This window comes from Dyella psychrodurans (assembly GCF_003363265.1).
Classification (GTDB): domain Bacteria; phylum Pseudomonadota; class Gammaproteobacteria; order Xanthomonadales; family Rhodanobacteraceae; genus Dyella_B; species Dyella_B psychrodurans.
Genome location: NZ_QRBF01000006.1, coordinates 1 through 112,564, shown reverse-complemented (window position 1 = coordinate 112,564; position 112,564 = coordinate 1). Strand labels below are relative to the sequence as shown.

113 protein-coding genes and 1 tRNA gene (1 of these 114 cut by a window edge) are annotated in these 112,564 nt (G+C 61.6%); 76 read left to right on the top strand and 38 right to left on the bottom strand.

Annotated elements, in window-relative coordinates:
• The 3 genes in view from DWU99_RS15690 to DWU99_RS15680 are tightly spaced (at most 48 nt apart) and all read right to left on the bottom strand, a layout consistent with a single transcriptional unit that may run on beyond the window.
• Positions 1-3,394, bottom strand: the 5' portion of a protein-coding gene (locus DWU99_RS15690; protein WP_115479018.1) for a glycosyltransferase. Its footprint begins 122 nt before the window's first position; only the first 3,394 of its 3,516 coding nucleotides appear in the window; it begins with the start codon at positions 3,392-3,394; its stop codon lies beyond the left edge, outside the window.
• A 48-nt stretch (positions 3,395-3,442) separates the two neighbouring features.
• Entirely contained in the window at positions 3,443-4,015 is a 573-nt protein-coding gene (locus DWU99_RS15685) for an acyltransferase (protein WP_115479017.1), read from the bottom strand.
• Positions 4,012-5,136 carry a DegT/DnrJ/EryC1/StrS family aminotransferase gene (locus DWU99_RS15680; RefSeq protein ID WP_115479016.1) on the bottom strand — a complete coding sequence of 375 codons (1,125 nt, stop codon included), beginning with the start codon at positions 5,134-5,136 and terminating at the stop codon, positions 4,012-4,014. The genes DWU99_RS15685 and DWU99_RS15680 overlap by 4 nt, the downstream gene beginning before the upstream one ends.
• 669 nt (positions 5,137-5,805) lie before the next feature.
• Here DWU99_RS15680 and DWU99_RS15675 point away from each other — a divergent pair.
• The 33 genes from DWU99_RS15675 (at position 5,806) to DWU99_RS15520 (ending at position 37,514) form a co-directional block, all read left to right on the top strand.
• Positions 5,806-7,020: a flagellin N-terminal helical domain-containing protein gene (locus tag DWU99_RS15675; RefSeq protein WP_115479015.1), complete on the top strand. Its 1,215-nt coding sequence runs from the start codon at positions 5,806-5,808 to the stop codon at positions 7,018-7,020.
• A gap of 190 nt (positions 7,021-7,210) precedes the next feature.
• Positions 7,211-8,701, top strand: a complete 1,491-nt coding sequence (fliD, locus tag DWU99_RS15670) for a flagellar filament capping protein FliD (RefSeq protein ID WP_115479014.1) — start codon at positions 7,211-7,213, stop codon at positions 8,699-8,701.
• Positions 8,702-8,715: 14 nt separating this feature from the next.
• A complete protein-coding gene (gene fliS, locus DWU99_RS15665; RefSeq protein WP_115479013.1) occupies positions 8,716-9,147 on the top strand; it encodes a flagellar export chaperone FliS in 432 nt (143 codons plus the stop codon).
• The gene (gene fliT, locus DWU99_RS15660) at positions 9,147-9,458 is read left to right on the top strand and encodes a flagellar protein FliT (RefSeq protein ID WP_115479012.1); all 312 of its coding nucleotides are present in this window, start codon (positions 9,147-9,149) and stop codon (positions 9,456-9,458) included. The genes fliS and fliT overlap by 1 nt, the downstream gene beginning before the upstream one ends.
• A gap of 80 nt (positions 9,459-9,538) precedes the next feature.
• Positions 9,539-10,150 (top strand): PilZ domain-containing protein, encoded by a 612-nt coding sequence (locus DWU99_RS15655; RefSeq protein WP_147292943.1) that lies wholly within the window; start codon positions 9,539-9,541, stop codon positions 10,148-10,150.
• Positions 10,151-10,515: 365 nt separating this feature from the next.
• The gene (locus tag DWU99_RS15650; RefSeq protein WP_115479010.1) at positions 10,516-11,970 is read left to right on the top strand and encodes a sigma-54 dependent transcriptional regulator; all 1,455 of its coding nucleotides are present in this window, start codon (positions 10,516-10,518) and stop codon (positions 11,968-11,970) included.
• 36 nt (positions 11,971-12,006) lie between these two features.
• Positions 12,007-12,342, top strand: a complete 336-nt coding sequence (gene fliE / locus DWU99_RS15645) for a flagellar hook-basal body complex protein FliE (RefSeq protein WP_115479009.1) — start codon at positions 12,007-12,009, stop codon at positions 12,340-12,342.
• 53 nt (positions 12,343-12,395) lie between these two features.
• Positions 12,396-14,090, top strand: a complete 1,695-nt coding sequence (gene fliF, locus DWU99_RS15640; RefSeq protein WP_115479008.1) for a flagellar basal-body MS-ring/collar protein FliF — start codon at positions 12,396-12,398, stop codon at positions 14,088-14,090.
• Entirely contained in the window at positions 14,080-15,090 is a 1,011-nt protein-coding gene (gene fliG, locus DWU99_RS15635) for a flagellar motor switch protein FliG (protein WP_115479007.1), read from the top strand. Before fliF ends, fliG begins: the two co-directional genes overlap by 11 nt.
• A gap of 214 nt (positions 15,091-15,304) precedes the next feature.
• Positions 15,305-15,943, top strand: a complete 639-nt coding sequence (locus DWU99_RS15630) for a FliH/SctL family protein (RefSeq protein ID WP_115479006.1) — start codon at positions 15,305-15,307, stop codon at positions 15,941-15,943.
• Entirely contained in the window at positions 15,940-17,307 is a 1,368-nt protein-coding gene (fliI, locus tag DWU99_RS15625; protein ID WP_115479005.1) for a flagellar protein export ATPase FliI, read from the top strand. Before DWU99_RS15630 ends, fliI begins: the two co-directional genes overlap by 4 nt.
• On the top strand, positions 17,304-17,738 hold the full coding sequence (fliJ, locus tag DWU99_RS15620; RefSeq protein ID WP_115479004.1) for a flagellar export protein FliJ: 435 nt from the start codon (positions 17,304-17,306) through the stop codon (positions 17,736-17,738). The genes fliI and fliJ overlap by 4 nt, the downstream gene beginning before the upstream one ends.
• A 70-nt stretch (positions 17,739-17,808) precedes the next feature.
• Entirely contained in the window at positions 17,809-19,164 is a 1,356-nt protein-coding gene (locus DWU99_RS15615) for a flagellar hook-length control protein FliK (RefSeq protein WP_158543313.1), read from the top strand.
• Between the two features lie 1,303 nt (positions 19,165-20,467).
• The gene (locus DWU99_RS15610) at positions 20,468-20,959 is read left to right on the top strand and encodes a flagellar basal body-associated FliL family protein (RefSeq protein ID WP_115479002.1); all 492 of its coding nucleotides are present in this window, start codon (positions 20,468-20,470) and stop codon (positions 20,957-20,959) included.
• Between the two features lie 13 nt (positions 20,960-20,972).
• Complete coding sequence (fliM, locus tag DWU99_RS15605) at positions 20,973-21,989, top strand: flagellar motor switch protein FliM (protein WP_115479001.1); 1,017 nt, start codon at positions 20,973-20,975, stop codon at positions 21,987-21,989.
• A complete protein-coding gene (gene fliN, locus DWU99_RS15600) occupies positions 21,986-22,351 on the top strand; it encodes a flagellar motor switch protein FliN (protein WP_115479000.1) in 366 nt (121 codons plus the stop codon). Before fliM ends, fliN begins: the two co-directional genes overlap by 4 nt.
• Positions 22,348-22,731 (top strand): flagellar biosynthetic protein FliO, encoded by a 384-nt coding sequence (fliO, locus tag DWU99_RS15595; protein ID WP_115478999.1) that lies wholly within the window; start codon positions 22,348-22,350, stop codon positions 22,729-22,731. The genes fliN and fliO overlap by 4 nt, the downstream gene beginning before the upstream one ends.
• Positions 22,728-23,546, top strand: a complete 819-nt coding sequence (gene fliP / locus DWU99_RS15590) for a flagellar type III secretion system pore protein FliP (protein WP_267897532.1) — start codon at positions 22,728-22,730, stop codon at positions 23,544-23,546. Before fliO ends, fliP begins: the two co-directional genes overlap by 4 nt.
• Positions 23,543-23,719, top strand: a complete 177-nt coding sequence (locus DWU99_RS21020; RefSeq protein WP_158543312.1) for a hypothetical protein — start codon at positions 23,543-23,545, stop codon at positions 23,717-23,719. The genes fliP and DWU99_RS21020 overlap by 4 nt, the downstream gene beginning before the upstream one ends.
• Before the next feature lie 22 nt (positions 23,720-23,741).
• Positions 23,742-24,011 (top strand): flagellar biosynthesis protein FliQ, encoded by a 270-nt coding sequence (gene fliQ, locus DWU99_RS15585; protein WP_115478998.1) that lies wholly within the window; start codon positions 23,742-23,744, stop codon positions 24,009-24,011.
• Positions 24,008-24,775 (top strand): flagellar biosynthetic protein FliR, encoded by a 768-nt coding sequence (fliR, locus tag DWU99_RS15580; RefSeq protein ID WP_233511170.1) that lies wholly within the window; start codon positions 24,008-24,010, stop codon positions 24,773-24,775. Before fliQ ends, fliR begins: the two co-directional genes overlap by 4 nt.
• Positions 24,776-24,941: 166 nt before the next feature.
• A complete protein-coding gene (gene flhB / locus DWU99_RS15575; protein ID WP_115478997.1) occupies positions 24,942-26,081 on the top strand; it encodes a flagellar biosynthesis protein FlhB in 1,140 nt (379 codons plus the stop codon).
• Positions 26,082-26,100: 19 nt separating this feature from the next.
• A complete protein-coding gene (gene flhA / locus DWU99_RS15570; RefSeq protein WP_115478996.1) occupies positions 26,101-28,191 on the top strand; it encodes a flagellar biosynthesis protein FlhA in 2,091 nt (696 codons plus the stop codon).
• 231 nt (positions 28,192-28,422) lie between these two features.
• Positions 28,423-29,742 (top strand): flagellar biosynthesis GTPase FlhF, encoded by a 1,320-nt coding sequence (gene flhF / locus DWU99_RS15565; RefSeq protein WP_115478995.1) that lies wholly within the window; start codon positions 28,423-28,425, stop codon positions 29,740-29,742.
• Between the two features lie 131 nt (positions 29,743-29,873).
• Positions 29,874-30,683 (top strand): MinD/ParA family ATP-binding protein, encoded by an 810-nt coding sequence (locus DWU99_RS15560; protein WP_233511169.1) that lies wholly within the window; start codon positions 29,874-29,876, stop codon positions 30,681-30,683.
• A 1-nt stretch (position 30,684) separates the two neighbouring features.
• The gene (locus DWU99_RS15555) at positions 30,685-31,422 is read left to right on the top strand and encodes an RNA polymerase sigma factor FliA (protein WP_115478993.1); all 738 of its coding nucleotides are present in this window, start codon (positions 30,685-30,687) and stop codon (positions 31,420-31,422) included.
• A gap of 151 nt (positions 31,423-31,573) precedes the next feature.
• Positions 31,574-31,981: a chemotaxis response regulator CheY gene (gene cheY, locus DWU99_RS15550; RefSeq protein ID WP_115478992.1), complete on the top strand. Its 408-nt coding sequence runs from the start codon at positions 31,574-31,576 to the stop codon at positions 31,979-31,981.
• Positions 31,978-32,622, top strand: coding sequence for a protein phosphatase CheZ (locus tag DWU99_RS15545; protein ID WP_115478991.1), 645 nt, complete (start codon positions 31,978-31,980; stop codon positions 32,620-32,622). Before cheY ends, DWU99_RS15545 begins: the two co-directional genes overlap by 4 nt.
• A gap of 209 nt (positions 32,623-32,831) precedes the next feature.
• Complete coding sequence (locus tag DWU99_RS15540; protein ID WP_115478990.1) at positions 32,832-34,778, top strand: chemotaxis protein CheA; 1,947 nt, start codon at positions 32,832-32,834, stop codon at positions 34,776-34,778.
• A gap of 1 nt (position 34,779) precedes the next feature.
• Positions 34,780-35,520, top strand: coding sequence for a flagellar motor protein (locus DWU99_RS15535; RefSeq protein ID WP_115478989.1), 741 nt, complete (start codon positions 34,780-34,782; stop codon positions 35,518-35,520).
• Complete coding sequence (motD, locus tag DWU99_RS15530; RefSeq protein ID WP_115478988.1) at positions 35,517-36,635, top strand: flagellar motor protein MotD; 1,119 nt, start codon at positions 35,517-35,519, stop codon at positions 36,633-36,635. Before DWU99_RS15535 ends, motD begins: the two co-directional genes overlap by 4 nt.
• 8 nt (positions 36,636-36,643) lie before the next feature.
• A complete protein-coding gene (locus DWU99_RS15525; RefSeq protein ID WP_115478987.1) occupies positions 36,644-37,120 on the top strand; it encodes a chemotaxis protein CheW in 477 nt (158 codons plus the stop codon).
• A complete protein-coding gene (locus DWU99_RS15520; RefSeq protein WP_158543310.1) occupies positions 37,110-37,514 on the top strand; it encodes a DUF2802 domain-containing protein in 405 nt (134 codons plus the stop codon). The genes DWU99_RS15525 and DWU99_RS15520 overlap by 11 nt, the downstream gene beginning before the upstream one ends.
• Before the next feature lie 9 nt (positions 37,515-37,523).
• Here the strand turns inward: DWU99_RS15520 and DWU99_RS15515 are convergent, their stop codons facing one another.
• Both DWU99_RS15515 and fliK read right to left on the bottom strand, forming a co-directional pair.
• Positions 37,524-37,793 (bottom strand): flagellar biosynthesis protein, encoded by a 270-nt coding sequence (locus DWU99_RS15515; RefSeq protein WP_115478985.1) that lies wholly within the window; start codon positions 37,791-37,793, stop codon positions 37,524-37,526.
• Positions 37,790-38,917, bottom strand: coding sequence for a flagellar hook-length control protein FliK (fliK, locus tag DWU99_RS15510; protein WP_115478984.1), 1,128 nt, complete (start codon positions 38,915-38,917; stop codon positions 37,790-37,792). The genes DWU99_RS15515 and fliK overlap by 4 nt, the downstream gene beginning before the upstream one ends.
• 1,073 nt (positions 38,918-39,990) lie before the next feature.
• Between fliK and DWU99_RS15505 the strand changes: the two genes are divergently transcribed.
• From DWU99_RS15505 to DWU99_RS15455, 11 genes are all read left to right on the top strand, one after another.
• Entirely contained in the window at positions 39,991-40,314 is a 324-nt protein-coding gene (locus DWU99_RS15505; RefSeq protein ID WP_115478983.1) for an STAS domain-containing protein, read from the top strand.
• A gap of 14 nt (positions 40,315-40,328) precedes the next feature.
• Complete coding sequence (locus DWU99_RS15500; RefSeq protein WP_115478982.1) at positions 40,329-40,691, top strand: response regulator; 363 nt, start codon at positions 40,329-40,331, stop codon at positions 40,689-40,691.
• A 29-nt stretch (positions 40,692-40,720) separates the two neighbouring features.
• A complete protein-coding gene (locus tag DWU99_RS15495; protein WP_115478981.1) occupies positions 40,721-42,703 on the top strand; it encodes a chemotaxis protein CheA in 1,983 nt (660 codons plus the stop codon).
• 145 nt (positions 42,704-42,848) lie between these two features.
• Positions 42,849-44,546, top strand: a complete 1,698-nt coding sequence (locus tag DWU99_RS15490; RefSeq protein WP_233511168.1) for a methyl-accepting chemotaxis protein — start codon at positions 42,849-42,851, stop codon at positions 44,544-44,546.
• A gap of 91 nt (positions 44,547-44,637) precedes the next feature.
• Entirely contained in the window at positions 44,638-45,144 is a 507-nt protein-coding gene (locus tag DWU99_RS15485; protein WP_115478980.1) for a chemotaxis protein CheW, read from the top strand.
• Between the two features lie 12 nt (positions 45,145-45,156).
• Positions 45,157-46,878: a methyl-accepting chemotaxis protein gene (locus DWU99_RS15480; protein WP_115478979.1), complete on the top strand. Its 1,722-nt coding sequence runs from the start codon at positions 45,157-45,159 to the stop codon at positions 46,876-46,878.
• Between the two features lie 4 nt (positions 46,879-46,882).
• Positions 46,883-47,764, top strand: a complete 882-nt coding sequence (locus tag DWU99_RS15475; protein ID WP_115478978.1) for a CheR family methyltransferase — start codon at positions 46,883-46,885, stop codon at positions 47,762-47,764.
• Positions 47,761-48,417 (top strand): chemoreceptor glutamine deamidase CheD, encoded by a 657-nt coding sequence (cheD, locus tag DWU99_RS15470; RefSeq protein ID WP_233511167.1) that lies wholly within the window; start codon positions 47,761-47,763, stop codon positions 48,415-48,417. Before DWU99_RS15475 ends, cheD begins: the two co-directional genes overlap by 4 nt.
• Before the next feature lie 147 nt (positions 48,418-48,564).
• Complete coding sequence (locus tag DWU99_RS15465; protein ID WP_115478977.1) at positions 48,565-49,662, top strand: protein-glutamate methylesterase/protein-glutamine glutaminase; 1,098 nt, start codon at positions 48,565-48,567, stop codon at positions 49,660-49,662.
• 17 nt (positions 49,663-49,679) lie between these two features.
• Positions 49,680-50,864, top strand: a complete 1,185-nt coding sequence (locus DWU99_RS15460) for a methyl-accepting chemotaxis protein (RefSeq protein ID WP_115478976.1) — start codon at positions 49,680-49,682, stop codon at positions 50,862-50,864.
• 12 nt (positions 50,865-50,876) lie between these two features.
• Entirely contained in the window at positions 50,877-51,182 is a 306-nt protein-coding gene (locus DWU99_RS15455) for an STAS domain-containing protein (RefSeq protein WP_115478975.1), read from the top strand.
• Positions 51,183-51,211: 29 nt separating this feature from the next.
• On the opposite strand, the gene DWU99_RS15450 is transcribed toward DWU99_RS15455, so the two are convergent.
• The 3 genes from DWU99_RS15450 to DWU99_RS15440 form a co-directional block, all read right to left on the bottom strand.
• Positions 51,212-52,858 (bottom strand): hypothetical protein, encoded by a 1,647-nt coding sequence (locus tag DWU99_RS15450; RefSeq protein ID WP_115478974.1) that lies wholly within the window; start codon positions 52,856-52,858, stop codon positions 51,212-51,214.
• Positions 52,859-53,116: 258 nt separating this feature from the next.
• Positions 53,117-53,476, bottom strand: a complete 360-nt coding sequence (locus DWU99_RS15445) for a hypothetical protein (RefSeq protein ID WP_115478973.1) — start codon at positions 53,474-53,476, stop codon at positions 53,117-53,119.
• Positions 53,477-53,660: 184 nt separating this feature from the next.
• On the bottom strand, positions 53,661-54,311 hold the full coding sequence (locus DWU99_RS15440) for an outer membrane protein (protein WP_158543308.1): 651 nt from the start codon (positions 54,309-54,311) through the stop codon (positions 53,661-53,663).
• Positions 54,312-54,626: 315 nt separating this feature from the next.
• Between DWU99_RS15440 and DWU99_RS15435 the strand changes: the two genes are divergently transcribed.
• Together DWU99_RS15435 and DWU99_RS15430 are read left to right on the top strand one after the other, a co-directional pair.
• Positions 54,627-56,534, top strand: a complete 1,908-nt coding sequence (locus DWU99_RS15435) for a M61 family metallopeptidase (RefSeq protein WP_115478971.1) — start codon at positions 54,627-54,629, stop codon at positions 56,532-56,534.
• A gap of 161 nt (positions 56,535-56,695) precedes the next feature.
• A tRNA-Arg gene (locus DWU99_RS15430) sits at positions 56,696-56,772 on the top strand.
• A 112-nt stretch (positions 56,773-56,884) separates the two neighbouring features.
• On the opposite strand, the gene DWU99_RS15425 is transcribed toward DWU99_RS15430, so the two are convergent.
• The 14 genes from DWU99_RS15425 to DWU99_RS15360 form a co-directional block, all read right to left on the bottom strand.
• Positions 56,885-57,199: a DUF1634 domain-containing protein gene (locus DWU99_RS15425; protein WP_115478970.1), complete on the bottom strand. Its 315-nt coding sequence runs from the start codon at positions 57,197-57,199 to the stop codon at positions 56,885-56,887.
• A complete protein-coding gene (locus tag DWU99_RS15420) occupies positions 57,196-58,050 on the bottom strand; it encodes a sulfite exporter TauE/SafE family protein (protein WP_115478969.1) in 855 nt (284 codons plus the stop codon). Before DWU99_RS15420 ends, DWU99_RS15425 begins: the two co-directional genes overlap by 4 nt.
• A gap of 7 nt (positions 58,051-58,057) precedes the next feature.
• Entirely contained in the window at positions 58,058-58,810 is a 753-nt protein-coding gene (locus DWU99_RS15415) for a GntR family transcriptional regulator (protein WP_115478968.1), read from the bottom strand.
• Between the two features lie 90 nt (positions 58,811-58,900).
• A complete protein-coding gene (locus tag DWU99_RS15410) occupies positions 58,901-59,389 on the bottom strand; it encodes a DUF417 family protein (RefSeq protein ID WP_115478967.1) in 489 nt (162 codons plus the stop codon).
• Positions 59,390-59,875: 486 nt separating this feature from the next.
• Positions 59,876-60,268 carry a hypothetical protein gene (locus DWU99_RS15405; protein ID WP_115478966.1) on the bottom strand — a complete coding sequence of 131 codons (393 nt, stop codon included), beginning with the start codon at positions 60,266-60,268 and terminating at the stop codon, positions 59,876-59,878.
• Between the two features lie 229 nt (positions 60,269-60,497).
• Positions 60,498-61,247 carry an SDR family NAD(P)-dependent oxidoreductase gene (locus DWU99_RS15400; protein WP_115478965.1) on the bottom strand — a complete coding sequence of 250 codons (750 nt, stop codon included), beginning with the start codon at positions 61,245-61,247 and terminating at the stop codon, positions 60,498-60,500.
• A 104-nt stretch (positions 61,248-61,351) separates the two neighbouring features.
• Complete coding sequence (locus tag DWU99_RS15395) at positions 61,352-62,272, bottom strand: LysR family transcriptional regulator (RefSeq protein WP_115478964.1); 921 nt, start codon at positions 62,270-62,272, stop codon at positions 61,352-61,354.
• 177 nt (positions 62,273-62,449) lie between these two features.
• A complete protein-coding gene (locus DWU99_RS15390; protein WP_267897535.1) occupies positions 62,450-63,190 on the bottom strand; it encodes a RibD family protein in 741 nt (246 codons plus the stop codon).
• Between the two features lie 42 nt (positions 63,191-63,232).
• Entirely contained in the window at positions 63,233-63,889 is a 657-nt protein-coding gene (locus DWU99_RS15385; protein ID WP_115478962.1) for a GTP cyclohydrolase II, read from the bottom strand.
• A 493-nt stretch (positions 63,890-64,382) separates the two neighbouring features.
• Positions 64,383-65,096 carry an RNA polymerase sigma factor gene (locus DWU99_RS15380; RefSeq protein ID WP_115478961.1) on the bottom strand — a complete coding sequence of 238 codons (714 nt, stop codon included), beginning with the start codon at positions 65,094-65,096 and terminating at the stop codon, positions 64,383-64,385.
• An 81-nt stretch (positions 65,097-65,177) separates the two neighbouring features.
• A complete protein-coding gene (locus DWU99_RS15375; RefSeq protein WP_199535818.1) occupies positions 65,178-65,870 on the bottom strand; it encodes a ferredoxin--NADP reductase in 693 nt (230 codons plus the stop codon).
• 71 nt (positions 65,871-65,941) lie between these two features.
• Positions 65,942-66,736, bottom strand: coding sequence for a GTP cyclohydrolase I (gene folE, locus DWU99_RS15370; RefSeq protein WP_233511165.1), 795 nt, complete (start codon positions 66,734-66,736; stop codon positions 65,942-65,944).
• Entirely contained in the window at positions 66,733-67,143 is a 411-nt protein-coding gene (locus DWU99_RS15365; protein ID WP_115478958.1) for a DUF2231 domain-containing protein, read from the bottom strand. The genes folE and DWU99_RS15365 overlap by 4 nt, the downstream gene beginning before the upstream one ends.
• Positions 67,144-67,148: 5 nt before the next feature.
• Complete coding sequence (locus DWU99_RS15360; protein WP_115478957.1) at positions 67,149-67,487, bottom strand: hypothetical protein; 339 nt, start codon at positions 67,485-67,487, stop codon at positions 67,149-67,151.
• Between the two features lie 403 nt (positions 67,488-67,890).
• On the opposite strand from DWU99_RS15360, the gene DWU99_RS15355 reads away from it, so the two are divergent.
• The gene (locus tag DWU99_RS15355) at positions 67,891-68,550 is read left to right on the top strand and encodes a hypothetical protein (RefSeq protein WP_147292941.1); all 660 of its coding nucleotides are present in this window, start codon (positions 67,891-67,893) and stop codon (positions 68,548-68,550) included.
• A 4-nt stretch (positions 68,551-68,554) separates the two neighbouring features.
• Entirely contained in the window at positions 68,555-69,226 is a 672-nt protein-coding gene (locus DWU99_RS15350; protein WP_115478955.1) for a helix-turn-helix transcriptional regulator, read from the top strand.
• A 181-nt stretch (positions 69,227-69,407) separates the two neighbouring features.
• On the opposite strand, the gene DWU99_RS15345 is transcribed toward DWU99_RS15350, so the two are convergent.
• On the bottom strand, positions 69,408-70,112 hold the full coding sequence (locus DWU99_RS15345; protein WP_115478954.1) for a DUF4386 domain-containing protein: 705 nt from the start codon (positions 70,110-70,112) through the stop codon (positions 69,408-69,410).
• Positions 70,113-70,358: 246 nt separating this feature from the next.
• The gene (locus tag DWU99_RS15340) at positions 70,359-70,643 is read right to left on the bottom strand and encodes a hypothetical protein (RefSeq protein ID WP_115478953.1); all 285 of its coding nucleotides are present in this window, start codon (positions 70,641-70,643) and stop codon (positions 70,359-70,361) included.
• 444 nt (positions 70,644-71,087) lie between these two features.
• On the opposite strand from DWU99_RS15340, the gene DWU99_RS15335 reads away from it, so the two are divergent.
• Positions 71,088-71,741 (top strand): glutathione S-transferase family protein, encoded by a 654-nt coding sequence (locus DWU99_RS15335; protein WP_115478952.1) that lies wholly within the window; start codon positions 71,088-71,090, stop codon positions 71,739-71,741.
• A 100-nt stretch (positions 71,742-71,841) separates the two neighbouring features.
• Here the strand turns inward: DWU99_RS15335 and DWU99_RS15330 are convergent, their stop codons facing one another.
• Entirely contained in the window at positions 71,842-73,020 is a 1,179-nt protein-coding gene (locus DWU99_RS15330; RefSeq protein ID WP_115478951.1) for a class I SAM-dependent rRNA methyltransferase, read from the bottom strand.
• A 375-nt stretch (positions 73,021-73,395) separates the two neighbouring features.
• On the opposite strand from DWU99_RS15330, the gene DWU99_RS15325 reads away from it, so the two are divergent.
• From DWU99_RS15325 to DWU99_RS15290, 8 genes are all read left to right on the top strand, one after another.
• A complete protein-coding gene (locus DWU99_RS15325) occupies positions 73,396-73,758 on the top strand; it encodes a GFA family protein (RefSeq protein ID WP_199535817.1) in 363 nt (120 codons plus the stop codon).
• 123 nt (positions 73,759-73,881) lie between these two features.
• Complete coding sequence (locus DWU99_RS15320) at positions 73,882-74,052, top strand: glycosyl transferase family 39 (RefSeq protein WP_115478950.1); 171 nt, start codon at positions 73,882-73,884, stop codon at positions 74,050-74,052.
• Positions 74,053-74,122: 70 nt separating this feature from the next.
• Complete coding sequence (locus DWU99_RS15315) at positions 74,123-74,503, top strand: VOC family protein (RefSeq protein WP_115478949.1); 381 nt, start codon at positions 74,123-74,125, stop codon at positions 74,501-74,503.
• Positions 74,504-74,649: 146 nt separating this feature from the next.
• Positions 74,650-75,420, top strand: a complete 771-nt coding sequence (locus tag DWU99_RS15310) for an NAD(P)-binding domain-containing protein (RefSeq protein ID WP_115478948.1) — start codon at positions 74,650-74,652, stop codon at positions 75,418-75,420.
• A gap of 211 nt (positions 75,421-75,631) precedes the next feature.
• Positions 75,632-76,591: an alpha/beta fold hydrolase gene (locus DWU99_RS15305; RefSeq protein ID WP_115478947.1), complete on the top strand. Its 960-nt coding sequence runs from the start codon at positions 75,632-75,634 to the stop codon at positions 76,589-76,591.
• Positions 76,592-77,005: 414 nt separating this feature from the next.
• Positions 77,006-78,235 carry an outer membrane beta-barrel protein gene (locus DWU99_RS15300; protein ID WP_233511164.1) on the top strand — a complete coding sequence of 410 codons (1,230 nt, stop codon included), beginning with the start codon at positions 77,006-77,008 and terminating at the stop codon, positions 78,233-78,235.
• Positions 78,236-78,543: 308 nt separating this feature from the next.
• Positions 78,544-78,912, top strand: coding sequence for a VOC family protein (locus DWU99_RS15295; protein ID WP_115478946.1), 369 nt, complete (start codon positions 78,544-78,546; stop codon positions 78,910-78,912).
• Positions 78,913-79,188: 276 nt separating this feature from the next.
• Positions 79,189-79,587 (top strand): hypothetical protein, encoded by a 399-nt coding sequence (locus DWU99_RS15290; protein WP_115478945.1) that lies wholly within the window; start codon positions 79,189-79,191, stop codon positions 79,585-79,587.
• 164 nt (positions 79,588-79,751) lie between these two features.
• On the opposite strand, the gene DWU99_RS15285 is transcribed toward DWU99_RS15290, so the two are convergent.
• On the bottom strand, positions 79,752-81,692 hold the full coding sequence (locus DWU99_RS15285; protein ID WP_115478944.1) for an alpha/beta hydrolase family protein: 1,941 nt from the start codon (positions 81,690-81,692) through the stop codon (positions 79,752-79,754).
• Between the two features lie 339 nt (positions 81,693-82,031).
• Here DWU99_RS15285 and DWU99_RS15280 point away from each other — a divergent pair, with 339 nt between their 5' ends.
• From DWU99_RS15280 to DWU99_RS15210, 14 genes are all read left to right on the top strand, one after another.
• On the top strand, positions 82,032-83,972 hold the full coding sequence (locus DWU99_RS15280) for an alpha/beta hydrolase family protein (protein WP_233511163.1): 1,941 nt from the start codon (positions 82,032-82,034) through the stop codon (positions 83,970-83,972).
• A 106-nt stretch (positions 83,973-84,078) separates the two neighbouring features.
• Positions 84,079-84,540, top strand: a complete 462-nt coding sequence (locus DWU99_RS15275; RefSeq protein ID WP_147292940.1) for a hypothetical protein — start codon at positions 84,079-84,081, stop codon at positions 84,538-84,540.
• A gap of 124 nt (positions 84,541-84,664) precedes the next feature.
• On the top strand, positions 84,665-85,108 hold the full coding sequence (locus tag DWU99_RS15270; RefSeq protein WP_115478942.1) for a hypothetical protein: 444 nt from the start codon (positions 84,665-84,667) through the stop codon (positions 85,106-85,108).
• A gap of 102 nt (positions 85,109-85,210) precedes the next feature.
• Positions 85,211-85,612: a hypothetical protein gene (locus DWU99_RS15265; protein ID WP_115478941.1), complete on the top strand. Its 402-nt coding sequence runs from the start codon at positions 85,211-85,213 to the stop codon at positions 85,610-85,612.
• A gap of 133 nt (positions 85,613-85,745) precedes the next feature.
• Positions 85,746-87,059, top strand: coding sequence for an ABC transporter permease (locus DWU99_RS15260; protein ID WP_115479187.1), 1,314 nt, complete (start codon positions 85,746-85,748; stop codon positions 87,057-87,059).
• 10 nt (positions 87,060-87,069) lie between these two features.
• Positions 87,070-88,299, top strand: a complete 1,230-nt coding sequence (locus tag DWU99_RS15255) for an ABC transporter permease (RefSeq protein WP_115478940.1) — start codon at positions 87,070-87,072, stop codon at positions 88,297-88,299.
• Between the two features lie 545 nt (positions 88,300-88,844).
• The gene (locus DWU99_RS15250; protein WP_158543304.1) at positions 88,845-90,428 is read left to right on the top strand and encodes a tetratricopeptide repeat protein; all 1,584 of its coding nucleotides are present in this window, start codon (positions 88,845-88,847) and stop codon (positions 90,426-90,428) included.
• A gap of 376 nt (positions 90,429-90,804) precedes the next feature.
• Positions 90,805-91,374 (top strand): tetratricopeptide repeat protein, encoded by a 570-nt coding sequence (locus tag DWU99_RS15245; protein ID WP_158543302.1) that lies wholly within the window; start codon positions 90,805-90,807, stop codon positions 91,372-91,374.
• Positions 91,375-91,497: 123 nt separating this feature from the next.
• Positions 91,498-91,977, top strand: a complete 480-nt coding sequence (locus DWU99_RS20825; protein WP_147292939.1) for a hypothetical protein — start codon at positions 91,498-91,500, stop codon at positions 91,975-91,977.
• A 147-nt stretch (positions 91,978-92,124) separates the two neighbouring features.
• Positions 92,125-92,385, top strand: a complete 261-nt coding sequence (locus DWU99_RS15235) for a hypothetical protein (protein WP_115478936.1) — start codon at positions 92,125-92,127, stop codon at positions 92,383-92,385.
• Positions 92,386-92,782: 397 nt separating this feature from the next.
• Positions 92,783-93,367: a hypothetical protein gene (locus DWU99_RS15225; RefSeq protein ID WP_115478934.1), complete on the top strand. Its 585-nt coding sequence runs from the start codon at positions 92,783-92,785 to the stop codon at positions 93,365-93,367.
• Positions 93,368-93,673: 306 nt separating this feature from the next.
• A complete protein-coding gene (locus DWU99_RS20820; RefSeq protein ID WP_147292938.1) occupies positions 93,674-94,177 on the top strand; it encodes a hypothetical protein in 504 nt (167 codons plus the stop codon).
• A gap of 661 nt (positions 94,178-94,838) precedes the next feature.
• Complete coding sequence (locus tag DWU99_RS15215) at positions 94,839-95,336, top strand: DUF4019 domain-containing protein (RefSeq protein WP_233511162.1); 498 nt, start codon at positions 94,839-94,841, stop codon at positions 95,334-95,336.
• A 471-nt stretch (positions 95,337-95,807) separates the two neighbouring features.
• On the top strand, positions 95,808-96,077 hold the full coding sequence (locus tag DWU99_RS15210) for an XAC0095 family protein (RefSeq protein WP_115478931.1): 270 nt from the start codon (positions 95,808-95,810) through the stop codon (positions 96,075-96,077).
• Between the two features lie 62 nt (positions 96,078-96,139).
• Here DWU99_RS15210 and DWU99_RS15205 read toward each other — a convergent pair whose 3' ends face one another.
• Positions 96,140-97,216: an MBL fold metallo-hydrolase gene (locus tag DWU99_RS15205; protein ID WP_115478930.1), complete on the bottom strand. Its 1,077-nt coding sequence runs from the start codon at positions 97,214-97,216 to the stop codon at positions 96,140-96,142.
• A 99-nt stretch (positions 97,217-97,315) separates the two neighbouring features.
• Here DWU99_RS15205 and DWU99_RS15200 point away from each other — a divergent pair, with 99 nt between their 5' ends.
• Entirely contained in the window at positions 97,316-97,936 is a 621-nt protein-coding gene (locus DWU99_RS15200; RefSeq protein ID WP_115478929.1) for a TetR/AcrR family transcriptional regulator, read from the top strand.
• Positions 97,937-98,006: 70 nt separating this feature from the next.
• On the opposite strand, the gene DWU99_RS15195 is transcribed toward DWU99_RS15200, so the two are convergent.
• The 4 genes from DWU99_RS15195 to DWU99_RS15180 all read right to left on the bottom strand — a co-directional run bounded on the left by DWU99_RS15195 (position 98,007) and on the right by DWU99_RS15180 (position 101,098).
• Positions 98,007-98,429 (bottom strand): DUF1801 domain-containing protein, encoded by a 423-nt coding sequence (locus DWU99_RS15195; protein WP_115478928.1) that lies wholly within the window; start codon positions 98,427-98,429, stop codon positions 98,007-98,009.
• A 14-nt stretch (positions 98,430-98,443) separates the two neighbouring features.
• Complete coding sequence (locus tag DWU99_RS15190) at positions 98,444-99,943, bottom strand: FUSC family protein (RefSeq protein ID WP_158543300.1); 1,500 nt, start codon at positions 99,941-99,943, stop codon at positions 98,444-98,446.
• Between the two features lie 89 nt (positions 99,944-100,032).
• The gene (locus tag DWU99_RS15185) at positions 100,033-100,506 is read right to left on the bottom strand and encodes a MarR family winged helix-turn-helix transcriptional regulator (protein ID WP_115478926.1); all 474 of its coding nucleotides are present in this window, start codon (positions 100,504-100,506) and stop codon (positions 100,033-100,035) included.
• A 175-nt stretch (positions 100,507-100,681) separates the two neighbouring features.
• Entirely contained in the window at positions 100,682-101,098 is a 417-nt protein-coding gene (locus tag DWU99_RS15180) for an RcnB family protein (protein WP_199535816.1), read from the bottom strand.
• Between the two features lie 359 nt (positions 101,099-101,457).
• Between DWU99_RS15180 and DWU99_RS21360 the strand changes: the two genes are divergently transcribed.
• The 3 genes from DWU99_RS21360 (at position 101,458) to DWU99_RS15170 (ending at position 104,778) form a co-directional block, all read left to right on the top strand.
• On the top strand, positions 101,458-101,589 hold the full coding sequence (locus DWU99_RS21360) for a hypothetical protein (protein WP_267897531.1): 132 nt from the start codon (positions 101,458-101,460) through the stop codon (positions 101,587-101,589).
• A 95-nt stretch (positions 101,590-101,684) separates the two neighbouring features.
• Positions 101,685-103,778 carry a phosphocholine-specific phospholipase C gene (locus DWU99_RS15175; protein WP_115478925.1) on the top strand — a complete coding sequence of 698 codons (2,094 nt, stop codon included), beginning with the start codon at positions 101,685-101,687 and terminating at the stop codon, positions 103,776-103,778.
• A 118-nt stretch (positions 103,779-103,896) separates the two neighbouring features.
• Positions 103,897-104,778, top strand: a complete 882-nt coding sequence (locus DWU99_RS15170; protein WP_115478924.1) for an alpha/beta hydrolase — start codon at positions 103,897-103,899, stop codon at positions 104,776-104,778.
• Between the two features lie 14 nt (positions 104,779-104,792).
• Here the strand turns inward: DWU99_RS15170 and DWU99_RS15165 are convergent, their stop codons facing one another.
• Positions 104,793-105,254, bottom strand: coding sequence for a GNAT family N-acetyltransferase (locus tag DWU99_RS15165; RefSeq protein WP_115478923.1), 462 nt, complete (start codon positions 105,252-105,254; stop codon positions 104,793-104,795).
• A 76-nt stretch (positions 105,255-105,330) separates the two neighbouring features.
• Here DWU99_RS15165 and DWU99_RS15160 point away from each other — a divergent pair, with 76 nt between their 5' ends.
• Positions 105,331-106,188 (top strand): class I SAM-dependent methyltransferase, encoded by an 858-nt coding sequence (locus DWU99_RS15160; protein WP_115478922.1) that lies wholly within the window; start codon positions 105,331-105,333, stop codon positions 106,186-106,188.
• Between the two features lie 110 nt (positions 106,189-106,298).
• On the opposite strand, the gene DWU99_RS15155 is transcribed toward DWU99_RS15160, so the two are convergent.
• The 6 genes from DWU99_RS15155 to queF form a co-directional block, all read right to left on the bottom strand.
• The gene (locus DWU99_RS15155; protein ID WP_115478921.1) at positions 106,299-106,475 is read right to left on the bottom strand and encodes a DUF1328 domain-containing protein; all 177 of its coding nucleotides are present in this window, start codon (positions 106,473-106,475) and stop codon (positions 106,299-106,301) included.
• Between the two features lie 370 nt (positions 106,476-106,845).
• Complete coding sequence (locus DWU99_RS15150; protein WP_115478920.1) at positions 106,846-107,073, bottom strand: CsbD family protein; 228 nt, start codon at positions 107,071-107,073, stop codon at positions 106,846-106,848.
• Positions 107,074-107,322: 249 nt separating this feature from the next.
• Complete coding sequence (locus tag DWU99_RS15145) at positions 107,323-108,120, bottom strand: virulence factor family protein (protein WP_115478919.1); 798 nt, start codon at positions 108,118-108,120, stop codon at positions 107,323-107,325.
• Positions 108,117-110,720 carry a bifunctional lysylphosphatidylglycerol flippase/synthetase MprF gene (gene mprF / locus DWU99_RS15140; protein ID WP_233511161.1) on the bottom strand — a complete coding sequence of 868 codons (2,604 nt, stop codon included), beginning with the start codon at positions 110,718-110,720 and terminating at the stop codon, positions 108,117-108,119. The genes DWU99_RS15145 and mprF overlap by 4 nt, the downstream gene beginning before the upstream one ends.
• 161 nt (positions 110,721-110,881) lie before the next feature.
• Positions 110,882-111,499, bottom strand: a complete 618-nt coding sequence (locus DWU99_RS21015) for a hypothetical protein (protein WP_158543298.1) — start codon at positions 111,497-111,499, stop codon at positions 110,882-110,884.
• Positions 111,500-111,626: 127 nt separating this feature from the next.
• Entirely contained in the window at positions 111,627-112,451 is an 825-nt protein-coding gene (gene queF / locus DWU99_RS15125) for an NADPH-dependent 7-cyano-7-deazaguanine reductase QueF (protein WP_115478915.1), read from the bottom strand.
• Positions 112,452-112,564 lie beyond the last annotated feature (113 nt).

The window sequence follows — 112,564 nt, the reverse complement described above, 5'->3', positions numbered from 1 at the left end:
GCATGCGAATCGCGCTGATCCAGTCCTTGTAGCGATTCTTGACGCGCGTGACGGGCAGGTCGTCCCGATAACAGACGATGTCGCTGCAGATCACCGGATAGCCGCATGCGCCGTATTCGAGCAGGCGCAGGTTGCTCTTGCATTCGTTGAACAGGTTTTCTTCCAGCGGCGCGAGCGCCAGATCGAGGTTGAGCGAAGCGAGCTTGCGCGGATACTCGGTGATCGGCACGCCTTCGTGGAATTCATGCACGTAGGGACGCAGCTTGTCCGGGCACATGCCGAAGAAAACCCATTCCACTTCATTCGCCAGGTCGCGGACGACATCCGTGATCAATTCCAGGTCGCCGCGATGGCTTGCGCCGCCGCCCCAGCCGACGCGCGGCTTGCGCCCCTTGCGGCGCTCGCTGCTCACCTTGTCCCACCAGTGCACCGGCAATCGATTGCGCACCACGCGGATGTCGCTGTGCAAGCCGGCGAATTGTTCGGCCAGCGGCTCGGTGGAGACGACGAAGCGATCGGTCAGCGCCACCGCCTTGCGCAGCACCTTGAGCACATCCTTGGGCATGACCTTGTGGAAGGCGCTCTTGATCGGGATCTGCGGCAGGTAGTCGTCCAGTTCGTAGACCTTGAATGCGCGGATGAAATCCTTGTAGTTGCGCATGATGGTCAGCTGATCGTCCGACAGCTGGCGCTGCAGGATGATCGAATCGGGCGCGAAGCGCTCCATGTGAATCGGCGTGAGATGCGTATCGGCCACCGTGCCGTCGACCATGCCGGCGAGATACATCGAAACGAACGGCTGCATCACACGGTAGTTGCCGCAGCCGGTGGCATCGGCCGGCACGCAATACAGGCGCGGCTTCATCGGCTTGGCCAGCGGCTGCCAACCCAGGTTGCGGCGCGGATCGAGTTCGAAACCCGGGCCGTCCAGATTCAGGTTGCGGTTGTAGGCCGGATCGCGCGCGAGCAGCGGCAGCCATTTGCGATACATCGCGTTCTGCTCGTTCTGGAAGCGTTTGTGCTTGGCTTCCTGTGCCGTCTTGTCGACGTTGTTCTGGCTGACGCTGCCGACGTGCATGAGCCGCGCGTAAGGCGTCCACACGGTGAGATAGCCCGCCTGATGCACTTTGAGGCACAGGTCGACGTCGTTGTAGGAGACTTTGAAATCCTGCTCGTCCAGGCCGCCTACGCTGTCGTAGATCGACTTGCGGATCATCAGGCACGCGGCCGTCACGGCGGTGTAGTTCTGGTCGACCTGCAGACGATGCATGTAGCCGGTCGCATCCATCGGCATGCCGATGAACGGATGGTCGGCGGGACCGCGCAGGCCCAGCACCACGCCGCCGTGCTGGACGCGGCCATCCGGGAAATAAAGCTTCGCGCCGACAATGCCCACTTCCGGTCGCTGCGCATGATTGAGCAGCGACTCGATCCAGTCGTCCTGCAGCACGGCGGTGTCGTTGTTCAACAGGATCAGATACTCGCCGCGCGCCTGCGCGGCAGCGAAGTTGTTGATTGCCGAATAGTTGAACGGGTGCGGATAGCGGAGCACGCGCAACTGCGAGCTGTTGAGCTTCTCGATGCCGTCCAGGTACGCGCAGGCGGCCGGTTCCTCGCTGTTGTTGTCGACGATCAGCAGCTCGAAGTTGGTGTAGGTGGTCTTGGCAAGCAGGCTGTCGATCAGGCCGTTGAGCAACGGCAACTGGTCGCGGGTGGGAATGATGATCGATACCGGCGGTTGCCGCGTGTGCACATAGCGCACGCGGTTCATGCCGGATACGGGGCCGGGCAGCATCTCGTGAGGAATGCCGAGTCGTTGCAGGTGCGCGTCGACCACACCGGCGGACTGGCTCGCCACTTCTTCCGACACCAGCCATTCCGTGTACGGCTTGCCGGCGTGATAAAGCACTTCGTCGATGTGCCCTACTGCCGCCAGTCCATGCTGTTCGATGGCGCAAAAAGCAAAGTCGTAATGGGCGAGCGCTCCGTGGCGGGCATCGAGGCCATCGCCTGCGAGCAGCGCCTCGCGCTTGATCGCCAGCGTGCGCCCGATGTACGGATAGCTGCGCAACATATCCAGGTTCAGATCGGGTTTGAGCAGCGGCTGGCCGTAGCCGTCTTTTTCCCGTGCATCTTCATCCACGTAGCAGCAGACCCACGCCGGCTGTGCCGCCGCGCGTTCGGCCAGCACCAGCAATGCGTGCTTGGCCAGCTCGTCGCCGGCATGCAGCGGCAGCAGCCATTCGGCGGGCGTTTGTTTCGCGAGTGCGTGGAACTGGTCGATCCACGCCGTTTCGGGCGTGGTCGTATTCGGCGACAGTACGCTGATGTGGATGCGCCGGTGCTGTTGCGCGTCGAGACTTGCGAGAGTGCGCTGCAGTGCCTGTGTGTCGCCGGACGTATCGATCACGACGGCGTGGATCTCGCACAGATCCTCGCGCGCCTGCTGGGCGGCCAGCTGCGACGGCGCCAGTTCCTGCGGCTTGAGCCAGTCGCGATATGTATCGGCGGGATTGGGTATGCCCGGGGCGAAACCCGTTGCCGGTGCATTGTCTGCGTTCAGTACGCCGTCGCGGAAGTAATCCCCGTGATGGATCGCGGTGATCCGCGGTGCGTGGATGTTGCGCACGCCCATGTCGAGCAGGCGCTCCCACAAGTCCCAGTCGCCGGGATAGAAGTATTTCCAGCAGCCGGGGTTGTAACGGAATGTCTTGAGTCCGGCATGATAAAGACTGCCGATGCGCGAAATGCAGCCGTGGCTTGGCGTGGTGCTGCCGACGGTGCCCTGCTCGCGGCCCTGGTCGTCGATGTATTTCACCAGGCTGTGCGCCCACTCGCTGCGTTCGGCCTGCGCCGTTTGCAACAACGTGGACAGATGCTCCGGCAGAAATTCGTCGTCGTCGTCCAGATGCGCGATCCAGGCGCCGCGCGCGCAGCGCAAGCCGAAGTTCACCGGCTTGGTGCCGGCCACGTACCACATCGGTCCCTTGGTGGATGGATAGTTGCCGCGAAACTTCAGGTTGTGAAAGCGCACGCGCGAATCGCCGGCTGCGGCGGCGCGCAGCAGCGCCGCCTGCGATTCCTCCATGCGGTCGCCCACGATCAGCAATTCCCAGTTCGCGTAGCTTTGCTGCTGCACGCTCGGCAGCGTGCGCTCGACAATCACCTGGGCGCGGTTATAGGTAGGCACGATGACCGAGATCAGCGGTTGTCCCGCGAATGCGTCGGCGTAACCGGTGCTTTCGCGAATGCGTTGCAGGCGCTCCCAGTCGTTTCCGCGCAGCTTCTTCTTTTCGCGCAAGCCATGCTCAAGGAAAAACTGGTGCATCAGCGCCATGTGCCGCTGTGCATGCGCAAGCTTTATCTGTTCGATCGAGGGTTCGGGTCTGCTCATGGGAGACTCTTCAAGCGTTGCGCGTCGGCGCGTCTGCGCGGCCGAGCGTCATGCGATGCACTGGAAAGGGTGGGCGGACTGCAGCGCGGCTTCCTGCGCCAGAATCTGTTCGTTCGGTCGCTCGCGGATGCGCCGCACGGGGCTGCCGACATAAACGCCCCAAGGGGCCAGTTCGCGATTGACCAGGCTTCCCGCGCCCACCGCGCAGCCCTCGCCGACGACGCTGCGCGGCAACAGCACGGCATTGGAACCGACGATCGCGTGGCGGCCGATATGCACGCAATCGCGCGATACCTTGCGAAATTCCGCCGGAATGGTCGGGTTGGTAAGGCCGCCGCCGAGAAAATCGTCCGAACCGGTGACGACGCGCACGCCGGAGGACAATCCGGAAAAATCGCCCATGATCAGCTCGCCCCCGCCGGTGATCGAGCAGAACGAGGCGATATGCACGTGACTGCCGATGACGGTCGGCGCGCGTGCATAGATCAGCACGAAGTCGTCGATGATGACATTGTCGCCGATCGTGATGTATTCGGCGCCGATGATGCGCGCGCCCGAATAGATGCGCACGTTGCGGCCGCATTGGCGAAAGCCGGAAAGGGCGGGATCGAGCAGGCTCATGCGTGCACTCCGCGGGTCAGTTCGCCCATGGCGCTTCCGACGCGCTGCATTTGCGCTTCGCTGATGTCGATGAAGAAGGGCAGGCCGATCAGCCGTTCGGCCAACTCGTGCGCCACGGGCAACGGGCCCGCAGCGAAGGCGGCAAAGGCCGGGTGGCGATCGAGCGTCGGGCAATACCATTGGCGCGTTTCGATGCCGCGCGACAACAGTTCCGGTTGCAGGTCGCGTGCGCGCAAACCTCTCGGCAGCCGGCCGACGAGAATCGGATAGATGCCGTTTTCCGCACGCCGCTGCAGGCGCAGATCGGGACAATGCTCGCGCAGCAGATGTTGATAGCGCGCCTGCACGGCGCGCCGGCGTTCCACCACCACGGGCCATTGATCCAAAGCCGCATGCGCGACGGCGGCGTGATATTCGCTGAGCTTGCCGTTCTCGCCGGCGACGAAAACCTGGCTGCCGCGTTCGAGATCGATGCCGAAATTGCTGAGCCTGCGCACGCGCGCGGCCAGCTCCTGATCGTAGGTCACCACCAGGCCGCCTTCGCCGGCGGCCAGGGCCTTCGTCGCATGCAGACTGAAAACCACATGGCTGCGCTGCCCCACGCGCTGGTTGCCGAACGCGCCCGCGGCATCGATGACCACCGGTATGCCCGTATCGGCGGTGAATGCATCCCAGGCTTCGACGTCCTGCGGATTGCCGAAGGTCGCCACCGGCATCACGGCGGCAACGGGATAGTGCGCGGCATATTCGCGCGCGGTTTCCGGCGTCAGCAACCAGGTCGACGTATCGACGTCGGCGATCAACGGACGATAGCCGGCGCGGATGACGGCGGTGGCCGTGGCAACGAACGTGAGTGCGGGTAGCAGTACGTTGGAGCCCTGCGGAAGTTCCAGCGCGCCCAGCACCAGTTCCAGTCCGGCAGTACCGCTGGTTGCGGTGATGGCCTTGGGTGCGCTGAGTGCCGGCGCAAACGTCGCGGCGAAACGCTGCTCCAATTGCGTGACGAGCGGGCCGAAGTTGGTATACCAGCGATTGGTGTCGATCTGGCGCAGATACGGCAGCAGTGCGTCGGTGTCGGGCAGTTGCGCCACCAGCAGCGGGATTCTCTCCGGCGCAGTCATCGTGCGGCTTCCGGATGCTCCATCGCGCGGGCGATGCACGCACCGACACGATGTGCTCGTTGTCGCGTGGCAGTCGATGGCATCGTGACACTCCTTACTAAGTGGGCGGCGGCGTCAAAAAAGCGAAAAACCAGCGTTGGTGACGGTTTTCCGTCGCGCCAGCGCTCTCCTGGGGAGTAGGTGGCAAGCTTCATGCCAAGGTTTTTTGCGCGTACGGCCGCATCGATGCGGCGACGCTGCGCGCGCGGGAGTGGCGCAGGCTCTTAGAGCACCTAGCAAAATGATTGCTTAGCGTTAAAAGCAAGCCGGGCACTTCACACTCCCTCCCCTGCGTGCAGCAGGGGAGGGCTGGGGTGGGGTGAAGCCTTTATGCGAAGCAAAAGCGTTACCCCGTCCCAACCTCCCCCTGCTTCACAGGGGGAGGGGGCAGCGTGCGGCACTTTTTCATCGTTTTCGGTGAGTGTCGAAGGACTCATCTTGCTAGAAGCTCTTCGAGTGAGACGCGCATCACGTTGACGCATGCGCAAGCCGCGACGACTTGCGCATCAGGCCCTCAAGTAATTCCCGATGGCGCCGAAAAACTACCCGAGGCGGTTACACATCGGTTCTCTGGACCCTCCGCCGGAAAGATCAATTTAGTAACCGGCTTCCGGTTTCCAGGAGACATCCATGTCACTCGTCCTTAATACCAACGTTGCTTCGCTGCAGGCCCAGAACAACCTGACCAAGTCGTCCAGCGAGCTGAGCACTGCCACCGAAGATTTGTCCTCGGGTTTGAAGATCAACACTGCCGCGGACAACGCTGCCGGTTATGCGATCGCCACCCGTTTCCAAACCCAGATCGGCGGCCTGAGCCAGGCTAGCCAGAACGCCAGCGACGCCATCAACCTGGCACAGACCGCAGGTTCGGGCCTGAGCCAGATCACCTCCAACCTGCAGTCGATCCGCGACCTGGCCGTGCAGGCGGCGAACGGTACGTATCAGGCATCCGACCGCTCCGCGATCAACACCTCCGTGCAGCAGTACCTGCAGGAAGTGACCCGCATCGCCAACCAGACCACCTTCAACGGCACCAACGTCCTGAATGGTTCGACCAGCAGCCTGTCGTTCCAGATCGGTGCCAACGTCGGCCAGACCATCGACGTGGCCCTGGGCCAGGGTGCGACGGCCAGCCAGGTGGGCCAGATCTCGGAAGTGTCCACGGCCAGCCTCAGCGGCGACTTCGTCGACGCGTCGGGCAACGCCACCACGCTGAACCTGTCCACGATCTCCATCAGCGGTGCCGGCGGCAACAGCATCACGCTGTCGGGTACGGCCACCAGCGCGCAGGGCGTGGTGGATGCGATCAACGCGGCCGGCCTGACCGGCGTCAGCGCGGCCGTGAACGCCAGCGGCGGCATCAACGTCTACTCCACCGGCACGCTGTCCATCTCGGGCGGTGCCGCGGCGGCGACCTCGGTGGCCGGTAGCGGTTCCACGCTTTCCACCAACGCCACGTACAACGGCGTCAGCGGCGGTACGTATTCGTCTGCCGGTACCTACGCCGCAGGCGATGTGGTCTCGGCCGGCGGTTCGCTGCAGGGTGGCGATGTTTTGACGGTGGACGATGCCAACCAGCTGATTGCCCGCGTCGACGCGGCGCTGACCACGGTCAGCAACTTCGCGAGCACCCTGGGTGCCGTGCAGAACCGCTTCCAGTCGACGATCGCAACGCTGGGTGCACAGCAGACCAACCTGACGTCCTCGCAGGCTTCGATTCAGGACACCGACTTCGCCGCCACCACGGCACAGTTGAGTCAGGCGCAGGTGCTGCAGCAGGCGGGTATCTCGGTGCTGGCGACCGCCAACTCCGAACCGCAGAACATCCTCAAGCTGTTGCAGTAACAGGTACGACCGGCCATGGCGCGATCGCCATGGCCGGGATTTTGCTTTGGGCTCTGGCGGTGCGGTCCGACCGCCAGAAAACCCACGCGAGCCGCAGGCAAAGCTTTCACGTGATGTGTCGGTTTTGCCGGTCGCTTGGTGGATGGCGGCATCGCCGTGCATTCCTACAAATGATTTTGCGAGGCCTTAGATGAGCAGCACCATTTCCAGCGTGGGAACCAGCGCAAGCGCGCTGACCAGCAGCACCACGGGCTCGACTACGACCAGCTCGACCTCGGGCAGCAGCAGCTCATCGAGCGTGGGCAATATCAGCGGCACGGGCCTGCTCAGCTCGCTGGGCCTGGGTTCGGGCCTGGACGTGAACTCGATCATCACCGCGCTGGTGAATGCGCAGGAAGCCGGCCCGCAGGCGCAGATCACCAACCAGACCAACCAGGACAACAACCAGATCGCGGGCCTCACCGCCTTGCAGACTGCGTTGAGCGGCATCCAGTCGGCGCTGTCGGAGCTCACCTCCAGCACGACGTACTCCACTTATAACGCGTCGCTTTCCAATACCTCCCTGGGCACGGTATCCACGCTGCCCGACGCCACCGGCGGCTCCTACAACATCGACGTGACGCAGCTGGCGACGGCGCAAAAGCGCATCAGTCCCGCGCAATCCAGCACGGCGACCGTGGGCAGCGGCACGTTGAACATCACGGTGGGCAGCAACACGCTGAATGTGTCGGTGTCGTCCACCGATACGCTTTCTTCCATCGCCTCGTCGATCAACAACGCCAGCAATAATCCCGGCGTATCGGCGACCGTGGTGTCGGGCGTGAACGGCAATCAGCTGGTGCTGACCTCCACGAGCACCGGCACGGCCAACGGTTTCACGATCACCGCGGGCAGCGGCAGCAGCAGCGGCCTCAGCTCCCTGGCGACGGAACTGAATACGCCCGGCAGCAGCGAGGCCGCCAACGCCGAACTCACCATCGACGGCATCGCCGTTACCAGCGCCTCGAACAACGTCACCGGGGCCCTGACCGGCGTCACGCTCAGCCTGACCTCGACGGGAACCTCGCAGCTCAACGTCACGCAGAGCACCACGCCGATCACCACGGCGGTCAACGACTTCGTCACCGCGTACAACCAGTACGCCAGCACGGTCAACCAGTTGGACAGCTACGACGCTTCGACCGGCGAGGCGGGCGTATTGCTTGGCGATCCGACCCTGGCGGCCCTGCAGACACAGTTGTCGAACGTGCTCGGCTCCACCGTGCACGGCAACAGCATCGGCAATCTCGCCAGCCTGGGGATCACGCGCAATGCCGACGGCACGATGGCGCTCAATTCGCAGACGCTGTCCACCGCACTGACCAACAGCCCTTCGACGGTGCAGAACCTGTTCGACAGCACCAACGGCATCGCCAACCAGTTGAACTCGCTGGTCACCAACTTCAACAGCAGCACGGGCGTGCTGCAGACGCGCATCAACAGCCTCAACACCAACCTCACCAACCAGTCGTCGCAGCAGACGGCGTTGAACGCGCGCATGGCGGTTTATCAGCAGCAGTTGGTGAAGCAATACACCGCGCTGGATACGCTGATGACATCGCTCAACAACACCAGCTCTTACCTCACGCAGTCGCTGGCGGCACTCAACGGCACCAGCAGCAGTAGCAGCAGCAAGGGCTGAGCCAGGGAGACGCGATGAGTTACATGATGCGAAACGGAAGCGCGCTGTATGCCCAGACCCGTGCGCAAGGCAGCGTCGAAGGGGCGGACCGGCACCAATTGCTCGCGATGTTGCTGGACGGCCTGGTCGATCGCATGACGCAGGCGCGCGGGCACATCCTGCACAAGGACATGCCCGCCAAGGGACACGCCTTTTCCAAGGCGATCGGCATTCTCGGCGAATTGCGCGCAAGCCTGGATCACAGCGTCGAACCGACGCTCACCGGTCGCCTGGATGCGCTGTACGACTACATCACCCGTCGTCTGCTGCATGCGCAGCTCAACGACGATTTGCGCGCCCTGGACGAATGCGAGCGGCTGATCGCGCCTATTCGCCAGGCATGGCACGCCATCCGCGAACCCTATCTGGCCGAAATGGCGAAGGGCAAAGTGCAGGCGGCCACGTGATGAACGATCCCGCGCACGAGGGCCTGGAGCGGGCGCTTGAAATCACCGCGCAGATGATCGAGGCGGCGCGGGACGAAAACTGGTCGCATGTGCTGGAACTGGATGCGCGGCGCCAGGCGTATCTCCAGCAGGTACAGGCCGGCGCGGTCGGTCCCCGGCACCGGCAGGCCCTGCTTGCGCTGCAAGTGCACAATCAGACGTTACTGGAGCGCGCCGGCCTTGCGCACCATGCGGTAGAGCAGCAGCTCGGCCAGCACCAGTACAACCATCGCGCCCTGCGGACGTACATCGTTTCGTCGTCGTCGCGCTGATCAACCGAAGATCCATGGAACGCATTCCGACGTGTGGCACGCGCTATAAAGATGGCGTGTATCGCCGCCGGCACTGATCCGTGGCCGGTGCCAGGAGGTTGCAAATGCAAGCTGACGAAAGATGGCAAGAGTTTTCGCAACGGATGGCCTATCAGGGGCATCCGCACCTTGCGGTCGAGGCGTTCGATCCGATCCCCGAAGTCATCGCGCGCCATAACGAGCGCAACGTGCATGTCCTGCGCGCGCTGGCCTCGCTCGATGAGCGCCGTGCCGACAACCCTGGCGACGACGACAGTCCGCTCATGCAGGAATTGCAGAGAATGGACAGCAAAATCAATGTTTTGCTGGATATCGTCGATCGCCTTCTGGTACCCGCGAGCGTGCTGCCGCCACGGCATCCGGTTCGCTTCAATGCCGTAGGCGTGGTGCTGCCGGAAAGCCTGTTGACGCCCGCGGACACCCTGTTGATACGCCTCCACTTCGATGCCTGCAGGGCCTTGCCGCTGGAATTGCCGGCCCGTTTCGGCCGCTCGCTAAACGATGGCAGCGCTTTCGTTTACTTTTGTGAAATGAACGAACTGGTCGAGGATGGGTTGGAACGTTTCGTTTTTTGTCACCACCGCCGAAAAGTGGCAGAGGCCCGCCTTGCGGGCGCGACGGAAAGTGTGCTGGGCAGCAAGCACAGAATGTGATCGCTATCACGCGGCAGAACATCCAAACACGCCGAAATCCCGCCATGCCAGTCCTTGGTACGCGCAAATGGCAGCTCGCGGTGACGCTTAAGGGCACACCATGAACGCAACCTAAGTCCTTGATGTAAACGTATTCTTGCGCGACGCAGCACACGCGGCGACTGTGAATTGGCACAAATTCCGGGAGAGAAATCCGTCACAAAAGTCATGCGGGGACACTTTGGGCAGCAATTTTTTTGGCGTTCTTCTTGCTCACCCTGTCCATGTGTCGCGACGGATACCTGACACGCAGGGGACAACACGCTTGGGATGGGAAACGTGATTGTTCGTCAGTAGTCAGTAGTAACGAAGCAGGACTCGTACTCATGCCAAATAGCAACGTGCTGATCATCGAATCAAACGAAACACGTGCCGACATCGTTGCGTCGGCGATGCAATTCATGGGGTACTTTCCCCAGCGCTGGGAAAAATCACTGCCGTCCGATTCGATCGCGCGCGAATGGCGTGCCGTCTACGTCGGAGGCATCGAAGACCATTCGGCCTGCGAAGCGTTGATGGCATCGATCGATGCGCAGACGAATCAGACATTGGTACTGATCGGCGCGGACTCGCCGCAGCTGGCCCGGATGACCAAGGCCGACTCCGCGTACGCCGCGCAAGTCGAAGTGCTCGATTTTCCGCTGCGCTACGAGCGCCTGGCCGAAGCCGTTCGCCGTTCGCCGCCGCCGCGCATCAACACGTCCGTGCTGCGACTGGTGGGCGGTTCCGCCGCGATGGGTCGCGTCAATGCGTTGATCCGCCAGGTTTCCCCGTTCGATTCCAGCGTGCTGGTGCTGGGCGAATCGGGCACCGGCAAGGAAATGGTGGCGCGCGCCATCCACGACTGCTCGCCGCGTCGCGACAAGCCGTTCGTCGCCATCAATTGCGGCGCGATTCCGGCCGAATTGCTCGAGAGCGAATTGTTCGGCCACGAGAAGGGCGCGTTCACCGGTGCGATCAGCACGCGCAAGGGCCGCTTCGAAATGGCCGAGGGCGGCACGCTGTTCCTCGACGAAATCGGAGACATGAGCCTGCCGATGCAAGTGAAGCTGCTGCGCGTGTTGCAGGAGCGCGTGTACGAGCGCGTCGGCAGCAACCGCACCCAGCGTTGCGACGTGCGCATCATCGCCGCCACGCATCGCAATCTGGAGCAGTCCACCGCCGAAGGCCGCTTCCGCGAAGACCTCTATTACCGCCTGAGCGTGTTCCCGCTGGAAATGCCCGCGCTGCGCGAGCACCTGGAGGACATGCCCGAGCTGATCGCCGAATTCAATCAACGTCTGCAGCGCCGCGGCCTCAGCACCGTGCGCTTCAGCGGCAGCGCGCTGCAGGCACTGCGCCAGCACACCTGGCCGGGCAACGTGCGCGAACTGTCCAACCTGGTCGAACGCCTGGCCATCCTGTATCCGAACAGCGAAGTGCGCGCCGGCGACCTGCCGGAGAAGTACCGCGGCATGCAACCGATCGACGAAGCCAACGGCAGCATCCTGCGCGCGATGCTCGACGGTCAGAACAAGCCGGCGCCGTCGCAGGGCCGCGTCGCGCTCGAGACGGAAATCCTGCTCCCGGAAGGCGGCGTGGATCTTAAAGACCATCTGGCCGACATCGAAGTGGGGCTGATCCGTCAAGCACTCGACATCACCGACGGTGTAGTGGCGCATGCGGCGAAACTTTTGCGCATGCAGCGCACGACGCTGGTGGAAAAGCTGCGCAAATACGGTTTGCAGTCCTGCGCCCGCGCCAACGAGGCGTCGCCGCAGAGTGGCACGGCCGTTGCTTGAAGCACTCCATAACCGATCGAGCGTTGGAAATTCGACATGAGTCAGATTGACGTCAACAGTGTGCTCTCGCAGTTGCGTGCGCTCAGCACGCAGGCATCGGGGACGATGCCCGCCGCATCGCTGCCTTCCTCGTCTGGCAACAAGCCTGCCGTGGATTTCGGCTCGTTGTTCAAGCAGTCGCTCAACGCGGTGGCTTCGCAGCAGAACGAAGCGGAGTCGCAGGTCAATGCATTCGAACGCGGCGATCCGGGTTCGGACATCGTCAAAACCGCCATCGCAGGACAGAAAGCCGATCTCGCGTTTCGTGGCCTGGTGGAAGTGCGCAACAAGCTCACCGACGCCTACACCACGATCATGAACATGCCCGTCTGATCGTTACCTTCGAATCCACTCCCCGCACGACGCCCACAGGTTGAGCAGTTTTCATGGCCGAAAACACTATCGCGCCCAGCAACTCCACGCGCCAGGATCAGCTCAAGAGCATCCTGCGCAATCCGACCACGCGCCTGTTGTTCTTGCTGGTGGGTGTGGCGGGGGCCGTCGCCTTGGGCGTTGCCATCGTGCTGTGGTCGCGTGGACCTAACTTCGCGCTGCTGTATGCGGGACTGGATCCGAAGGATGCCGCAGCGGTCACGCAGGCACTGCAAACCAGCAATACGCCTTATCGCCTGGGCGCCGACGGCGCCTCCATTTCGGTGCCCGCCGATGTGCTGGCCGATACGCGCCTGCGTTTGGCCAGCCAGGGCTTGCCGCAGGGCAGTACCGCGGGCGCCACGGTGCCGCAAAACGATTCGCCGTTCGGCATGAGCGACATGGCCGAAAGCAAGCATTACCAGGACATGCTGGAAACGGACCTGGGCAACACCATCGCGGGCCTGCAGTTCGTGCGCGCGGCGCGCGTGCATCTGGCGTTGCCGAAGCAGTCCGCATTCATTCGCGACAATCGTCCGGCCAGCGCGTCGGTGTTGCTCACCTTGTATCCCGGTCGCCAGCTCGACAGCAGCCAGGTTTCCGCCATCGTGCACCTGGTTTCCGCCAGCGTGCCGGATCTCGATCCCTCGCAGGTATCGGTGGTCGATCAGCAAGGCATGCTGCTCACCGTGTCCGATCCTGACAGTCCCGCCGCGATGGACGATACGCGCATGCGCCTGGCCACGCGCATGGAAAACAGTTATGCGCAGCGCATCGAGGATCTGCTCACGCCGATGATGGGTGCAGGTCGCGTTCGCGCGCAGGTCGATGTGGATCTCGATTTCAGCCAGACGGAAAAAGCCAGCGAGAGCTACGACAGCGCCAACCCGGCTCTGCGCAGCGAACAGACCAGCAGCGACCAGAAGCGCGATGCTCCCGGTGGCGAAGTGGCTGGTGCATTGAGCAACCAGCCGCCGAACACCGTGGCGCAACCCACCGCTGCCAAGCCCAACGCAGGCACCGCACCGAATGCCGCCGCACCCGGCGCGACGGCCGCAAACGCGCAGGCGTCGACGCCGACCGATACCTCGTCGAGCTCGACGCGCAATTATGAACTGGGCCGCACCGTCAGCCACGTCAGCGATCCCGCAGGCCGCCTTGCACGACTGACCGTGGCCGTCGTGGTCGACAACAAACCCGCGCCGGACGGCAAAGGCAAGAGCATTCCGCTCACCACGCAGGAATTGCAGCACCTCACCGATCTCACCAAGAACGCGGTCGGCTTCGATGCACAGCGCGGTGACAGCGTGAGCGTGATCAACGAGGCGTTCTCCGAGACACCCGTCGACAACTCGGCGCCGGTGACCGAATCGTTCTGGCAGCGCCCGGGCATGCTCGATCTGATCAAGCAGGGTGCGGGCATTCTGATCGCGGTGTTGATCGCGTTCGGCTTGCTCAAGCCCATGCTCAAGGGCCTGCTGCGCGGTCCGGAGCCGCTGCATGCGCTGGCCGGTCCGATTCCGAGCGTGTCGGTGCGCATCAACGACGATCCGCGCGACGACCGCGAAGATCAGGTGCGCATCACCTCGCCGCAAATCCAGAACATGGCGTACGAGCAGAAGATCGGTCTCGCGCGCAAGCTCGTGCAGGAAAATCCCAAGCAGGTCGCTCAGGTCGTGATGAATTGGGTGGGCGACGATGGCAGCTGATCATCCGGCCCTCAATGGTGCGCAGCGCGCCGCCATCCTGCTGCTGACACTGGGCGAACAGGATGCGGCCGAAGTGCTGAAGCATCTCAGCGCGCGCGACGTGCAGGCGGTGGGTACCGCCATGGCCACGCTCAGCAACGTGTCGCGCGACCAGGTCGAACTGGTGCTCGGCAAGCTCAACGACGACATCGGCCGGCAGACCGCGCTCGGTGTCGGCACCGAGGAATACATCCGCAAGGTGCTGGTCAACGCGCTCGGCGAAACCAAGGCCGGCAGCCTGATCGACCGCATTCTGCTCGGCCGATCCACCAAGGGCCTCGAATCGCTCAAGTGGATGGAAAGCCGCGCCATTGCCGAGATGATCGGCATGGAACACCCGCAGATCATCGCGCTGGTGCTGGCGCATCTCGAACCCGACCAGGCCGCCGAAGTGATCGGCTACCTGCCGGCGCGCACGCGCAGCGACGCGGTGATGCGCATCGCCAATCTCGACGGCGTGCAGCCGCAGGCGTTGAACGAACTGGACGAGATCATGGAGCGCCAGTTTTCCGGCACGTCGTCCAAGTTGAAATCCGCCACCGTGGGCGGCCTCAAGGCCGCCGCGGACATCCTCAACGCGATGGAAACCACGCGCGAGCAGGAACTCATGAGCGCGATCCGCAACCAGGACGCCGGCCTCGGCGGCAAGATCGAAGAACTGATGTTCGTTTTCGAAGACCTGGCCGACATCGACGACCGCAGCATGCAGACGCTGCTGCGCGAAGTGCCGTCGGCGCGCCTGATCGTGGCATTGAAGGGTTCGGAGCCCGCGGTGCGCGAAAAGATTTTCGCCAACATGTCCAAGCGCGCGGCCGACATGCTGCGCGACGACCTGGAAGTGAAAGGCCCCGTCAAGCTCAGCGAAGTGGATGCCGCGCAGAAAGAAGTGCTCGGCATCGCGCGCAAGCTGGCCGATGCCGGCCAGATCAGTCTTACCGCCAACGGCGATGAGTTCGTCTGATGGTCGGCGCTACCTTCCTGCCTCGCGCTGCAACTCCCTCTCCCCTTTGGGGAGAGGGCTGGGGTGAGGGGGCAATCTCGCGAAACGCTTCTTTGTTGCCACACGAGCAACTCAAGAGCCACAGCGCCGCCACGATGGAACTTGATGCAAGCGTGGCCCCTCACCCCAACCCTCTCCCCAAAGGGGAGAGGGAGTCAGAGCGTGGGGTGCGTTGATGGTCGGTGTACTCAGCCGCGACAAGATTTCCGGATTCGATCGGTGGGAACCGCCCACGATGGGCGAGCCGGCGACGCGGGCGGCCGAACCCGAAGCGGCCCCCGGCCCAACCGTCTACGAACTGGAAGAGATCGAACGGCAAGCACGCGAAGAAGGTTACGCGGCAGGTGTCGCGGAAGGTCGCGCGGCCGCCAAGCAACAATTGGATGAGCGACTGGCGCGGCTGGATGCGATCTGCACCGCCGCCGCGCGTCCGCTGACAAGCTTCGACGACGCCACCGAACGCGAACTGGCATTGCTTGCGACCGTGATTGCACAACGTGTCGTCGGCCGTGAACTTCAGCTCGATCCCTCGCTGATCGCCATCGCCGTGCGCGAAGCCGCCGCCGCGTTGCCCGCCGCCACGCGCGATGTGCGTGTGTGGGTGAATCCTCACGACATGGATCTGCTGCGCGAACTGGGCGCCGGCGAACCGCACTGGCGCTTCGGCGCCGATCCCGCGCTCAAGCGCGGCGACTGCGTGCTCGAAAGCGAACGTTCGCGACTGGATGCGCGCGTCAGCACACGACTTGCCGCCGTGGTCGATGCCGTGCTCGGCGACGATCTGGACGATGGCGAAGCCGAGGTCGCCCCATGAATGCCGAAAGCGCGCTGCAGGTGCGTCGCGAACGCTGGCGACAGCAGCTGACGCGCCGCGCGCAGCGTGCGCATGCTGCGCAAGTGCTGACGGCGGAAGGTCGTCTGCGCCGCGTCGTGGGACTGACGCTCGAAGCGGAAGGCTGCGAAGCGCCGCTCGGCTCGCGTTGCCTCGTTGATGCCGCCGACGGCATCGAACTGGATACGGAAGTTGTCGGATTCGCCGACGAACGCCTGCTGCTGATGCCTGTCACCGAGATGCACGGCGTGTTGCCGAATGCGCGCGTGCGTCCTTGCGCACGCGTCGGCGGTTTGCCGGTAGGCGAATCGCTGCTGGGTCGCGTCATCGGCGCGGATGGCGTACCGCTGGATGGCGAAGGTCCGCTGCGTGCGGAAGGCCACGCCACGCTCAAGCGCGAGCCGATCAATCCGATGGCGCGCAAACCCATCGATACGCCGCTCGATACCGGCGTATGCGCCATCAACGCGTTGCTGACGGTAGGACGCGGCCAGCGTCTGGGTTTGTTCGCCGGCTCCGGCGTCGGCAAATCGACCTTGCTCGGCATGATGACGCGCTACACCGATGCCGACGTGGTGGTCGTGGGCCTGATCGGCGAACGCGGCCGCGAAGTGAAGGAATTCGTCGAGCAGACGCTCGGCCACGAAGGGCGCGAACGCGCCGTGATCGTGGCCGCGCCTGCCGATGCGCCGCCGCTGAAGCGCCTGCGTGGCGCGCAGTACGCCACGGCGATTGCCGAGTGGTTTCGCGATCGCGGCCAGCGCGTGCTGTTGTTGATGGATTCGCTCACGCGTTACGCCCAGGCGCAACGCGAAATCGCGCTCGCCATCGGCGAGCCGCCCGCGACCAAGGGTTATCCGCCGTCGGTGTTCGCCTTGCTGCCCGCATTGGTCGAGCGTGCCGGCAACGATGCCGAAGGCCGCGGTTCGATCACCGCGTTCTATACCGTGCTCACCGAAGGCGACGACTATCGCCACGACCCGATCGCCGATGCGGCGCGTGCCATTCTGGACGGCCATATCGTGCTGTCGCGCGACCTCGCCGAAGCCGGCCACTATCCCGCCATCGACATCGAAGCCTCGATCAGCCGCGTGATGCCGGCGGTCGTATCGAAAGAACAGATGCGCGCCGCGCAGCGTTTTCGCCAGGTCTATTCCGCGTATCGCCAGCGCCAGGATCTGATCGCGGTGGGTGCCTACCAGAAAGGTTCCGATGTCCAGGTCGACCAGGCCATTGCCATGTGGCCGCGCCTGGTGCGTTTTCTGCAACAGGAAGTCGACGACCCCGTCGAACTGCGCGCCGCGCAGGAGCGATTGGGTGCTCTAGCTGGGGAGATTGCCGCATGACATCGCGTTCGGATCGCTTGCAGCCCGCCGTGGACCAGGCGCAGCGTCGTCAGAAGGATGCGCTGCAGCGCCTGGCCGATCATCAGCAAAAGTTGGCGCATGCCGAACAGCAGCTGGAAGATCTCAGGCGCTACCGGCAGGACTACAGCGTTGCCGCCGGCGGTCTGACGGTGAGCGCGCTGCTCAACCGTCAACAATTTGTCGAACGCATCGACCAGGCCATCGTCCAGCAGGGCCGCACGGTCGAGCGTCTGCAGCGCCATGTGGACAGCGCGCGCGAGCGCTGGCTCCATGCGCATGCCCGCGAAAACGCGCTCGATACCGTGGTTGAGCGGTTTCGCAAGCAGGAACAGCAGCGCGACCAACGGCAGGAACAGGCCGAAGTGGACGAGCGCATGCAGTACCGCCGCCGGAACGTGGGGACGCCATGAACGGCCCTTTTCGCCCTGGCTTGGATCTTGCTGCACAAGCGGGGATTTCCCTCTGCACGAGTGTCGAAGCATGAGCGCCAGCCCATTACCCGCCGTCAACGTGGCCAGCCAGTCCTCGGCTGCCAGCGCGGCGCAGGCGTCGTCTGCGCGAAACAACCAGCGCGGTGGCGATGCCGCCTTCGATTCCCATCTGCAACACGCGCAGCAGCAGGCGTCGACATCCGACGACAACGCTACGCAGGCGGAGCGGAACGGTCAGCAGCAAAACAGCAATCAGAACGGCAACACGCCCACGGGCAACAATCAGGGTGCGCAAACGCAGTCGGCGACCGACGCGAATGCCGGCGCTGCGGGGCAGGGCGGTGCGACGGATGACAGCTCGAATGCCTCGGGCGCCGACACATTGGCAAGCGCGGTACTGAGCCTTATCGACAAGGCCACCGGCGACGCGAGTGGTGCCGCCACAACCGTGACGGCCGCAAAACCTGCCTCGATAGGTTCGACCAAACCCTCCGCCAGCACGGCGCAGCAGGCATCGCATGCATTGCAGGCCGTGGTCGGTGTTCCGCCACTTCCTTCACCTGCCGCTATCGCGGCTCGTGGTGGCAAGGGTGGTGGCGACGGCGAGGCAACGACTTCGCAGATAAGCGGTGTCGCGACGAGTGGCGCTGGTTCCGCATCGGCACAGTCGAGTTTGGCTGTGCAGAAATCATCCGTTGCGGGCACTAATGACGACGACGGCAATGATGCGGGTGGCAGCAGCGCCAATGCCGCGAGCAGTGCTGACAACAGTGCTTCCTCGCAAAATGCCGGCGACGGCACGCAGGCGTTGGCCGGCGCGCTGATTGCAGGCACGCATGTGGCTGCCGATGCGTCAGCGCCGTCGGTGGCCGCGAATGGCCCGACGCAAGGCGCGACGGATCTGTCCGCGTTGCGCGGTGTGTTCGACACCTCCGCCGTGGTGCCGCCCTCCGGCACGAACATCGCGACAGGGCACAGTCTTTCGGTGAATTCACCAGTAGGTTCGTCCAGCTTCGCCAAGGAGCTTGGACAGCAGGTGACCTGGCTGAGCGGACAGGATGTGAAGCAGGCGCAGATTCGCTTGAATCCGCAGGATCTGGGGCCGCTCGACGTGAAGGTCAGCGTGGAGCATGGTCGCGTCGACGTGGTGTTCATGGCGCAGCATCCCGCTGCGGTGGCCGCCGTGCAGCAGGGTTTGGGGCAGCTCAATCAGATGTTGGGTGGTCAGGGGCTTTCACTGGGGCATACGACGGTGGGGCAGCACGGGGCGCAGCAGCAGTCTGGTGGTCAGCCGCAGCAGCAGGCGAGTGGGCAGTCGGCGGACGACTCGGATAACGTGGGGGATGCTTCCGTTGTGTCCAAGGTGGAGCGTGTGGCGGTGGGTCTTCTGGACGCCTTCGCCTAAAAAACGCAACACGTTTCGTTTCTTCACCGTCATCCCGGCGTAGGCCGGGATCCAGTGGCGTCGGGTTTTGTTTTGGCGATATCGCCAGATTGCTCGCCTACGCGGCGGGCGTTTCGACCGCTTGCCGGCGGCCGAGTCACTTTTCTTTGCTTGCCCAAAGAAAAGTAACCCAAAGAAAGGGCAGCCCCGAGTACCCGCTTTGCGGGCTTCGCCCGCAAAGTGCGCGGAGGGATTGCGGGGTTTTTCGACAGGGCCTCCTGCCCTGACGAAAAACTGGCTGGCATCCCTGCCAGCCACCCTTCGGGCTGATCCTCCATCCCTCCGCCGGGTCCAAGGGGCCCCAAGGTCAAGAGCAGAAGCCAGAGCAGCGCGCGTTGCGCGCACTCGATGCCCGCGCGTAGCGCCGGAAGAGCGCGCACGCCGTAGCGCGCGACGTCTTTGCTTCTTGCTCTTTGCTTTGGCTCCTGGGTGTTGCTCTTTTGAAGAGTGCGCGCTGCGCGCGCCCTGGGTCCCCGTAGGCGGTGAGTGAGGTGGGGACGATCAGGCCCGCAGGGGGATCGGCATGGATGCCGATCCCTTTTCGCCAGGGCAGGAAGCCCTGTCGAAAAGCCCGGCCCCAGCTCACGCCTCGGAGGGCGTAGCCCGCAGAGCACCGGCTCCGGGGTGCCCTTCTCTTTGGTTATCTTTCTCTTGGGCAAGCAAGAGAAAGTGACTCGGCCGCCGGCAGGCGGTCGAAACGCCCGCCGCGCAGGCGAGCAACCTGGCGATCGCGCACCAACACAATCACAAGCCAAAGTCACTGGGTCCCGGCTTTCGCCGGGACGACGAGCGTGAGGCGTGCGCACACATGAGAGGACGAAACGCCCGCCGCGCAGGCGAGCAATCTGGCGATAACGCACCAGCACAGCCAAAACCAAAGTCACTGGGTCCCGGCTTTCGCCGGGACGACGGAAATGAAGCGTGCGCACACATGAGCGCGCGAAACGCCCGCCGCGCAGGCGAGCAACCTGGCGTCATGGCGTGAATGACGACTAAGGTCACTGGATTCCGGCCTGCGCCGGAATGACGGTAAGAGGTGCGTGCCGGTCGCCGGAACGACAACGCCGACGGAATCACCACACGAACCAGGCGTCCGCATCCCGACACGCGTCAATAAAACGCCGTCGCGCATAGCACGACACACGGAAAAGCGCGCCGCTATGCCATTCCTGTGCGTGGCACGCCGCTTGCTAAAACTCCTGTAGACCACGCCCGCTCCGCTGGAGCCGAGGCGTCATCACATACACAGGAGTTGGGGTTATTCATGGCTAGCGCCGAAGACATTCAGGACGAAGTTTCCACCGTCGCCAAGAAGCGTAGCAATCGCATGCCGTTGATCATCGGCGTGGTTGTGCTGCTGTTGCTCGGCGCCGGCGGCTACATGGTGATGGGACAGCACACCCAGAAGGCGACGGCCGATGCGGCGGCGCCCAAGGCGCCGGAATTGTTCGTGCCGCTGGATCCGGCCTTCGTCGTCAATTTCCAGGACCAGGATTCCACGCGCTATCTGCAAGTGGGCGTGACGGTCATGACGCACGATCCCGCCGCGGTGCAGGCCGTGAAAGACAGCGATCCGGTCATCCGCAATGCGCTGGTGATGCTGTTCAGCAGCCAGACCTACGCCGGGCTCAGCGATACCGCCGGGAAGGTCAAGCTGCAGACCCAGGCATTGCAGGCCGTGCGCAAGGTCGTGTCCGACAAGATCGGCAAGCCGGATGTCGACGCCTTGTACTTCACCAGTTTCGTGATGCAGTGACGGGGACTCCGCGATGAGCGATCTGCTTTCACAGGAAGAAATCGACGCCCTGCTCAACGGCGTGGATGGCGGCAAGATCGAAACCGAAAGCGACGTGCCGCCGCCGCCGGGCACGGTGCTCGATTTCGATTTCACGCAGCAGGACCGCATCGTGCGCGGCCGCCTGCCGACGCTGGAAATGATCAACGACCGCTTCGCGCGCTTCTTTCGCACCGCCTTGTTCGGCGTGCTGCGCAAGACCTGCGAAGTGTCGGTGCTCGGCGTGAAAATGGTGAAGTTCAGCGAGTACGTGCATGGGCTGGCGGTGCCGAGCAATCTCAACCTGATTCGCGTCAAGCCGCTGCGCGGCACGGCGCTTGCGGTGATGGAGCCGCGCCTGGTCTTCACCGTCATCGACAATTTCTTCGGCGGGGACGGGCGCTATCACGCGCGCATCGAGGGCCGCGACTTCACGCCCACCGAGAACCGCGTGATCCAGATCCTGCTGCATGAGGTGTTCGGCGCCATGGTCGAAGCCTGGGCGCCGGCGATGCAGGTGCAGTTCGAATTCCTCAATTCCGAAATCAATCCGCAGTTCGCCAACATCGTCAGTCCGACCGAAACGGTGGTGGTGTCGCGCTTCCACGTGGAGCTCGACGGCGGCGGCGGCGAAGTGCACCTCACCCTGCCTTATTCGATGGTCGAGCCGATCCGCACCATGCTCGACGCGGGCGTGCAGAGCGACCGCATGGGCGAACGCGACGAGCGCTGGATCCATTGCCTGCACGACGAAGTGATGGACGCCGAAGTGGAGCTCAGCTCGCTGTTGCTGGAAACGCAGATCAATATCGGCGACTTCCTCGGCCTGCGCGTCGGCGACGTCATTCCCGTCAGCCTGCCCGACGTCACCACGATTTTCGCGGAAGACGTGCCGATCTTCCGCGGTCACTACGGCCAGTCCAACGGCCGCTATGCCGTTCGCTACAAAGTCGCGGCCGGCCGCCGCGCACCGCTTCCCACCCTCGACTTCACACCAGAAAAAATCGTATGAACCAGAGCAACGATTCCGCAAACGTCCTCAACGGCTCCGCAAAAAAAGGCGATAGCCCACTCGAGTTCGACAACCTGGATGCAGCGGGTGGCGAGAACGCCGATGTCAGCCTCGACATGATTCTCGATGTCCCGGTGACGCTGGCGATGGAAGTCGGCCGCACCCGCATCAGCATCCGCAACCTGCTGCAGCTCAACCAGGGCTCGGTGGTGGAGCTCGACCGCGCAGCCGGCGAACCGCTCGACGTCTTCGTCAACGGCACGCTGGTGGCGCATGGCGAAGTGGTCGTCATCAACGAAAAGTTCGGTATTCGCCTGACCGACGTGATCAGTCCGGCCGAGCGCGTGCGGAAGCTGCGATGAGCCTTGTTCTGTCCGCGCTGGCGCGCGCGCCGATGGCGAGCGTGCCCGATGTCAACGTGACCGGCGAATTGATCCGGGTGCTGTTGAGCCTGGGCGGCATCGTGGCGCTGATCTTTGCCGCGGGCTGGCTGACGAAGCGTCTGCAATCGCGCCAGCTCATCGGCGGACGCCGCCTGCGTTGCGTCGAGTCGATGTCGATCAGCGCACGCGAGCGCGTGCTGCTGATCGAAGCCGACGGCAAGCGCCTGCTGGTGGGCGTAGGGGCGGGTGGCGTGCGCGCCCTGCATGTTTACGAAGGTACCGTGTCCGCCGAAGAACCGCAGGCGCCCGTCGTGCCGCCGTTCGCGGAGTTGCTCGGCCGCTGGAGACGCAACGGATGAAGACGTTTCTGCGCCGGTTGTTTCCGTTGTTCCTGATGTTGTTCGTGTCGTTCGGCGCGCATGCGGCGACGACGACGTCGACAACAACGACAAGTTCTTCCAATGCGATTGCACCGATCGCACCTCTGTCCTCATCGTCCGCCGGCATTCCGGTGCTGACGGTGCAGAACGCGGGCGCCGGTCAGAACTGGAGCCTGTCGCTGCAGGTGGTGGCACTGATGACAGTGCTCACCATGTTGCCCGCGGTGCTGCTGATGATGACCTCGTTCACCCGCATCATCATCGTGCTGAGCTTTCTGCGCCAGGCTTTGGCCACGCAGTCCACGCCGCCCAACCAGGTGCTGCTGGGACTGGCCCTGTTCCTGACCATGTTCGTGATGTCGCCCGTGATCAGCCGCTCGTATCAGGACGGCGTCAAGCCGTACATGGATCATCAGATGAGCGCGGAGCAGGCGTTGCCTGCCGCCAGCGCGCCGTTCAAGCACTTCATGCTGGACCAGACGCGCGATTCCGATCTGCAGCTTTTCACGCATCTGGCCAAAGAGCAGCCCTATGCGAGCAAGGACGACGTGCCGTTCCGCGTGGCGATGCCCGCGTTTGTGACGAGCGAACTGAAGACCGCGTTCCAGATGGGCTTCCTGCTGTTCATTCCGTTCCTGGTGATCGACATCGTGGTGGCGAGCGTGCTGATGTCGATGGGCATGGCGATGGTGTCGCCGATGATCATCTCCTTGCCGTTCAAGATCATGCTGTTCGTGATGGTCGACGGTTGGTCGCTGCTGATCGGCACGCTGGCGGGGAGCTTTTACACATGACTCGCCGTGACGTCTCCAATCACTTCACGACTCCCTTTTACCTCACCGTCATCCCGGCGCAGGCCGGGATCCAGTGTCAGCACGGCATGGACTTGCCGCAAAAATTGAATCGCTTCCGACACTGGATTCCGGCCTGCGCCGAGGCGCTTTACAACGGCGGAGCCGGTCAATGACGAGCAAAAGCAGGAGCCGCGCATGACGCCGGAATGGGTCATCAACTTCGGCCAGCACGCGCTGTACGTGGCGATGCTGGTGGCCGCGCCGATGTTGCTGACGGGGCTGTTGGTGGGCCTGCTGGTGGGCATCATCCAGGCCGCCACGCAGATTCACGAAATGACGCTGAGCTTCATTCCCAAGCTGCTGGCGATGGCCGTGGTGGGGTTGCTGCTCGGACCGTGGATGCTGCACACGCTGATGCAGTTCACGCACGACATCATTGTCGGCCTGCCGGGGGCCATCAAGTGACGATCGAGATGTCGACGCTGATCTACTGGCTGTCCGGCATGCTCTGGGCGCTGGGTCGCGTCGGCGGCTTCTGCATGGTGGCGCCGATCTTCAGCGCGATGGTGATGCCTGCGCGCATTCGCGTGGCGATCATGGTGCTGCTCACCATGGTGCTCGCGCCGCTGGCGCCGACGCAGATGGATCTGTTCAGTGCGACCGGCGCCGCCACCATGGTGGCGCAGGTACTGATCGGCGGCAGCATCGGTTTCGTGCTGCAGCTGATTTTCCAGGCGGCCTCTTATGGCGGCATCCTGATCGGCCAAAGCATGGGCCTGGGATTTGCCGAACTGGTCGACCCGACCACCAACACCAGCGTGCCGGTGCTGGGCCAGTTCTATCTGGTGATGGTGAGCCTGCTGTTCCTGGCGATGGACGGTCATCTGCAGGTGATCTCGCTGTTCGCCGACAGTTTTCGCAGCTTGCCGCCCGGCGCGACGGGCCTCGACGAAAAATCGCTGTTCGCCGTCGTGGCGGCGGGCGGCAACTTGTTCTCCGGCGCCTTGCGCGTGGCGCTGCCCGCGATGACGGCCTTGTTGTTGGTGAATATCGGCTTTGCGGCCACCAGCCGCGCGTCGCCGTCGATGAATCTGTTTGCGGTCGGATTTCCGATCAGCATCTGCCTGGGCTTCATTGCGCTATGGATGGCGATGCGCGGATTTGCGAGCGCATACAGCGCGTTGCAGTCCGTGGGTTGGGGTTTGATGCAGCATTTGGCGGGGTTTTGATATGCGCAGCCACGTCTTCCTCATTGCGCGGCCTCTGACTCCTCCCCCTGCTTGCAGGGGGAGGCTGGGAGGGAGTAGCGCTCTTGTCTCTCGTGGCGGGTTTCACCCCACCCCAACCCTCCCCTGCTGCACGCAGGGGAGGGGGCGTGTCTCGGAGGGTTGAGGCATGGCTGATACGGAGAATGAAGACCGCACCGAACAAGCGTCGGAAAAACGCTTGCAGGAAGCGCGCGAAAAAGGCGAAATCCCGCGCTCGCGCGATCTTTCCGGCGCGATGGTGGTGCTGGCCGGCGCAAGCGTGCTGATGTCCGGCAGCGCGACGATGTACGGGCACATGCGCAACATCTACGCGATGGGCATGAATTATTCGCGCGATGCCTTGTTCAGCGATCACCTGATGACGCGCGTGCTGAGCGGGGTGATGCGCGAAATGCTCGCGCTGCTGACGCCGGTCTTCGCCGCGACGATGGTGGCCGCGGTGGGTTCGTCGGTGCTGATCGGCGGACTCAATTTCAGCACGCAATCGCTTGTGCCCAACTTCGGGCGGCTCGATCCGATCGCGGGCTTCGGCCGGGTGTTCTCGCTCAATGGCCTGATCGAGCTTGCCAAGTCGCTGCTCAAGGTCGTCTTCATCGGCGTGGCGCTGGTGCTGTTGTTGCGTCACGACGAATCCGCCGTGATGACGACCGGTACCGGTTCGGTGAACAGCGGCATCGGCGAGGCGCTTTCGATGATCGCGCACGCGGCCTTGCTGTTCGCCGTGGTGCTGGGCGTGATCGGCGGCATCGATGCGATCTGGCAGCGCTTCGACTACGGGCGCCGTCACCGCATGTCCAAGCAGGAAGTGAAGGACGAGCACAAGGACACCGAAGGCAATCCGCAGCTCAAGGGACGCATCCGCCAGATGCAGCACCAGCTGGCGCGCCGCCGCATGATCCAGGAAGTGCCCAAGGCGGACGTGATCGTGGTGAACCCCACGCACTTCGCCGTCGCCTTGCGTTACGACGATGCGCGCATGCGCGCGCCGCGCGTGGTCGCCAAGGGCGTGGACGTGCTCGCGCAGCAGATCCGCCTGGTCGCCGCCGCGCACAACATTCCGCTGGTCGAGGCGCCGCCGCTGGCGCGCGCGTTGTACGCCACCACCGAGCTCGGCCATGAAATTCCGGCCGCGCTGTACGTGGCGGTCGCGCAGATCCTCGCCTACGTCTATCAGCTCAAACAGGCCGTCGAACGCGGCGGTCCTGCTCCCACGGTACCCAGGCCCGATGTCGATCCGGAGCTGCAGGGCCGTTACCGCGAACCGTAAGTGAATCAAGGCGACACGCATGGCTAACGCAAGCGTTCTCGAATCCTTCAAGCAGGCCGGCCGGCGCGGCGCGGCCGCGCCCATCGTGATGCTCGCGATGCTCGGCATGCTGATGCTGCCGCTGCCGCCGTTCGTGCTGGACATTCTCTTCAGCTTCAACATCGCGCTGTCGCTGGTGATCCTGCTGGCGGTGGTGTACGTGATGCGGCCGCTGGAGTTTGCCGCGTTTCCGACAGTGGTGCTGCTGGGCACGCTGTTCCGACTGGCGCTCAACATCGCTTCCACGCGCGTGGTGCTGCTGCACGGTCATGACGGTCCCGGCGCGGCGGGCAAGGTCATCGAGGCGTTCGGCGAGTTCGTGATCGGCGGCAACTTCGCGGTCGGCCTGGTGGTGTTCGCCATCCTTACCATCATCAACTTCGTGGTGGTGACCAAGGGTGCGACGCGCGTATCGGAAGTGACGGCGCGCTTCACTTTGGATTCGATGCCCGGCAAGCAGATGGCGATCGACGCCGATCTCAACGCCGGTCTGCTCACGCAGGAACAGGCGCGCGAGCGCCGCCAGGAAGTGCGCGAGGAAGCGGATTTCTACGGCTCGATGGACGGTGCGTCCAAGTTCGTGCGCGGCGACGCCACGGCCGGCATCCTGATTTTGTTCATCAACGTCATCGGCGGCTTTTTCGTCGGCATGCTGCAGCACGGTCTTTCCGCCGCTGAAGCGGCACGCACGTACACGCTGCTGACCATCGGCGACGGCCTGGTCGCGCAGGTTCCATCGTTGATGCTCTCCATCGCAACGGCGGTGATCGTCACGCGCGTGTCCAAGTCGCAGGACATGGGCAAGCAGGTGGTGGGGCAGGTGTTCGCGCAGCCGCGCGCGCTGGCGGTGGCCGGCGTGGTGCTGGCGGTGATGGGCATGATTCCCGGCATGCCGAACATCTCCTTCCTGATGCTCGCGGCCACCTGCGGCGGCGCGGCCTGGTTGATGATCCGCCGCGAGCAGGAAGCGAAAGAGCGCCAGGAGAAGGTCGCAGCCGAAGCCTTGCCGGCGCCCGCGTCAGCCGAGCGCCTGGAACTGGGCTGGGAGGACGTCGCCAGCGTCGACCCGGTGGGCCTGGAAGTGGGTTATCGCCTGATTCCGCTGGTCGACAAGAACCAGGGCGGCGAATTGATGGCGCGCATCAAATCCGTGCGCCGCAAGCTGTCGCAGGAACTGGGTTTCCTGGTTGCCGCCGTGCACATTCGCGACAACCTGGATCTGGGTCCCAACACGTATCGCATTTCGCTGATGGGCGTGCCCATGGGCGAGGCGGAGGTTTATACCGAGCGCCACCTGGCGATCAATCCGGGCCGCGTGCACGGCACGCTGCAAGGCGTCGCCACGCGCGATCCGGCCTTCGGCCTGGAAGCGGTGTGGATCGAAAACAGCCAGCGCGATCACGCGCAGGCGCTGGGTTACACCGTGGTCGATCCGGCGACGGTGATCGCAACGCATCTCTCGCACATCCTGCAAAACCACGCGCACGAGCTCCTGAGCCACCAGGACGTCCAGCAGCTGCTGGACCGCCTCGCGCAGAGCGCGCCCAAGCTGGTGGAAGACCTGGTTCCCAAGCGCCTGTCGCTGGGCGTGGTGGTGAAAGTGCTGCAAAACCTGCTCGCCGAGCGGGTGCCGATCCGCAACATGCGCAGCATCGTCGAGTCTTTGGCGGAGCACGCAGGCCAGAGTCAGGATCCCGGCGCCCTCACGGCCTATGTCCGCGTCGCGCTGGGCCGCCAGATCGTCCAGGAAATCGCGGGTTTGGGCACGGAAATCCCCGTTTTGACGCTGGCTCCGGAGTTGGAACAGATCTTGCTCGGATCCCTCTCAAGCAGTGGTGCAGCAGGTGCGGCCGTAGAGCCCGGGCTTGCCGACCGCCTGCAGCAGAGCGTGGCGGAAGCGACGCGGCGGCAGGAGGCAAACGGCGAACCGGCGGTGATGTTGGTGCAACCGCAACTGCGCCCGTGGCTCGCGCGATTCACGCGGCACGTGGCTCAGAACCTGCATGTGCTGGCTTACAACGAAGTGCCCGACAACCGGCGCGTGCGACTTGTGCAGGCAATCGGGCGCTGAACGAACTGAATAAATGAGGCGAGCGATGACGTTATGCATGCAAGCGTTGCTCCTTCTCCCCATCGGGGAGAAGGCCGGGATGAGGGGCCAATCTTGCGTTGGACTTCATTCGAAGCGTGCTCTGGATAACCGCTCTCGCAAGAGTGTCCCCTCACCTCAATCCTCTTCCCCTTCCTTGATCAAAGATGGGGGAGAGGAAGCAAAAGCGGATGCGCGTCGCGGGAGTCATCCATGAAGATCAAACGTTTCCTCGCCGCCGACATGCGCCAGGCCATGCGCGACGTTCGCGCGGAGCAGGGCGCCGATGCGGTGATTCTTTCCACGCGCCGGCTCGAGGAAGGCATCGAGATCATCGCCGCCGTCGACTACGACGAATCGCTGATGCGCGAAGCGGCGCGTCACGGTTCGCCGGCGCCGGAAGCGGCCAAGGCGCCGGTGAAGGAAACCGCGAAAGAAGCGCCGAAAGAAACGCCCATGGAACGCATCAGGGAAATCGCCAAAGAGTCGGTGAAGGAAACGCGCGCCGTCACGCCGCCGCCACCGCCTCCGCCGGTTCCCGTGCCGCCGAGCGATGTGGCCGCGCTGCAGCCGATCGTGGAGCAGAGCGTGCTGGAAACCGCGCGCATGCGCAGCGAACTTGGCGGCCTGCGCCAGTTGCTCGAACAACAGCTTTCCAGTCTCGCGTGGAACGACATGGAGCGCCGCAGCCCGATGCGCGCCCGCGTGCTGCGCGACATGAGCCGCCTCGGCATCGACACCGATGTCGCGCGCCAGTTGATCGACGAACTTCCCGAAGAACTCAGCGTCGATCAGGCGCGTTATCTGCCGCTGGGCCTGCTCAGCCGCAGCCTGAAAGTCAGTGGCCGCCGTCTCGCGGACAGTGCCGGCGTCACCGCGCTGGTCGGTCCCACGGGCGTCGGTAAAACCACCACCATCGCCAAGCTCGCCGCCTGCGCGGTGATGAACCACGGCCCCGCCAAGGTGGCGCTGGTCAGCACCGATCACTACCGCATCGGCGCCGCGGCACAGCTCGAACATTACGGCCGCCTGCTCGGCGTGCGCGTGTATCCCGCCTACGATGCGGCCGGTCTTTCACAGACGTTGAATCTGTTGCGCGATCACCACACGGTGCTGGTCGATACCGCCGGCGTGTCGGGCACCGATCCGCGCCTGCAACAGCAGATGGATGTGCTGCGCGATGCCGTCGCGCAAGGCGCCGCCAAGTTGCGTGCGTGCCTGGTGCTGGCCGCCAACGCGCAGACCTCGGCGCTGGACGAATCGGTGCGCGCGTATCTGCCGCTCAAGCCGAGTGCATGCATCGCCACCAAGCTCGACGAGGCGCCCAGCCTCGGCGGTCTGCTCTCGGTGCTGATCCGTCACCGCATACCGCTCGATTGCACGACGGACGGTCAGCGCGTCCCCGAAGACATCAGCGCCGCCGATGCGCGCGCCCTGGTGTGCCGTGCGGCACAAACGCAGCGCCGGCTCGGTCCGGCGGCTGAGGATCTCGATATGGCCGAACGTTTCGGTCTGGCAGTGGCGGGTCTATGAGCGAGGCAGTGCAAGTGAATCAGGCAGCGGGCTTGCAAAATCTGTTTTCTTCCTCTCAGGCGCAGCGCGAGGAGCGGCCGGTCTTTCATCAGGCGGCGAGTCTTTATCAGCCTGGGACCCAGCAACGCCGCGTGACGCGCACGATCGCCGTCGCGGGCGGCAAGGGCGGCGTGGGCAAAACCACTGTCGCGGTGAATCTGGCGATGACGATGGCCATGGCCGGACGCGACGTGATGCTGCTGGACGCCGACATGGGCGTCGCCAACATCGACGTGCAGCTCGGCCTGTCGCCGGCGCGGCACATCGGGCACATGCTGGAAGGCAAGTGCGCGCTGCAGGATCTGATCATGCAGGCGCAGAACGGCCTGAAGGTGATCCCCGGCGGTTCGGGCGTGCGCCGGCTGGCGAAGATGGACAACGCCGAGCATGCCGCGGTCATCCGCAGCTTCGACGAGCTGATCCAGCCGCCGGACTTCCTGATCGTGGACACCGCCGCGGGCGTCGCCGACAACGTGGCGATGTTCGCCGCCGCGGCCGACGACGTGGTGATCGTGGTGTGCGACGAGCTGGCCTCGCTGACCGATGCGTACGCCTTGATCAAGATCCTCGCGCACGACTTCGGCGTGCGTCGCTTCCATATCGTCACCAACATGGTGCGGCAGGCGGGCGACGCGAAAAAACTGTACGAAAAACTGGCGCGCGTCTGCGGGCGCTTCCTCGACGTCGCGCTCGATTACATGGGCATGGTCCCGCACGACGAATGGCTGCGGCAGGCGATCCGCCGCCAGGGCGCGGTGGTCGATTTGTGGCCATCCAGCCGTGCCGCGGTGGGATTCAAGCAATTGGCAGGTGCGGTCGATACATGGGGAGAACCCGCGTACCCGGACCTCGGACGTATTGCCTTTTTCAGCGGCCAGAGCGTGCCGGCTGCGGGGTGGTGACATGAATGTGGCTTCGGAATATCTGCAGCTGCAGCGCGAGGATGCGGACCAACTGGTGCGCAGGCACGCGCCGCTCGTACGGCGCATTGCCTATCACCTGATGGGGCGTCTGCCGCCGAGCGTTGACGTAGGAGATTTGGTACAGGCAGGCATGATCGGCTTGTTGGAAGCGGCGCGAAACTTTACGACCGATCGCGCGGCCAGTTTCGAAACGTATGCGGGCATCCGCATCCGAGGCGCGATGCTGGACGAACTGCGGCGCACCGACTGGACCCCCCGTTCGGTGCATCGCAAGGTGCGCGAAGTCGCCGAAGTCGTGCGGCAGATCGAAAACGAAACCGGTGCCGACGCGGACAGCGCCGAAGTGATGAAGCGCCTGGGCATCACCGCCGAGGAGTATCACCAGGTGCTGGCCGACGCGACCAGCGCGCGGCTGCTCAGCCTCACGGCGCCCGACGACGGCGACGGCGGCGAGGGCAACGCACTGGACGTGGCCGACAACGACAGCCTGGGTCCGCAGGACAGCATCGAGCAGGACGGCCTGCGCGAAGCCCTCGCCGAGGCGATCAGCACGCTGCCCAAACGCGAACAACTGGTGATGTCCCTGTACTACGAGCAGGAACTGAACCTGAAAGAAATCGGCCTGGTGCTCGGCGTGACCGAATCGCGCGTCTGCCAGATCCACGGCCAGGCATTGATAAGACTGCGAGCGCGCATGGGCGACTGGCGCGATGGCTAGGAAACACGAACGAGTGGAAAGGAGCGGCACAACGAGAGTTCACGCGACACCGACATTCTCCAAGTCCGTCGGTCCGGCCTGTACCGGAAAGACGTACTGAACCCACGACCACTCCTCCTCCCCCTCGATTCAAGCCTTGGAGATAAGCGTTTTGGACAAGAACATGAAAATTCTGGTGGTGGACGACTTCTCCACCATGCGGCGTATCGTTCGCAACCTGCTCGTGGAGCTCGGTTTCAGCAATCCGCTGATCCAGGAAGCCGACGACGGCAACAACGCGTTGACGATGCTCAGGAGCACGCCGTTCGACATGGTTGTCACCGACTGGAACATGCCGAACATGACCGGCATCGAACTGCTGCAGGCGATTCGCGCCGAGCCCAAGCTCAAGGGCCTGCCGGTGCTGATGGTCACCGCCGAAAACAACCGCGAACAGATCATCGCCGCCGCCCAGGCCGGCGTGAACGGATACATCGTCAAGCCTTTCACCGCGGTCACGCTCAAGGAAAAGCTGGACAAGATCTTCGAGCGCCTGGCCGCCAGTGGAGCTTCCGCATGAATGCAATGACGTCAACGACGATGAACGAAACCCTGCCGGCGGAAGTGCTGGCGCTGCTCAACAGCTCCGATGGCGCGGCGTTCGAGCAGGCGCTCGATGCGATGGTGCGCCAGCGCGAACAGCATCTGTTCCGCGCGCTGGGCGTGCTCGCCCGCGACCTGCACGGCGCGGTGTCGCGTCTCGGCAGCGACCTCGCCAACGAGGGCGTGCCCGAGAGCATGACCGACGCGCGCAACTACCTGGCCGAAGTGCTGGACATGAGTTCGAAGGCCGCGCACCGCAGCCTGGATTTCGTCGACCGCATGCGCCCGGAAGCCGATGTGCTCTCGGCCAACGCCGCGGCCGTGCTCGATCACAACAACAATCCCAACGATCCCGCTGCCGCACTCGCACGACAGGCGCAAGTGTTCGCCGATGCGTGCGCCGAAGGCCTCAACGACATGGTGCTGGTGCAGTCCTGGCAGGACCTGGCCGGCCAGCGCGTGAAGAAAGTGGTCGCGTTTATCGAAAGCGTGGAGTCCTCGCTGCTCGAACTGGTGCGCCTCACCGGTGCGCTGGCCGGTCGCGAAGCGCCGGTGGAAGTGGCCAAGGTGTCCAGCCAGGACGAAGTGGATCGCCTGCTGAGCGAATTCGGTTTCTAAGCCATGCAGACGATGTCCCGCAGCCGATTCGTGCGAATGACTGCACCTCCCCCTGCTTGCAGGGGGAGGTTGGGAGGGGGTGACGCTCTTGCTTCGAGCACAGGCTTCACCCCACCCCAGCCCTCCCCTGCTGCACGCAGGGGAGGGAGTGCATCGCCGTGCTGTGAGGGTGTGGCACAAACATCGATAGCCGCGATGGATGTACGTTGATGGATGCGAATCTGGACAGCGAGCTGCGTGACGATTTCCTGGTCGAGGCCGGGGAGTTGGTGCAGCGGCTTGGCGAACAGCTGATCGAGCTGGAAGCCTCGCCGCACGATCGCGAGTTGCTCAATGCCGTCTTCCGCGTCTTCCATACCGTCAAGGGCGGCGCCGGATTCCTCGGCGTCGACCCGATGGTGCAGCTTTGCCATTGCGCCGAAGAGTTGCTCAACGACGCTCGCAACGGCCGCCTGGTGATCAGTTCGGCGCATATGGATGCGCTGCTGGAAGGGCTGGACCTGCTCAACGTGATGATGGCGGCGCTCGCCAACGGCGAGCCGATGTCGCCGCCGCCGGCTTCGTTGCTGGAACGCCTGCAGCCGCCGGCAGAAGCGGCGCCCGCCGCCGCCGAGCCGGTCAGGGCGCGCGCTGCCGATCCGATCGAAGCGGAATTCGAAGCCCTGCTCGACACCTTGTACGGACAGGGCGGCGTGCCCGGCAAACCGGCGCACGAAAGCAAGGAAATCAGCGACGACGAGTTTGAAAGTCTGCTCGATACCTTGCATGGCAAGAGCAGTGCGCCCGGCGCAAAGCCGGAGCCCGCTCCGGAAAAGAAAGAAATCAGCGACGACGAATTCGAAGCCCTGCTGGACAACCTGCATGGCAAGGGCGCTGCGCCCGGAAGCGTCGCCGAAACGCCCGCGCCTGCTCCGGCGCCGAAACCCGCGCCCGCAGCGGCTGAACCGGCACGCGCACCTGCGGCAGCCAAGTCGTCGCAAGCGGAGAACACGGTTCGCGTCGACACCACGCGCCTCGACGCATTGGTCAGTCGCGCCGGTGAACTGGTGCTGCTGCGCAATCGCCTGCTGAGCCTCGCCACGCGCAGCGAGAACGAAGCACTGTCGACGATGGCCGGCGATCTCGATCGCGTCTCCGACGATCTGCAGAATGCCGTGCTTGGCATGCGCATGCAGCCGGTCGGTCGATTGTTCCAGCGCTTCCCGCGCATCGTGCGCGATCTCGCGCGCCAGCTCGGCAAAGAGATCGAGCTGATCACGCAAGGCGAAGACACCGATCTCGACCGCAGCCTGGTCGAAGCGCTGGCCGATCCGCTGATTCATTTGCTGCGCAACGCGGTCGATCACGGTCTGGAAGATCCGGCCGGACGCGAACGCGCCGGCAAATCGCGCAAGGGCAAGGTGACACTCTCGGCCAGCCAGCGCGGCGAGCGCATCGTGATCTCGGTCAGCGACGACGGTCGCGGCATGGATCCGGAAGTGCTGCGCCGCAAAGCGGTGGAGAAGGGCGTCATCGATGCGACACAGGCGGCACGCCTGTCCGAAGTCGAATGCTATGAACTGATTTTCCGTCCCGGCTTCAGCACCGCCGCGACGATTTCCGATATCTCCGGCCGCGGCGTCGGCATGGACGTGGTGAAGACGCGCGTCGCCGAACTCGGCGGCACCCTGCAGGTGCATTCGCGCCTTGGACACGGCAGCACGTTGGAACTCACCGTGCCGCTGACGCTCGCGATCCTGCGCGCGCTGATGGTGCGCGTGGGCGATCGCCTGTTCGCGTTGCCGCTCGGCAACGTCAACGAAGTCTTCGAGCTGAATCCGCAGCACGATCACATGCTCGACGGTCGCCGCGTGGCCGCGCATCGCGGTCGTGCCTTGGTGCTGGGCGATCTCGGCGACTGGGCCGGCGTATCCGGCCCGGGTGGGCGTCATGTGGTGGTGTTGCACGTGGGTCACATGCATCTGGGTTGTCTCGTGCATGAGGTCATCGGGCGCGAGGATGTGATGGTCAAGCCGCTTGGCCCGCTGTTCGAAGGCGTGCCGGGCGTGGCCGGTGCCACGGTCACGGGCGACGGCCGCCTCGCATTGGTTCTCGATCTGGCTGCGTTGTCGCAGGACGACGGACGTCTGCTCCCTTCACTGAAGGTGTCTGCCTGATATGGACGTCATAAGCATCGTCGGCACCATCCTCGCCTTCGTGGTGCTGATCGTCGGCGCCATCTTGAAGGGCACGGATGTTTCGGCGCTGTGGAATCCGGCGGCCTTCGTGATCGTGTTCATCGGCACGATCTCCGCGCTGCTGCTGCATACGCAGGGTGGCGTGCTCAAGCGTGCGCTGGGCATGCTGAAGATGGTGTACAAGCCGCCGCAGCTGCATCCTGCCGATCTGATCAGCCGCGTGGTCGGCTGGAGCGAAATCTCGCGTCGTCAGGGACTGCTGGGCCTCGAGCCGCACATCGATGCGGAAGACGACCCGCTGGTGAAAAAAGGTTTGCAGTTGCTGGTCGACGGCAGCGAGCCCGAGGCGATCCGCACCGTGCTCGAACTGGAAGTGGAAACGCGCGAGATGGCGGATTTGCATGCGGCCAAGGTGTACGAACAAGGCGGCGTGTATTCGCCGACGATGGGCATCATCGGCGCGGTGCTCGGCCTGATGGCGGTGATGCGCGATCTGACCGATCCGGCGAAGCTCGGCCACGGCATCGCGGCGGCGTTCGTCGCGACGATCTACGGCATCAGCCTGGCGAACCTGCTTTTGCTGCCGATCGGCGCGCGTTTGAAATCGTTGATCACCAAGCAGACACAGGTACGCGAGATCCTGATCGAAGGCCTGATTTCGATTGCCGAAGGCGACAACCCGAGGCAGATCGAAAACAAGCTGCAGGGTTATCTCGTATGAAGCGCCGCCACAGGCACGAGGATCACGTCAATCACGAGGCATGGGTCATTCCCTATGCCGACCTGCTGACGTTGCTCCTGGCGCTGTTCGTGGTGCTGTATGCGATGTCCAGCGTCAACACCACCAAGTACCGCGCGCTGGCGCAGGCCATCTCGGCGGCGTTCAACGGATCGCGCTCGGTGATCCAGCCGGTGACGCCCAACGCGCCGCAATCGAGCGTACCGGTGCCCACCAACAAGCCGGCACCCATTCCGCGTACGCCGCTTGCGCAGATACTGCTGCCAGTGCAGACGCAGCACATCAACACGCCCAACACCACGCAGGCGTCGCCCTCCGACCAGAACAAGAACAAGCTCAGCGAAGAGCAGCGGAACCTGGAGCGCATTCGCAGCGAAGTCGAGCGTGCGTTGCAGCCGCTGATCGACAAGCAGCTGGTGGTCGTGCGGCGCACGCCGAACTGGCTGGAAATCGAGATCCGCACCGACATCCTGTTTCCCAGCGGCGTGGCGACGCTGTCGTCGTCGGCCAACGATGTGCTGACCAGCCTCGGCAAGATCCTCGCGCCCTTCGCCAATCCGCTGCGCGTGGAAGGCTATACCGACGACGTGCCGATCGATACGGCGGTCTATCCCTCGAACTGGGAACTTTCCGCCGCCCGCGCGGCGAGCGTGGCGCGTCTGTTCGCCCAGAACGGCGTCGACCCGGAACGCCTGGGCATCGTCGGCTGGGGCCAGTACCGCCCGGCTGCGGAGAACACCGACGCGGACGGCCGCAACAGGAATCGGCGCGTGCTGGTGGTGGTGTTGAGCGACAAAGCCGCACCGCGACGCTTCTATACCAACAGCGACCAGATCAACCAGACCGCCGACGCCGACAACGGCACCGACGGCAATGCGACGAACGAACAGGCGGCGGCAACAACGCCTGCACCGGCTTCGTCCATCGCCGCGCAAGCCGCCGCGATTGAAACATCGCCGACATCTGCGCCGCCTACGGTAGCGATACCGCCGCCCGTGATGCTGCCCAAGCCACCGCTCATCGCGCCCATCGCAACGATCATCGCCACGCCCACCGCCGCGCCTTCCGCACACCAGACGTCCGACAGCAAGGAATAACGCAACGCATGAGCCTTGTTCCCAACATCGAAGCGCTGGTGCGCGAACCCTGGCTGTCGTTCCAATTGGACGGCCAGCATTACGCGGTGCTGCTCAACCAGGTGAGCGAAGTCATTCGCGACTGCGCGCCGACGCCGGTTCCCGGTGCGGCGGCGGACCTGCTCGGCATCTGCCATCTGCGCGGCAATATCGTGCCGGTGATGGACGGCCGCCGCCGCCTTGGCCTGAAGGATGCGATGCCGGACGATCCATCGGCGGTACGCATCGTGGTGTTTGCACACGAAGCACATCGCGTCGGCCTGCGCGTCGACGCCGTGGGCGAGTTGCTGCAGCCGAAGGCCGAGGCCATCACCTTGCCGCCGGCGCGTTCGGGGCGCGTGGACGATCCCGTGCAGGTGGTGATGGGCTGGCAGGGCGGTTTCGTGGCCTTGCTCGATGTCGCACGTCTATGCCGTCTCCACCGGGAGTTGCAGCATGTGGCTTGACATGGCGGTTATCGCGCTGGCCGTACTGCAGATCGTTACGCTCGCCTTGTTGTGGCGTCAGGGGCGTCGCATCGAGCGCATGCTTGCCGGCAGGCATGACGAATCGGGAAGCGTGCCCGAATTGCTGCTGATCAACGCGCTCAACAAGATCGACCATCGGCTGGGCGTGCTCGAAGCGCGCACACAGCAGGTCGACGTACCGCGTCGTTCCGTGGAGATTCGCGCAACGCAGATGGCGATGCCGACGACAGGGCAGCACGTCGTCGCGCACAACTACGAGCTTGCACAGCAGCTGGCGCGCGAAGGCAGCGATCTCGAACAGCTGATGACCCGCTGCGGTCTTTCGCGCAACGAAGCGGAACTGGTACTGCGCCTGCACGCCAAGCGTGCGTAAGCACGGCTGTTACGGTTTGCGCGACGCGTCGTAGATGGTGGCGAGCACCGCGGCCGCCGCCGCGTACAGAGTCGGTGGCACATCGGCGCTCATGCGCAGCGATACCAGCAGCGCGGCCACTTGCGGATCGTGATGCAACGGCAGGCCCAGCGCGTGCGCGTGCCGGAACAGATTGTCGACATCGCCGGCATGCAGCTGCGCGGACGTTGCCGCCTCATCGCCGCCCGACAGACGAAGCACGACCTTGCGTTGCGGCTTGGGCAGGAGCGGCTGTGTCATACCGTGGCCTTCAAAAATACGGCACTGACGCTGCTTCCGGCTTGTGGAAGGCCGTGCTGGCAGCTCAGCTGATCGAGAAACAGACCGGTGGCATCCACGCGCGAGCGCAGATTGTCGAACTGCTCCTCCAGCTTATCGACGGTCTCCCGATGCTGCGCCCACAGTCGCACCGAGAGGCGCAAACCGCGCAAGTGAAGCTCGCCGACGATGGGGCCCAGCGACGGCAAGTCGAGCGAAAAGCCCATCGTCCAGCTTTGTTCGGCATCTTCCTGGTGCTTCAGCAGCAGCTGCAGCACGTCGGCGCCGTCTTCGTCCTGCACGGGGATTTCCACCGTCCAGTGCCCGGGTGTCGCTTGCAGCTGCGCGACTTCGAGGCGCGCCAACGCGGCCTGCACGTCGGTGTACAGGCGCGGCAAGAAATCGGTGGCTTCGCTGGAACTGGCCAGATCCGTGGGCAGCGGCCATCGGCCCTGCGGAATGACGCCGCGATAAAGCAGCGGCGGATCGATCTCCACGTCACTGCCTTCCGCGAAAGCGGGCTGACCCTTGAGGATCGCCATCAGGCGCAGCATCGCGCCTTTCATGTCGTCGTGGGCGGTCGTGGCGTCGTTGGCCGGTGCCTGCGCGAGTTGCGCTTCGAGGAAGACGCCGCTGCGATTGATCGCCTGGCGCAGTCCTTCGGGCGTGGCCAACTCCTGCGGCGTGCTCATGCTGTGTTCGAGCAGGGCCAGCGCGGAACGCAGATAAGGCGGCAACTGCCGCGCGACAGACCATTGCGAGAGCGCGCCGACCGTGGCGAGCAACGGCGCGTAACCGTTCTGCTGGGGCAGGCGGCCGCGCAGCGCCTGGTTGACGGTGCCGTCGAGCGAGGTGTCGCCGAGAATTTCGAGTTGCGGCTGCGCACCCACGCTGAGCACGCGCACCTGGAATTGCGGCGGGAGTTTGGTGCCGGGGGCTTCGGCCTCCACGGTGAGGGCCCCGACTTGCAGCACCATCAGGCCCTGTTCGTTGATGCCGAGGGGGCGCGCAGACAACACGGTGCCGATGCGCCAGCCTTCGGAGCTGGCGCCGGCGGCGGCACCGAGCCAGGTCAGTGCGGCAACGCTGGTTGGCTGGATGATCACGCGGACTCCTCGGTCTGTGATCGCGGGTGTTCACAGGGCCTGGTGATGGGTATCGGCGGGGGATTGGGAAACTTTAGGGTTTGTTTTTGCGCCCGATTGCTGCACTACTTGCCTCTTGCTTCACTCCGTCGTCCCGGCGAAAGCCGGGATCCAGTGGCTTCGGTTTTTGGTTGTGTGTTGAGGCCGGATTGCTCGCCTGCGCGGCGGGCGTTTCGACCGTCTGCCGACGGCCGAGTCACTTTCTCTTGCTTGCCCAAGAGAAAGATAACCAAAGAGAAGGGCAGCCCCGAGTACCCGCTTTGCGGGCTTCGCCCACAAAGTGCGCGGAGGGATTGCGGGGTTTTTCGACAGCACCTCCTGTGCTGACGAAAAACGAGCCGGCATCCATGCCGGCTCCCCTACGGGCTGATCCTCCATCCCTCCGCCGGGTCCAAGGGGCCCCAAGGTCAAGAGCAGGAGCTAGAGCCAGAGCAGCGCGCGCTGCGCGCACTCGGTGCCGGCGCGTAGCGCCGGAAGAACGCGCAGGCAGCAGTGCACGGTGTTTTCGCTTCTCGCTTCTCGCTCTTTAGCTTTGGCTCATGGGTTTTTGCTCTTTTGAAAAGTGCGCGCATCGCGCGCCCTGGGCCCCGTAGGCGGTGAGTGAGCTGGGGACGACAAGGCCCGCAGGGGGATCGGCATGGATGCCGATCCCTTTTCGCCAGGGCAGGAAGCCCTGTCGAAAAGCCCGGCCCCAGCTCACGCCTCGGAGGGCGCAGCCCGGAGAGCACCGGCTCCGGGGTGCCCTTCTCTTTGGTTATCTTTCTCTTGGGCAAGCAAGAGAAAGTGACTCGGCCGTCGGCAGACGGTCGAAACGCCCGCCGCGCAGGCGAGCAACCTGGCGATGACGCACCAGCGCAACCACAAGCCAAAGTCACTGGGTCCCGGCTTACGCCGGGACGACGGGCGTGAAGCGTACGCGCACAACAACGTCATCAGGCACCGCAGCAGCCAAAAAATCCCAAGACCAATACCTAAAGCTGCCCCGCCCCCGGCCGATAAAACCCTCAACAGAATCCCGTCGAGGGCCTCCCGCCATGGCCAGCAAGACCAAACCAGACGCCACCACCACAAAAAGCGAAGCCCGAATCGGCATCCCCGCCGACTGCCGCATCGCCGACGTCGGTGACCTGCACCGGCAACTGCGCGAAGCCGTCGACGCTCCGCAAATCGTGCTCGACGGCGCCGCGGTAGAGCGCGTCGACACCGCCGCCCTGCAACTGCTCGTCGTGTTCCAGCGCGAAGTGGCCAAGCGCGGCAAACAAATGAATTGGGCCGGCGTAAGCGCGCCCCTGCACGACGCGGCCAGCCAGCTGGGCCTGGCACAAACATTGGCGTTGCCGGCAAAACAGCCGGCCTGAACTTGAGGTGGAAGATGGCAAAGATTCTTGCAGTAGACGATTCGGCTTCGATGCGCGGCATGGTGGCGTTCACCCTGCGTAGCGCCGGTTACGAAGTCAGCGAAGCGGAAAACGGCCAGCTTGCGCTGGATACCGCGGCCGCATCGCGCTTCGACCTCGTGCTGGCCGACGTGAACATGCCGGTGATGGACGGCATCAGCATGGTGCGCGAGCTGCGCGCGCGCCCGGATTACAAGGGCGTGCCGATTCTGATGCTGACGACCGAATCCAACACCGACAAGAAGATGGAAGGCAAGGCCGCGGGCGCGACGGGCTGGCTGGTGAAGCCGTTCGATCCGGAGCAGCTGCTGGCAACGGTCCGTCGCGTTCTCGGTTAAGCGCAGATCTTCCAACGTAAGAGCCCCCTATGAGCACGATCAGCGTCACGCAGTTCCACAAAGTCTTCTTCGAGGAAAGCCTCGAGGGACTCGATGCCATGGAAACGGCATTGCTGGCGCTGGACGAAGGGGGCGATGCGGAGCTGGTGCACAGCATTTTTCGCGCGGCGCACTCGATCAAGGGCGGCGCGGCCACGTTCGGTTTTCCGGAGATGGCGGCGTTCACGCACGAGGCCGAGTCTTTGCTCGACCAGGTGCGCGAGGGTCGTCGTGCGATCGACAAGCCCATCATCGAATTGATGCTGCGCACGGTGGATTGCCTGCGCGGCATGTTCGAGCGCGCGCAAGGCGGACAACCGCTTGCCGATGCGAGCAGTGAAGAGTTGAAACGGCAGTTGGCCGCCGCGGTCGGTCGCGAGGTTCCGGCGCCGACCGCGAAAGTTGCTGCAAAACCGGCTGCTTCGAACGGCTGGAGCATCAAGTTCCGTCCCCACGCTGGCATGTTGGCCGGCGGCAACGACCCGTTGCGTCTGTTGCGTGAACTGGCTGCGCTCGGGCAGCTGGTCGTCGAGGCACAGTTGGATCGCGTGCCCACGCTGGACGCGCTCGACCCCAGCGAGTGCCATCTAGGCTGGCATCTCACGCTCACCGGCGCGGCGACGCGCGAAGCGATTGCGTCGGTGTTCGAGTGGGTCGAAGACGAGTGCGATCTGAGCATCGAGCCACTCGTTGCCGCCGCACCACCGCCTGCACCGGCTGTCGAGACAGATGCCGCGCCGGCCGGTGCAGGCGCAGCGGCCGGGACCACGCGCAGTGCTGCGGCAAGCAGCAACGATGCAGGTTCGGTGCGTGTGGGCATCGACAAGATCGACAGCCTGATCGATCTGGTCGGCGAACTCGTCATCACGCAGGCGATGCTCGATCAGTTCCGCGAGGATTTCGATCCGTCGCGTTTGAGCATGCTGCAGGAAGGCCTTGCGCAGCTCGCTCGTCACACGCGTTCCCTGCAGGAAAGCGTGATGGGCATACGCATGTTGCCGATCGGTTCGGTGTTCAACCGTTTCCCGCGGCTGGTGCGCGATCTCAGCCAGAAGCTCGGCAAGCAGGTGAAGCTTGAGCTGGTGGGTGAGCACACCGAGCTGGACAAGACTGTTCTGGAGAAGATCGGCGATCCGCTGGTGCATCTCGTGCGCAACGCGATCGATCACGGCCTGGAAATACCGGAGAAGCGCCGCGCCGCCGGCAAGGGCGACGTCGGTACGCTGCGCCTGGAAGCCTCGCATCGTGGCGGTTCCATCGTGGTGGAAATCGTCGACGACGGCGCCGGCCTCAACCGCGAGGCGATCATCAACAAGGCGCTGCAGAAAGGCTTGATCAAGAGCGCGGAAGGCATCAGTGACGAAGAAGTGGGCGAGCTGATTTTCCAGCCGGGTTTCTCGACGGCGGCGGTGACCACCGATCTGTCCGGCCGCGGCGTGGGCATGGACGTGGTTCGCCGCAACGTGGTGGACCTGGGCGGAAATGTCGCCATCAAGAGCCGGCCCGGCAACGGCACGACCTTCACCATCACGCTGCCGTTGACGCTGGCCATCATCGACGGCTTGAGCGCGGGCGTGGGCGACGAATGCTACATCGTGCCGCTGGTGTCGATCGTGGAATCGATTCAATTGCCGGCCGAAGCCGTGCGCAGCGTGACGGGCGGCGGCGAGCTGTTCCGCTTCCGCGACGAATACCTGCCGATCGTTCGCCTGCACCAGCAATTCGGTTGCGCCACCGCGCGCCAGAAGATCGAGGAGGGCCTGGTGATCGTGGTCGAAGCCGACGGCAATCGCGTGGGCTTGTTTGTCGATGAGCTGATCGGCCAGCAGCAGGCGGTGGTGAAGTCGCTCGAAGCGAATTATCGGCGCGTCGACGGCATCTCGGGCGCCACCATCCTGGCGGACGGTTCGGTCGCACTGATTGTCGACGTGGCGGGAATCATTCGCCTGCAGGCGCGACGCAAGGCCGCGTAGCGCGGCATGACGGCGGCGCGGAGGGCGCCGCCGGTTTCCAGAGATCGAAGGCACCGGCGCGCCGAAGGCGTGGCGCGCGATTGTGCCCTGCATGAATCCGGGCGGTTGCGCGCCCATCCTCTCCCGTCATTTGAAGGTCGCAGTCATGATGTCCCCGCTGAAATCCCTCGATCGCCTGAGCCTTGCGGCACGGGTATGGCTTGTCATCGCCATCGTGGTGGTGGGATTGGTCGCCTTGACCGTGATGTCCGCGATGGATAGCCGCAGCCTGCAGATGGAAGCGCGCAAGCGTGCGCTCGGCGACGAAGTGTCCACCGCGATGACGCTGGTACAGAGCTACCACGATCGCGCGGAAAAGGGCGAATTCAGCGATGCGGAAGCGCAAAAACGCGCACTGGCGGCGGTGTCCACGTTGCGCTGGAACGATGGCGCCGGCTACGTCTACATCTTCGACTCCAGCCTCGCCATGCGCATGCATCCGGTGATGCCCAAGCGCGTTGGCAAGAGCATCAAGGATGAGAGCGATTCCACTGGCAAATACATGTATCGCGAGATGCTTGCCGCCGACCGGCGCGATGGCCACGGCATCACCGAATACATGTGGCCGATGCCGGGCAGCAAAGGCGACAAGCTGAAGATGACCTACACGGCCTGGTACAAGCCGTGGGATCTGCATATCGCGGCTGGCGCGTATTTCGTGGATATCGACGCGCAGTTCATGCACATGCTGGTGGGCAGCCTGTTGCGCGCCACCCTGGTCGGACTGCTGGTGATTCTGGTCGTGTGGCAATCGATGCGCAGCATTCGCCTGAGCATTGGCGGCGAACCTGCTTTTGCCGTGGCGATGGCTGCGCGCATTGCCGATGGCGATCTCACCGTCGCCGATGTGGACGCGGCTCCCGCGCCGGGCAGTCTGCTCGATGCCTTGCAACGCATGCGAAGCAAACTGACAGGCATCGTCGGCAAGGTGCAGCAGGGTGCACACGCGGTGACGTCGGCGGCCCAGCAGATTGCCAGCGGCAACGACGACTTGAGCCATCGCACGCAGGAACAGGCCTCCAGTCTCGAGGAAACCGCCGCGTCGATGGAGGAGATGACCTCCACCGTGAAACAGAGCGCCGACAACGCGCAGCAGGCCAGCCGTCTTGCCGCCGACATGCGCGTGCAGGCCGAACACGGCGGCGATGTGGCGTCGCGCGCCAGCGGTGCGATGAAGGCGATCCAACAGGCGAGCGCGCAGATTTCCGACATCGTCAGCCTGATCGACGAAATCGCCTTCCAGACCAACCTGCTGGCCTTGAACGCCGCGGTCGAGGCCGCGCACGCGGGACAGCACGGCCACGGCTTCGCGGTGGTCGCGGGCGAGGTGCGCAGTCTTGCCCAGCGCAGCGCGCGTGCCGCCAAGGACATCAAGGGCCTGATCGGCGACAGCGTGGAGAAGGTGCAGGCCGGCTCGCAGCTGGTGGACGAATCGGGCCGGGCGCTGGCCGGGATCATCGGCAGCGCGAAAAAAGTCGCCGACATCGTCGACGAGATCGCGGCCGCCAGCCAGGAGCAGTCGACCGGCATCGAGCAGGTCAACCGGGCCGTCACGCAGATGGACGAGGTGACGCAACAGAACGCCGCCCTGGTGGAAGAAGCGGCCGCCGCCGCCCGCGCCATGCAGGAGCAGGCCGACCAGCTGCAGGCCCAGATGCGCTATTTCCGGCTGCAGGAAGCCAAGGCCGTCGAGGCAGCCCCGCTGGTCCGCCAGGGGGCAGTCCGGAAGCCGGCTGCGCCGGCCCGGCCGCAGGATCCTGCAGGCCGCGAGCTGGCCGTGGCCGGCGAGTGGGCGGAGTTCTGAGCCTGGCCCGAACAGCTCAAGTTTTGCGGCCGACAGCCGATCCATCTTTCGAACGGGAGCACCGCCTGCTGCTCCAACGACGAGGCGAAACATGTCCGACCCATCCCGGAGCGAGGCGCTCCAGTCGCAATACCTCACCGTGAACCTCGCGCACGAGGAATACGGCATCGACATCCTCTCCGTGCGCGAGATCCGCGGCTGGACGCCGGTGACGCGCATTCCGCAATCGCCGCACTACGTGCTGGGCGTGCTGAACCTGCGCGGCGCGATCGTGCCGGTGATCGATCTTCGACTGCGCTTCGGTCTCGCCCGCGAGGAATACGACGCCACCACCGTCACCGTGATCATCACGGTCTCGGGTCGTCAGTTCGGCGTGGTCGTCGATGGCGTGTCGGACGTGCTGGACGTCGCCGGCGATGCCATGCGCCCCGTGCCGGACATGGGCACGACGGTGGACACCGAATACCTGAAGGGATTGACCTCGATCGGCGACCGCATGGTGCTGCTGCTCGACGCAGACAAGCTGCTGCAACCGCAGGACGCACAGATGCTCGAGGCCGCGCTGAATGCGGCGAACGATGTGAAAGCCGTGGCGTGAAGGAATAACAACATGAAACTTCGTTTCCCGAAATTCAAATTCAAGTCGCTCTCGATCAAGGCCCGCCTGGTGATGCTGGTGGGCCTGCTTTGCGTGATGTTGCTGGCAGGCGCGGGGATCGGCCTGGGTTCGATGTCGCAGCAGAATGCCGGCACGCAACGCATCTACGCATCGGAGCTGGTGCCAAGCCAGTATCTGGACGTGGTGCGCAGCGATTCGCTGAAGTCGTTCCTCACGCTCAACGAGGCGGCGGCGCTGGTCGGCAAGGCCGATCAGGTGAAGCAGAAGATGGCCGAGTTCGACCGCTATCAGGCGGAGATGAACGACTACAAGAAGCGCTTCTCGGCGTTGCCGATGAGCGATGCGGTGGCCGCGGCCAACAAGGATTGGCACTCCACCGACAAAGACTACGAGCAGGCCAAGCAGGACGTGCTCGATGCCATCAAGCAGGCCGATACCGGCGCCTCCGACCTGGTCGAAATGGAACTGCGTCCGCTGCTGATGCAGCGTCAGGATGCGCTCTCCAAGCTCGTGCAGGTCCAGAGCAGCGAAGCCGGTCAGATCTACGCCGATCAGGTGAAGAGCTATCAGCGCGTACGCATGATCACCTTCATTGCGCTGATTGCCGGCCTGCTGTTCGCGCTGCTTCGCTCCACCTTGCTGATCCGCTCGATTTCGCATGCGCTGAGCTACGCGATGAAGGTCGCCAATGAAATCGCCGACGGCAAGCTGGGTCACGACGTGCAGGTCAAGGGCGACGACGAGCTTGCCAGGCTGCTCACCGCGCTGCGCACGATGGATCAGCGACTGGTGGAAATCGTCGCCGAAGTGCGCCAGGGCTCCGACGCCGTGAGCACGGCCGCGCAGCAGATCGCGCGCGGCAACGACGACCTGAGCCAGCGCACGCAGGAACAGGCGTCGAGCCTGGAAGAAACCGCTTCGTCGATGGAAGAAATGACCTCCACCGTGAAGCAGAACGCGGAAAACGCCAGCCACGCCAACCAGCTCGCCCGCGGTGCGCGCGAACAGGCCGAGCGCGGCGGCGAAGTGGCGGCGCAGGCCGTCACCGCGATGCGCGAGATCAATACGTCCAGCCGCAAGATTTCCGACATCGTCAGCCTGATCGACGAGATCGCCTTCCAGACCAATCTGCTGGCGCTCAATGCCGCCGTGGAAGCGGCGCGTGCGGGCGAACAGGGTCGCGGTTTCGCGGTGGTCGCCACCGAGGTGCGCAATCTCGCGCAGCGCAGCGCCGGCGCCGCGAAGGAAATCAAGCTGCTCATCAACGACAGCGCCGACAAGGTGCGTGCGGGTTCCGAACTGGTCGATCAGTCCGGCAAGGCGCTGGCGGACATCGTCGACAGCGTGAAGAAGGTGACCGATATCGTCGCCGAGATCGCGGCGGCCAGCCAGGAACAGTCGGCGGGCATCGACCAGGTCAACAACGCCGTGTCACAGATGGATGAAATGACGCAGCAGAACGCCGCGTTGGTCGAGGAAGCTTCGGCCGCCGCACGCGCGATGCACGAACAGGCCGACGAGCTCACCAACCAGGTCGGCTTCTTCCAGATCACCGGTGTGGCCACGTCCAAGCCTGCGTCCAAGAAGGCAGCTTCCGACAACGTCGTGGCCGAAGCGGAAGCCGTGTTCGCCGCCGTACGCAAGAGCGGCGCGCCGAAAGTAGCGCCGCGTCCGGCAGAAACGGCCGACGCCGGCGTGTGGAAGGAGTTCTGATCGCATGGCCGCGCGAATCGTCGATCATGATACGCGCGGCGCAGCGGCTGGCGCAGGCGGCTGGTCGCTGGGCGATAGCGATTTCGCATTTCTGAGTGATTTCGTTTATCGCCACTGCGGCATCGTGCTCGGCGAGCACAAGCGCCAATTGGTACAGGGACGTTTGTTGCGTCGCTTGCGTGCGCTGGACCTGGAAGGCTTCGACGACTACGTCGAACTGTTGCGCACCGATCCGGAAAGCGAACTGGGCGAACTGGCCAGTGCGATCAGCACCAATGTCACCTCGTTCTTCCGCGAGATGCATCACTACGACCTCCTGGTCGAACAGTTGTTGCCGCGCTGGCTGGAAGAAAAGAAGAACGGCGGCCGCCTGCGCATCTGGTCGGCTGGTTGTTCCACGGGCGAAGAGCCGTATGCGTTGGCGATGGTGCTGGCCGAAGCGCTGGAGCGCACGGGCAGCAAGGTCGATGCGCGCATTCTTGCGACCGACCTGTCGCCACAGGCACTGGCGGCGGCGCGAGCCGGTACCTATCCGCTGGAACGCATGGGCGGCATCACCGAGGCACGGCGCTCGCGCTGGTTCCTGCGCGGCGAAGGCGCTTATGAAGGTCTGGCTTGCGTGCATCCGCGCCTGCGCGAGCTGGTGTCGATCCAGCCGCTCAATCTGTTGCACGAGTGGCCGATGCGCGGTCCGTTCGACGCGATTTTCTGCCGCAACGTGGTGATCTATTTCGACAAGCCGACCAAGCAGCGTTTGTTCGAACGCTACGCCGGCCTGTTGGAGCAGGGAGGCTATCTGTTTCTTGGCCATTCCGAATCGATGTACGGCCTTAGCGATTCGTTCGAGCTCGTGGGCCGTACCGTTTACCGGAAGTGTGTGCCATGACTGCTCCCATGCCCGGCGTCGCCACGGCGCCCACTGCGAAGACGGCGGTGTTGCCCGGCTTCGAACATATGCGCCGATTCTGGGACCCCTCGCACGCGTGCATGACCGTGAAGGTGTTGCCGGGCGAGTTCTACGTGAGCGCGCAGGAAGAAATGGTGTCCACCGTGCTCGGATCGTGCGTGTCCGCATGCATTCGCGATGAAGAGCGGCGCATCGGCGGCATGAATCATTTCATGTTGCCCGAGCCGATGAGCGGCGAGCGCAACGACTGGTCGCTGGCGGTGGGACGCGCGGCGCGCTACGGCAGCGACGCGATGGAGCAGCTCATCAACGCGATCCTGAAAGCGGGTGGCCGCCGCGATGCGCTGAAAGTGAAGATTTTCGGCGGCGGCCGCGTGCTGACGCAGATGACCGACGTGGGGCAGCGCAATATCGCGTTCGTCAAGCGTTACCTGGAAACGGAAAAGTTGCAGCTGGTCGCCGAAGACGTTGGCGACATTTATCCGCGGCAACTGCAGTTTTTCCCTGCCAGCGGACGGGTGCGCGTGCGACAGCTGCGCTCCTCGCGCGACAGCGAGCTGGCCGCCAACGAACAGAGTTACCTAAAGCGTTTGGCGAACGATCCGATAAAGGGTGAAGTGGAGCTGTTTTGATGGTGCGGGCTGTGCCAGGGACGAAGGATGAGTGGCGAGGGCGCGAGCACGCGGTCATACAGGGGGCTTGCGGGCATCCATCCGCCGCCCTCGCTGCTCACCCTTCCTTCCTGATTGTTGATTGATGCATAAGGCGAGAAAGCGGCAATGGAAAAAGTTCGCGTCCTGATAGTCGACGACTCCGCACTGGTGCGGAAATTGTTGTCGGCCATGCTCGATTCCGATCCCGGAATCGAAGTCGTTGGCGTGGCCGCCGATCCGCTGATCGCGCGCGACAAGATCAAGCAGCTCGATCCCGACGTGCTCACGCTCGACGTGGAAATGCCGCGCATGGACGGGTTGACCTTCCTGGAAAACCTGATGCGCCTGCGGCCGATGCCGGTGGTGATGGTGTCCTCGCTGACCGAGCGCGGCGCCGAAGTGACGCTACGCGCCCTGGAGATCGGCGCGGTGGATTTCTTCACCAAGCCGTCCAGCGACCTGGCGAACAGTTTCGCCGACAGCGCGCAGGAGATCTGCGCCAAGGTGAAGCTCGCCGCACGCACGCGGCCGCGCGCGTACACGCAGGTGCAAAAACTGGACGTGCCGCCGCGTCTCACCGCCGATGCCGTGCTGCCGCGCTCGCAATCGGCCGGAACGCGCGGCGGCAGCCGCATCATCGTGATCGGCGCATCCACCGGCGGCACCGAAGCGATTCGCGTGCTGCTCGAGGCGATGCCGCCCGATGCGCCGCCGGTGTTGATTACGCAACACATCCCGGCTGCCTTCAGCGGTCCGTTCGCGACACGCATGGACAATTGTTCGGCCATGCGCGTGTGCGAAGCGCGCGACGGTCAGCCGATTCAGCCCGGCCACGCCTATATCGCGCCCGGCGGCGAACATCTGCTGGTGATGTGGGACGGCGCCAAGCACGTTTGTCGCCTGCACGACGGTCCGCAGGTCAATCGTCACAAGCCCAGCGTCGACGTGCTGTTCCGCTCGGCGGCGGCCAGCATCGGCGCTGCCGCGATCGGTGCGCTGCTGACCGGCATGGGCGACGACGGTGCGCGCGGCTTGCTGGAATTGCGCGAAAGCGGCGCCCCCACGCTGGTGCAAGACGAAGCGAGCTCGGTGGTGTGGGGCATGCCCGGCGCCGCCTGGAAGCTCGGTGCGGCCGATGAAAAGTTGCCGCTCGAACAGATCGCCGCGCGCCTGCTCGTGTTGGCGCAACAACCCATTGCCGGCGCGCGTCGCGCCGCGTCCTGACGTACCGGAACATCCCTATGTCCGCCATCATGTCTTCCTCCGCTCCACGTCCCTATGTCGGTATCGGCGTCAGCCTCGCCGCGCTGTTGTTGTGCCTGATCTGGAATCCGGCCTGGATGGCGCCGGTGCTGGTCACGGCACTTTGCGCGGTGTGGATCTTCGAATGCCGCCGCCAGGCGACGACGCCGATCATCGTCGAGACGCCCATGGGTCCCGACACCGCGCCGGTGCGCGAAGCGCTGGAGGACGTGCGCGGCGCGCTGGTCGACGAGCTTGGACATGCCTCGCGCGAATTGCACCAGGCGCTGGATCTGCTGCGCGATGCCGTTTCCGACCTCGGCGGCGGTTTCGATGGCCTGTCGCACAAGACCGGCATGCAGCAGTCGCTGCTCAAGCAGATCATCGATGTGCAGAACGGCGGCGTGTCGGTGCAGGATTTCGCCGCGCGCACGGGCGATCTGCTGGAGCACTTCGTCGGCCTGATCGTTCAGTTGTCGCGCGAAAGCCTGCGTATCGTCTATCGCATCGACGGCATGTCGAAAGAAATGGATGCGGTGTTCGCGCTGCTGAAGAACGTCAACACCATCGCCGAAGAAACCAACCTGCTGGCGCTCAACGCTGCGATCGAAGCGGCGCGTGCGGGCGAAGCGGGCCGCGGCTTTGCCGTCGTGGCCGGTGAAATCCGCAATCTTGCGAGCCATTCGAACCAGTTCAACGAACAGATCGGCAGCCACGTCGAGCGCGCGCGCATCGCCATGGAGCAAGTGCGCGGGCTGGTGGGCGAGCTCGCCTCGCAGGATCTCAACGTGGCGCTGTCGGCCAAGGGCGGCATCGACGCGATGATGGCGCACGTCACCGAGAGCGATGCGCGCGCCAGCGCGGTGGCCGATCAGGTGGTGGAGATCAACCGCGGACTCGGCAACGACGTGTCCACCACGATTCGCTCGCTGCAGTTCGAGGACATCCTCAGCCAGTTGCTCAACCAGACCCGCCAGCGCCTGGTCGAATTGCAGGGCGTTGCCGCCGAAACCACGCGCGACATCGAAATGCTCGCCTGCGAACCGGTAGATGCGCAGGTGTTGCGCCAGCATTCGGAACGCGTGCGCGAGCGCCTTGCGCTGCAGCGCGAGAAGGCGCGTATCCGCTCCAAGGGTCCTGCATTGCAGAACACGATGGACGCGGGCGAAATCGAATTGTTCTAAGGAGCGACGACCATGAATCTCAATGTGCAGCACGACACCGAGCAGGATTGCGTCACCCTCCAGTTCGGCAACCATTTCGATTTCAGCGTGCACCGCCAGTTTCACGAAGCGTGCCTGGGCGGGCGCAAGCCGTCGCGCAGCTACGTGATCGATCTCGGCGAAGTGGACAGCATGGACAGCTCGGCGCTCGGCATGCTGTTGCTGCTGCGCGAACACGCCGGTGGCGATCGCGCCGAAATCCGCATCGTCAACGCGAGTACCGCGTTGCGCGGCACGCTACGCGTGGCAGGGTTCGACAAGCTGTTCACGCTGCACTGAGCGGCGATCGCATTCGCTATCCGCGCAGTTCAGGCAATCCAGGGGTTTACTTCCGCACGGGTAGCCGCGCGCTGCGTGGGCTCGTCGACGAGCAGGCAGGAAATCCTTACACCCATCGCACTGGTGCGTTGGTGCAATTGACCGTCGAACAACTGCACATGATTGTGCAGGCCATCCAGATCAAGACCGTGGGCACCGAGCTTGGAGCCCAGAAGTTGGCGTTCGGTGATGTCGTAGACCGCATCGTTGATCAGTGCCGGTTCGACCATGCCGTCCACGGACAGCACGATCCAGCGTACTTGCCCCGTCATGCCGCCGCGCAAACGCAATCTGACGCGTGAGCAAATCATTTGCGTGTTGACGTGGGCCACCGCCTCGCAGGCCAAACGATATATCGTGGTGTGCATGTTGGAGCTCAGATCGATCGCCCCGAGGCCCTTGATCTCGCAGCGATAGGCGATGCCCACGTCGTCCAAGGCGCGAGCGATGGTTTCGCGCAGTGCTGCCGGCAAACCGCGTTCGCGCCACGCTGAGGGGTGCATGCTTTCGGCAAGTCGGCTGACCTGGCTTTGCGTCGCGCTGGCCTGACGGAAATAACGTTGCATTTCGCTAGGCGTAAGCAAGTGGCGGAACCGAGTGAGCATCTGGTGGTGTGCAAGCGACATGGCGCTGCCGGCCAGTTCGAGCTCTTGTGCGGTTTTCCTCAATCGCAACTCGCTGATGTGGATGCTCTGGCGGGCCAGCACGATGGCCCGCTCCGCATCGAGCCGATCCTGATCTTCCTGTTGGCGCCGCGCGGTGACCCGCGCCCCGAGGATGAACAGGCAAGTCATCACCAGTGCGATGAATGTTTCGCTTCCTACCATGTAGACCGTGTCGACGCCGTGCCATTCCATCAGCGAAATGGTGCAGAGGATGGCCGGTGTTCCACCCAGTGCGGTGGCGCGCCATCCCGGCTTCAGCGTGACCCATGCGATCGGCATGAACAATGCCAGATAGGACAGTCGCCTGGCGTTTTCGTAATTGTGCAGATGGAACCACAGCAGGAACAACGCGGCCGACAGCAGAAGGGCGAGCGTATCGGCCGCAAAAAGCTCCTTGACGAACGCTTGCAACCGCAGCTTCCACGGTGTTTTGGATATGAGCTCGGCCCTTGCCATCAAGATCCATGGCAGTACGAAGATGGTGGCGATGTACCTTCCAATGAATATGCCCGGCAATGTTATCCAGCCGACGGGGTAGGGATGACCGGGCGAATAAAAAGAGTGCGCAAGGGCCGCCATCATCACCAATGCCATCGCCAGGCAGCAAAGCGCCGAGCACAGCAACAGCACATGGAAATTGATCTGTTGCCGGTTGGGGAAGAGATCCAGTTTCTCCCTGCACCACCAGACGATGGGCATGATAGGGAGGATGCCGGGGATCATCGAGATGATCGTCCAGCTCAGGCCGAATTGGGTATGCGGCAGGACATTGAACGACTGCCCTGCCGTATCCATCAGGGGAAGCGTGAGCCAGTACCGATAAGGCAGAAACAACAGGCAGACGATCCGAAACGCTGAGATGATCCCCCAATAGGGTTCGCTGATTGGCCTTAAAGCCATATAGATGAGCAGATAGCCCGCGGCGGCCGCAGCGTGCCTTTGCCATTCGCGTTTCAACCAGGTTTTGCCCATACCCCGCCCCTTCGGAGACGCGCAGCAAGCGTGCATCGCGTCGCTCCATCATGAGCGATCCGCGCATTCGGTACCAGGGATGCTCTGATCAATGCTTCCGGACGCCACCTAAATTTCAACATGTTGGGAGGCGTCTGCGAATAATTGTTCCGCGCGTCCCTGGGTCTGTTCGCGCTATTCGCGTGGCCCTCGCGCCCATAAAAAAGCCGACGGCGGGGGAGCGCCGTCGGCAGGTTCACACGCACTTTTAAACGCGGATTACCAGGCGCGGACGTTGACCACGCTAAGGGAGTAGCTCTGCATGTCCGCCTGGTAGTGCAGCATGCGGCCCATGTCGAAATCGACCGACTGGCCGGGGCTGAGGTTGGTGGTGCCGGCGGGCCAGCCTTCCTTCGAGGCGAGCACGTTGCCCGAACCGTCCTTCGCATCGACCCGCACCTGGGCGGCGGCGGCGGCGGCGCAGTTGTTGACCAGCTTGCCCTTCACGCTCAGGCGTGTGGCGATGCCGGTACCGACGGCGCTTACCTTGACGTCCTGGATGGCGAAGTCGGTTGCCCCGCAAGCGTGGGCGGCGATGGGGGCGACCATCAGCACGGTCGCGGCGAGTAGCATTTTCATTGGTGTCAGTCCTCAGGCCATGGTTGCCACGCGGGAGAGCGGCTTGAGAGAGATATCGACCTTGGCGGGACTTACTTTAGGTTTCGCGTTAAAACCAAATGGAATGAGAATAAAAAATCCCCCGGGTTGCCCCGGGGGATTGGTACACCGCAAGGATGCGCCCGAAGGGCATCGCGGGTGGAGCTTAGAAGCGGTATTCCGCCGAAGCCGAGTAGTTCGCCACGTTGGCGCGGCCGTGCGGCACGCCGATGTTGTCGAGGCTGGTGTTGTTGCCCGACTGCAGGCGGTAGTTGTCGTAGTTCAGGCCGAGGCTGAAGTTATGGGTCACGTCGTAGCCCACGCCCACGCCGGCATACAGACCGTTGTTCCAGGTCTTGTAGCGGTCGGTGCCGAAGTCGCCGGTGGCGGCGAACTTGGTCTGCGAGCGCATGTAACCGGCGTGCGCCGTCACGAACCAACCCTGGTAGAAGTTGTACTTGCCGTTCACGCCGACGGTCGCCGCGCGCGGCTTGACCGACAGCTGGCTGTAGCCGTCAGACCACTTGGGCTGACCCAGGTACACGTAGCCGATTTCCGGACCGACCAGGCCATTCCAGCGCCAGCCGAAGCGGACGTTCTGGAACACGCCGTGGTTGTGGTTCAGCACGTCGCTGTCGACGCGGTACTGGCTCTGGCCCAGCTGGCCGGCGACGAAGAAGTTGTCCTGCCAGTTGGGATCGATGTTCGAGCCGTAGGTGGCGGTGCTGGTGTTGGCGTCTTGCGCATGAGCGGCCTGGCTCAGCACGGGGGACAGGGCAAGGGCGGCCAGGGCGGCCGAGAGGGCTAGCTTATTCATGGAGGACTCCATCTCTTTGTTATCGACCTGGACAACGATGGGGAAGTCGTTGCGCAGGACCGCGCGGGGTTACGCGGCGTAACAACATTGTAACAACCGTCCTGAACCGAACTTTTCTGACACTAATCAGGGCCTTTGCCGTTCAGTTTCGTGCGTGCACGCGACTGCGTCTCATTCGGCCGTGACTTGTAGGCGCCGCAAGGGCTCGCGCGTGACCTCTGGCAGGGGAGTGGGTGCACTCGCGTGGCTAGGATCGTGCTCTTACGCCGCCATCCCATTCATGTTGGCGGCCTTTGTCGCACCAGGAGATCACCCTTGAACCGCCACCCGCTCGCCGCCGCCATCCTCGCCACCGTGCTGGGATGTACCGCCCTTGCCGTCAATGCCGACGACGTACCCGCTCCGCAGAACGTGCCTTACAGCGCAGGGACGCTGAAGATCGATGTCGATGCTACTGACGTGGCTCACCGCGTGTTCCGCGTGCACGAAGTCGTGCCGGTGGCCTCGTCGGGTCCGTTCACCCTGTTGTTTCCGGAGTGGATTCCCGGTCATCACTCGCCCACAGGCCCGATCGACAAGTTCGCCGGCCTCGTGGTGAAAGCCAACGGCCAGACGCTTGCGTGGACGCGCGACCAGTACAACGTCTTCGCCTTCCATGTGGACGTGCCGCAAGGCGCCACCGCGCTGGATGTGGAATTCCAGTTCCTCTCTCCGCAGAGCACCGCCCAGGGCCGCGTGGTGATGACCCCGGAAATGCTCAACCTGCAGTGGAACACCGTGGCGCTGTATCCGGCCGGTTACTACGCGCGCCAGATTCAGGCCGATCCCAGCGTGAAGCTGCCTGCCGGCTGGCAGTTCGGTTCGGCGCTGGACGTCGCCTCGCAGGACGGCGATACCGTGCACTTCAAGACGATCAACTTTGACGACCTGGTCGACTCGCCGATTTACGCCGGCAAGTACTTCAAGCGCGTCGATCTCGATCCGGGCGCCAGCACGCCGGTGCATATGGATATCGTGGCGGACGATCCGAAATACCTGGACATCAAGCCCGAGCAGCTGAAGATTCACAAGGCGCTGATCCAGCAGATGTACAAGATGTACGGCGCGCACCACTACAACCACTACGACTTCCTGTTCTCGCTCAGCGACAAGATGAGCGGCAACGGCCTGGAGCATCATCGCTCCAGCGAAGACGGCACGCCGACCGGCTACTTCACCGAATGGGACAAGAGCTGGGTGATGCGCGACCTGCTCTCGCACGAATTCAACCACTCGTGGGACGGCAAATACCGTCGCGGCGAAGACCTCTCCACGCCGAACTTCAACGTGCCCATGGGCGACTCGCTGCTGTGGGTCTACGAAGGCCAGACGCAGTTCTGGGGCGAGGTGATGGCTGCGCGCTCGGGCCTGTGGAGCGACGACCAGTTCCACGAAATGATCGCCGCCGTCGCCGCCAGTTACGACAAGGGCCGTCCGGGCCTGGCTTCGTGGCGCAACGTGCAAGACACCACCAACGATCCCACCATCGCCCAGCGCCGTCCGCTGCCGTATCGCAACTACCAGGCGAGCGAGGATTACTACTCGGCCGGCGAGATGATCTGGCTCGACGTCGACGGCAAGCTGCGCGAGCTCACCGGCAACAAGAAAACCATCGACGATTTCGGCAAGGCATTCTTCGGCGTGAATCCCGGTGCATGGGATGTCGACACCTACACTTTCGACGACGTGGTGAAGACGCTCAACGACATCGCGCCGTTCGACTGGAAGAGCTATCTGCGCACGCGCCTGGATGGTCACGGTCCGCTGATCGGCGGTCTGGCATCGCACGGTTGGAAGCTCGTCTACAACGACAAGCCGTCCGCCGCGATCAAGGCCGGCGAAGCTTTCCGTCACACGGCGGACCTGACGTACTCGCTGGGTCTGTCCATCGGCAAGGAAGGCGCGATCGGCGATGTGCTGTGGGATGGTCCTGCTTTCAACGCAGGCCTGTCGCCGGGCATGACGATCGTGGCCGTCAACGGCCACAGCTACGATCCGGATGCGATCAAGGATGCGGTCACCGCCGCGGCGAAGGACACCAGCCAGCCGATCGAACTGCTGGTGAAGAACTTCGACGAGTACAAGACCATCCGCATCGACTACCACGGCGGCCTGAAGTATCCGCACCTGGAGCGCGATACCAGCAAGCCCGACACGCTTGCCCAGTTGATCAAGGCTCGCTGATCCACTTCGACTCCTCCCTCTCCCCCATGGGGAGAGGGTTGGGGTGAAGGGCGGCTCGTGCGAAAACATCCTCGCATGGGCGTACCCTTCCAACTCCGCTATACTTCCCCTTCGCGCTGGCGCGCACCGCTTGAGTCGCCCATGCCAGTGCAGACATCCACGCGCCCGTAGCTCAGCCGGATAGAGTAGTGGCTTCCGAAGCCATTGGTCGGGGGTTCGAATCCCTCCGGGCGCGCCATTTCGCCGCCGCCGAGCATCAAAGTCCGCTTAACCTTGTCCCCGAGGTTTGCTTCCCGGACAAATGTGCGTCGAACCAGTCGTCGATCGATTCATCGAGTGCCTCACTGCGATCATCCCGCAGCAACGCCGAGCAACGTCGATGCAACCAGGATCGCGAGGACAAGAGCAGCGATCAGAGCGAAGTCGAATTCACGGCGAAAAAGAAAGCACACACCCATCGTCGCGACGCGAAGGGTCGGGAGCGCAATCAACAGGACGATTCCGGTTGAGACAAGACCATCGGCTCCCGATCGTGCGCTCGCGCCAAACATGCGCAGCACCATTCCGATCGCGATGAGCCAGCATGACGCCCCGCTTCCGCGGCTCAGGAGCCACGCCAAGCGGCTGTTCAATCGATCAGCAGCGCTGCACGTCGGCGTCGTCATGCCCCCAGGACTCTGCGTACGCCCACCGCTGCGAAGACCATCTGAATCGCCAGGACCAGCAGCGCGACCACGAAGACCAAGCGAAGTTTGTTCGGCGCGATGAACACCAGGAGGCGTGCGCCCAGAAGCGCGCCGACGACCGACCCCAGTGCGACGGGGCCCGCGATCGCCGGCACGATCGCGCCGCGGATGAAATAGGCGCCCGCGCTCGCGGCTGCCGTTACACCGATCATGAAGTTCGACGTCGCGGACGAGACCTTGATCGGCAAGCGAAGTGCGGTGTCCATCGCCGGAATCTTTAATACGCCGCTGCCGATCCCAAGCAGCGCGGACAGCAGCCCGGCGCCGTACATCAAGGCGAGGCCCGCCGGCAAGCGCTCGATCCGATAGGCCACGTCACTGCCGATGGCGCGGTCCGGATAGACAGAGTCAAGCCGACGCACCCACCCATCGGTCGGCCCGCCATGAGGATGCGCTGTAGCGTTCCCTCGGCGCATCAGCATCTGCCAAGCGGAAACCAGAAGCACCATCGCGAATACCGCATAGAGAACTGGAACCGAAACGACACCGGAAAGCAGCACGCCGCTGGCGGCTCCGAGGGTGGTCGCTGTCTCCAACACAATCGCGAGCCTCACGTTCGTAAGACGCTCCTTGAGGAACGACGCAGCACTACCGCAGGAACAAGCGATCACGGAAACGATGCTGGCACCAATGGCGACGCGAACATCCACACCAGCGATGAGGGTCAGGATAGGAACGATGAAGATGCCGCTGCTCATTCCGAGCGCTCCACCCAGCGCACTCGCACCGACCGAGATACAAAAGAGTCCCGGAACAGAAGTTGCCAGCACGTCTAACTCACTTCTGGGTATGTGAGACGCGGCGTCGCGCCAGGCGTGTCTTGAACCGAATGTAGTCGCCCCGGTAATACAGCCTTTCGTGGTCGACTGCGCGATGTCCCGAGGTGTAGGAGGTGCGCTCGATCAAGAAGATCGGACTGCCGACAGGAATTTCCAGCGCCATCGCGACGGTGGGATCAGCCACGGTGGCTTCCAGAACATATTCAGCCTCGACCAGCGGAGTGTCGTATCGCTCTTCCAGCAGAGTGAAGATGGGCTCGTTGGCGAGGTCATCGGTCATCACCCTGCGGCCGAGTTCCTCCGGCAGATAGGTCTCGTCAAAAGAGAGCGGCACGCCATCTGACAATCGCACGCGCCGTATTTGCACCACCGTTGTCCCTGCAGGAAGTGCAAGCTTGTCTGCGACGAGCGAGGTGGCCGGAACAATCTCTCGACTGAGCACGCGGGCTGTGGGCGTTCGGCCCAAGGCCCGCATATCCTCAACAAAGCCGGTCAACTCTGCGAGTTCTTGAACCATTCTCGGCGAGGCCACAAAGGTCCCTCGACCACGCCGGATTTCCACCAAGCCCTGCCGCACGAGGTTCTGAATCGTCACGCGGACGGTGGTCCGACTAACGCCAAACTCGCGGCTCAGTTCCTCTTCCGATGGAAGTTGCGTTCCAACAGGCATCGCACCGCTCGAAATACGGGCTGCGAGAACATCTTCGATCTGGGCGTAAAGCGGCAGACGCGTTGAAGGGCTGTCGGACATGCTGAGACGCAACCTCTTTGGGGTATCGACGAATATCTAGTTGGGCACCTGCTTGGCGTCAGCGAAAAGCTTGGCGGGCATGGTAGAAACTCAGTTTATTCGAAGACGAATAAACGTTTTCGGCAGGGATGCCAAAAACAAGACAAGGCAAACGCAAAGAAGCACGATGTCCTTGTATAGAAATTCTCCGGCAAGGTTCCACGCGATGGGGTCCGTGGACAGGCTCCATGTCACGACTCCCGGTGTCGTGAAGAAAAACGACCAGGTGATCATGAACGTGCCGACACCCATCAAGGAGCCGATGGCCGACAGAACGGGGACGAACGCGCCAGCAGCAAGCAACACTGCCGTGGTCAGCTCGACAACACCAAGCACATTCGCCTCACCCCGAATTCCGAATATGGATAGCCAGGAAACAAACGGGCTGTTGGCGATATACACGGCGATGCCATGTGCCGATTGCGGCGTGAATTTCTGGATGCCGAACGAAATAAAAATCAGAACCATCACCCATCTGAGAATGGCCAGCAGCCAATAGGAGCCTTCGCCCCGCTCGGCGATGTTGAACTCTTTAAGCATACGTATCCTCTTCTCTCGTCTGCCGCCACGCAGATACTGCGGGCAAGGTATTCAGGTCGATCCTGCGCCAACGGTCCTGTGATTCGGTCTTCACGCAGACAGTTGGGCGTCCGCAAACCATCCGACCCGGAGGGATGGGCGTATCACGGCGGTCCTTTATCTGTATGGGCACATCATGACATCATGATGTCTCTATGTCAAACGTATCCAAGCCAGGCGGTGCTCTCGGGTCTTAGACGAGTTGAGAGCAAAACCTAGTCCGCTTTCGACCCGGAGCGGACATAACTAACCAGGGACATAGAAGGGACACACGGCACGCCGCGTCCAAACAAAATCACTTGGACCGCTTGCGTTGAATTTCACCCAATCTCTACATGCGCTCACGCACCAGGTAGACGGGCACTTCCAATCTTGGTGCCATCACCTGGCCGATCGCTCATGGGCAGCGGGTTGCCGAAGTCAAACGCATCAAGCTCCGCGTTGAACTCAACCAGGCGCAATCAGCACGGGACGCATTTGACCCAGACCGGTGAAGATCATGGCAGTAACCCACACGGCCGGGCCCACAAAGCCGGGCCATGCCGGTACATGGCCAGGAACGATCTCGAACAGGATAAACGGCACATCAGCTATGCCAACGATGAGCGCGTTTAGCCAAAATCCCGTACGGCTATTTTGCCAATTCATTTTGATGGCTAAAGCAATAGCGCTCACTGCGAAGGTGAAGACATAGAAGGCACATTGGAAAAGTCGTCCCCGCTCCATGCCGTTCGATGCTTCGAGTCCGACCTGGTAAACGCTATATGCGGCCATGAGGTGCAGCGATCCCCACAAGACGTAGAGCACCGCACCGATCTTCGCGAGAACACTCTTACTCATACCGTCCTTCTTACTCTAGAAGTTTTTAAAGAAGCACATGCCGATGGCCAGTGCGCGAGGTCCTTTACGTTTAGAGCTTGCAACGCAAGTCGATGTCGCGACTCCGAGCCACGATTGAGATTGAACGACGCTGTAAACGGGCATGGGTCGACCGACGCCTCACGCGAAGTGCACGCTGTCCAATGCCAGGTCGCAATGAGAGCGCACCGGTCGACGCTACGCTGCTGTGTCAGACCTGAGTGAGGCCACCGTCGGCGACGAGATCGGAACCTGTCGTGTAGCTGCTGTCGTTGGAGCCGAGGAACAGGATGGCCTTGGCCATTTCCTCTGGCCGGCCCATCCGTCCAAGCGGCGTCATCTGCTCGAACATCCCTTTACGGACATTGGCTTCTTCCCTGGATTTGAATTGTCCGTAGAAGATGGGCGTTTCGGTGGCGCCCGGCGACAGCGTGTTCACGCGGATTCCGCGGCTCTTCAATTCCGCCGCCAAGCTTCTGGCCCAGAAGCGCATGGCCGCCTTGGTCGCACCGTAAGTGTGGTATTGCGGAATGCCCTTCATGTGCACGCCCGAGGACACAAGCACGATCGAGCCTCCGTCGCGCATCAACGGAGCAGCCTTTTGCACGGAAAAGAAGGCACCGCGCGCGTTGACCGCGAAGGTCTTGTCGAAATGTTCCGGGGTCACGGCAGCCAACGGCGCCATCTCGACAAAGCCCGCATTGACGACAAGAACGTCGAGGCCACCTTTTTCGGCCTTCACCTGAGCGAAGAGTCGATCGAGGTCTTCGAGCTTGGCGACATCACCTTGTACGGTCGAGACGTTTCGCCCGATGGCGGCTTTGGCGTTGTCCAGCTCCGACTGGCGGCGTCCGGTGATGAACACATAAGCGCCCTCATCAACAAAGGCTTTGGCTGTCGCCAGACCGATTCCGCTGCTGCCGCCAGTGATGACGGCGACCTTTCCATCCAACTTTGCCATGGTTGAATCCTCTCAAATTCATCTGATTCGAGGCCAACGGCCTGCTATGCCAGCCAGTTTAGTTATCGCGCGATGGAAGGGTATTGCGAGCAATGGAATAACGATTATGTCGATCTGGAATTTGCGTAAACCGCCTGGTTCCGATCGAACAAACGGGATTCAATAAAGGCGATGAACGCCTTCACCTTTGCGTTGGTCCGCCGACCCGTCGGAGACACTGCCCACAGATCGATGGACGGCAACGTCCAATCTTCAAGCACAGCGCGCACGCGTCCCGATTTCAATTCCGGCGTAAACATCCATTCGGAACCAATGGTCAGTCCCAGATTCGACAGAACCGCTTCACGAACGGCATCCGGTGCGGTCGACCTTACCCTGCCGCGAACGGTGACCGAGGTCTTGGCCGAGCCCTGATGGAAGACCCACGTTTCCCCACCCCCGCGCCGGTCGTAGATGACAGTCTGATGCGCGGCGAGATCCGCCGGTGTAGTCGGCACGCCAGCGCTGTCGAAATATTCGGGCGTTCCCAACACCAGGAGGCGCCCCTGCCCGATGCGTCGCGCAGTGAGTGAGGAATCTTGCAGTGCGCCCATGCGCAACGCCACATCGACGCCTTCCTCAATAAGGTCGATGTAGCGGTCCTCGAGGAAAAGGTCGATATCCAGGGAAGGGTATGCGTCGAGAAACGCGGGCAGGTGCGGCATGATGTGCAGCCGGGCAAACGTGACCGCCGCGCTTACACGCAAACGACCTGAAAGCGACGCCCCGGCTCCTCGCGCCGCGAGCACGGCGTCTTCGGCCGACTCGATGGCACGCTTCGCATGCTCGTAAAAGTTCAGGCCGGATTCGGTGGGTGTCAGACCATGCGTCGTACGCACCAGCAAAGGTACGCCAAGATCGACCTCAAGCTGGGCGATGGCCTTCGAAACAGCCGGCTGCCCGATCCGCAGCTGACGGGCAGCGGCCGAGAACGATCCTGCATCGACAACAAGTACAAAAGCCTCCATGGCTGACAATCGGTTCATCGCTGTTCTCCGCTGGGATGACCACTATCACCGAACCATGCCTGACACATGCGGCTCACCGCTCACCGCACGAGAGCTCTCGCCGCCGCTCGAAAGCGATTCGCTCATGCCAATTGGTCATTCCACAAATCGCTTTTCATGAGCGGCCCTACAATACGCGCATGGGCTGCCTTGCCCTTAAACGTTAGTCTCCACGATCGAACTAACGGGCGTATCGGAGACTGTCTCAAAATCATGCCGTGTTGTTTGTCTTCCACGGCTGTGCAGGTAATCGATCACTGTGGTGTCGCCCAGTAATCTAACGCTTCCAATCGACAAGCGCTCTTGACGATTGGCGACGAGCGCATGCTGTAACTGGAATCGGGAGATTCCTTTTTCTCCGACAAAGAACGGGGCAATGGCTAGCCGAAAGCGGTCGAAGATGCCCTCGGAGAGGAATAGCGATAAAACCAGCACGCCACCTTCCACAAAAAGGTGGCGGACGCCACGTTCTTGAAGAACGTGGGCAATTCGGCGCGCGGTGATAGGGGCGTCGATGCCGATGACCGTGGCCCATCCGTCAAGACGTGACTTGAGGCTGGTGACTACGCCAGTGGGGCAAAGCACGATTTTTTCCTGCGTGCCCTGTTGGAAGAACTGCCCGTTCGGATCCAGGTTACCTGTAGCCGTCAAGGTAATCTTGATCGGCTGTGCGGGTAGACCGTTGCGAAGGCGCGCATCAACCAAGGGTGGCTCTCTGATCGAAAGACGTGGATTGTCCGCGCGTAACGTTCCCGCGCCTACCAGGATGGCATCGCATAGGGAACGCTCACGCTGAATGTCCAACAGGTCTTCGTCGCTGGATAAAATCAGGCGCTGATTGGATGTGTCGTCCATGTAACCGTCGATGGAGCAGGCGGCAGACAGGCAAATGTGCATCGGGCTGTTGCTGGAGGCTGGCATCGGACTTTACCGATTGAGTCAGGGTTCCTGCGTCATGCCGGGCAATGCGATGGTGTGACGGGTATGACGAACCTTGGCTTCGAGGTAAGACAAGTTGTGACGTCCGGCGAAAACACCGGTCGGCCTGACGGCGACCACGTCGATACCTAGAGCTTGCAATTGCGCGCGCTTGTTGTGGTTGTTCGTGAGGAGGGTGATGCGCGTTACGCCAAGTGCCTTGAGCATATCGGCCGCCGCTGTGTAATCGCGTTCGTCGTCACCGTGGCCAAGCGCACGATTGGCGGCGTAAGTGTCGTGCCCCTGCTCCTGCAGACGGTAGGCGTCCAGTTTTTTGTAGAGCCCTATGCCACGGCCTTCCTGGCGCATGTAAAGCAGAAAGCCGCCATCCTCGTGAAGTCGCTGAAGCGCTTCGTGCAATTGTGGACCGCAGTCGCAGCGCGCCGATCCGAGAACATCACCCGTCATGCATTCGGAGTGAAGCCGGACAAGAGGAGCGTCTGTATCCGGGGTGCCGAGTCGAACTGCAAAATGTTCCTTGCGATCGGAAAGCCCGTGGAAGCTATACATCGTGCCGATAGCTTCACGGCCATCCTTCAAATGGATGGGAAGTTGTGCAGCGGTGCGCAACCGGGGCGTATCTTTTGGCGAAATGACCTTCGCGCAATGGGTATTCATGATGCGGTTAGCTCAGTTTGATTCGTATTCGATGTGGGACCCATGGAGGCGTCGTTTAGATGCAAGAGGTAAGGGAGCTATCGAGGGAAAATGGGCAGCTCGCGGCGCCGCCGGAAAATGAGCGCCGCGAGAGGTGTGGAAGACAATGGCGCTGACCCGACAAAAATCAACGTCTGCGCAACCCACGCGCTCGCATTCAAGCGTTTGCCGGGTTTTGGAGCGTTGACGGATTCAATGGAACGCATCGTTCTTTCCCTAAATTTGTGTAAAAGAATCCCGTCGAGCGTCGTGGTGAGCGTGCCCAGTCAAAGGTTTTTCAGTACTCAGGATGAACTGGCGACACGTCGTTGCCGCCGGCTCCCTGGTCGGGGCGGCTGAAGGCGGGTGACGGGGCATCCGTTCGCTGTTTCCGGTGACTCCAGCCATCGTTGGTGAGGCGAAGCTGGATCGTCGCACTGCTGCATCCAGCCGGTTGGCAACCGTTGGCTCGTCATCAGGTGTGGGTGGAAAGTCCGTCGGTTCGCCCACTGACCAGCACGGCTGCGACGACCCGATCGCAGCGCGCGCCATCGAATGCGAAGGCATCGCTCAGGGCGACGTCAATCTCGCGGGCCAGACCTTCGCGCATCAGGCTGCGCGCGCGAAAATAGCGGGTGCGCACCGTCGACTCCGGAATTTCGAGCGCCTGCGAAACCTCTTCCACGCTCATTTCCTCGATGGCACGCAGCATGAATACCGTACGGAAAATCTCGGGCAGCAGATCAATGCGCGCCTCAAGCAGCACGCGCAACTGCGCACGCATCGCGACAAGATCCGGCGCCTGGTCGGGTTCGTCGGCGAGCGAAGCCTGGGAGGACAATTCGAACGTGGTCATGGCCGTATCCAGAGGTATGAGTTGTGCCTTCTTGCGCCGTAAGCGACCAGCCGCTTCGTTGACCACGATGCGCACCAGCCACGTGGACAACTGGGCTTCGGCGCGAAAGCTTCCCATTGCGCGCCACGCGTGGAGATAGGCGTCCTGCAGGGCATCCTCGGCCTCCACATCGGAATTGAGAACACTTCGCGCGGTGCGGAACAGGCGCCGGTTGTAACGGCGCATGATCGCCTCGAACGCCGCGTCATCACCGCATGCGGCGCGCTTTGCCAGCTCGGCATCCGCGGTGTCTTTCGTGATGGGCGTCCTTGCCTGATGGGGTACGCGTTGCATGCCAGCCTCCGTTTGCCAAATGGAACCATCCGTACTCATCTTGCTACCTTCGCGGATCCGCGTGTCGGTTCGAGTACGCGGTCAATAGCCGAAGAACGTTTCGCTGCGCACATCGTCTTCATCCACCCCCGCACTGGACAAGGTTTGCAGTACCGCCTCGACCATGGCCGGCGGTCCCGCCAGATAGAAAGCCGGATGGGCCATGGCGCCGGCGGCTTGTCGTATGAGTTCACCATCGATCCGCTCGACGGGACCTTCCCAGGCGAGCGTCGATTGCTCCATGCGGGTCATGGTGGCCACCAAAGTGAACCGCGGATTCTGCCGCTCCAAATCTCGCAGTTCCGTAAGAAACGCGGCGTCCTCGGGGCGGTGATTGGTGTACAGCAGGCGCAATTCCCGGGGGCTGCGCTCGTGTGTCGCGTGCCGCAGCATGCTCATGAACGGCGTGACGCCGATGCCGCCGGCAATCAATACGGCTCCTCGATCCGGTTTCTTGTGCAAGGTCAGTGAACCGAAGGGCCCATCGACGGCCGCCGATCCGTCCGCCGGCAAGGCGCCGAGCGCACGCTTGAAGGCGCTGTTGCGCATACGGGTGGCAATGACCAGTTCCTCTTGATGCGGCGCGCTGACGATGGAAAACGCGTGTTTGAGATCCTCTCCACCTGGCAACTGGCCTGCCGAGCCTTCAAGCGTGAGGTCGATGGCCTGGCCAGGCTTGAAATCGAACCCTGCCGGTTTTTCAAAATGGAAGGCCATGGTGTCGTCGGCGACCATGTGACGTGATCGAAGGCGTACGGTGTGTGTCGTCATGGAAAATTCTCCGGGCTCAGATGGACGTCTCAGTTTCAGACGCCACCTTTGCCCAACAGGCTGAGGAACTCGCGGCGCAGCTCCGCATCGCGGGAGAACGCACCACGCATCACGGTATTGCGCATCAGCGACGCATCGTCCTTGACGCCGCGCCAATGCATGCAGAAGTGACTGGCCTCCATCACCACTGCCAGGCCGCCGGGTTTCACGCGGCGCTCCAATTCGTCGGCGAGCATCACCACGGCTTCCTCCTGAATCTGCGGCCGGCTCATCACCCAGTCACAGAGCCGGGCGTACTTGGACAGCCCGATCAATGCGGAGTCGGCGCGCGGTAGCACGCCGATCCACACCTTGCCCATGACCGGGCACAGGTGATGCGAGCAGGCACTGCGCACGGTGATCGGACCCACCACGATCAACTCGTCGAGACGCGACACGTTAGGGAATTCGGTGATCGCGGGGGCGGACTGATAGCGGCCGCGGAAGACTTCATCAACGAACATCTTTGCCACGCGTTGCGCGGTCTCCGCGGTGTTGTGGTCGCCAGCGGTGTCAATCACCAGCGCCTGCAGCACGCCCTGCAGTTTGCCTTCGACCTCCCGGCGCAGCTGGTCCAACTCGCCATCTTCGATAAAGGCGGCGATGTTGTCGTTCGCGTGGTAGCGCTGCCCCGCCTCGATGAGCCGCAAGCGGATGCGGTCCGACACGGCCATTCGCGCAACGCTGCTGTCCGGTTTGAGAGCAACGATCGGGGCGTTAGCAGACATGAACAAACTCCTTGAATGGGGATGACGGTCGAGCCAGGCGGTGGTGATAAGAGGCGTGTTCAACCACGGCCGATCCCGTGGCCGTGGGCCAGCCGGCCACCGAACCAGCCACCCACAGCGAGGGCGAGGAAACCGCCCGCGTCGAGCAGTAGCGAAACCGTGTTTGGCGCCAATGGCGTCCGGTGATCCAGTCGCAGCAACAGTCGAGTGGTGAACACGGCCTGCGCGATGAGCATCGCGCCCATGTGCCAGTAGGCGTCGCGCAACGCAGCGCCCTCCGGCACCCGTGCAAGTTCCACCATGCCGGCCAACACGGCCAGCACCGCCATGACGCAACCGACCGCCAAAAGGCCGCCCGACCACGACCACGCTGCCTCGCCAAAATGCAGGCTGCCGAAGTCGGTCAGCACGGCGAGCGACCAGCACGCCACCGGAAAATGCACCAATGCGGGATGCAACGGATGACGCATGGCTATCACACGATGAGGCTGAGCAAGGCCAGGAAACCGAGCACCGCAACACACGCATGCAGGTTCACCACAGCCTTGGGCGGCAGCTTTTTACGCAAGTGAAACGAAGCAAGGAAGAAACCTCCCAACGCGGCGATCAGCAACAATACGAATCCAGCAAGCACCTGCTGCGGCACTGAACCTTGCAATAGCATGAGAACAAGAAGCACCAGGCCCGTGGCCCCCAGCAGCGCATGCAGCAACGACAAGGCCCATGGCGCGAACTTGCCGCGCAACACGTGAGCAGCAAGGACGAGACCGCCCACGGCGGCGATGGCGAATACAATCAGTGCAGCCTTCAGCATGTTGATCTCCTTGTCGCGTTGAGTTTCAGGCAGGGTGGCATGGCGATTCCTCTGCCCATGCACCTTGGTAAGCCATCTGATGCAGCGACCTTGCTTTGCGTTCCCGGATGATCGGGTCCGTAAAACGATCGCCGCGAATAGTTGGCGCTTCACCCGTTTGTGCTAGGCAAAGCTCTTGCTCATTAGATGCGAAATGCGCCTTCCGCGTTCCCGTACATCCATGGATCACGAGAGATATTGAATTACGGCTGGATCGGGCCGATAACGGCGGTACATGAGTCACTCTTGCAAGAGTGGCTTCAAATAGTCTTTACACATATACAAATTTACTGTGTGTGGAAAATAGCTACGATGAATGGGTCGCTATCTGGCGATGAATTGTCAGACCACCACGAGGCTTTTCATGAAACCGATTTCGATCGCCTGTTCGCTCGCGTTTGCCTTCGCATGCGTTACCGCCACACCCGTCGCATTCGCTCAATCTTCGCCCCCGAATCAATCAAGCATGGCGGCTACCACACAGACTGCCCCCAAGCTGCACGCCGCACTGCGCACGCTGTGGCACGGCCATCTCGTGGCCACCCACGATTACGCCGTGGCCGTCCATGCGAACAACTCCGCCAAGGCGGCCAAGGCGGCCGACGCAGTAGTCGCCAATGCCAAGCAGATTGCCGACGCGGTGGCCGGCTTCTATGGCAAGGACGCAGGGGATGGCTTGTTGAAGTTGCTGGCCGGACATTGGAGCGGCGTGAAGGCGCTGACCGATGCCGCCAAGGCTGGCGACGCCACCGGCGAACAGAACGCCATGAGCGACCTCGTGAGCAACGGGACGGCCATCGCGAAGTTCCTTGCCGGCGCTAACTCCAACTGGACCGAAGGCGCGCTTCAAGGTGCATTGGTGATGCACGTCAATGATCACAAAACCCAGGTCGACGAGATGATGTCCAACGCCCCTGCGGCCACGCAGGCCAAGTCCTGGGCGGAGATGCAGCAACACATGAACATGATCGCAGACGTGTTGTCCGACGGCATCGCCCTGCAGTTCCCAGACAAGGCGCATTGATGCCGTGAAACACCCGATTCGCCTGCGACAACTCGGCACTACGCAGCAGAAATTGCTGCGTAGGCTGCTTTCGTCGCAGCATGGCGCAACCATCGAAGAGCTGTGCCAGACGCTTGGCATCACCCACAACGCGGTCAGGCAGCACCTGACCGCGTTGATAGCGCAAAGGTTCGCTACACGCGGAGAATCGATTTCCAGCGGCGGTCGCCCGCGCGCATGCTTCCTACTGACGTCATCCGGCCGCGAGCTGTTCCCCCGCAACTATGCGTTGATCGCCAGCAGCATGCTCGAATACCTCTACGAACATAGTGGCGTGCCAGCCGTGCAAGCCATGCTGGATGACATAGGGGCAAGGCTCGGCAAAAACGCCGCATTAGGGCTTGCAACAGCCGATACGCAGGAGAAGGCCATTAGCCAGTTGGCCGGGCAACTCGACGCGCTTGGCTATGAAGCGGGTGTCGCACAAGTGGGGGATCACACCGAAGTCGAGGCCTGGAACTGCGTATTCCATTCATTGGCCAAGGTCCATCCGGATGTATGCCGCCTTGATCTTGCCTTCATAAGCAAGGCCGCCGGGCGCCCGACACATCGCACTTCGTGCATACTCCATGGCGCACCTTCTTGCAGGTTTCGCTTGGCCGAAACAGGCAGTGATGCCTCCGAATCGCCGCCTTAGCGTCTACGAATTCGAAGTGATAAAACCTTCCTGACAGCCAGTGTAATTTTGCACAGAGAGCGCGGCGCCCACGTGTTACGCAGCAGCTCATCGACCTGCGCTTAAGGCTAAGTTCCTTGCCAGCACGTCCGGTCATGGCAGCGCGCGCCGTCGCGTTTGGCTCGTCGTACAGGGTCTCTAGTTATGAGTCCCTAATGTTGAGCGGCTCTATCTTTACGCCTTTGGTCATGAGCCACAAAGCCACGGCGATCTCAACGGGCAAGTCGGGTAAGACAAACCAGGGATCAATCGTGGACTGCAGGGCAGGAAAGATCATCATTCCAAGGCACCCGGCAAAAATCACAACAGTGACCGCGAGATAAGACCCGGACAGAACGCGCGGGATGTATCTCGACTGCCAAAGCAGGTAGCTGTGGATTGCAGCGCCCATGCTCCAGAAAAACAGTCCGATCGGACTTGCGACGATATGCATACGCAAGAAGTAACCAGCGAACTCGGGGAGCTGAGGCGTGCCGAGTGCCGGTGAATCACGTACGAACCCAAGAAGATCTAAAGCCGTCAGGGCAGCGACAACCCCAACGCCAAGAACAATGGCGTTCGCAAATCTCCAGAACGCTCCCAGCAAAGCCAGCGGCCCATTCACATGCTTGAGCAGACCATAAAGCGCTATCGCCAGCACAATATCGCTGTTCAACATCCCAAACTCGCAAGCCAGACTCACTCGATATATCTGCTCGTGAGCAAGGACATTTTGAAGATTCGATTCGGGTCCCACGAAAGTCTGAAGAAAAACCCCCGTCAGGCCGATCGCAATGATGGCTGCCAATGCAGCACCAGCAACTCTAGCCCACGCTTTTTGCGAAACTTCGACGTTGTGCTTCGTCATCGCCCCTCCCCAGGTACAGCGTCTTCAGTACTTGCAGAGCAGAGCCAAAATAAGGTCGGATTTACTTGATTGCTAGCGCTCCTTCCGAGTTCAAAACGTCGAAATCAATGGTTGGAAGGAATGTTCCAAACCGATGTGTTTACCCACGCGGACCGCGCCCAGCTAAATCAACACCAATCCGAGTAAAAAAAACCCCGCGTTGTGGCGCGGGGTTTTGTGACCGGACCCGTTAACCGGGTCCGTCGATTACTTGGCTACCGTCGTGGCCTGTTTGGAGTTCAACAACGCCATATTCAGCTTCTCATTGTGCCGGGTGGGTGGCGTGCCGCTTGCCGATCCACGCTCTTTGCAGAATGGCACGCAGACGTTGTACCAGGAAGCGCACGCAGACTGATTTCCTTCCTCGCACTCAATGTGCTCCATGAGGCATGGCGAGCAGTCTGGCTGGGCCAAAACAGCAGTCGGATGAATGGAGGCTCCGATTCCCAACAGCAGTCCGGCTACGGTGGCGGCCTTGAAAACAATTTTCATAACGATCTCCCTTCCGTTGGTTGTACAGCGGGACCTATGTAGTAGATTGATGTGTGAAAGCGCCGTGAACGAAGAAGTCCTTAGTTATCGAAGACACCGCAATGGGAAGGTCATCACGGACCCCGCTTGCCTTGGCAAGAAATCGCGTCGTTCCATACGCAACACCAAAGGCTTCGTTTTGACGTGTCCGCTTTCGATCCATGGCAGACATTGCGGGTTCCGGTTTTGCGAGTCATCGTCGCTGGTTGGTGCTGATCCAGGTTCCGGTGCGGTCGGTCGGTAGCTAACGTCGCCAAGCGCTCGAAGTAGGGCATGTCGATTCGGCGGCGGGACGTTCGTCGTCATTTCAAACAGGGCAAGAATAGCGGCCCATGTTGAAACCCATCGTCGGTGCCATGGCCTCCGAGGATGGCGTCGTGCAATCACAATCACCAGGAGATCCCGATGACTATCACCATTACTGCCTTTGAACGGTCACCCGATGGCGGCATGGGGCTGGCGCGCGATACGCGTGTTCGCTGGGTGCTTGAAGAAGCGGGCCTACCCTACAAGGTTCGCCCAGTTTCGTTCTCCGCGATGAAGGAGCCCGCGCATCTCGCTCTCCATCCCTTCGGCCAGATTCCAACCTATGAGGAAGGCGATCTTGTGCTGTTCGAGTCAGGCGCGATCATTTTCCATGTCGCCTCGCACCATCCGGGTTTGTTGCCGGAGAACGCCAACGCCCGGGCGCGTGCGATCACATGGATGTTTGCCGCGCTCAACTCGGTGGAGCCGCCGATCTTTGATTTAACCAACGCCAAGATTGCGGAGCGCGATCAACCCTGGGCTAAGGACCGCCTGCCGATGGTTGCCGATCGCGTCCGCCATCGGCTTGGCCAACTCTCCGCGCGCCTGGGTGATGCCGAATGGCTGGATGGCGCGTTCAGCGCGGGCGACCTGGTCATGGTGTCGGTGCTGCTCAGGACGAGACCATCGGGCATTCTCAATGAATTTCCCAACCTGGCCGCCTATGTTGCCCGCGGCGAAGCGCGCCCCGCGTACAAGCGGGCTTTCGCCGCCCAGTTGGCGTTCAACACTGCCCAGCCAGCGGTCGGCTGACAAAGGTTAAAGACGCGGCCAACGATGGGTAAACGCACGCTCTTGTGAGCAGACGTTTCTGCGCGGATTGTTCCAACGCCATGGACGAAACGAAGCGTCTCTAGATCTTCCGCAAGAGCAATCCCTTCAAATAATCGCCTTCCGGAAAATTAAGCGATACGGGGTGATCGACATCCGCGGTAAATCGCCCGATCAGTTGCATGTCGGCTTTCGCGTCCCAGGCGCTGCCCGCCGCGATCTTCTGGAACAGTTCGGCGGTCATGCCGCCGGAACAGGTGAAGGTGGCGAGATGGCCGCCCGGTCGCAGCAGTTTCATCGCCCACAGGTTGATGTCCTTGTACGCGCGCGAGGCGCGTTCCACATGCTGCGCGGTGGGGGCGAATTTCGGCGGATCGAGCACGATCAAGTCGTAGCTTCGTCCTTTGTCGCGGAGCAGCCGCAAGTATTGAAAGACATCGGCCTCCACCCACTCGGCGCGTTCGCTGGGCAGATCATTCAAGCTCAGATTGATGCGTGCGGCATCGAGAGCGTCGCCGGAGCTGTCCACCGATAACACCGAGCGCGCATCGCCGCGCAGGGCAGCCAAGGAAAAGCCGCCGGTATAGCAGAAGCAGTTCAGTACATCCGCGCCACGCGCCAGATCGCCTATGCGTTGCCGATTGGCGCGCTGATCAAGATAGAAGCCGGTCTTCTGGCCGGCCGCGACATTGACGCGATAGCGAAGGCCATGCTCGGTGATGTCCGTGGCCGCAGGAAGTTCGCCGCGCAACAGACCGCTGCGCAGCGGCAGTCCTTCCAGTTCCCGCACATCGGCATCGGAGCGCTCGTAAATGGCGCGTGCACCGGTGAGTGCCTGCAGTTCGTCGCAAAGGATCTCGCGCCAGGCTTCCGGACCGGCGGAGAGCAACTGCACTACGAGTACCTCGCCATAGCGATCGACGATCAAGCCGGGGAGCCCATCCGATTCGCCGTGCACCAGACGCATGGCGTCGCCTGCGTGCGCCATCCCGGCGCGCAACTGCATGGCTCGGTTCAAGCGCTGCCGGAAAAAGTTCCGGTCGATGGGTTCCCGTTCGTCGAAACTCCAGAAGCGCAGGCGTATCTGCGATTCGCCGCTCCATGCCGCCCAGCCCAGAAAGCGGCCGTTGCTATCCAGTACTTTGACCGTTTCACCCGATTCCGGCGTGCCTGCCAGCGGCGCCAGTGCACCGGAAAATAGCCAAGGGTGCCGCTGCAACGCGGATTTCTCGCGGCCGGGGTTTATTTTTACGACATGCATGATGATTCTTCCGGAATGCCGTGACGCTCGGCGTTGCCTGCCATATCGCGTTGCTCGCGTGACGCTTCTTCGCGATGCAGTGAAGAGCAGGCGGGGATTGTCGCAAAAAACAGGCGCCACGCGAGCGTAAAGTCATCGGTATTTTCTCGTGGCGACGGTGCTGGAATAAACACAGCCTGCAAAAGGCAGTGTCCGCTTCAGGATGGAGCGTGCGCCTCGGTCACACGGAAGATGGCATAGTAAATGCGGTAACGCTGTCGGGGGTTATTGCCGTCAGTATTGCAGGTTGGTGTGCATACGTTTCATGCTTCGTCCAGGCGGGCACCTTCGGTGCAGCATGACCAAGACATCATCCCACTCAGGAATTCGCAGTACATGGGCGCTCGGCCATTGCAGAAGTACATCGGGAGTTGCCACTGCGGCGCGGTTCGCTTCGAGATCGAGACGGACTTCCCGGAGCTGACGACATGCGACTGTTCCATCTGTCGACGGAAAAATGCACTCATGGTCAAAGTCCACGAGAGCAAGTTCAGGCTGCTTGGAGGCGAGGAACACCTGACCGAATACCGGTTTCACACCAAGACTGCGCGACACTTTTTCTGCAAGGTCTGCGGCATTTATCCGTTCCACCGCAAGCGTGTCACCCCCGAGCACTTCGGCATCAATGTTTACTGCCTGCACGACTTCGATCCCCAAGGCATTCCTGTTCGACAAGCAGCCGGCGCGGCGATGCCGTAAAGGCGCAGGACACCGTGCCTTACCCCTGGCCGTAATCCATGCTCCGATGTTGCACAAGCTGACCCTTGGCATGTGCTAATACACTAATCTGTAGCGGTTTTTCGCAGCTGAGGAGGTTTAGTCATGCGCCACCTGGTCACACTGCTTTTCCTGATCGCCGCAGGTATCGCTTATGCCACGGGAATCGGTCCACTGTTCTTTGGCACGCCACTGCTTGGTTCCGTACTGATCGCCGCAGGCGTGGTGTTCGAGGTTGTGTTTTGGCGGCGCGCCAGACGCCCGGCTCACCAGTAGATGTTAATGCGTCGATACAAGTAAATCGGCATCTTCACATTTCCCGTAACCTGATTCGGATGATGAAGTCATGCATTATTCCCGCCTTTGCGCGCTGCTCATCGATTGCAACACGCCCGATATCGACAAGGCCGCCGATTTCTGGGCCGAAGCGCTGGGGCGCCCGATAGACATGGACCATCCGGGTACGCGCGGCAATTACCGCATGCTGGAAACGCCTGAGGACGAACCCATCGTTCAAATCCAGCGCGTGACACACGAAAGCAGAGTCCACATAGATATCGAGACTGGCGACATTCCCGCCGAGGTAGCTCGTCTGGAGAAGCTGGGCGCGCATGTCGTGGATCGCCTTGAGCGTTGGGTCGTGATGCAGGCGCCGACGGGGCAGAGATTCTGCGTGGTCCGAATACAGCGTCCGGGATTTCCAAAGAACGCTAATCGCTGGGACTAACTTGTGGTAGGCCAAATCGCCAGGCTTCACACCTTTCCGTTTGGCAGCCATCTCGTAGGTTCCCGTTGGTTGATCGGGGTGAATGAAGATATCGTCCGCAAAGCCCACATCCCGCAAAATCGACAACTTCCTGAGGAACCCACGCGATGCTTGGTGTGATTGGAGTAGGGGCGATCGGTGCCGCCATGGTTGCTGGCTTGAGCGAGGGTGGCGAGCCGCCGGAAATCCTGCTTTCGCCACGCAACGCGGGAATCGTGGCGAAGCTTGCTGCCTCCTACTCGAACGTTCACGTGGCGCAGAGCAATCAAGCGGTACTGGAACAATCCAGCGTTGTGCTTTTGTGCGTGCGGCCTGCAGATGCGCGACGGGTGATGTCAGAACTTACATTCAAGAACCCATGCCTGATAAGCGTGATGGCAGGTGTTCCGCTCAGGGTGCTGCGTGAACTCGCCGCGCCGGTGCAGAACATCGTACGCGCGATCCCGCTGCCGTCCGTGGCCGTTAGACGTGGCATCACGCCCTTGTTTCCCGCCACGGAACCTGCGCGTAGCCTGTTCGATCGGCTTGGTCGCGTTATCGAGGTTGCCGATGAAACGGCTTTCGATCATTTCTCGGCTTCAACGGCGACGATCGCCGCGCATTTCCTGTATCTGAATCAGATAAGCCGCTGGCTTGCTGCGCATGGGATATCCCCATCGGAAGCTCAATGCTATGTCGCAGCCATGTTCGGGGAACTCGCTGCATCGCTGCACGGAGGCGATCTCGATTTCGGAGAGCTTATGCGGGAGCACGCTACTCCCGGTGGAATCAACGAGCTTTTCTGCCGAGTAATGGGTGATGAAGGTGTCTGGAACGCAGTCGATGTTGGCCTAGACCGCGTCCGGCAAGCGCTTACGGACCGGCAAAACAGTGTGTAGGCAAGAAGAACAAGGGGCGCCAGGGTATTCGACAACGGTGGCTTAAACGCTTTTCGGATCGTGCGCATCACAGTGCCCGTTGCTGTCAGACGACAAGGACCTTCGCGTGCCAAGTGTTCGTTCCGTACTTACTGTCGTATCGATTCTCTGCTCGGTAATCGCCGCCGTCGCATCTGCAGCCGCGTCAGAATCGCTTCCCGCATCCGCGTACATGCATCCCCAAGAACTCGTCGCCGTGGCGCCCGGCCGCCGGCTCAATCTTTATTGCCTTGGGAATGGTACGCCGACGGTGCTCTTCGATGCCGGGCTGGGTGACGGCACGATGGGTTGGCGCACAGTGCAAGGAGAGATTGCCAAGACAACGCGCGCATGCACCTACGACCGGGCCAATTATTTTTTCAGCGACACCGTCGATCGCCGCGCGACGGCGCAAGCGGCAGTCGACGACATGTTGGCGCTCATCGATCAGGCCAGGCTGGGTGACCGGGTGATTCTGGTTGGACACTCGCGCGGTGGATTGAATGTGCGGCTTTTCACCTACGAGCATTCGAACCGCGTGGCGGGATTGGTATTGGTGGACCCCACCGTCACGGAAAAGCTGTCTCCGGCAACCACCGCCAACTATGTCCACAAATACGAAAACTATCTCGCGCGCGGTCAGCAATTGGAAAACTGCGAGCGCGCGGCGCAGCAGCATGCCTTGGCACCCGAAGGCGCGGACCCCTTGAAGTGCCTGGACGACTTCGGTGCCCAGCAAGATCCGGACGAACAGGTGCTGACGCACACCATCAGAGCCATGGAGACTCAACCCGCCTATCAGGCAACCCTGTTCTCGGAAAGGCAAAACTTGTTCTATCCCATCGACAGCGACGGGGATTCGACCGACGGGCGCAGTATCGCGCTGGCCGAGCACTCGCTTGGCGATCTGCCCTTGGTGGTGATCTCGGCCGATTGGTTCAGGTCGATCACCTTCGAGGGCACGCCAACCGCCGAGCAAAAAACGTTTCTGTCATGGAATAGCGAGCAGATGCGCCGCATCGCCGGGGAATCGACGCGGGGTCGGTTCGTCAACGTGCCAAGCCGGCACTACGTGCAAAAAGAACGACCGGACGTGGTGATCGGCGCCATTGCGCATGTCATCGACTTATGCCGTGGGCCTGCGCAACGCTAGGCATGGAACAGGGCGCGATTCCCAGGTCAGCGGCGCATAACGGCGTCAGGTTCACTTCTCAGATCCTCAAAAGCCAACCTGCCCCAGTTTTGCATATGGCATCATCGGGGGCGCTAACGGTGTCTGCGTGTGACGGAGAGGGCCGTGCGTAACAGGGTGCTGACCATGGTGCTGGCATGCGTGGGGGCGATGTCGAACCTCAGCGCGTGGGCGTCTGGCGCGCCATTGGAACCATTCAGTGGAATATCTGAATCGGTTGGGGCCGTCGACAGCGGACAAACGACACCTGCGCTCGAGCAGAGCGGCGATTGCTCCCGAAGCATCTTCCATCGACTCGGCGCCGCATACGTCGAAGATGCGCAGCCACTTGATCCGAACGCTCCAGCCCCCGCGCGTAGGGGATTGAGCGCACCTTTGGATTCACCCGCCTTCCCATCCTCCGAATGGCAGATCGGAGGAGCCAGCTATCCCATCGGTGTGCCCAACGAAAATTCGCAGTACCCGCTTGAAAAAGCGCTGGGGTGCACGGCATTCGGTCAGTGGATGAAGCGGCATCGCATCGAGATGTTTGGCTGGATCAATGCCGCGGCGAATCTGAGTACTTCCCATTTTACCAACTACCCGCTCTCGTATCAGGTTCGCCCCAACCGTGCCGAGTTGAACCAGGTGGTTGTCAATATTCAGCGCATTGTCGACACGGTGCAAACCGATCATCTTGATTGGGGATTCGACATCTCTGCGCTATACGGCTACGACTATCACTTCACCACGATGAAAGGCGTGTTCAGTAATCAGCTGCTGAACAATTCGCCTGTCGATGCGCAGCTTCCGGGGCGTACCTACGGTACGGACCCCATGTTGTTTTACGCGGACATCTATGTGCCGTGGGTGGGCGAAGGCATGGTGGTGAGGGTGGGGCGTTGGCTCTCGTTGCCGGATATCGAGGCGCAGTTTTCTCCGAACAATTACCTGGTCACTCACTCGATCCTCTACACCGCGGATCCGTATACGCAAATGGGTGTTTTGACGACGACACGCCTTAACGCGCAGTGGACGGTGCAACTCGGAATCCATGGCAGCGACGATACGGCGGTATGGAATCGCAGCGCACGGCCCACGCTACAGGCTTGCGTTCGGTGGGTATCGGCCAGCAACGACGATATGCTTTATCCATGCATCAACAGCTTCAATCGCGACAACTACAACTACGACAACCTGCAGATGTATGCGGCAACGTGGGGGCACCGTTTCAGCCAGCACTTCCACATGCTCACGGAAGCCTATCGGATGTATGCACGCGGAATTCCCGGCTTTGGTTCCGGCGGTACACCGGGTGTCGCCGGTTCGTCGCCGTTCCCTGGCGAAGCCGGTGAGTTCGGCATCGTCAATTATTTGAACTTTGAGCTGAGCGCGAGCGACATGGTGTCGCTCCGCAACGAGTTCTACAACGACGAAAAGGGGCAGCGAACAGGCTATGCCACGCGATACAGCGAACACACCGTTGGACTGACGCACTGGGTGTCCCAAGACCTGGAAATTCGCCCCGAGCTCCGCTACGACCGTTCGTACGATTTGTCCGCTTACGACAAGGGCAGGCGCGACTATCAGGTCGTCGCGGTGATCGACGCCATTTTGCATTTCTGAGCCATCGTCCGATACCTAGAGCATGTGATGTCGATCTTGTACAAAGAACGGGGCCAGATTCACATCTTAGATCCTCAAAAGCCAACCTGACCCTGTTTTGGAGGTGATGCGATATCTAACCTGCCCATTCGGAGGCGCGCTAATATCGGTTCGTCCCCTCCCGCGCTTGCCTATAGAGACCGGTGGGAGTGAAGCCATGGAAAATCCGATGGAAAAGATTGCTCTTTTCAGTCTGTATAAAAAACGGACCACGGGTCATTTGAATAGCCGTCGGGCGACGCGCAGGCCCGCACACTTCGGGAAAGCTCATGTTTGACCACGTCGTATTCGGAGTCAGCGACTATGCAGCGAGTAAGGCATTCTTCCTCAACGCACTCGATCCGCTCGGCATAGCGGTCGTCCAGGAGGGGCAGCACGGTATCGAGCTTAGCTCAGACGGCAAGGTTTCATTGTGCATGTTCCAAACCGAGGAGAAACCCGCGCATCTTCACTTGGCGTTCGTGGCCGAGAGCCGCCAGCAAGTCGACGCTTTCTATCGCGCGGCTCTGGAGGCAGGTGGCAGCGACAATGGTGCACCTGGTCTGCGCCCGAACTATAGCGGGAGATACTATGCGGCTTTCGTCATTGGTCCGGACGGGCACAACATCGAAGTGGTTTGCCACGAACCCGTGGCCTAACCCTTCCATCATGGGGATGTTCACAAGCGGACTTCGCCCGCTTGCGCTCGCCGCGCATGGCAAACGTTATTGGTGTCACCAGTGCGTGCGGGAGCTGATCTCCTGACACTTCGCTGGCTGGCCATATGCACCAATCAGCGATGTCCGCTTTCGGCCGGTCGTGGACAGCAAGATCTACGCATCAAATCCATGGGGGTGCTCGAATCAGCGCGAGCCCCTGTTTCCCTGCCCCAATACAGATCTATAGTGACTCCAGGTAGACCAAGCAGGCCGCTTATGACCACACCTATCCCGCCATCGGATGAAGACAAAGCCCGCGCTCGGTACTTCCGCGATGTCATCGTGGATATGCTGGACCCTCTTTTGGTCGAGGGGCGTCTGCGTGACGGAATGGCGAACCGGGAGTCGGTCGAGGCGTTGATTGCACTGCATCGTGATGGGACGCTGGCCGGTCATCGCTGGGACGAGCACCATCCGTTTTTGGTTGTCCACCCGGGTCTAAAAATCTGGCAAACCAACAACCTTGCGTGCGCTCGTGCATTTGGCGAGGAGTTCGCCGACGTCGATAAATGGTCCCCCGACGCGCACCACTATTTGTTCGTGGGCCGAGACAGACTCGCCTTGGTGGGTTTGGAGGCTCGCTGCAAGGATCTGCGGCAGCGTCTCGTCTTGTGACCGTTAACGATGACGTTGTCGTCAGCAGAACGGGTCAGGAAAAAGGGGCCGGAAAAGGTATCAGAGCACTTTTCCATAGAAACGGAATTTGAAAAAGTGCTCTGACTTTTTCTGGTCCGCGGAAAAGAGCGCTCTCCTCTGTTTTGTTGCTTAATCACCAGCATTCACCTTGGTGTGTCCCCACTACTTGCTTTTCCGTCACCCTCGTTTTGTGGTGCCGACCCAATGTTGCCGGCCAGGAACGCGAGCATGCGGGTGTAGAAATCCAGCTTGTTCGCGGGATCGGCGAGGCCATGACCTTCCCAGTCGTAGCTCACGAATTCCGGTGGGTGGCCCGCCTTTTTCAGTGCGGATCGCATCGCGGTGGCGTACTCGATCGGTACACGATCATCCTGCACGCCGTGCGCGAGCAAAACGGGAATCGTGATGGAGGAAGCACGCGATATCGGTGAGTCGGCGATCAAGGCAGCTTTGTCCGAGCCGAGCACCATATTCAGGTAGTGCATGCCGTAATCGCTGCGATGGATGTCGCCCCAGCGATAAAGTTTGCTCAGGTCATACGGGCCGGCCAGCCCGATGGCGCAACGATAAAGTCCGGGTTCGCGCGCAGCCCCCATCAGTGCAGCGTAACCACCGTAACTCCCACCATAGATGCAGATTCGTTTCGGGTCCGCCACACCCTTCGTGATCGCCCATCGGGTGGCATCAGTGATGTCATCTACCATGGCGCGCCCCCACTGGCGATAACCATACTGCATGAAGTGCAGGCCGAAATTCGCCGAGCCGCGAAAGTTCACGTGCAACACACCGTAACCGTGCGCGGCGAGCAGCTGGGTTTCCTCGTCGAAAGCCCACTCGTCTGCAATGAAGTACGGGCCGCCGTGAACAATCACTACCATCGGCGCCGGACCGCTCACTCCCTGTGCGCGCGTAAGGAATCCGTGCAGGGCCAGTCCATCCCTGGCCTTGAACTCGAACGGTTCCATCGCCGCCATGGGTGCAGAGTCCAGCCAGGGTCGGGAATGAAACAACAGCGTGGCCTTGTGCGTGGTCCGATCCAGCACGTACCACGAGCCATCGTCCCGATCGCTGTACGTAAACACGACGATCACTGAACCATCGGCGGTACTGCTCAGCACATTGACCACAGTGCCGGGAAAAGCCTTCACCAACGCACTGTGCCACTTGGCGTCCTCGCTGCTCGGCGCCCAGTAGCGCGCTTGTGGCACGCCGGGACCGAACCAGGCACCAATGGGCTCTTTGCCATCCATGGAAAAGATGGTGAGGAGCGGATCGGACACCTGATCGCTCAACAGCTCGGTTCGTTTGCCGCTGGCAAAATCGTAGCTCTCGATGACATCGGGACCATCGGCGCGCTCGCGCTCCAGAAAGGCGGTCTTGTTATCCGCGGAAATGCCGATCGGAATTACCTCGACATGCGTGGCATCGCTATCGTTGAGCGCGGACCATTGCCCGTTGTCGCTGCGTACATAGAGTTGGCTTCGCGCCGTATTGCTCCAGGCCCAGGCAAACCGGAGTACCCCGGCGTGGTCGACCATCATCGAGGCATCTCCCAAGGGGGCCACGCCCAGCTCTACCCCCTTGTCGATCAGATGATCGATGTCTTGCCGCCACAAGCTGAAACGGCACTCGCCGTCCGCACTGAAATCCTTGCATTCCCGAACCAGGAAATGGCGATCATCTCCGCGTACCGTACCGAAGAAGTTCGAAGCCAATATCTGCGGGTGCTTCGCGTGAATATCCACCAGATATATCAGAGGGTCGTAGATCGGTACGTGATACCGACCTGAATCGCGGTTGGCCGCGATAACCAGGTGATCGGACCCCAGCCACGACAGTGCTCCAATCTCTCCGTGACTTCCAGAACCGATTTGCGCCACCACATGCATGTCCGAGCGCTGCAGAATCGTGACCGTCGTGTTTTCGTCCTCACGATGAGCAATGGCCAGTAGCGCCCCGTCGGGCGATATCGCAACGCGTTCGTATTCAGCGCTCTGCAAGAAATCCGTGATCTTCGGAACGCTGTCCGCCCAACAGGCGGACGCCACCGAGACCAGCAACCAGGCCATCCAAAAGCGCTTCATCGTGCATCCCCCTGATGCCTCTAGACCCCAGCTACAAATTACATAAAAACGTCGGCCAATGCTGAAGTACACAGAACGGGGGCAGGCTCACTTCTCAGGTCCTCAAAAGCCAACCTGACCCTGTTTTGGTTGGAAGTGCGCGACAAAGGGCCGCAGTATGGCTGACCGGCCAGGATCAAAGGCAGCCGTGTAACCGGCTGCGCGTCGCCACATCAGGACGCTGTCAGCCTTCGACTGTTTGGCTACACTCGCCTCACGCGGGCGGCCCTGGGGAGCAGGTTGGCCGAACCGCATCACGCATCGTGTGCAAACAAGGGATAAAACATGAGGAATGGATGTGTGCGCGCCTTCGCGGCCGCGCTGTGTTTATTGATGCCTGTCGTCGCCGCCGCCGGCGACCGAGTGCCGGTGGAAGCTTTCGCGCAACGAGGCGGCTATTCGTTGCCCACACTTTCGCCCGACGGGAAATATCTGGCCGTGGCGGTCGAGCAGGGCGAAGACCACGCCGTGGTGGTCTTCCTGGTCAGCGATATGACCCATCCGAAAAGCCTGCTAAGACTGCCCGCTTCCCAGCTTGCGAACGACATCCGGTGGGTGGGACCTGAGCGCCTGGTGGTGGAACTGGCCAAATCGTTCGGGTCGCTCGATCGCCCGGTGGCACTGGGCGAAATCATCGCCAGCGACGCGGACGGCAAGCGTATCCTGCCCATATTCAATCGCGACTGGGTCGACGGACGCGGCGGCACGCAGCGCACCGCCGACGACGGCTATGCCACCATCGCCAGCGTACCGCCGAAGACCAATGGTCACTTCTACATGCAGACGTACATGTGGGATGACGAAAAAGACACCTGGCTGTACGACGTCGACGCCAGCACCGGCGTCCGTCACCTGATCGGCCAGATCAATCTGAGCAACATGGACTTCCTCATGGATGCGGACGGCAACGTGCGCTACGCGGAGGGCGTGGATATATCCAATAAGCACGTCGTCTATCGCATGCAGGGTGGCCGGTGGGTGCAGCTTGCCGACGAAGATGGCGACAACCGCTTCAACCCCGTTGCGTTTTCGCAAGACAAGCAGCATCTGTACGCACTGACCAGCGTCAAAGCCGGCCCGTACTCGCTGGTGCAAACGAATGCGGACGGCACCCAGCCGCAACTGCTGGCCAAGGACGACTTCGGCAGCATCGGCGAGGTGCAATGGACGCCTCAAAACGAGCCCATCTCCGCGGCGCCCGCTACCGGCGTTCCGACCCCGATCGTCATCAACGGCACCCAGCCGCTGGCCCAGGTTTACCAGGCGTTGTACGCCAAATTCCCGAACCAGTTCGTCCGTTTCTCCAGCTTCAGCGAAGACGGAACCGTACTGATTTTCGAGGTCGGCAGCGATCGCGACCCTGGTACGTACTACCTGTACGACATGAGGGCAAAGAAGATAGTGAGCCTGTTCTCGGCGAGCACAAGCATCGATCCGGAAAAAATGGGCAAGCGCGTGCCCATGCATTTCACTGCCAGCGACGGCATGTCATTGGAAGCCATTCTTACGGTGCCCAAAGGCGCCGACATGAATAACCTGCCCATGGTGCTGTTGCCGCACGGGGGGCCGATCGGCGTTCAGGACGACTGGTTTTTCGACACCGATGCGCAGTTCCTTGCCAGCCGCGGCTATCTGGTGCTGCAGGTCAACTATCGCGGATCGGGCAGTCGCGGTCCCGGGTTCAGTGACGCCGGTTACGGCCAATGGGGGACGCGCATCCAGCAGGACCTGATCGACGGCGTGAAATGGGCCGAAGCGCAACACTTCGCCGACCCCAAGCGCGTCTGCGTCTTTGGCGCCAGTTTTGGCGGCTATTCGGCGATGATGACGGTGGTCCGTGCGCCCGGCATGTTCAAGTGCGCGATCGGCGAGGCCGGCATCTACGATCTGGCCATGATGTACGACAAGGGCGACATCAAGGACACCAAGTACGGCAAAAACTACCTCAAGCAGGCCATTGGCAACGACCCGTCCGACTTGGCCGCCAACTCACCCGACAAGCTTGCCGACAAGATCGACGTGCCCGTGCTGCTGATTCACGGCGAGGCGGATGAGCGCGCCCCCTTTGCGCAGGCCAAGGCCATGCGCGCCGCCCTGGAGACCGCGCACAAGCCGTACGAATGGCTGACCAAACCGAAGGAAGGACACGGCTTCTACAAGGAAGAGAATCTCGTGGACATGTACAACCACGTGCAGGCATTTCTCGAAAAGAATATCGGGCCTGGCGTTCAAGCGAACTAACAGAACGGAGGTCGGGTTGGAGTGATCCAGCCTGACCCTGCTTTGCCGTTTTGGACTTGCAGCGGGATCTACAAGTTCGTCTACGGGCCAATAAGGGGAAATGTCAGTGATAAAAATGTTGGCATTTGCATTGATCGGAATATCTTCGATTGCGTCCGCCACCGACGCGGTTTCAATCCCTCGAGTCACGCCTTATGCGGATGGCGTCGGAACGGATGACGTGAGGCAAAAATGCGATTGGAATTCAAAATTAAGTGAAAACATTGCTCACTCCGCAGAAATGGGCGTGTCCGTAACGGACAAGGACGTATCGCAGATAAGCGGAAAGGTTCTCACCATGAGAATTACCAGCGTGCATGCGATTGGCGGTGGCGGCTGGACTGGTCCCAAGTGGGCAGCAGTTCACGGTGAGCTTCATGATGGCGGCAAGCTGGTGGGTTCCTTCGAGGCACATCAGCACACTACGGTTGGCATGACTGCATGCGGCGCTCTTAATCGCCTCGGAAAGGAACTTGGCGAAGATATTGCTGACTGGTTAAAGAGCCCAACATTGGATGCGAAGCTGTAGTGGCGTATTGCTTCCAGGCGATGGAAACGGAGATCCTTTTCGCTCTATGTGCTGTCCGTCTATTAAGTTATCAAAGGGTTGTCAGGCCGCATATTCAAAACTTCTTTGAGGCGCTGGGGAAACCATGCCTGACATTGACCACTCTTCCGTGGGCGCGAGGTTGAAGCGAGTCCTTGCCAAAGCGGATACATACGTCGTAAAGGTGCTGTACTACTCGATGGGCGCCTTTCTCTACTTAAATGTGATCTCGCTGTTGAGTGGTCGTTGGATAGCCTTGTTATCAATCGCCGTACAAGCACTGGTGTTGATCTCGGTTTACTTCCGAAAAACCTGGGCATATATCGTTGTAGGAACTTGGGCGGTTGTTGGCGTCATCTCCGGCGTGACGTTTTGGCTGGCTGTTCTCCTAAGAGGAGGAGAAATCGTTCAGCCAGTTGATCGAATTCTCATAAGTAATATCACTTTGATACTTGGTGTTTACTTTCTCAGAAACGCGAAGTCGATTCGGTACAGAAACCAAGTATCCGCTTTCGACCGAGGCGAAGCTCGTGACGTTGATGCTCAATAAGTCCGCTTTCGGCCCGAAGCGGACATCGCAATCAAACGGATCGACAAATGTTCACGCTAGGAAATTTGTCAGTCTTAAACCTCAATCAAGGAAGTTGAAGTAATGACGCCCGACGACTTTGTAAAGGCGATGAACGAAAGAAATGGAGATCCGGCCAACAGGCCCAAACCTCGCATCCAACCCCCGGACAGCAGGCCTCTAGGTCTGATCGTGTCTGCCGTCGGCCTCATGGGCATCGGGTACAGCAGCCTAACCATCGTTGACGCGCTAAATCATGCACCCGAAATCATGTTCTCCTGGAAAAGTCTCCTTGTCTCCGTCCCAGCGTTTCTTATTGGTCTGCGCTGGGTGATTTTTGGGAGAAAGGCGCCAGAGGCATTCGGGCGGCCCTACTCACCGACGCGCGGTGCAAAGATCTACTACATCGCATGCCTGATTACAGGCCCGATTAGCACGTATGCCTATCTGCACTACCTAAGCTTATTGGGCTATACGTTGAAGTAAACGCGTCTCACGCCTGGGGCTAACGCTCCAGCTCTCCGACAGGCTGGATCGAATGCGGAGGCGGGAGATCAGGTGCTTAGAGAAAGTGGTCGGTCTCAATCAGCAGGCGTCGCTGACACAAGGGGAAAACGGTGTGTTTGCCTACTATCTCGAACTGGCTGTGCGCAGCTTGCGGCGGAGCCCTGGACTCACCGCGCTGATGATTCTGGCCATCGGCTTCGGTGTGGCAGCGTCGATGACGATGTATTCGGTATTTCGCGGAGTGTCTGCGGATCCGATTCCGTGGAAGTCATCGCAGCTGTTCGTGCCGCAGATCGATGCCTGGGGGCCGGGTCACGGCGAGAATGGCGAGCCGCCCACTGCCTTGACCTATATCGATGCCATGGCGCTGACGCGCCAGCATCGTGCTTTTCGGCAATCGTCGATCATTGCGATGTGGCGCTCGATCGCGCCGCCGCATGCCAGCCAGGACGGTACCTTGATTGAAGCTCGAGGCTATGCGGTCGATAGCGAATTCTTCCCTATGCTGGATGTGCCGTTCCACTACGGTGGTGGCTGGAGTGCGGACGATGACGCGCACCGAGCCGCGGTGGTGGTGATCAGCGATCACTTCAACCAGGAGATGCTCGGCGGCGGCAATAACGTCGGCAAGATCATCACCATCGCCAGCCACGATTATCGTATCGTGGGCATTATCAAGTACTGGAACCCGCAGCCGGAGTTCTTCGCGCTCTTCAGGTTCGAAGCCACCGAGCTGGATTTCTTTCTGCCGGTTCAATTCGCCGTTGCCAATAACGTCGTCAGCGACACCTACTCTGAATGCAAGGACGGACGCTCTTTACGCACTGACTTCGCGGCGTTGTTGCGCTCGGACTGTACGTGGCTCTCCTACATGGTTGAACTAGATAATCCGGCGGCGGTGCAGGCGTACCGGCAGTACCTCGACGCTTACGCGAGTGAACAGCAGCAGTTGGGCCGTTTCCAGTGGAAGCCGAACAATCGCCTGCGCGATGTGCCGGCATTTCTCGACTACCAGCATGTGGTGCCCAGCAATACGAAGGTGTCGCTGTTAGTGGCGCAAGGCTTGCTGGTCGTATGCCTCTTGAACACGGTTGGATTGCTGCTGGCCAAGTTCCTGCGGCGCAGCGGCGAGATCGCCGTGCGGCGCGCACTTGGCGCATCGCGGGCGTCGATCTATGCCCAATTCCTCACCGAGGCGGGGGTGATCGGCGCGGCAGGCGGCCTTCTCGGGCTCCTGTTCACGGCCATCGGCGTGCTGAGTGTCGGCATGGTGATGCCGGCGCGGCTCGCCACGTTGGCGCGAATCGACCCTGCGTTGCTGTTGCTCACGCTGCTGCTTGCCGTGGCAGCCACCCTGTTTGCAGCGGTCTACCCAACATATCGGGCGGCGCGTGTGCCGCCCGCGTTGCAGCTCAAGGCGCAATGAGGATCACGTCGTGAACGTCTATCCCATCCTCGTGGCCTTGCGGCGACACAAGGCCTCCGTGCTGCTCATCGTGTTGCAAATCGCGCTGACGCTGGCGATTGTCGCCAATGCTTTATTCATTATCGGACATAGCATCGAACGAATGCGCCGCACGTCGGGTCTGGACGAAGATGGCCTGATCTTCATTTTTCAGAAACTACCTTTGGTGTCAGGCGATGATGCCACCGTGATCGAGAAGATCGACGCCATGCAACGCGCGGATCTCCAGGCAATACGGAATCTGTCGAATGTGCAGGACGCTGCTGCGACCTCAGGCTTTCCGTTGCTCCAGGGCGATGAAGACGGCGAGATTTCCCTTGATGCGGATCGCAAAGGCAAATTCGTGCATGCGGCTTACTATTACGGCGACGAGCACCTGCGGGAAACCTTCGGTGCCCGCCTGATCGCTGGCCGCGACTTTTTCGCGAGTGAGATCGGGCACGGACATGGACTCCCGGGCTCGCCGGTGATCATCGTGAGCAAATCCCTGGCCGACCAACTCTGTCCGGGCGGCAACGCACTCGGCCAGACGGTCTATCAGGACGGCAAGCCCGCTACGATTGTCGGCATCGTCGAGCGGCTGAAGACGCCGAGCTTTGACGACAGCAACTGGGCCGATAACTCGGTGATCGAGCCGTTACGAAAAGATGTCTTCTGGACAGGCTATGTGGTGCGTGCGCGTAGCGGCCGCACGGATCAAGCGATACGCGACATACGCAAGGCACTTTTTGCGGTGAACCCCATGCGTCACATGCCCCCCGGTGCCGGTATCCATTCTTTCTCCGAACAGCGTGCCGGCATGTATGACGAGGAGCGCGGTGTCGCGCTGCTGATGGCCGTGATTTGCGTCATTCTGCTGAGTGTTACCGCCGCAGGCGTCGTCGGACTGACCAGTTTCTGGGTTGGCCAGCGGCATCGGCAGATTGGGGTGCGGCGAGCACTTGGCGCGAGAAAGGTCGACATACTGCGTTACTTTCAGATTGAGATCCTGCTGATCGCCGGAGGCGGCGCGGTAATCGGCGCGCTGTGTGCCGTTGGCCTCAACGCATGGCTGATGAAGCATTACGAGATGATGCATCTTCCGCTGTTCTACGTGGCAATAGGCGTACTTGCCATGCTTGTGCTCGGTCAGGTCGCAGTACTGGTGCCGGCGCGCCGTGCTTCCAACGTGCCGCCGGTCGTGGCGACACGATCGGTTTGAGCCTGATGATGTGCTCATGAGTGAGAAAAGTGCACGCGAAGGACTATTTGCCATAGCGCGAGAATGTCCGCTTTCCACTGCGTGCTCAACGGGTCAATGCAACACCCGAAGACTGACGAAACGGATGCGTGTTGTGATGGTGCCTATGACCCGGGCTCATCAAACGATAGCTAGATGCTTGGAAGCACTTAAATTTAAGGTGCGATACGGTGGGACGATCCTTCCATGGTAAGCCGGGGAAAACGTCGGACTTCTAAGCACTTACATGCGCTACCGTTGAGGTGTTGCGTTGGCCGATTGAAACGGCAACCCGAAGCGGACAGTTTTGGCTAGCGAGCAAAATTGTTCGCAAGCGGACGTGACGGACCAGAGAATGGGCTTGCTTCACCGTCAGGCTCTGGATAGGGTCAAATCAAAAATTTCGTTGCTGCCAGTAGCGGCGAATGAGAGGGTGAAAGCGCCCGGGTGACATCAAGGTTATGATCGTTACGCGAAGGATTGAGTCGGGGCGGCGAAAATCCTCGAAAACGCCACAGGGGGCAGGTATGCAAGGTGTCGGGCGCTGGGCTGCGTGTGCTGCCATGTTTGGGATGTCGGTTTTTGCAATCGCCGCACAGGCCGCAACGCAGGATTCCTCCGGAGCCTCCCTCCAGAATCCTGGCTACTCCCGCAAAGACATCGTCGAGTTCATGGCCAAAGCCAAGTCGGCCGAGCAGATCAAAGATCCGTTGCAACGCTGCCTCGCTTATCCGGACCCACCGGGAAGCCACTGGACGCCCGCTGCCGTGCGTGCCTATTGCCACTATCGCTTTCAGCCGCTGATGTCGGTCAGTGAGATTGAGGGGCTTATTCGTTCTCGCCAATTCGCGAAACTTGATGGGCGCATGAAAGCTGCCCTGAAGGCCCAGCAAACCGATCCCTCTGCGCCGTCCCGTTTGAACCTTATTTATGACCATGCTTTTACCGCCGATGCCACGGAGCTTCGCCCTCTTTTGGATGATTGGAAAAGCGCCGATCCGCAGAGTGCGTTTGCCTACGCAGCCAGCGCCTGGCTCTATATGGATATGGCCAGGCGTGCGCGCGGAGAAAAATACGAAAACGACACTCCCCAGGCCAGCCTGGACAAGATGAGGGATCTGCTGGCCTATGTAGAAACCGACGCGTACCGATCCATCTCGTTGGACCCGAACGTCATGCCTGCATACGTCGCCTTGATCTATGGTGCCAATATCTCTGAAAACACCGAGTACGCCACCCATTTCATCGACGATGCGCTGGCGCAATCGCCGGCCGATTTCACCGTTTACAACACGGCTACGCTAGTTCTGCAGCCGCGCTGGCATGGATCGATCAAGGCGATGCAGGATCTCGTAGACCGCGCACACGCAAATGAAAAGAAGAATCCAATGCTTGCGGTGCTCAAGAACTATGCCGCTTTCTATGAGGTCGATCAGTGCGGTTGCGGCGCTCAGCAACAGACTGTTCGCTATTCGAAGCTCTTCGACGAAGTGACTACCAGCGGAAATTTGTGGAACGCCGGCGACGCCGCTGCGGACGCGGGGGCCGACCCATTGGCCATGGTCCTGCTTTCCGAAACACTTCGTTTCAATCCTTCTGCAACGCGCGCGCGGTCGCAACGTTCGATGCGTCTGACAAGTCTCGGTGACGCAGCGTGGGCGGTGCAGCAAGCAGACATCGTCATCAAGCAAGATCCAACCGAATCCGCAGGCTTTTCAGCGCGAGCTTTTGCACTCGAATCTATGCACGACTATCCGAGCGCTGAAATCGCCCTTAAGAAAGCCATCCAACTCGACCCCAAGGAGTCGTGGCAATTGATCGAGCTTGGCAACATCCATTTCGTGAAGCACGAGTGGAGCGACGCCTGGGACATATCCAACGAGGCTATTGCCAAGTTCCCCGACCTCCCGGATGCATGGATCCTGCGCGGCAACATTCAGATGGATCAGCCGCGCGCGGGGCTGAAAGATACTTTCGACGAGTTCAACAAGCGCTTCGGCAATGATCCCGAATGGAAGGAGCGATTGGACGAGATGCGTGAAGGACTGCAAGTTGAGCAGCAACGACATGCAACTAGCGTTGCGGCTCCCTCGGAACAGAACCGGGGTTAGGTTCACTTGTTGGAACAAGACCTAATGTCGGCTTTCGACCCGAAGCGGACGCTCCGATTTTTGCGATGACCTCAGGGATCAACAAGGGTAGTTAATGCCAAGCCCGATGTCGGCAAACCTTACATCGCGTTACTTGCGCCGCAAACCGAAGTCGGACTAGGCTTTTTCGAGAAAATCAGGCCATGGAACCGGGGGAAGTATGGCGGCTGCGTTCTTGCGGATGGGGTTTGTCTTGCTTGCGTTGGGATGGGGCGCGGCTTGTTGTGCGCAGGCGGCGCCTGCTGCGCCACCGCCTGGAACATCGGCCAATTCGCCGGTTGACGATGCCGCCCAGGAGCAGCTCCTGCAGCAGGCCAAGGCCCAGATCAAGGCGGGCATGAATGCCGATGCCATCAACGGCCCGCTTGCGCAAGTCATCCACGCCTACGAAACGGCCTACGCCCATAGCAAAGAGCAAGTCTATTGCGCCGAAACCCTGACGGAGGCGTTCCTCTATTCGGGCATCGCTTCCAGTAACCATAAAAATTCGGTGGTGTTGAGCAAGCCCAATTGGGCGATGGCTTATTACCTTCGTGGCTACGCGTACGGCTCCATGGATGACCTGGTTCATGCCGAAGCAAGCCTTAAGCAAGCGCTGGCACTCTCGCCTTTCAATTCCCAATTTCTCTCCGAGCTTGGGAATGTCTACGAAAACGAAAAGAACTGGTCAAGCGCGCTGGATACGTTTCAGAGTGCGGATGGCGCCGCCGAATTTGCGCCGCCCGAGCAAAAGATCACGCTCCGCTGCCATGCCCTGCGTGGCCAAGGCTACGTGCTGGTCGAGCTTCACAAGCTCGACGAGGCGGCACAGAAATACAACGCCTGCCTCAGCATCAGTCCGGGAGATCAGAGGTCGATCGACGAGCTTGGTTATGTCAGGGAGTTGCAGGCCAAGGCGGGGAAGTGATTGCTATGCAAAGCTGGTCCTAAGCGGTGCCGGGGGCGATAGATCGCGTGCAAGCCAGAAGTCCGCTTTCGACCCGAAGCGGACACAATCAGCTGCAAGGAAATCCGATGACTAGGGGGCTTCATGTCTAACGAACTGAAGATCGGCGGCAAATCTTTTGTCGTTGATGATCCGAAGGGCAATCTGGAACGGCTAACACCCGAAGAGTGCAGAGAACAGCATCGGGAGCACACCTCCTCGGATACCTTGGTTTCCGTTTTGCGACCGGAGCCGAGGCCGCAAGCGCCCATTCGACCATCCAGTTTTGCGCCGGAAGACATGGTTCGCTCACGCGTTGCCTTGTTTGACGGACTCGTGTCGGGCCGTGCCGGACTTCCCGGAGTATTTGCTATGTGGTTATTCGGTGGAATACCCGCAATTTTGGTGGGGCGGGAAATCTGGTTTCTGTGTATTAATCACCTGCCCACATTTAGCGAGGAACCAGGGCGATTTCTGTTAATCCTATTGGGCTTGATCGCAGGAGAGGCAATTCCCCTTGCCGCCCTCGTGGTCTTGGCAATCAGCACCCTTGCGACAGTTGACGGGCGGAAGTCCACTCGATAGACAGGGTTTTAAATAGAGGGTGTGAATCCGGTTATTGAATGCCCAAGCTCAACGTCTGCTTCCGACCCAAAGCGGATCTCTTCACGTATGCAATGAACGTCTGGTTTGCTTTGGATTGCGTGACCACCCATTAGGTGATTAGCTTTCATGGACATCGATTCCACGGCTCGTGCCATCCTTTTGGAACTAAGGGTGAGAGTAGAGGCAGGAGGCGAAGGTGGCACGTATGGCGACCGTTCCGAGGCGCTTCGTGACTTAGACGCGATCCTCGCCAATCTCTCGGTCAATAAAATAAGAGAGTTGCTCTTGCCAACGGCTAATCTTCAGGAACTCTCGATGGACTGTGGGTGGGGTGGCCAGTTCAACGATCTTGCGGCCAAACTTGAGAAGGTTTTAGGCATCGAGTAGGCGTCCGCTTTCGACCCCGAGCAGACCTTTTCATTCAAAGCCCTCAGCGATCAAGGCGACAGATGATTGATCGAAATCTTCAGCCTGTGCAGTGGTCCGAGTTCATGTGTGAACTTGAAGACGCGAAGGAACACCTGGCCAACCTCATTAAGGAAATCGAGGAAGATGTGACCTATGACGAAAATAATCTACGAATAGATCTTGGCCACGTATATGCGCATCTAAACAGGGCGTGGCGCCGTAGCATGCGAGCTTTGGATAGGGGAGACCGGGACTTTGCTTCCCGGTTTCCGGATGATTTGAAGCCCATTTAGGCTGGAACTGCGATGTCCACTTCCGACCCAATGTGGACTTTGCGAACAACGCCGTATCGAACCAGTCGATAGCAGGAGGGGGTATGAGTCGAGCAGTGAAGTGTTTGACGATCGCCGCAGTGGCATGGATGGGAGTGCATGCGGCGAGATGCTTGGCAGACGAAACGACGGTCAACCGCACCAGCGATGCCAGGGAGATCTATAGCGCTTTCCTGGCTCAATGGATGGGAAAGGACGATGTGCCGATGAATGTCGCCAATACTGCGGTTCGACCCACACCGGAAGACATCAGGCAGTACAACGAATGCGCAAGCGGCGGGACGGGAAGGGCCGTCCACTGGATCACAGGCACCTCAGACTCGGATCTCAATAGCGCCCTTTCATCGTTTACGAGGGTCAAGCTGGTGGACCTCAAGCGCTGGCAGCCGGTGGACCCGGGCGACCTCATCGCGAAAGGCGGGTCGGTGGGTGCCGCCGTAAACGCGGGTATCGCCAACGGCCTAATGACGCTATCGGCGATCAGCTTCAACGAGGCGCATGACACTGCAATGCTCACGTTCTCATTCGTATGCGGTGGCCTCTGTGGTCACGGCGGTGCCGTAATGTTCAAGATGACGTCCAAAGGATGGGTGCAGGACAAACAGCCTTGTAGCAGCTGGATATCATGAATCACGAAGCGCGGAACGCAAAGATTGCATTGAAAGAGAGCGTCGTTTTGCTATGTCAGCTTTCGACCCAAGCAAGCCATTTCTTCGCACCAGCAAAAAAATGACGGAGCTTCCGCTGAGTCATGGATGCTGAGGAGCTTGCCGTGGTGACAAAGCTTTGTCAGGCTTTAACCGTTCGCCATCGAACGAAGGGGAATCTCGTTCGATTGGCCTGAAGATGCGGTCTGCGGTTTGCCGTAGAATCGGGACCAACGCGGCTTCCTATTGGAATGTAATCCTTCACCCAAACGCAAAGGAAATGTACTTATGAAGCGTGCAACTTTGTTTGCAGTTTTAGTGCTCAGCGGATGCGCCAGTGGGTATCAACAGTTCTACCACCCGATTCCGGGACGCGAGCCCGTGAATGTCTCAGCGACGCGAGTTAGCCCAAGTCCGGGTGTACCACTCATGGATCATGTTGCTGCGTATTCCCCGCAGATTGTTTCCGAATATGAAGCCCATGGCTACGCTCTAATCGGTTATTCCGCATTTACGGCAAGTACGCAACAAAGTGAAAACGGCGCGATGGCTCAGGGTCAAAAGGTCGGCGCTGATCTTGTGGTGGTTGTCAGCCCCGAATACGTCGCTTCCCAGAGGATCGTCGCTCCGCTCCCTTCACCGGGCGCCAGCAACTCCGACTCCACTGGTACGGCGCAAGTACCGGTCACGATTAACTGGTTTAAGTACGGCGCGTTGTACTTCGTAAAGGCCAGGCCGGCATCAAGCACTGCTTTCGTATCGGAAACGCCAACGAAGAGTGATGGGTTTTAAGCGACGTTCCTCAAATTCAATCGATCGGTGTGCCGATGTTTCCTGAGGGGCAATGCGTGCCATTACGCGTGGACGAGATCTTAGATGCGCCTCGTTCTTCGAACATCTATGACCTTTTGTGCGCCGGAGTTGTGTTAGCTATTGGTTGACTATGGAGCCGGTTGGGCCCCTGAGCTAAGGTCCGCTTTCGACCCGTGCCAGACATAGTGGCGGGCCTTAACTCAGGCTTTTGGGGGGCAAATGCTGTTTCGACTACTAACGGTTGCCAACGTCGCGCTGGCTCTCGCTGCGGCATGTTTCGTTTACGTCATGCTCCCCTACGCAGTCGGTGTGCATTGTGACGGTGTTCGCCAGCTCGGTCGTACATGTGGCCCCATTTCTGACGCAAACTTATTCCTGGTCGCGTTGGTCCCAGTTGCGATCATCTCTGCAATCACCTACTTCGCGTTTTGTATTAGGCATCGTCATCGCCGCACATGTCTTATCTTGCTAGTTCTTTGTCCATTAGCGATTGGTATACGTGTGCTTGTTGTTTGGGCCTCGTGAAGCCGGTATGACTGGCTAGCTGGACCGTTAAGGTCTGCTTTCGGCCCATGGGTGCCGTTAGCGGCGGCAACCTCTCCAAAACGCTTTCGTCACTTCATTAACACAGGACGACATGATGGGCCGCCCAGTTTCCCACGCCGTTAGGCTTGCACTCTTCGTCATGATCCAAGCTTGCATGCTGGCCTGCTCGTCACCTCCATCCAATGATCAGTCTGCAAGCGCGCAAGGTAATACGAGCGCGGGAACGGAAGATCAGGAGCGTGTGGCCTACGCCGCTGCCAAAGTTTTTTTAAGTGAAATCGATGCAGGGCGCTTTGAAGAAACATGGGCCAATGCAGGCCCGGCCTTGAAAGCGACAAGCAATGCCGAAGCGTGGACAGCCATCCTCCATGTAACTCGAAGCGCGTTAGGCGAGGCCAAGGATCGAAAAATCAAGGGATTCGGTTTTACGGATCACCTTGCGAACGCGCCGCCCGGTGAGTATGCGGCCATTGGCTTCGAAACCACGTTCGTGAACGCGACGGTTGAAGAGAAGGTTGTGTTTCAGAAAGATCAGGGCCAGTGGAAGGTGGTCGGCTACTTCATATCCAAGCAATTCAAGGCGCAGCTTTGAAATCGTCGGAAGGTCCGCTTTCGACCCGCAGCAGACATTCTTACTGCGGTCAAAAATCGGCTTTATCGCCAATATCAAATCCGCGTGCACTGACAGAAACCGCGCCGCAGGTATGCGATGGTGCTGTCGTCGGGCGTGCCCATCCCGATTCGATGATTACGGCACGCCCGACATGAGTGAAGTAGCGCGGATCGCCTGGGATTGCAGCCCAAACGACCCGCTGGCCACAACCAACTGAATAGAGAGTTGATCATGGTTATGTTCGATCATACGGCACGCACGCTTACGCGTGACCCCGCCAAGCCGCTTTTTGTACTACTTCACCGCCGCTCATACTGGACGGCGTCGGGCCACAATGGGCACACGTAGAAAACGGTACCGGAAAGTTCCAACACTACGTGCAGGATTTTTCCTGTAGCCCTTCGCGCCACGCGCAATACGTGGCGCGACCTACGGTAATGGACTAGGCCTATGAACAACCCCACCCACAACCTGCTCAACGCTGGAAACTACGTGCTGTCTCAAGATCACTATGACGATCTGTGCGCGATCCGCGACAAGCTGCTTCTGATGGCACAGCTTGCCGGCACTGCCACCACGAACGGCGATCACGACACCATTCTTTTCATCCGCCGCAGCTTGATCGGACAGCTCTTCGCCGATCTGAGCTTTCAGATGGGTGATGTGCTGGACACTGTCAAGCACACCACGACCCGTGTGGATCCGGGGCATGCACATTGATCGGATGAGCTTCGAGTCAGGGCAAAGTATTTTCGACAAATACTTTGCCCGCGCCGGTGCATTCACTTCAGCGACAAGGCACTTTCCCAGCGTGCATCCGATGCGGCTTCGACTTTACGCCACCAACGCTCGCCCTTATGCGGCGACGCCAGATTCAATCGCTCGCCCATACGCGGCGTGGCGAGAGGAATATCGCGTTCAACAGCCAAAGAAACGATGCGTTCGAACGGTTCCTGCCAACGATGCATGGCCAGATCGAAGGTGCCGTTGTGCACCGGCATCAGCCAGCGGCCGCGCAGATCGAGATGCGCCTGCATCGTCTGTTCCGGCTGCATGTGCACGTAAGGCCATTGCGCGTCGTAGGCGCCGGTTTCCATGAGCGTGATGTCGAAGGGCCCAAGGCGTTCGCCGATGGTTTTGAAGCCGTCGAAGTAGCCGGTGTCTCCGCTGAAGAACACGCGCAATTCGTCGTCGAAGATCGCCCACGACGCCCACAGCGTGGTGTTGCCGTCGAACGGAGTGCGGCCGGAGAAATGCTGCGCCGGCGCGGCGGTCATGCGCAGGCCGTCGATCTCGACGTTCTCCCACCAGTCGAGCTGGTGCACTTTGGATGCATCGACGCCCCATTCGATCAGTCGGTCGCCGACGCCGAGCGGAGTGAGGAAGACGTCGGTGGTGGCGGCCAACTGCTCGATGCTCCAGCGGTCGAGATGATCGTAGTGATCGTGCGACAGGATCACGCCGCGGAGCGGCGGCAGGTCGCGCAGGGCTATCGGAGGCTGATGAAAGCGCTTGGGTCCCATCCATTGGAACGGCGAAGCGCGCTCGGCAAAGACCGGATCGGTGAGCCAATAGGCGCCACGCAATTTGATCAGCATGGTGGAGTGGCCGAGCCGGTAAAGGCTGCGATCGGGCGCCGCGTCGAGCTGCGCGCGCGTGAGCGTCTGAACCGGTATCGGACTGTTCGGTTGCGTACCGGAAGGCTTGTTGAAAAGCGCGTTCCAAATGATGCGCAACATTTTCCCGACACCTTCTTGCGGACGCGGCGCCGGGTTGTGGAAACGATGGCCGCGACGCTGAGGCGAGGCCTCGTATTTGTCGGTCTTGCGGCGAGACGGTTCGGCAGTGCGCAAAAACATGGTGAATTCCTGGGTCAGGTCGGGATGCGCCAGATATGTACACTGTACAGTGTAGTTTATGGCCTTAAAAAAGTAAACTAGCCAGTGTAAAATGAGACCATGCCTAGCTTTCCCGCCACCTCCCAACGCCTCACCGACCGCAAGCGCAGTGCGATCATCGAGGCGGCCATCGACGAATTCCGGCTATCCGGTTACGAAACCACCAGCATGGACCGCATCGCCGCGCGCGCCGGGGTATCCAAGCGCACGGTCTACAACCATTTCCCCAGTAAAGAAGTGCTGTTCGCGGAGATCCTGCATCATCTGTGGCAGGCGATCTCGGGCGGTGAAGAACTGGCCTATCGCGCCGATCGTCCGTTGCGCGATCAATTGCTGGAGCTGATCGCGCAAAAGTTTCGCCTGCTCAATGACGAAGCGTTCGTCTCGCTGGCGCGCGTCGCGATCGCCGCCGGCATCCACTCACCGGAACGGGCGCACGACATGGTGGCGCGGATGAGCGAGCGCGAAGAAGGATTGACCGTGTGGATACGCGCCGCCGCCGCGGCAGGCCGCTTGAAGACGAACGATCCGGTCTTCGCTTCGCATCAGTTGCAGGGACTGATCAAAGGCTTTGCGTTCTGGCCGCAGATTACGCTGGCCCAGCCGCCGTTGGACGCCGCCGCGCAAAAGCAGGTGGCGGAGACGGCGGTGGATATGTTCCTGGCTTACTACGCTCTGTGAGCAACGTGTTCAACGGCGAGGGCATGTCGCCGGTATGTTCGTGCAACATGGCGCGCATGATTGACGATCGTCATGAAGCTTTCTTGCCAGCGCGCACTTTCGCTCGCGTAGCCGACATCGCCTTCTTCTCCAATTTGCGCTGGTTGTAATCGATCGCGGCGCGGATGAGATTTTTCAGGGCGCGCTTGTCGACCTTGTCGCCCTCGAAGAAATCGATCGCTCGCCTCGCGTTGCCTTCGAGGCCCGCGTTGAAGAGCTTGTCGGGGTCCGGAAGGCTCGCTCCATAGGCAAACGTAAGCTTCACCTTCCCTTTGTGGGCGTTGGCGACGGCGATCAAGCCATCGCGATACCACGTCGGGCTTCCCATCCACTTCCATTCCTCGATGATGTCCGGATCGGCTTCAAGAATGGCCTTGCGCATGCTGGCGAATGTCTTGCCGCGCCAGTCCGTCAGTTCCGCGATCATCTGGTCGATACGTTCCGATGGATTCATGGGTTTTATGCCTCTCATTCGGGTTGCGCGTCAGCCGGCGACTTCGGCTCGATCATAGAACGTTCTCTGTCGGCAAACTGCTTTTCGTCCGTGGCAAGCAATCGGTGCAACCGCTGCAATGCGGCCGTCGTCGATGCGTCTTTCTGGCCGAGCGTTTTGCGGGAGATGCGAATCGCACGTACAAGCTCCTCCTGCCGGCCGGCCACGCTGTCCGCATGACGAAAGCAATGCCGCAGCGTCTCGACCCAGACGGCCGGATGGTCGTCGCCGGGTGTTGCGCGCGTCAGGCGCCGATGCCATTCGACCGGTTCGGCAACGGGTGCCATGCGTGCCATGCGATCTTCGAGTACGCGCAGTTTGTGCGCGCGTTCGTCGGGTTGCGTATCGGTCGGGCACGAGGCCAGTTCGTCGAACGCGAGCAAGGCGTCCGAAAGGCGACGTCGCACCACGGACTCGGTGCGAATGGGCAGGACGAACCACGCTGTCACCACCGCGCACACTGCGCCGATAAGGATTTCCTCCAGCCGTAATTCGAGCGTGCCCGAACTTGATCGCAGGCCGGTCGCCTGCAGCAGCGAAATGACCAGCGTGGCGCTTGCCGCCCACCACGCGTAGTTGATGTTGCGCAGGCAGATGCCCACGAAAAGCACCGCAAATATCAGGATGGCCGTTTCCGTGCCATGCGGCACGAACAGATGTTGCACGAGCGCGGCCGTGATCGTTCCGCCGAGCGCGCCGCCCAGGCGCAGCAGGCCCTTGTAGAGCACGTCGCCGCGACTGGTGGCTCCCACGCACACGATGTAAACGGTCAGCACGATCCAGCTCCAGTGCTGCGGAAATCCGAGGCGCCCTATCGCGAACGCCGCCGTCAACGCGATAACCATCTGGATGGCCATGCGCGTGCTGGCGGGCATGCCCTGCGATGTGCGTTGAGGTTCCGCCACCGGGTGCTTGGCATCCTTTCGCGCTTTCATCGGCAAGCCGATTCGAATCGCATGGCGCGTCAACACGAACAGCCAGCCAAACGCCGCCGCACCCGCGATGCACACCAGGAGGATGTCGACCGGAACGCCGCCGGGTGCATTCGACCGTGCCGGCACCACGAGCACGGCGACGAGCGGTAGCGCCAGCAGGCTGCCGATGCGGCGGATTTTTTCGCCGAACCGCCGCGTCCATACCGACAGCGATACGACGGCGATGAACACCGCCGCGCCAACGACAAATGCATGGTGCAGCAGCCATCCGACCGCGGCCGCGCCAAGGGCCACAAACAGAAAGACGGCCAATTCCATCGGCAGCGATCGATCGTGGCCCGCTGCGCCGCGACGGCTTTGCGTCATCACCAGCACGGCGGACAAGATCCCCGCGTTGGCGCCTGCGTGGTAGTGCGTGGAGATGCCGTAGACCGTGCAGAACGCCGCGACCATCGCCACGATGGTGACGGCAGCGGCCGATATGTCCTCCGGGCGGAACATCGTCGTGAATGACGCGGGCAGTGCGGCGCGTTTCTGCATGATCATTCCCTTGGGGCGCATCTCCGACTCTCGTTCATCGGGTAAGACGGATCGTTGCATCTCGACCTGAAAAGCACGTGCTTCGACGGTCAGTCGTCGTCGCGATCCAACCATTCGCGACTGATGTCGATCAGCACGGCGAGGGCTCGCCGCATGCTGGCGACATCGTCTTCTCCCACACGCGCTACTAGCGCGGCGTCGACTTGTTCGCGCGCGGCAGCCTGCACCGATGCGGCGGCGCGGCCGCGTTCGGTCAGCGTGATCGTCAATTTGCGGCGGTCTTCCGGATCCACCGTGCGTTGCAGGTAACCGCGCGTCACCAGGGTGTCGACGAGTTGTCCGGCCGCCTGCTTGGAAATGCGCAACTCTTTGATGAGTTGGCCCAGAGGAACATCGCCGGCGCCCAGGGCCAGACCGCCGATCACGTAAAGACCGTTCTTGGGCAGGTCATCGTAGTCGGCGCTCTCGAGCGCCTGGCGCATGGCGATGCCATACGTGTTGCGCGCATGCCGCAGCAGTGCGGGGATGGGAATCTCGTCAAACCATGGCTTGGGCTCGGTCATGGGGTGGAAGATATAGTCCGATATCTTGATTGTCAAATAAATTGACTATTTCAAGAAGACGTTTTCCCCAGCCCGCAACCGGCAGGTTCGACAGGCCTATTCCAGAATTTTCCTGCGCGCCAAACAAAAGGCCCCCGCCATGGGCGAGGGCCTTCGGTGAACGTGCCAACCGATCTCAATGACCGTAGAGCACTTCCTGGATGATGATGCCGGTCGCGACGGCTACCAGCACGAACTGCCCGTCGTCGCCGCGAACCCAGCGATAACCCGGGCGCGGTGCGTAAAGGTGGTAGCGCTCGTAATCGTCGACGTAATAGTCCGGGCCCCTATAACGTTCGGGGAGGCGATCGCCGCGTCCGTAGTGCTTGTCCCAACCACCATGGCGGCCATGGTCATGATCGTAATGATCATGATCGTAGTGATCGTGGTCGTAACCGTGATCGTGATCGCGGTCGTCGTGGCCATGACCGTGATCGTCCTGGCCCCATCCCTGGCCGTGATCGTGATCTTGATCCTGTATCGGGGCCGCAAATGCGTTGATCGATATGGCAAAAGCGGACATGGTTGCCACAGCGGTTAAAAAGCGTTTCATGCAGAGTCTCCCTGGTTTGAGTCAGCCAACCCTCGTGCCATCTGAAAAGCGCGGGTAGCGGCTGCGGGAGTCAGACTAGCGGAAGAACCTGAATGGCGATTTTCCTTACGAACAAATCGCAAAAAGCCGCTAGACAATCGTTCATAAATACGGTTGCCGTGAGATTTTGATCACAAGAAGCTTGTGATGGACATCGTTGTTCGGCTTCGCCAGTGCATCTGGTTCTACCGCCCTGCACGTTCTCGACTTCCGACACTGTCGCGACATGGCGCTGACGCCTCGACACTTTGTCCTGTTCCGATGATGGCAATGATTCGTGCATGGAACCGTCATGCACGAACGACGAACGCGGCAATCGCATGACAAAGCATCAAGCGCATGTGAAAGCGGAGCGCGTCATGGATGCGTTCGATGCCATTCGTGCGAGTATCGATCACGGCGCTGTCATCATGGTGCATGTTTCGTCATGCGATGAATCGGTGACGCATTGATCATCGCATCGACGTCGTGCGTCTTTCGTCGCACGAATGCAACCTTGTGTATCTAAGGTCGCTGCACTACTCGTGTAACGACGGATGGTGTGGTCATGACTTCGATGGATCGCCGCAGATTCCTGCAACTGATGGCCAGCACGACCGCTGCAAGCATGCTTCCGATGAGCATCGCGCGCGCACTGGAAATTCCTGCCAACCGGCGCACCGGCTCGATCGAGGATGTCGAGCACATCGTCGTGCTGATGCAGGAGAACCGTTCTTTCGATCACTATTTCGGATCGCTGCGCGGCGTTCGCGGATTCGGCGATCCGCGTCCGGTGAATCTGCCCTCGGGCAATCCGGTGTGGTACCAGCCCGATGGTTCGAGCTACGTGCTTCCGTTCCATCCGACGGCACCGGACATGGGGCTGCAGTTTCTGGAAGATCTCGCCCACGACTGGAGCACCACGCACGCGGCCTGGAATCAAGGCAACTACGATCAATGGGTGCCGAGCAAGGGCACCACGACGATGGCGTATCTCACGCGCGAGGACATCCCTTTCCACTACGCGCTCGCCGATGCCTTCACCATCTGCGATGCCTACCATTGTTCGCTGATGGGGCCGACCGATCCGAACCGCTATTACATGTGGACGGGTTGGGTCGGCAACGACGGTACCGGCGGCGGTCCGGTGATCGACAATGCCGAAGCGGGCTATTCGTGGTCGACGTATCCGGAAGTGCTGCAGAAGGCGGGCATCTCCTGGAAGATCTACCAGGACGTCGGCACGGGCTTGGACGCAGCCGGTTACTGGGGTTGGACGGACGACGCGTATATCGGCAACTACGGCGACAACTCGCTGCTGTACTTCTTCCAGTATCGCAACGCGCAACCCGGCAGCCCGCTGTATCAAGGCGCGCGCACCGGCACCAATATCTCCGCCGGCGGTACGCTGTTCGACCAACTGCGCAGCGACGTGCTCGGCAACACCTTGCCGCAGGTTTCGTGGATCGCTGCTCCCGAAGCGTACACCGAGCATCCGAACTGGCCGGCCAACTACGGTGCGTGGTATGTGTCGCAGGTGCTCGATGCGTTGACCAGCAATCCGGAGGTCTTCAGCAAAACCGCGCTCTTCATCACCTTCGACGAAAACGACGGCTTCTTCGATCACATGGTGCCGCCGTGCGTGCCGCCCTCCAGCGCGCAGGGCCAGTCGACCGTATCGACGGTCAACGAAATCTTCCCGGGCAATTCGGACTATGCGGCGGGCCCTTATGGCATGGGGCCGCGCGTGCCGATGCTGGTGATATCGCCATGGAGCAAGGGCGGTTGGGTGTGCTCGGAGGTGTTCGATCACACCTCGATCATCCGCTTCATCGAACGACGCTTCGAGCGAAGCTATCCGAATGTGCAGGAGTCCAACATCACGGCATGGCGACGCACGGTGGCGGGCGATCTGACCTCCGCGTTCGATTTCTCCAAGCCCGACGGTGCGCAGCCGTCGTTGCCGAGCACGAACGCGTACGCGCCGCCGGACAACGTGCGTCACCCCGACTACTCGCCGATGCCTCCGACGGATCAGTCGCTGCCGGATCAGGAGCCGGGACTGAGGCCGGCTCGCGCGCTGCCCTATGCGCTGCAGGCCATCGGCCGCGCGGACGGCACGGGTGTCTTCGCCATCGACTTCATCAACAACGAGGGACGCGCCGGTGCGTGTTTCCATGTGCGTTCGGCCAATCTGCCGAACGGTCCGTGGTATTACACCGTGGAAGCGGGCAAGTCGCTTTCCGCCACGTGGTCCGTGCAAGGTGCGTACGATCTGGGCGTGCACGGCCCCCATGGTTTCGTGCGCCATTTCAAGGGCGATCTTTCGACGGGCAAGACGACGTTGCGCGTGGTCAGTCGCTACGATCGCAGCGATGCCAGCGTGGTGCTGACGCTGGCGAACGAGGGCCGCGATTTCTGCAACGCTTCCGTCGAGAACCTCTATGACGGCGAATCCATCGCCTATACGCTGGAACCCGGAAAGCGCATCGAGCGGAAGTGGTATCTCGGCGCCAGCTACGGCTGGTACGACCTGATCGTGCGTTCCGATGCCGAAAACGGATTCGTCCAGCGCCTGGCCGGTCACGTGGAGACCGGCGAGCCGGGTGTCAGCGACCCGGCCATCGCACAGCCGCGTTGGCGCAACCTCCGCAATCCCTGACGAAAGTGCCTTCGGGCGAGCCCAGACCTGATCGGAATGGGCGGTAGCGCGCGTTTTCCCCGCTTCCCGGCATGGGGCGGGGAAGGTAAGGTACGCGCGGGGCCACAGGGGCATACGCATGAGACGACAAGCGCGAGCGCATTCCATGGCGGGGGATGGACACGCCGCCGACTCGGCGTCGTCGCTGGCCATGCCGGACGGCCAGCTTCTGTTCCTGCGCGACTGGCCGAATCGCTCGGCGCGCGATGCGGTGTTGATCGTGCATGGCCTGGGCGAACACAGCGGGCGCTACGAAGAACTGGCGCAGTGGTTTCTCGCGCGTGGATACGCGGTGCGCAGTTACGATCAGCGCGGCCATGGCCACACGCGAGGTCAGCGCTCCGCGTTGCGTCGCAGTGACGACCTGCTGCAGGACCTCGCCCATGTCTACAAGGATTACGCCAAGAGTTTCGGGCGGGCGCCGCTGCTGCTGGGACACAGCATGGGTGGCGCGGTGGCGTTGCGCGCCGTGCTCGATGGCCGTGTCGAACCGCCGTCGCTGATCCTTTCGTCGCCTGCCTTGCGCGCTTACGAGGCACCTTGGCTGCGCAAGCTGGCCGCCGTGCTGAGTCGCGTGATGCCGAACCTGCCGTTGCGCAGCGGATTGTCGCTGGAAGGGCTGTCGCATGACGCGAAAGTCATCGAGGACTATCGCAACGATCCGCTCTGCAGCGGATGGGTCACGCCGCGCATGGCCGATTTCATTTTCCGGGCGGGCGCCAGCAGCATTGCCGATGCGTGGCGTTTGCGCGTGCCCACGCTATTGCTGGTTGCCGGCAGCGATCGACTGGTCGATCCCTCCGGCAGTCGCGATTTCGCGGCGGGTGCATGGGCCACGAAACAGCTCACCAGCCGGTTCTTCGACACGCTTTACCATGAGCTCTTCAATGAAACCGAAACCGGGCGGCATCAGGTTCTGGCGCAATTGGCGGAGTGGTTGCGGCGCCAACCCGCGCCGTAAAACGAACGCGGCCGCTACAGCGCCTTGCGATACACCACGAAGCCCGATTTCTGCGCCACCTTGTCGTACAGCTGCATGGCCGTCGCATTCGTTTCGTGCGTATGCCAATACACGCGTGCGCAGCCTGCCTGCATGGCGCGTCGATAGACCGCTTCGATCAGTGCACGCCCGATGCCCATGCCGCGAGCACTCTCGTCGGTGAACAAATCCTGCAGATAGCAGCTCGGCTCGATCTGGATGGTGCTGCGATGGAAGAGATAGTGCGCAAGTCCCAGCAGCCTGCCTTCGTGCTCGGCGACCAGCGCGTGCACCGGTTCATAGGCGTCGAAAAAACGAGACCACGTCATCCGGGTGATGTCCGCCGGCAGTGCGGTTGCGCCGCTTCGACCGTAAAAGGCGTTGTAGCCATCCCATAGCGGAAGCCATAAGGAGAAATCCTCCTTCGTTACGGGTCTGATGATGGCGGATTGGCTCATGCAGGTTCCTGCGGCGTGTTGATGGCGTCCTGCATGCGGGGCATGCTGCGCGGATCGATACTTCGATTATGGAGTCATGGCGACGATGACGTTGGAGCAGGCGCTCAAGGAGCTTGAGCAGGATCGTTCGTTATTCGCGCCGGATCAACTGCGCCGCCGCGTCGAGGCACTCGATCGCCTGGAAACCTGGCTTATCCATGCGCCGGATCTGGCAGACGATCAGGCTGCCGCGCGTCATCGCAGGATCGAAGCGATGGCGACCGATCTGGAAGCGGTGAACCGGGCGCTGTATCAATCGTTGCGCCAGGACATCCGGCAGGGCCGCGGTGCCGAAGCGTTGTCCGGATGGTCGCGCGAGTTGGTGGGGCAGGAAGTGCGCGGGGAAGGTTATGACTGTCTGGATGCGCTTGTCAGTGGCGTACTCCAGTTGGATGAGCCCGATGCAAACAGTGCCGATTTGGCGTCGGAGATGGTTTTCTACCAGCCCACGCCGGCGCGCCACATCTTCGACTTCATCCATCGCGCGAGGCTGACTGAACGAGACGTTTTGCTCGATATGGGCTCGGGGCTGGGTCACGTGTCCCTGATCAGCGCCATCTGCACGCCCGCGCGTTGCGTGGGTGTCGAGCTGGAGGACGCCTACGTCGCTTCTGCCAGCAAGAGTGCGGACGCACTGAACATCCGCCATGTGGCATTCGTTCGCGCCGATGCGCGATCCGTTGATTTTTCGTCTGCAACAGTCTTCTATCTCTACACGCCATTCACCGGGTCGGTGCTGCGGCACGTGCTGGACAGTCTGAAGCGCGAAGCCGCCACGCGCGATATTCGCGTCTGCACGCTCGGGCCCTGCACCCCCATGGCAGGCGCGGAGCCGTGGCTGGACGCCGATGGCGACAGGCGTGAGGATCGAGTCGTCATCTTTCGTTCCTTGTAGCCGCGTGCCTTGGCTGGATCGAAAGACAAGGCACGGGCCATCCGCTGATACAAAAGCGTCGCGACATGTCCACGGCAGTCGCGACGCAAAAAGCTACCCACAGCTTGTCGTTATAAGCGCGGTCCGCCCCGTTTGAAGGCGCCGGAAATCAGCGACAACAGGAACAGCACGATGAAGATGAAGAAAAGAATCTTGGCGATGCTGGCTGCGCCGGCGGCGATTCCACCAAAACCGAATACGGCAGCGATGATGGCAATAACGAAAAATACGGCGGCCCAGTAAAGCATGACGATCTCCTTCGGGGCGGGGTAAGCCGGGGATAGCGCAAATCGATGGTGTGCGTGCCGGCGTCGAGTGCCTGACACGGCCGATTCGATCAATCGCCCCGTGAACGAATTGTCCACGGCCCATGGAACGGTTCAGCGAAGTGAACCGTCGAGGCCTTCAATCGTGATGATGGCCGACGCTCAATCCGAGGGGGCGGTATCGTCGTGCCGTATGAGAGCGGCAGCATGAATAGGCACGTTTCGCACGGATGGTGCCCTTCCGCATGCCCGGCTATGCGGTGATAACGAAGTTCCTATGCCCCCGCACCAGCCCGAACGTGCCTCGATATGGCGCGTGCTGGTGCGGGGCCTTCGTGTCGCGCGATGGCGATTAATGTTGAGTGCTGCCTTTGGTGCTTATCTGGCGCTCAAATTCGCGAACCTGCTTTTCGGCTTCGGCATGCGCCATGCCGTAACGTTGTTCGAGTTTTCCGGTGAGATATTCCGCGCTCCCGTCGCTGACCTTCAGGTCATCGTCGGTGAGTTTTCCCCAATGCTGCTTGATGTTTCCGGAAAGTTGCTTCCATTGACCACGGATCACATCTTGGCTCGGATTCATGACAGTACCTCTTTTTGGAGCGATCGCACGCATAGCATGTACGCGTGGGCGGATTCACATCGAACACATGCGCTCGATGCAGTCACGGATTCGAACACGCTTGGCGTGAATCATTCGTGCCAGGTTTGTGCATGGCATGCGCATGCATTCATGTAGATGAAGACGCGCGCGCACCGGTTTGCGCAACGGCTGAGCGACCGTTGTGTGATGAGTGCGTTGGATTGGTATTAGCGCGCCGTGCGCGTTCTGTTACGGTGCGGTTGCCGGTGCTTGCGTTGAAACGTCGGCGGGCAAATCGCCGATCATGCGCGTTGCGAGGCCGTCATAGTTGTAATCGAAGTGATGATCGCCCGGCATTTCGTAAACTTTGACCCAGCCGGGAAGTTTCGGATCGTTGCATACGGTGTCGTCGCTGTCGTCCTTGCCGTAGTAGCACACGACCGGCGGCTTGTTCTGCAATGCATCGATGCGCGGCAGCGCCGGATAGTGCTGCACCGGATTCATCCATTCCATGATGGCCTTGGTGTGCGTCTTGAGCCAGTTCTCCGTCATGTAGCCTTCCAGCTCGACTTCGAAGTTGACATCCTGGCTGGGCGAGAGCAGCACCAGTTGCGAAATGCGCGCGCGGTTGGCGGGGCTTAGTTTGTCGACGATGGTCGGCAGCACGTCGGCGCCGAACGAGAAGCCGATCAGCCACACTTTCTGCTTGTGCCAGGCCGTGGTGTATTGCGTGATCAGCGCGTCGAGATCCTTCGCCGAATCCTCCGGCGAGCGATTGCGCCAATAGTAGGAAAGGCAGCTCACGCCCAGTACCGGTATGCCGCGTGCGACGAGTCGACTGCCAACCTGCTTGTCCAGATCGCGCCAGCCGCCGTCGCCGGAATAGAACACGGCGAGCACGTCGTCATGGCCGGCGGGCGCCGGCGCGGTGGCGGGCAGCTTGACGGTGGCGTCTTCAAGGCTCGGACGCGGAAACGGCTTCCAGACGATCAATGCGGCAGCAATCGCCACGCACACGATCAACACAGCGATGATACGCACTTTCATCGACGCACAACTCCGGTAAGTCCGCCCGAGATCAGGCTGGCGACATTGGTGAGCACCACCGGCAGCGCGATACCGCCCGGTACCGCCATGTAGCGCGGTTCCCATTCCGGATCGAACTTGTCCTTGTAGCGGTGCAGACCCTGGAAATTATAGAAGCGTTCGCCGCGCCCGAAGATCAGCGCGCCGAACCGGTTCCACAGCGGTGCCTGGCGTCGGCTCTGCAATCCGGACAACGGCGCCATGCCCAGATTGAACCAGCGGTAGCCCTGGCTCCTGGCCCACAGCATCAGTTCCACGAACAGATAATCCATCAGGCCGATCGGGCCGTCCGGCAACTGCCGCATCAGATCCACCGACGCCTCTTCCATGCTCTCGGTCAGGAGCATGTTGGCGAAGGCCACGGGCTTGTCGTCCTGCCACACTACCGCCATCGGCGTGCGGCAGAGATAGCGTTCGTCGAACGCGCCGAGCGAAAAGCCTTTCTCGCGGACGCGCTTGTCGCGCAGCCATGCATCGGAAACCGGCTTCAGTTGCGGCAGCAGGGCGGGCACCCGGTCGGTGGGCACGATCTCCAGGCGCAATCCGTCGCGGCTCAATTTGTTGACGGTGTTGCGCAGGTTCTTCTTCGATTTGCCGTCGAGATTGAAGTGCTCGAGCTTGACGCGCGCTTCCTCGCCAACCTTCAGCAGGCTCATGCCCACTTCCAGATACAGATCCAGATCGTCAGGATTGACCTGATAAAACACCGGCCAGCCGCCGCCGCGTTCGCAGCGCTCGCGGAAGGTCCACACCAGCTCCTGCCTTGCAAGGTCATCGCGGCCCACGGGATCGCCCATCGCCACCCAGCTGCGGCCTTCGATGCCGTACATGATGAAGGCCTTGCCGTCGGGATCGAACAGCAGGCTCTTGTCGCCCATCAGGGCGAGGTGTGCTTGCGCGGAGGTGAACTGCTTGATCAACGGAAGCGCGCGGGCCAGCTCGGCATCGTCCGGCAGCGTGGGGCGCAACCGGGCCGAGCGGATCAGCGTGGTGAGGGCGAACAGCAACGCCACGCCGGTGGCGCCGACCAGCGAGCGCAAGGAGCGCGGCGCGTTGCCGTGATAGAAACTGAATTGCCACCACAGATCGCGGCTGTATTCGACGTGCTGATAACTGAAGAACACCAGCCACACCGTGCAGCCCAGCACGGTCGCGCAGGCCAGCAGCCATCCGAATGAAAACGTCACCTCGAACATCGAAGCGCGCCGATAGAACAAGCGGTGTGCGGGCGCCAGCGCGACGGCAAGCAGGATCAGCAATCCCGCTTCTTCGTAATCGATGCCTTTGAGCAGCGACGCCACGGCGCCGGCGATCAGCAACACCAGCGTCAACCAATACGCGGCATCCAGCCGGCGCTGCAGCCCGCGCGCGAGAATGAGCAGCGACATGCCGATCACGCTGGCGAGAAAGTGCGAAACCTCCAGCACCGGCAGCGGCAGCAGATCGCTGAGCAGCTCCATGCGTCCCGGCAGTGCGGCGGTTGCGCCGGAAAACAGCAGCACGGCGCCGGAGACCAGCGTGAGTCCCGCGAAGAACGGCGGCAGCAAGCCGTTGAACCACGGCGAAAGCAAGGCGGCCTGGCGCAGTCCGCGCGCCTCGCGAATGACTACAGCGACAGCCGCCGCGCAGAGCGGAAGCAGATAGTAGACGCCACGATACGCGGCCAGTGCGCCGAGAATCGGTGCCGACAGCGCGTGATTTCCGGTCGCGCCGAAGCCCGCGAGCATCACCGCCTCGAACACGCCGAGACCGCCCGGCACGTGGCTGATCAATCCCGCGATTTGCCCCAGCGCGAAAATGGCGAGGAACGAACCGAAGTGCAGCACCAGCGCACCGGGCATCAGGGCATACAGCACCGCCGCAGCCAGGCCCCAGTCGAGCGCGCCGACAAAGATCTGGCGCAAACCGACGGTGATGGGAGGAAGACGCACATCCCATCGCCACAACTTGATGGGGCGGCGGAGCAACGCGCCGCCCAGCAGCCAGAGTGCAGGAATGAGGCAGAGTCCCGCGCCGAGCAGCAGGTGCGCGTGCGCCAGCGGCAGGCCGGGCGGCATCGGTACCAGCAATAGCGTCACGCCCGTGATGGTCAACAGGCCCAGCCAGAAACTGATCGTGCAGAACAGCACGACCTTGGCGACTTCCATCGTCGTCAGGCCTGCCTGAATGTAGAAGCGATAGCGAATCGAACCGGACACCAGCATCGCCATGCCCAGCGTGTTGCTGAAGGCGTAGCTGATGAAGGAAATCAGCGCCACGCGCGGCTTGGGCAACTTGCGGCCGATCGCGCTGAGCGCGAACAGGTCGTAGAGCGGCATCACCGCGTAGCCGAGCGCCGTCAGCACGATCGCCTGGCCGATGCGTCCGCGTCGCAGGCTGTGCATGTACTCGCCGACCTGGTGGTAGCTCACCGCGCCCGCCAGGCGATAAAGCGCCCACAGCGCCAGGCAAAGCATCAACACCGACAGGGCCGGGCCACCGAATCGACGCAACCAGACCGGGCCTGGCCGGCTCAGTGCATCTTCCTGGCTAAGGACTTCGGCCCCGCCTTGCTGCTCCACGCTGACACTGCCTCTCGATTCCCCGGATCGCGATGGTGCCATACCGGGCATTGCAGGTAACGACTCGCGACGCCGTGTGCAGGCTTATTCGCGATCGTCCTATATCCAACAACAAAAGGGCGCCCATCGGGGCGCCCCGGTGTACATCTTGTCAGCGAGGCTCAGCTCTTCTTGACTTCGAACGTCTTGCTGGCGACCTGCTTGCCGTCGAGCAGGATGTCCACTTCGTACTTGCCTTCCGGCCACAGATCCGGGTTCACCACGCGGAAGGTGGTGGTGGCCGGACCGTCGGCGACGATCGACTGGCTCACGCTGTTCACCATCTTGCTGCCGCCTTCCAGGTAGCTCCACTTCGCATTGAGCGTGGAGCCCGGCGTGCTGCCCGTGGTGTCGACGCTCACGTAGAGGGTCTTCTGGTTCGGGGCGAAGGTGGTGACTTCCTTGCGCACCTTGTGGTCGGCGGTGACGGTGTCGCCCAGCGTGACCGTGCTCACCTGGAACGCGCCGCTGTTGGCGGCAGGCGTAGCGGCGGCGGCGGGAGCGGTGCTGGCCGGTGCCGGCATCGCTGCGGGAGCGGCGGCGGTATGCGCCGGAGCCGGCGCGGCGGCCGTGGCGGCAGGAGCCGGCGTGGCGGAGGCGGTGCTCGCGGCGGCCGGTGCCGTGCTGGAAGCGGCCGGCTGGTTCGCGGGCTGCTGCTCGTTCTTGCCGCAGGCGCTGAGCGCCAGCAGGCCGGCAAACGTGACGCTGTAAAGGGCGGCGGAACGTGCGGAGAGTTTCATGGGCGGGATTCCGAAAATAAGGGAGCAGTAAAAACCGGAGGTTGTCGGCTTCGGCCAGCTCCGAAGGCTAGCGCCGCCGATCTGAAGTGCCGATGACCGGGGCGGCAGAGTGTACCGGTTTGTGACGCTATTGCCTTGCGCCGCGCAGGTTTTCCGGCTGGGTCTTTTCAGTACTGCGAAATGGGTTGATATCCAGGCCCCCGCGGCGGGTGTAGCGCGCATACACGCTGAGCCGTTCCGGTGCGCAGCGCGCCATCACGTCGACGAAGATGCGCTCCACGCATTGCTCGTGGAATTCGTTGTGCGTACGGAAGGACACTAAATAGCGCAGCAGGCCTTCGCGATCGATCGGGCTGCCGCGATAGGCAATCTGCACGCTGCCCCAATCGGGCTGGCCGGTGACCGGGCAGTTGGAGCGCAGCAGGTCCGAGACCAGGGTCTCTTCGACCACGTCGGCGTTTTTGTCCGTGCGCAGATAGTCCGCCTTCGGCGGGCCGTAGTCGTCGATCTTCACGGGCAAGCCGTCGATGGATTCGCCCGCCAGATCGGCAAAGCTGTGCTGCGCCGTGCGCGGCGCGTGGATGTGCACCATCACCGGCGCACCCGCGGCGCGCGACAGATCATGCTGCAGCAGGGCGCTCAGGGCGGCGGCATTGGCCAGCGGCTCCTGCGCGAAACCGTTGAGATACAGCTTGAACGACTTGGATTCGATGATGTTCGGCGAATGCGCCGGCACGTGGAATTCAGCCACGGCCGCGACCGGTTTGCCGTGCATGTCCAGCCAGGACAGTTCGTAGGCATTCCAGATGTCCACGCCCTGGAACGGCAATGGCTCGCTGACGCCGATCTCGTCGCGCTTGGCCTGGCGCGGAATCGGAAACAGCAGGCTGGGGTCGTAACGGTCGGCGTAGGCGGTGTGCTTGCCGAGCGGGGAATGTTCGGGGGTACTCATCCACCTATTTTAAAAGGAAGCGCCTTCCTTCGGGATGCTCTGATCCATTCTTCGCAGGCGGCATGATGCCCAGAAGGCCCGCAGGCTGTGTTGCACGGCGCCGGGAAGACTGG

Bases quoted from the DNA above. Each gene is read 5' to 3' on its own strand.
- DWU99_RS15685 (WP_115479017.1), bottom strand. From the start codon at position 4,015: ATGAGCCTGCTCGATCCCGCCCTTTCCGGCTTTCGCCAATGCGGCCGC.
- DWU99_RS15680 (WP_115479016.1), bottom strand. From the start codon at position 5,136: ATGACTGCGCCGGAGAGAATCCCGCTGCTGGTGGCGCAACTGCCCGAC.
- DWU99_RS15675 (WP_115479015.1), top strand. From the start codon at position 5,806: ATGTCACTCGTCCTTAATACCAACGTTGCTTCGCTGCAGGCCCAGAAC.
- fliD (WP_115479014.1), top strand. From the start codon at position 7,211: ATGAGCAGCACCATTTCCAGCGTGGGAACCAGCGCAAGCGCGCTGACC.
- fliS (WP_115479013.1), top strand. From the start codon at position 8,716: ATGAGTTACATGATGCGAAACGGAAGCGCGCTGTATGCCCAGACCCGT.
- fliT (WP_115479012.1), top strand. From the start codon at position 9,147: ATGAACGATCCCGCGCACGAGGGCCTGGAGCGGGCGCTTGAAATCACC.
- DWU99_RS15650 (WP_115479010.1), top strand. From the start codon at position 10,516: ATGCCAAATAGCAACGTGCTGATCATCGAATCAAACGAAACACGTGCC.
- fliE (WP_115479009.1), top strand. From the start codon at position 12,007: ATGAGTCAGATTGACGTCAACAGTGTGCTCTCGCAGTTGCGTGCGCTC.
- fliF (WP_115479008.1), top strand. From the start codon at position 12,396: ATGGCCGAAAACACTATCGCGCCCAGCAACTCCACGCGCCAGGATCAG.
- fliG (WP_115479007.1), top strand. From the start codon at position 14,080: ATGGCAGCTGATCATCCGGCCCTCAATGGTGCGCAGCGCGCCGCCATC.
- DWU99_RS15630 (WP_115479006.1), top strand. From the start codon at position 15,305: ATGGTCGGTGTACTCAGCCGCGACAAGATTTCCGGATTCGATCGGTGG.
- fliI (WP_115479005.1), top strand. From the start codon at position 15,940: ATGAATGCCGAAAGCGCGCTGCAGGTGCGTCGCGAACGCTGGCGACAG.
- fliJ (WP_115479004.1), top strand. From the start codon at position 17,304: ATGACATCGCGTTCGGATCGCTTGCAGCCCGCCGTGGACCAGGCGCAG.
- DWU99_RS15615 (WP_158543313.1), top strand. From the start codon at position 17,809: ATGAGCGCCAGCCCATTACCCGCCGTCAACGTGGCCAGCCAGTCCTCG.
- DWU99_RS15610 (WP_115479002.1), top strand. From the start codon at position 20,468: ATGGCTAGCGCCGAAGACATTCAGGACGAAGTTTCCACCGTCGCCAAG.
- fliM (WP_115479001.1), top strand. From the start codon at position 20,973: ATGAGCGATCTGCTTTCACAGGAAGAAATCGACGCCCTGCTCAACGGC.
- fliN (WP_115479000.1), top strand. From the start codon at position 21,986: ATGAACCAGAGCAACGATTCCGCAAACGTCCTCAACGGCTCCGCAAAA.
- fliO (WP_115478999.1), top strand. From the start codon at position 22,348: ATGAGCCTTGTTCTGTCCGCGCTGGCGCGCGCGCCGATGGCGAGCGTG.
- fliP (WP_267897532.1), top strand. From the start codon at position 22,728: ATGAAGACGTTTCTGCGCCGGTTGTTTCCGTTGTTCCTGATGTTGTTC.
- DWU99_RS21020 (WP_158543312.1), top strand. From the start codon at position 23,543: ATGACTCGCCGTGACGTCTCCAATCACTTCACGACTCCCTTTTACCTC.
- fliQ (WP_115478998.1), top strand. From the start codon at position 23,742: ATGACGCCGGAATGGGTCATCAACTTCGGCCAGCACGCGCTGTACGTG.
- flhB (WP_115478997.1), top strand. From the start codon at position 24,942: ATGGCTGATACGGAGAATGAAGACCGCACCGAACAAGCGTCGGAAAAA.
- flhA (WP_115478996.1), top strand. From the start codon at position 26,101: ATGGCTAACGCAAGCGTTCTCGAATCCTTCAAGCAGGCCGGCCGGCGC.
- flhF (WP_115478995.1), top strand. From the start codon at position 28,423: ATGAAGATCAAACGTTTCCTCGCCGCCGACATGCGCCAGGCCATGCGC.
- DWU99_RS15555 (WP_115478993.1), top strand. From the start codon at position 30,685: ATGAATGTGGCTTCGGAATATCTGCAGCTGCAGCGCGAGGATGCGGAC.
- DWU99_RS15545 (WP_115478991.1), top strand. From the start codon at position 31,978: ATGAATGCAATGACGTCAACGACGATGAACGAAACCCTGCCGGCGGAA.
- DWU99_RS15540 (WP_115478990.1), top strand. From the start codon at position 32,832: ATGGATGCGAATCTGGACAGCGAGCTGCGTGACGATTTCCTGGTCGAG.
- DWU99_RS15535 (WP_115478989.1), top strand. From the start codon at position 34,780: ATGGACGTCATAAGCATCGTCGGCACCATCCTCGCCTTCGTGGTGCTG.
- motD (WP_115478988.1), top strand. From the start codon at position 35,517: ATGAAGCGCCGCCACAGGCACGAGGATCACGTCAATCACGAGGCATGG.
- DWU99_RS15525 (WP_115478987.1), top strand. From the start codon at position 36,644: ATGAGCCTTGTTCCCAACATCGAAGCGCTGGTGCGCGAACCCTGGCTG.
- DWU99_RS15520 (WP_158543310.1), top strand. From the start codon at position 37,110: ATGTGGCTTGACATGGCGGTTATCGCGCTGGCCGTACTGCAGATCGTT.
- DWU99_RS15515 (WP_115478985.1), bottom strand. From the start codon at position 37,793: ATGACACAGCCGCTCCTGCCCAAGCCGCAACGCAAGGTCGTGCTTCGT.
- DWU99_RS15505 (WP_115478983.1), top strand. From the start codon at position 39,991: ATGGCCAGCAAGACCAAACCAGACGCCACCACCACAAAAAGCGAAGCC.
- DWU99_RS15500 (WP_115478982.1), top strand. From the start codon at position 40,329: ATGGCAAAGATTCTTGCAGTAGACGATTCGGCTTCGATGCGCGGCATG.
- DWU99_RS15495 (WP_115478981.1), top strand. From the start codon at position 40,721: ATGAGCACGATCAGCGTCACGCAGTTCCACAAAGTCTTCTTCGAGGAA.
- DWU99_RS15490 (WP_233511168.1), top strand. From the start codon at position 42,849: ATGATGTCCCCGCTGAAATCCCTCGATCGCCTGAGCCTTGCGGCACGG.
- DWU99_RS15485 (WP_115478980.1), top strand. From the start codon at position 44,638: ATGTCCGACCCATCCCGGAGCGAGGCGCTCCAGTCGCAATACCTCACC.
- DWU99_RS15480 (WP_115478979.1), top strand. From the start codon at position 45,157: ATGAAACTTCGTTTCCCGAAATTCAAATTCAAGTCGCTCTCGATCAAG.
- DWU99_RS15475 (WP_115478978.1), top strand. From the start codon at position 46,883: ATGGCCGCGCGAATCGTCGATCATGATACGCGCGGCGCAGCGGCTGGC.
- cheD (WP_233511167.1), top strand. From the start codon at position 47,761: ATGACTGCTCCCATGCCCGGCGTCGCCACGGCGCCCACTGCGAAGACG.
- DWU99_RS15465 (WP_115478977.1), top strand. From the start codon at position 48,565: ATGGAAAAAGTTCGCGTCCTGATAGTCGACGACTCCGCACTGGTGCGG.
- DWU99_RS15460 (WP_115478976.1), top strand. From the start codon at position 49,680: ATGTCCGCCATCATGTCTTCCTCCGCTCCACGTCCCTATGTCGGTATC.
- DWU99_RS15455 (WP_115478975.1), top strand. From the start codon at position 50,877: ATGAATCTCAATGTGCAGCACGACACCGAGCAGGATTGCGTCACCCTC.
- DWU99_RS15450 (WP_115478974.1), bottom strand. From the start codon at position 52,858: ATGGGCAAAACCTGGTTGAAACGCGAATGGCAAAGGCACGCTGCGGCC.
- DWU99_RS15445 (WP_115478973.1), bottom strand. From the start codon at position 53,476: ATGAAAATGCTACTCGCCGCGACCGTGCTGATGGTCGCCCCCATCGCC.
- DWU99_RS15440 (WP_158543308.1), bottom strand. From the start codon at position 54,311: ATGAATAAGCTAGCCCTCTCGGCCGCCCTGGCCGCCCTTGCCCTGTCC.
- DWU99_RS15425 (WP_115478970.1), bottom strand. From the start codon at position 57,199: ATGACGACGCCGACGTGCAGCGCTGCTGATCGATTGAACAGCCGCTTG.
- DWU99_RS15415 (WP_115478968.1), bottom strand. From the start codon at position 58,810: ATGTCCGACAGCCCTTCAACGCGTCTGCCGCTTTACGCCCAGATCGAA.
- DWU99_RS15410 (WP_115478967.1), bottom strand. From the start codon at position 59,389: ATGCTTAAAGAGTTCAACATCGCCGAGCGGGGCGAAGGCTCCTATTGG.
- DWU99_RS15405 (WP_115478966.1), bottom strand. From the start codon at position 60,268: ATGAGTAAGAGTGTTCTCGCGAAGATCGGTGCGGTGCTCTACGTCTTG.
- DWU99_RS15400 (WP_115478965.1), bottom strand. From the start codon at position 61,247: ATGGCAAAGTTGGATGGAAAGGTCGCCGTCATCACTGGCGGCAGCAGC.
- DWU99_RS15395 (WP_115478964.1), bottom strand. From the start codon at position 62,272: ATGAACCGATTGTCAGCCATGGAGGCTTTTGTACTTGTTGTCGATGCA.
- DWU99_RS15390 (WP_267897535.1), bottom strand. From the start codon at position 63,190: ATGCACATTTGCCTGTCTGCCGCCTGCTCCATCGACGGTTACATGGAC.
- DWU99_RS15385 (WP_115478962.1), bottom strand. From the start codon at position 63,889: ATGAATACCCATTGCGCGAAGGTCATTTCGCCAAAAGATACGCCCCGG.
- DWU99_RS15380 (WP_115478961.1), bottom strand. From the start codon at position 65,096: ATGCAACGCGTACCCCATCAGGCAAGGACGCCCATCACGAAAGACACC.
- DWU99_RS15375 (WP_199535818.1), bottom strand. From the start codon at position 65,870: ATGGTCGCCGACGACACCATGGCCTTCCATTTTGAAAAACCGGCAGGG.
- DWU99_RS15365 (WP_115478958.1), bottom strand. From the start codon at position 67,143: ATGCGTCATCCGTTGCATCCCGCATTGGTGCATTTTCCGGTGGCGTGC.
- DWU99_RS15360 (WP_115478957.1), bottom strand. From the start codon at position 67,487: ATGCTGAAGGCTGCACTGATTGTATTCGCCATCGCCGCCGTGGGCGGT.
- DWU99_RS15355 (WP_147292941.1), top strand. From the start codon at position 67,891: ATGAAACCGATTTCGATCGCCTGTTCGCTCGCGTTTGCCTTCGCATGC.
- DWU99_RS15345 (WP_115478954.1), bottom strand. From the start codon at position 70,112: ATGACGAAGCACAACGTCGAAGTTTCGCAAAAAGCGTGGGCTAGAGTT.
- DWU99_RS15340 (WP_115478953.1), bottom strand. From the start codon at position 70,643: ATGAAAATTGTTTTCAAGGCCGCCACCGTAGCCGGACTGCTGTTGGGA.
- DWU99_RS15335 (WP_115478952.1), top strand. From the start codon at position 71,088: ATGACTATCACCATTACTGCCTTTGAACGGTCACCCGATGGCGGCATG.
- DWU99_RS15330 (WP_115478951.1), bottom strand. From the start codon at position 73,020: ATGCATGTCGTAAAAATAAACCCCGGCCGCGAGAAATCCGCGTTGCAG.
- DWU99_RS15325 (WP_199535817.1), top strand. From the start codon at position 73,396: ATGGGCGCTCGGCCATTGCAGAAGTACATCGGGAGTTGCCACTGCGGC.
- DWU99_RS15320 (WP_115478950.1), top strand. From the start codon at position 73,882: ATGCGCCACCTGGTCACACTGCTTTTCCTGATCGCCGCAGGTATCGCT.
- DWU99_RS15315 (WP_115478949.1), top strand. From the start codon at position 74,123: ATGCATTATTCCCGCCTTTGCGCGCTGCTCATCGATTGCAACACGCCC.
- DWU99_RS15310 (WP_115478948.1), top strand. From the start codon at position 74,650: ATGCTTGGTGTGATTGGAGTAGGGGCGATCGGTGCCGCCATGGTTGCT.
- DWU99_RS15305 (WP_115478947.1), top strand. From the start codon at position 75,632: ATGCATCCCCAAGAACTCGTCGCCGTGGCGCCCGGCCGCCGGCTCAAT.
- DWU99_RS15295 (WP_115478946.1), top strand. From the start codon at position 78,544: ATGTTTGACCACGTCGTATTCGGAGTCAGCGACTATGCAGCGAGTAAG.
- DWU99_RS15290 (WP_115478945.1), top strand. From the start codon at position 79,189: ATGACCACACCTATCCCGCCATCGGATGAAGACAAAGCCCGCGCTCGG.
- DWU99_RS15285 (WP_115478944.1), bottom strand. From the start codon at position 81,692: ATGAAGCGCTTTTGGATGGCCTGGTTGCTGGTCTCGGTGGCGTCCGCC.
- DWU99_RS15270 (WP_115478942.1), top strand. From the start codon at position 84,665: ATGCCTGACATTGACCACTCTTCCGTGGGCGCGAGGTTGAAGCGAGTC.
- DWU99_RS15265 (WP_115478941.1), top strand. From the start codon at position 85,211: ATGACGCCCGACGACTTTGTAAAGGCGATGAACGAAAGAAATGGAGAT.
- DWU99_RS15250 (WP_158543304.1), top strand. From the start codon at position 88,845: ATGCAAGGTGTCGGGCGCTGGGCTGCGTGTGCTGCCATGTTTGGGATG.
- DWU99_RS15245 (WP_158543302.1), top strand. From the start codon at position 90,805: ATGAATGCCGATGCCATCAACGGCCCGCTTGCGCAAGTCATCCACGCC.
- DWU99_RS20825 (WP_147292939.1), top strand. From the start codon at position 91,498: ATGTCTAACGAACTGAAGATCGGCGGCAAATCTTTTGTCGTTGATGAT.
- DWU99_RS15235 (WP_115478936.1), top strand. From the start codon at position 92,125: ATGGACATCGATTCCACGGCTCGTGCCATCCTTTTGGAACTAAGGGTG.
- DWU99_RS15225 (WP_115478934.1), top strand. From the start codon at position 92,783: ATGAGTCGAGCAGTGAAGTGTTTGACGATCGCCGCAGTGGCATGGATG.
- DWU99_RS20820 (WP_147292938.1), top strand. From the start codon at position 93,674: ATGAAGCGTGCAACTTTGTTTGCAGTTTTAGTGCTCAGCGGATGCGCC.
- DWU99_RS15215 (WP_233511162.1), top strand. From the start codon at position 94,839: ATGGGCCGCCCAGTTTCCCACGCCGTTAGGCTTGCACTCTTCGTCATG.
- DWU99_RS15210 (WP_115478931.1), top strand. From the start codon at position 95,808: ATGAACAACCCCACCCACAACCTGCTCAACGCTGGAAACTACGTGCTG.
- DWU99_RS15205 (WP_115478930.1), bottom strand. From the start codon at position 97,216: ATGTTTTTGCGCACTGCCGAACCGTCTCGCCGCAAGACCGACAAATAC.
- DWU99_RS15200 (WP_115478929.1), top strand. From the start codon at position 97,316: ATGCCTAGCTTTCCCGCCACCTCCCAACGCCTCACCGACCGCAAGCGC.
- DWU99_RS15195 (WP_115478928.1), bottom strand. From the start codon at position 98,429: ATGAATCCATCGGAACGTATCGACCAGATGATCGCGGAACTGACGGAC.
- DWU99_RS15190 (WP_158543300.1), bottom strand. From the start codon at position 99,943: ATGCAGAAACGCGCCGCACTGCCCGCGTCATTCACGACGATGTTCCGC.
- DWU99_RS15185 (WP_115478926.1), bottom strand. From the start codon at position 100,506: ATGACCGAGCCCAAGCCATGGTTTGACGAGATTCCCATCCCCGCACTG.
- DWU99_RS15180 (WP_199535816.1), bottom strand. From the start codon at position 101,098: ATGAAACGCTTTTTAACCGCTGTGGCAACCATGTCCGCTTTTGCCATA.
- DWU99_RS21360 (WP_267897531.1), top strand. From the start codon at position 101,458: ATGACAAAGCATCAAGCGCATGTGAAAGCGGAGCGCGTCATGGATGCG.
- DWU99_RS15175 (WP_115478925.1), top strand. From the start codon at position 101,685: ATGACTTCGATGGATCGCCGCAGATTCCTGCAACTGATGGCCAGCACG.
- DWU99_RS15170 (WP_115478924.1), top strand. From the start codon at position 103,897: ATGAGACGACAAGCGCGAGCGCATTCCATGGCGGGGGATGGACACGCC.
- DWU99_RS15165 (WP_115478923.1), bottom strand. From the start codon at position 105,254: ATGAGCCAATCCGCCATCATCAGACCCGTAACGAAGGAGGATTTCTCC.
- DWU99_RS15160 (WP_115478922.1), top strand. From the start codon at position 105,331: ATGGCGACGATGACGTTGGAGCAGGCGCTCAAGGAGCTTGAGCAGGAT.
- DWU99_RS15155 (WP_115478921.1), bottom strand. From the start codon at position 106,475: ATGCTTTACTGGGCCGCCGTATTTTTCGTTATTGCCATCATCGCTGCC.
- DWU99_RS15150 (WP_115478920.1), bottom strand. From the start codon at position 107,073: ATGAATCCGAGCCAAGATGTGATCCGTGGTCAATGGAAGCAACTTTCC.
- DWU99_RS15145 (WP_115478919.1), bottom strand. From the start codon at position 108,120: ATGAAAGTGCGTATCATCGCTGTGTTGATCGTGTGCGTGGCGATTGCT.
- DWU99_RS21015 (WP_158543298.1), bottom strand. From the start codon at position 111,499: ATGAAACTCTCCGCACGTTCCGCCGCCCTTTACAGCGTCACGTTTGCC.
- queF (WP_115478915.1), bottom strand. From the start codon at position 112,451: ATGAGTACCCCCGAACATTCCCCGCTCGGCAAGCACACCGCCTACGCC.